The organism is Burkholderia plantarii, from assembly GCF_001411805.1.
GTDB classification, from domain to species: Bacteria; Pseudomonadota; Gammaproteobacteria; order Burkholderiales; family Burkholderiaceae; genus Burkholderia; species Burkholderia plantarii.
On sequence record NZ_CP007213.1, the window covers coordinates 2,579,650 to 2,694,074 of the forward strand.

The 114,425-nt window shown below is 70.1% G+C and carries 96 protein-coding genes and 1 pseudogene (1 of these 97 running past the window's edge); 50 read left to right on the forward strand and 47 right to left on the reverse strand.

Annotated features, from left to right (window positions below; all coding sequences use genetic code 11):
* The 4 genes from bpln_RS27700 to bpln_RS27715 all read right to left on the reverse strand — a co-directional run.
* On the reverse strand, positions 1-1,060 hold the 5' portion of the coding sequence (locus bpln_RS27700) for a DUF2341 domain-containing protein (protein ID WP_420807368.1). 734 nt of this gene lie to the left of the window's left edge; the window shows 1,060 of its 1,794 coding nt (coding positions 1-1,060); its start codon is at positions 1,058-1,060; the stop codon falls past the left edge of the window.
* Positions 1,061-1,130: 70 nt separating this feature from the next.
* Positions 1,131-2,783, reverse strand: a complete 1,653-nt coding sequence (locus bpln_RS27705) for a ShlB/FhaC/HecB family hemolysin secretion/activation protein (RefSeq protein WP_055140606.1) — start codon at positions 2,781-2,783, stop codon at positions 1,131-1,133.
* Positions 2,784-2,876: 93 nt separating this feature from the next.
* Complete coding sequence (locus bpln_RS38500; protein ID WP_209444933.1) at positions 2,877-3,278, reverse strand: adenylyl-sulfate kinase; 402 nt, start codon at positions 3,276-3,278, stop codon at positions 2,877-2,879.
* Positions 3,279-3,351: 73 nt separating this feature from the next.
* Positions 3,352-4,557: a TIGR03032 family protein gene (locus bpln_RS27715; protein ID WP_244132111.1), complete on the reverse strand. Its 1,206-nt coding sequence runs from the start codon at positions 4,555-4,557 to the stop codon at positions 3,352-3,354.
* Between the two features lie 798 nt (positions 4,558-5,355).
* Here bpln_RS27715 and bpln_RS27720 point away from each other — a divergent pair.
* Positions 5,356-5,961: a hypothetical protein gene (locus bpln_RS27720; RefSeq protein WP_244132110.1), complete on the forward strand. Its 606-nt coding sequence runs from the start codon at positions 5,356-5,358 to the stop codon at positions 5,959-5,961.
* Positions 5,962-6,073: 112 nt separating this feature from the next.
* On the forward strand, positions 6,074-7,051 hold the full coding sequence (gspK, locus tag bpln_RS27725) for a type II secretion system minor pseudopilin GspK (protein WP_055141249.1): 978 nt from the start codon (positions 6,074-6,076) through the stop codon (positions 7,049-7,051).
* Between the two features lie 180 nt (positions 7,052-7,231).
* Here gspK and bpln_RS27730 read toward each other — a convergent pair whose 3' ends face one another.
* Positions 7,232-8,884, reverse strand: a complete 1,653-nt coding sequence (locus bpln_RS27730) for a type II toxin-antitoxin system Phd/YefM family antitoxin (protein ID WP_148654204.1) — start codon at positions 8,882-8,884, stop codon at positions 7,232-7,234.
* A gap of 181 nt (positions 8,885-9,065) precedes the next feature.
* Between bpln_RS27730 and bpln_RS27735 the strand changes: the two genes are divergently transcribed.
* On the forward strand, positions 9,066-9,896 hold the full coding sequence (locus tag bpln_RS27735; protein WP_055140609.1) for a hypothetical protein: 831 nt from the start codon (positions 9,066-9,068) through the stop codon (positions 9,894-9,896).
* 267 nt (positions 9,897-10,163) lie between these two features.
* Complete coding sequence (locus bpln_RS27740; RefSeq protein WP_042628367.1) at positions 10,164-10,436, forward strand: DUF1488 family protein; 273 nt, start codon at positions 10,164-10,166, stop codon at positions 10,434-10,436.
* 129 nt (positions 10,437-10,565) lie between these two features.
* Here bpln_RS27740 and bpln_RS27745 read toward each other — a convergent pair whose 3' ends face one another.
* Positions 10,566-10,802: a FecR/PupR family sigma factor regulator gene (locus tag bpln_RS27745; protein WP_042628368.1), complete on the reverse strand. Its 237-nt coding sequence runs from the start codon at positions 10,800-10,802 to the stop codon at positions 10,566-10,568.
* A 204-nt stretch (positions 10,803-11,006) separates the two neighbouring features.
* Between bpln_RS27745 and bpln_RS38220 the strand changes: the two genes are divergently transcribed.
* Entirely contained in the window at positions 11,007-11,138 is a 132-nt protein-coding gene (locus bpln_RS38220; protein WP_275472437.1) for a hypothetical protein, read from the forward strand.
* Positions 11,139-11,220: 82 nt separating this feature from the next.
* On the opposite strand, the gene bpln_RS27750 is transcribed toward bpln_RS38220, so the two are convergent.
* The 7 genes from bpln_RS27750 to gspG form a co-directional block, all read right to left on the reverse strand.
* Positions 11,221-12,216, reverse strand: coding sequence for a FecR family protein (locus bpln_RS27750; protein WP_055141250.1), 996 nt, complete (start codon positions 12,214-12,216; stop codon positions 11,221-11,223).
* Positions 12,217-12,232: 16 nt separating this feature from the next.
* The gene (locus bpln_RS27755) at positions 12,233-12,781 is read right to left on the reverse strand and encodes an RNA polymerase sigma factor (protein WP_042628369.1); all 549 of its coding nucleotides are present in this window, start codon (positions 12,779-12,781) and stop codon (positions 12,233-12,235) included.
* A 6-nt stretch (positions 12,782-12,787) separates the two neighbouring features.
* Positions 12,788-13,540, reverse strand: coding sequence for a TonB C-terminal domain-containing protein (locus bpln_RS27760; RefSeq protein ID WP_055140610.1), 753 nt, complete (start codon positions 13,538-13,540; stop codon positions 12,788-12,790).
* A 167-nt stretch (positions 13,541-13,707) separates the two neighbouring features.
* Complete coding sequence (gspM, locus tag bpln_RS27765; protein ID WP_055140611.1) at positions 13,708-14,220, reverse strand: type II secretion system protein GspM; 513 nt, start codon at positions 14,218-14,220, stop codon at positions 13,708-13,710.
* A complete protein-coding gene (gspL, locus tag bpln_RS27770) occupies positions 14,184-15,776 on the reverse strand; it encodes a type II secretion system protein GspL (protein WP_055140612.1) in 1,593 nt (530 codons plus the stop codon). The genes gspM and gspL overlap by 37 nt, the downstream gene beginning before the upstream one ends.
* Positions 15,777-15,828: 52 nt before the next feature.
* Complete coding sequence (locus bpln_RS27775) at positions 15,829-16,479, reverse strand: GspH/FimT family pseudopilin (RefSeq protein ID WP_082465465.1); 651 nt, start codon at positions 16,477-16,479, stop codon at positions 15,829-15,831.
* Positions 16,454-16,900 carry a type II secretion system major pseudopilin GspG gene (gene gspG / locus bpln_RS27780; RefSeq protein WP_042628372.1) on the reverse strand — a complete coding sequence of 149 codons (447 nt, stop codon included), beginning with the start codon at positions 16,898-16,900 and terminating at the stop codon, positions 16,454-16,456. The genes bpln_RS27775 and gspG overlap by 26 nt, the downstream gene beginning before the upstream one ends.
* A gap of 75 nt (positions 16,901-16,975) precedes the next feature.
* On the opposite strand from gspG, the gene bpln_RS27785 reads away from it, so the two are divergent.
* A complete protein-coding gene (locus bpln_RS27785; protein WP_244132123.1) occupies positions 16,976-17,443 on the forward strand; it encodes a general secretion pathway protein GspC in 468 nt (155 codons plus the stop codon).
* Positions 17,444-17,497: 54 nt separating this feature from the next.
* Here bpln_RS27785 and gspF read toward each other — a convergent pair whose 3' ends face one another.
* Both gspF and bpln_RS27795 read right to left on the reverse strand, forming a co-directional pair.
* Positions 17,498-18,715 carry a type II secretion system inner membrane protein GspF gene (gene gspF, locus bpln_RS27790; RefSeq protein WP_055140613.1) on the reverse strand — a complete coding sequence of 406 codons (1,218 nt, stop codon included), beginning with the start codon at positions 18,713-18,715 and terminating at the stop codon, positions 17,498-17,500.
* A 1-nt stretch (position 18,716) separates the two neighbouring features.
* Positions 18,717-19,148, reverse strand: a pseudogene (locus tag bpln_RS27795) (ATPase, T2SS/T4P/T4SS family); the annotation flags it as partial.
* Positions 19,149-19,223: 75 nt separating this feature from the next.
* On the opposite strand from bpln_RS27795, the gene bpln_RS36875 reads away from it, so the two are divergent.
* The 3 genes from bpln_RS36875 (at position 19,224) to bpln_RS27805 (ending at position 21,762) form a co-directional block, all read left to right on the forward strand.
* Positions 19,224-19,364, forward strand: a complete 141-nt coding sequence (locus bpln_RS36875; protein WP_158512082.1) for a hypothetical protein — start codon at positions 19,224-19,226, stop codon at positions 19,362-19,364.
* A gap of 373 nt (positions 19,365-19,737) precedes the next feature.
* Positions 19,738-21,015, forward strand: a complete 1,278-nt coding sequence (locus tag bpln_RS27800; RefSeq protein WP_055140615.1) for a substrate-binding domain-containing protein — start codon at positions 19,738-19,740, stop codon at positions 21,013-21,015.
* Positions 21,016-21,573: 558 nt separating this feature from the next.
* Entirely contained in the window at positions 21,574-21,762 is a 189-nt protein-coding gene (locus tag bpln_RS27805) for a hypothetical protein (RefSeq protein ID WP_055140616.1), read from the forward strand.
* 96 nt (positions 21,763-21,858) lie between these two features.
* On the opposite strand, the gene bpln_RS27810 is transcribed toward bpln_RS27805, so the two are convergent.
* The 3 genes from bpln_RS27810 to bpln_RS27820 all read right to left on the reverse strand — a co-directional run bounded on the left by bpln_RS27810 (position 21,859) and on the right by bpln_RS27820 (position 39,449).
* The gene (locus tag bpln_RS27810; RefSeq protein WP_420807369.1) at positions 21,859-34,566 is read right to left on the reverse strand and encodes a filamentous haemagglutinin family protein; all 12,708 of its coding nucleotides are present in this window, start codon (positions 34,564-34,566) and stop codon (positions 21,859-21,861) included.
* 387 nt (positions 34,567-34,953) lie between these two features.
* Positions 34,954-37,200 carry a tetratricopeptide repeat protein gene (locus bpln_RS27815; RefSeq protein ID WP_055141254.1) on the reverse strand — a complete coding sequence of 749 codons (2,247 nt, stop codon included), beginning with the start codon at positions 37,198-37,200 and terminating at the stop codon, positions 34,954-34,956.
* Positions 37,197-39,449, reverse strand: a complete 2,253-nt coding sequence (locus tag bpln_RS27820; RefSeq protein ID WP_055140617.1) for a tetratricopeptide repeat protein — start codon at positions 39,447-39,449, stop codon at positions 37,197-37,199. Before bpln_RS27820 ends, bpln_RS27815 begins: the two co-directional genes overlap by 4 nt.
* Before the next feature lie 533 nt (positions 39,450-39,982).
* Between bpln_RS27820 and gspI the strand changes: the two genes are divergently transcribed.
* From gspI to bpln_RS27835, 3 genes are all read left to right on the forward strand, one after another.
* On the forward strand, positions 39,983-40,393 hold the full coding sequence (gene gspI, locus bpln_RS27825; protein ID WP_042628376.1) for a type II secretion system minor pseudopilin GspI: 411 nt from the start codon (positions 39,983-39,985) through the stop codon (positions 40,391-40,393).
* Positions 40,374-41,051, forward strand: coding sequence for a PulJ/GspJ family protein (locus bpln_RS27830; protein WP_055140618.1), 678 nt, complete (start codon positions 40,374-40,376; stop codon positions 41,049-41,051). Before gspI ends, bpln_RS27830 begins: the two co-directional genes overlap by 20 nt.
* 280 nt (positions 41,052-41,331) lie before the next feature.
* Positions 41,332-43,566 carry a tetratricopeptide repeat protein gene (locus tag bpln_RS27835; RefSeq protein ID WP_244486975.1) on the forward strand — a complete coding sequence of 745 codons (2,235 nt, stop codon included), beginning with the start codon at positions 41,332-41,334 and terminating at the stop codon, positions 43,564-43,566.
* Between the two features lie 206 nt (positions 43,567-43,772).
* Here the strand turns inward: bpln_RS27835 and bpln_RS27840 are convergent, their stop codons facing one another.
* Positions 43,773-44,867: a hypothetical protein gene (locus bpln_RS27840; RefSeq protein ID WP_055140619.1), complete on the reverse strand. Its 1,095-nt coding sequence runs from the start codon at positions 44,865-44,867 to the stop codon at positions 43,773-43,775.
* Here bpln_RS27840 and bpln_RS27845 point away from each other — a divergent pair.
* The 20 genes from bpln_RS27845 (at position 44,866) to bpln_RS27945 (ending at position 71,324) form a co-directional block, all read left to right on the forward strand.
* Positions 44,866-45,051 (forward strand): hypothetical protein, encoded by a 186-nt coding sequence (locus bpln_RS27845; RefSeq protein WP_055140620.1) that lies wholly within the window; start codon positions 44,866-44,868, stop codon positions 45,049-45,051. The genes bpln_RS27840 and bpln_RS27845 overlap by 2 nt on opposite strands.
* 541 nt (positions 45,052-45,592) lie before the next feature.
* Positions 45,593-47,749, forward strand: coding sequence for a type VI secretion system contractile sheath large subunit (tssC, locus tag bpln_RS27855; RefSeq protein WP_244486976.1), 2,157 nt, complete (start codon positions 45,593-45,595; stop codon positions 47,747-47,749).
* A gap of 35 nt (positions 47,750-47,784) precedes the next feature.
* The gene (locus tag bpln_RS27860; protein ID WP_042628381.1) at positions 47,785-48,342 is read left to right on the forward strand and encodes an Hcp family type VI secretion system effector; all 558 of its coding nucleotides are present in this window, start codon (positions 47,785-47,787) and stop codon (positions 48,340-48,342) included.
* 57 nt (positions 48,343-48,399) lie between these two features.
* Positions 48,400-48,777 (forward strand): type VI secretion system baseplate subunit TssE, encoded by a 378-nt coding sequence (tssE, locus tag bpln_RS27865; RefSeq protein WP_042628382.1) that lies wholly within the window; start codon positions 48,400-48,402, stop codon positions 48,775-48,777.
* A 7-nt stretch (positions 48,778-48,784) separates the two neighbouring features.
* Complete coding sequence (gene tssF / locus bpln_RS27870; RefSeq protein ID WP_055140623.1) at positions 48,785-50,623, forward strand: type VI secretion system baseplate subunit TssF; 1,839 nt, start codon at positions 48,785-48,787, stop codon at positions 50,621-50,623.
* On the forward strand, positions 50,587-51,789 hold the full coding sequence (tssG, locus tag bpln_RS27875) for a type VI secretion system baseplate subunit TssG (protein ID WP_082465467.1): 1,203 nt from the start codon (positions 50,587-50,589) through the stop codon (positions 51,787-51,789). The genes tssF and tssG overlap by 37 nt, the downstream gene beginning before the upstream one ends.
* On the forward strand, positions 51,786-54,485 hold the full coding sequence (locus bpln_RS27880) for a contractile injection system protein, VgrG/Pvc8 family (protein WP_055140625.1): 2,700 nt from the start codon (positions 51,786-51,788) through the stop codon (positions 54,483-54,485). The genes tssG and bpln_RS27880 overlap by 4 nt, the downstream gene beginning before the upstream one ends.
* Positions 54,486-54,491: 6 nt before the next feature.
* Positions 54,492-57,128, forward strand: coding sequence for a DUF2169 family type VI secretion system accessory protein (locus bpln_RS27885; RefSeq protein ID WP_055140626.1), 2,637 nt, complete (start codon positions 54,492-54,494; stop codon positions 57,126-57,128).
* A complete protein-coding gene (locus bpln_RS27890) occupies positions 57,125-58,195 on the forward strand; it encodes a pentapeptide repeat-containing protein (RefSeq protein WP_042628387.1) in 1,071 nt (356 codons plus the stop codon). The genes bpln_RS27885 and bpln_RS27890 overlap by 4 nt, the downstream gene beginning before the upstream one ends.
* Positions 58,192-58,749, forward strand: a complete 558-nt coding sequence (locus bpln_RS27895) for a DUF3540 domain-containing protein (RefSeq protein WP_226993693.1) — start codon at positions 58,192-58,194, stop codon at positions 58,747-58,749. Before bpln_RS27890 ends, bpln_RS27895 begins: the two co-directional genes overlap by 4 nt.
* Positions 58,750-58,793: 44 nt before the next feature.
* Positions 58,794-59,192 carry a DUF4150 domain-containing protein gene (locus bpln_RS27900; RefSeq protein ID WP_042628389.1) on the forward strand — a complete coding sequence of 133 codons (399 nt, stop codon included), beginning with the start codon at positions 58,794-58,796 and terminating at the stop codon, positions 59,190-59,192.
* Positions 59,193-59,194: 2 nt separating this feature from the next.
* The gene (locus bpln_RS27905) at positions 59,195-59,680 is read left to right on the forward strand and encodes a hypothetical protein (RefSeq protein WP_055140627.1); all 486 of its coding nucleotides are present in this window, start codon (positions 59,195-59,197) and stop codon (positions 59,678-59,680) included.
* 40 nt (positions 59,681-59,720) lie between these two features.
* On the forward strand, positions 59,721-61,445 hold the full coding sequence (gene tssK, locus bpln_RS27910) for a type VI secretion system baseplate subunit TssK (protein ID WP_244132122.1): 1,725 nt from the start codon (positions 59,721-59,723) through the stop codon (positions 61,443-61,445).
* Positions 61,438-62,217, forward strand: a complete 780-nt coding sequence (locus bpln_RS27915; RefSeq protein ID WP_055140628.1) for a DotU family type IV/VI secretion system protein — start codon at positions 61,438-61,440, stop codon at positions 62,215-62,217. The genes tssK and bpln_RS27915 overlap by 8 nt, the downstream gene beginning before the upstream one ends.
* Before the next feature lie 24 nt (positions 62,218-62,241).
* Positions 62,242-66,276, forward strand: coding sequence for a type VI secretion system protein (locus tag bpln_RS27920; RefSeq protein ID WP_055140629.1), 4,035 nt, complete (start codon positions 62,242-62,244; stop codon positions 66,274-66,276).
* A gap of 5 nt (positions 66,277-66,281) precedes the next feature.
* Positions 66,282-67,448, forward strand: a complete 1,167-nt coding sequence (gene tssA / locus bpln_RS27925; RefSeq protein ID WP_055141256.1) for a type VI secretion system protein TssA — start codon at positions 66,282-66,284, stop codon at positions 67,446-67,448.
* A 75-nt stretch (positions 67,449-67,523) separates the two neighbouring features.
* Positions 67,524-68,087 carry a hypothetical protein gene (locus bpln_RS27930; RefSeq protein WP_042628393.1) on the forward strand — a complete coding sequence of 188 codons (564 nt, stop codon included), beginning with the start codon at positions 67,524-67,526 and terminating at the stop codon, positions 68,085-68,087.
* Between the two features lie 50 nt (positions 68,088-68,137).
* Complete coding sequence (locus tag bpln_RS27935) at positions 68,138-69,235, forward strand: GNAT family N-acetyltransferase (RefSeq protein WP_055140630.1); 1,098 nt, start codon at positions 68,138-68,140, stop codon at positions 69,233-69,235.
* A 97-nt stretch (positions 69,236-69,332) separates the two neighbouring features.
* Positions 69,333-70,739 carry a hypothetical protein gene (locus bpln_RS27940; protein ID WP_148654205.1) on the forward strand — a complete coding sequence of 469 codons (1,407 nt, stop codon included), beginning with the start codon at positions 69,333-69,335 and terminating at the stop codon, positions 70,737-70,739.
* 117 nt (positions 70,740-70,856) lie between these two features.
* Complete coding sequence (locus bpln_RS27945; RefSeq protein WP_148654206.1) at positions 70,857-71,324, forward strand: hypothetical protein; 468 nt, start codon at positions 70,857-70,859, stop codon at positions 71,322-71,324.
* A 54-nt stretch (positions 71,325-71,378) separates the two neighbouring features.
* Here the strand turns inward: bpln_RS27945 and bpln_RS27950 are convergent, their stop codons facing one another.
* Entirely contained in the window at positions 71,379-71,750 is a 372-nt protein-coding gene (locus bpln_RS27950; protein ID WP_123863810.1) for a hypothetical protein, read from the reverse strand.
* A gap of 135 nt (positions 71,751-71,885) precedes the next feature.
* Here bpln_RS27950 and bpln_RS27955 point away from each other — a divergent pair, with 135 nt between their 5' ends.
* Positions 71,886-72,164 carry a 7(1) septoil knot domain-containing protein gene (locus bpln_RS27955; protein WP_042628398.1) on the forward strand — a complete coding sequence of 93 codons (279 nt, stop codon included), beginning with the start codon at positions 71,886-71,888 and terminating at the stop codon, positions 72,162-72,164.
* Positions 72,165-72,202: 38 nt separating this feature from the next.
* On the opposite strand, the gene bpln_RS27960 is transcribed toward bpln_RS27955, so the two are convergent.
* The 9 genes from bpln_RS27960 to bpln_RS36260 form a co-directional block, all read right to left on the reverse strand.
* Positions 72,203-72,475, reverse strand: coding sequence for a hypothetical protein (locus bpln_RS27960; protein WP_226993694.1), 273 nt, complete (start codon positions 72,473-72,475; stop codon positions 72,203-72,205).
* A gap of 27 nt (positions 72,476-72,502) precedes the next feature.
* Positions 72,503-73,474 carry a sigma 54-interacting transcriptional regulator gene (locus bpln_RS27965; protein WP_042628400.1) on the reverse strand — a complete coding sequence of 324 codons (972 nt, stop codon included), beginning with the start codon at positions 73,472-73,474 and terminating at the stop codon, positions 72,503-72,505.
* 1,017 nt (positions 73,475-74,491) lie between these two features.
* Entirely contained in the window at positions 74,492-74,938 is a 447-nt protein-coding gene (locus bpln_RS27970; RefSeq protein ID WP_055140633.1) for a hypothetical protein, read from the reverse strand.
* Between the two features lie 203 nt (positions 74,939-75,141).
* Positions 75,142-77,055: a phospholipase D-like domain-containing protein gene (locus tag bpln_RS27975; protein ID WP_063891346.1), complete on the reverse strand. Its 1,914-nt coding sequence runs from the start codon at positions 77,053-77,055 to the stop codon at positions 75,142-75,144.
* A 67-nt stretch (positions 77,056-77,122) separates the two neighbouring features.
* Complete coding sequence (locus bpln_RS27980; protein ID WP_055140634.1) at positions 77,123-78,307, reverse strand: hypothetical protein; 1,185 nt, start codon at positions 78,305-78,307, stop codon at positions 77,123-77,125.
* 49 nt (positions 78,308-78,356) lie between these two features.
* Positions 78,357-78,977, reverse strand: coding sequence for a hypothetical protein (locus tag bpln_RS27985; protein ID WP_226993695.1), 621 nt, complete (start codon positions 78,975-78,977; stop codon positions 78,357-78,359).
* A gap of 53 nt (positions 78,978-79,030) precedes the next feature.
* Positions 79,031-79,306 (reverse strand): RebB family R body protein, encoded by a 276-nt coding sequence (locus tag bpln_RS27990; RefSeq protein WP_042628404.1) that lies wholly within the window; start codon positions 79,304-79,306, stop codon positions 79,031-79,033.
* 115 nt (positions 79,307-79,421) lie between these two features.
* Complete coding sequence (locus bpln_RS27995; protein ID WP_042628405.1) at positions 79,422-79,979, reverse strand: RNA polymerase sigma factor; 558 nt, start codon at positions 79,977-79,979, stop codon at positions 79,422-79,424.
* A 76-nt stretch (positions 79,980-80,055) separates the two neighbouring features.
* On the reverse strand, positions 80,056-80,295 hold the full coding sequence (locus tag bpln_RS36260) for a hypothetical protein (RefSeq protein WP_148654207.1): 240 nt from the start codon (positions 80,293-80,295) through the stop codon (positions 80,056-80,058).
* Between the two features lie 71 nt (positions 80,296-80,366).
* Between bpln_RS36260 and bpln_RS28000 the strand changes: the two genes are divergently transcribed.
* Entirely contained in the window at positions 80,367-81,041 is a 675-nt protein-coding gene (locus bpln_RS28000; protein WP_055140635.1) for a Crp/Fnr family transcriptional regulator, read from the forward strand.
* Positions 81,042-81,114: 73 nt separating this feature from the next.
* On the opposite strand, the gene bpln_RS28005 is transcribed toward bpln_RS28000, so the two are convergent.
* From bpln_RS28005 to bpln_RS36265, 5 genes are all read right to left on the reverse strand, one after another.
* Positions 81,115-81,438: a RebB family R body protein gene (locus bpln_RS28005; protein ID WP_055140636.1), complete on the reverse strand. Its 324-nt coding sequence runs from the start codon at positions 81,436-81,438 to the stop codon at positions 81,115-81,117.
* A gap of 193 nt (positions 81,439-81,631) precedes the next feature.
* Positions 81,632-81,988, reverse strand: coding sequence for a RebB family R body protein (locus bpln_RS28010; RefSeq protein ID WP_055140637.1), 357 nt, complete (start codon positions 81,986-81,988; stop codon positions 81,632-81,634).
* Positions 81,989-82,107: 119 nt separating this feature from the next.
* Entirely contained in the window at positions 82,108-82,443 is a 336-nt protein-coding gene (locus bpln_RS28015; protein ID WP_042628409.1) for a RebB family R body protein, read from the reverse strand.
* 88 nt (positions 82,444-82,531) lie between these two features.
* The gene (locus bpln_RS28020; protein ID WP_244132121.1) at positions 82,532-83,251 is read right to left on the reverse strand and encodes a hypothetical protein; all 720 of its coding nucleotides are present in this window, start codon (positions 83,249-83,251) and stop codon (positions 82,532-82,534) included.
* A gap of 233 nt (positions 83,252-83,484) precedes the next feature.
* The gene (locus bpln_RS36265; RefSeq protein WP_148654208.1) at positions 83,485-83,868 is read right to left on the reverse strand and encodes a hypothetical protein; all 384 of its coding nucleotides are present in this window, start codon (positions 83,866-83,868) and stop codon (positions 83,485-83,487) included.
* A gap of 148 nt (positions 83,869-84,016) precedes the next feature.
* Here bpln_RS36265 and bpln_RS28025 point away from each other — a divergent pair, with 148 nt between their 5' ends.
* From bpln_RS28025 to bpln_RS28060, 8 genes are all read left to right on the forward strand, one after another.
* The gene (locus tag bpln_RS28025; RefSeq protein ID WP_055140638.1) at positions 84,017-85,168 is read left to right on the forward strand and encodes a 2-aminoethylphosphonate--pyruvate transaminase; all 1,152 of its coding nucleotides are present in this window, start codon (positions 84,017-84,019) and stop codon (positions 85,166-85,168) included.
* Between the two features lies 1 nt (position 85,169).
* A complete protein-coding gene (locus bpln_RS28030) occupies positions 85,170-86,492 on the forward strand; it encodes an O-acetylhomoserine aminocarboxypropyltransferase/cysteine synthase family protein (protein ID WP_055140639.1) in 1,323 nt (440 codons plus the stop codon).
* A 28-nt stretch (positions 86,493-86,520) separates the two neighbouring features.
* Positions 86,521-87,600, forward strand: coding sequence for a fatty acid desaturase family protein (locus tag bpln_RS28035; protein WP_055140640.1), 1,080 nt, complete (start codon positions 86,521-86,523; stop codon positions 87,598-87,600).
* Positions 87,597-88,418: a gamma-glutamyl-gamma-aminobutyrate hydrolase family protein gene (locus tag bpln_RS28040; protein ID WP_055140641.1), complete on the forward strand. Its 822-nt coding sequence runs from the start codon at positions 87,597-87,599 to the stop codon at positions 88,416-88,418. Before bpln_RS28035 ends, bpln_RS28040 begins: the two co-directional genes overlap by 4 nt.
* A gap of 60 nt (positions 88,419-88,478) precedes the next feature.
* Positions 88,479-89,081 (forward strand): LysE family translocator, encoded by a 603-nt coding sequence (locus bpln_RS28045; protein WP_042628414.1) that lies wholly within the window; start codon positions 88,479-88,481, stop codon positions 89,079-89,081.
* A gap of 59 nt (positions 89,082-89,140) precedes the next feature.
* Complete coding sequence (locus tag bpln_RS28050) at positions 89,141-90,691, forward strand: GMC family oxidoreductase (protein WP_055140642.1); 1,551 nt, start codon at positions 89,141-89,143, stop codon at positions 90,689-90,691.
* Between the two features lie 82 nt (positions 90,692-90,773).
* Positions 90,774-91,697, forward strand: coding sequence for a homoserine O-succinyltransferase (locus tag bpln_RS28055; RefSeq protein ID WP_055141257.1), 924 nt, complete (start codon positions 90,774-90,776; stop codon positions 91,695-91,697).
* Between the two features lie 40 nt (positions 91,698-91,737).
* A complete protein-coding gene (locus bpln_RS28060) occupies positions 91,738-93,096 on the forward strand; it encodes a glutamine synthetase family protein (RefSeq protein WP_208459494.1) in 1,359 nt (452 codons plus the stop codon).
* Positions 93,097-93,172: 76 nt separating this feature from the next.
* Here the strand turns inward: bpln_RS28060 and bpln_RS28065 are convergent, their stop codons facing one another.
* From bpln_RS28065 to bpln_RS28090, 6 genes are all read right to left on the reverse strand, one after another.
* Positions 93,173-93,400 (reverse strand): tautomerase family protein, encoded by a 228-nt coding sequence (locus bpln_RS28065; RefSeq protein WP_042628416.1) that lies wholly within the window; start codon positions 93,398-93,400, stop codon positions 93,173-93,175.
* Positions 93,401-93,438: 38 nt separating this feature from the next.
* A complete protein-coding gene (locus bpln_RS28070; RefSeq protein ID WP_244132119.1) occupies positions 93,439-93,726 on the reverse strand; it encodes a tautomerase family protein in 288 nt (95 codons plus the stop codon).
* Positions 93,723-95,135, reverse strand: a complete 1,413-nt coding sequence (locus tag bpln_RS28075) for an MmgE/PrpD family protein (protein WP_055140644.1) — start codon at positions 95,133-95,135, stop codon at positions 93,723-93,725. The genes bpln_RS28070 and bpln_RS28075 overlap by 4 nt, the downstream gene beginning before the upstream one ends.
* A 206-nt stretch (positions 95,136-95,341) precedes the next feature.
* Positions 95,342-95,647 (reverse strand): hypothetical protein, encoded by a 306-nt coding sequence (locus bpln_RS28080; protein ID WP_042628419.1) that lies wholly within the window; start codon positions 95,645-95,647, stop codon positions 95,342-95,344.
* A gap of 305 nt (positions 95,648-95,952) precedes the next feature.
* On the reverse strand, positions 95,953-96,984 hold the full coding sequence (locus bpln_RS28085) for a 2-keto-3-deoxygluconate permease (protein ID WP_042628420.1): 1,032 nt from the start codon (positions 96,982-96,984) through the stop codon (positions 95,953-95,955).
* Between the two features lie 228 nt (positions 96,985-97,212).
* On the reverse strand, positions 97,213-98,739 hold the full coding sequence (locus bpln_RS28090; RefSeq protein WP_042628421.1) for a UxaA family hydrolase: 1,527 nt from the start codon (positions 98,737-98,739) through the stop codon (positions 97,213-97,215).
* A gap of 156 nt (positions 98,740-98,895) precedes the next feature.
* On the opposite strand from bpln_RS28090, the gene bpln_RS28095 reads away from it, so the two are divergent.
* Entirely contained in the window at positions 98,896-99,609 is a 714-nt protein-coding gene (locus tag bpln_RS28095) for a FadR/GntR family transcriptional regulator (RefSeq protein WP_055140645.1), read from the forward strand.
* Between the two features lie 48 nt (positions 99,610-99,657).
* Here the strand turns inward: bpln_RS28095 and bpln_RS28100 are convergent, their stop codons facing one another.
* Positions 99,658-100,632 (reverse strand): 2-dehydropantoate 2-reductase, encoded by a 975-nt coding sequence (locus bpln_RS28100; RefSeq protein ID WP_042628423.1) that lies wholly within the window; start codon positions 100,630-100,632, stop codon positions 99,658-99,660.
* A 104-nt stretch (positions 100,633-100,736) separates the two neighbouring features.
* On the opposite strand from bpln_RS28100, the gene bpln_RS28105 reads away from it, so the two are divergent.
* On the forward strand, positions 100,737-101,570 hold the full coding sequence (locus bpln_RS28105) for a hypothetical protein (RefSeq protein ID WP_148654209.1): 834 nt from the start codon (positions 100,737-100,739) through the stop codon (positions 101,568-101,570).
* A gap of 41 nt (positions 101,571-101,611) precedes the next feature.
* Here the strand turns inward: bpln_RS28105 and bpln_RS28110 are convergent, their stop codons facing one another.
* On the reverse strand, positions 101,612-102,562 hold the full coding sequence (locus tag bpln_RS28110) for a LysR family transcriptional regulator (RefSeq protein WP_042628424.1): 951 nt from the start codon (positions 102,560-102,562) through the stop codon (positions 101,612-101,614).
* Between the two features lie 123 nt (positions 102,563-102,685).
* Between bpln_RS28110 and bpln_RS28115 the strand changes: the two genes are divergently transcribed.
* The 3 genes from bpln_RS28115 to mmsB all read left to right on the forward strand — a co-directional run bounded on the left by bpln_RS28115 (position 102,686) and on the right by mmsB (position 106,556).
* Positions 102,686-104,008: an MFS transporter gene (locus tag bpln_RS28115; protein ID WP_055140647.1), complete on the forward strand. Its 1,323-nt coding sequence runs from the start codon at positions 102,686-102,688 to the stop codon at positions 104,006-104,008.
* A 97-nt stretch (positions 104,009-104,105) separates the two neighbouring features.
* Positions 104,106-105,632 carry a CoA-acylating methylmalonate-semialdehyde dehydrogenase gene (locus bpln_RS28120; RefSeq protein ID WP_055140648.1) on the forward strand — a complete coding sequence of 509 codons (1,527 nt, stop codon included), beginning with the start codon at positions 104,106-104,108 and terminating at the stop codon, positions 105,630-105,632.
* A 24-nt stretch (positions 105,633-105,656) separates the two neighbouring features.
* Entirely contained in the window at positions 105,657-106,556 is a 900-nt protein-coding gene (gene mmsB, locus bpln_RS28125) for a 3-hydroxyisobutyrate dehydrogenase (protein WP_055140649.1), read from the forward strand.
* Between the two features lie 44 nt (positions 106,557-106,600).
* Here the strand turns inward: mmsB and bpln_RS28130 are convergent, their stop codons facing one another.
* The 4 genes from bpln_RS28130 to bpln_RS28145 form a co-directional block, all read right to left on the reverse strand.
* Entirely contained in the window at positions 106,601-107,041 is a 441-nt protein-coding gene (locus bpln_RS28130) for a tautomerase family protein (RefSeq protein ID WP_055140650.1), read from the reverse strand.
* Between the two features lie 137 nt (positions 107,042-107,178).
* Entirely contained in the window at positions 107,179-107,661 is a 483-nt protein-coding gene (locus tag bpln_RS28135) for a hypothetical protein (protein ID WP_055140651.1), read from the reverse strand.
* A 107-nt stretch (positions 107,662-107,768) separates the two neighbouring features.
* The gene (locus bpln_RS28140) at positions 107,769-109,055 is read right to left on the reverse strand and encodes a glycoside hydrolase family 5 protein (RefSeq protein ID WP_055140652.1); all 1,287 of its coding nucleotides are present in this window, start codon (positions 109,053-109,055) and stop codon (positions 107,769-107,771) included.
* A gap of 524 nt (positions 109,056-109,579) precedes the next feature.
* A complete protein-coding gene (locus bpln_RS28145) occupies positions 109,580-110,278 on the reverse strand; it encodes an O-methyltransferase (protein WP_055140653.1) in 699 nt (232 codons plus the stop codon).
* Between the two features lie 172 nt (positions 110,279-110,450).
* On the opposite strand from bpln_RS28145, the gene bpln_RS28150 reads away from it, so the two are divergent.
* Positions 110,451-111,278: an AraC family transcriptional regulator gene (locus tag bpln_RS28150; protein WP_042628444.1), complete on the forward strand. Its 828-nt coding sequence runs from the start codon at positions 110,451-110,453 to the stop codon at positions 111,276-111,278.
* A 217-nt stretch (positions 111,279-111,495) separates the two neighbouring features.
* Positions 111,496-112,293 carry a YkgJ family cysteine cluster protein gene (locus bpln_RS28155; protein ID WP_055140654.1) on the forward strand — a complete coding sequence of 266 codons (798 nt, stop codon included), beginning with the start codon at positions 111,496-111,498 and terminating at the stop codon, positions 112,291-112,293.
* A 51-nt stretch (positions 112,294-112,344) separates the two neighbouring features.
* Here the strand turns inward: bpln_RS28155 and bpln_RS28160 are convergent, their stop codons facing one another.
* On the reverse strand, positions 112,345-113,256 hold the full coding sequence (locus bpln_RS28160) for an AraC family transcriptional regulator (protein ID WP_042628446.1): 912 nt from the start codon (positions 113,254-113,256) through the stop codon (positions 112,345-112,347).
* Positions 113,257-113,421: 165 nt separating this feature from the next.
* Between bpln_RS28160 and bpln_RS28165 the strand changes: the two genes are divergently transcribed.
* A complete protein-coding gene (locus bpln_RS28165; protein WP_055140655.1) occupies positions 113,422-114,261 on the forward strand; it encodes an oxidoreductase in 840 nt (279 codons plus the stop codon).
* Positions 114,262-114,425 lie beyond the last annotated feature (164 nt).

Sequence of the window (114,425 nt, forward strand, 5' to 3'; positions counted from 1 at the left end):
CGTCGGCGCCGTAGACGACCAGCTTCGATTCCGAGCCCTGCGAGAGCACGTCGACGCCGATCGCGAGCGGCGAGCGCGCCACGCGCGACAGGCGCAGTTCGTCGAGCGCGCCGCTGTAGGCGGCGAACCCGGCCGGCGCGCCCGGCGCGTCGGCGCCGATCACGGCCGGCGTGTTCAGCGCCGGCAGCGCGCCCGCGACCTGCGCGACCTGCTTGCCGTTCGCGTAGACGGTCAGGTTGTGGCCGTCCCCGGTCACCGCGATGTGGGTCCACTGGTTGGCGACCACCGGCGAGGCGGCCGGCGTGCGAAGCGTGGCGCCGTTGTCGATCTCGGCGAACGGCACGCCGTTGTCGAGGCCGATCAGCAGTGCCTTGGCGCCGTCGCGGCGGCTGTAGAGCAGCACGTTCGGCGCGAGCGCCGAGGGCTTGACCCAGGCGCTGAACGTGAAGCTGCCGCCGGCGGCCAGGTTCAGCGAGGGGCTGGCCGGCAGCGTCAGCGAACTGTTGCCGTCGAAGCCCGCGCCCTTGCCGATGATGCCGTCCTCGACGGTGCGCACCGTCGCGGCCTGCGCGTTGTTCGCGTAGGCGGTGGCGTCCTTCGGCGGCGCGCCCGAAGCACCGTTGAAGTGATAGACGAGCGTGGTGTCGGCATCGAACGTCTCGGCCGGCCTGCCGGCGTCGGGCGCGTTCTTGTTGCCGTAGTACATCCAGATCGACTCGGTCGCGCCGGCCGGCATCTTCGGCACGTCCACCCAGATCAGCGCGACGCCGAGCACCGCGTCGTACTGGTCGATGTGGTAGTTGAGCGGCGTCTTGTCGTCGGACGAGACGAAGCGGATGTCGGCGCCGTTGTCGGCCAGGCCGTCGAACTGGAAATTGCCCGAATGCAGGCGGATCAGCAGCGGCACGCGGCCGGCCGACTCGGTCAGGTTCGCGCCCTTGGGGCTCGCGTCGATCGTGATCGCCTTGCGATACGACCAGTCGTTTTGCCACCACGCATTCGCGATTCCCGGCAGCGCGCCCAGCAGCGCCGCCATCATGAACACCATCACTCGCTTCACGATCCACTCCCCGTTTGCGCCTTCCGACTCTCGGCCCGGCACGATCAAAAAAATTCAGAATCCAGCTTGGTCAGAAACCCAGTCGTACATAGAAATCGAACCGGGGGCTGTACTGCCGCGTGTAGACACCCGCCTTCAACGGCCAGCCGGCCTCGAAATCCGCGCTCGCGTACTTGAACAAGGTCGCGCGCATGCCGAAGCCGACGCTGAGCAGGTTGAAGCTCGAGGTCTGCTCCACCAGCGGGCTCAGCAGCCACAGGTGCGCGGCATCGACGAACGCGTGGAAGCGCAGCTCGTCCACGCGGCTGCCGAGCCGGTTCGCGAGCGACGGGCTGCGCAGTTCGAGCGAGCCGATCACGCCGCTGTCGGCCGTGTCCTCGGCCTGCAGGTAGCCGCGCACGCTGTTCATGCCGCCCGCCGAGAACTGCTCGCTCGAGACCAGCGGCGAGTTCGCGATCTGCGCGCTGACGTGCGCGCTGGCCTGCGTGTCGTTCTTGAAGCGCTGCGTGTGATTGATGTCGAACTTGCCGTAGAGGAAGTCCGGCGTCGCGTTGAAGCGCTTGTTGTCCCAGTCGTTGGCGCTGCTGCCGATGCCGCGGATGTTGGTGACGAGCGCCGCCGAGAACGAGGTCGACGACTGCTTCAGGTTCAGCTGGCTGGTGTACGAGATCGTGACCGGCAGGTACGTGAGCGGCGCCGCCGAGGTCTGCCCGACCAGGTTGACGTCCTCGTCGTAATGCTTGTGGTCGATCTCCACGCTCAGGTTCTGCGAATAGGTGTCCGACGACGGCAGCGCGTAGATCGCGGTGAAGCCGTAGGTGGTGCCCTTGCCGAGCACGTTGCTGCCGCCCACCGACGCGACGTTGCTGTCCGAGTGGACGATCGTGGCGAGAAAGCTCCAGTGCGTGTCCTGGATCGGCGCGAGATACGAGAACGCGTAGACGCGCGCATCGGTCGGATGCTGCGGCGCCACCACGTAGGTGCCCGAGATGATGTGCCCGAGCTGCCAGAGGTTCGTATAGCTGAGCGTGGCCGTGGTGCGCAGCAGCGAGGTGCCGGGGCTGTTGTCGTTGTTCAGTTCGAGCGAGCCGTGCAGCGGGCTGTGATCATCCACCTTCAGGTCGACGTCCACCGTCTGCGGCATCACGCCGGGCTTGAGCACCGGCACCACCTGGCGGTCCGCCGAGCGGTTCAGGTCCGACAGCTGCGCCTGCGCCTCGGTGAAATCGGGCACCTTGCCCTCGGCGAGCGCGGGCACCGCGTCGCGGATGTTCTGCGGCGAGTTGTATTGCGCGCCTTCCACGCGCAGCCGGCCGATCCTCGCCTCGGTCACCTGCAGCAGGATCACGCCGTCCTTCACCTGCTGCTGCGGCAGCTCGACCACGACCGACTGGTAGCCGCGGTCCTGGTACACCTTCTGCAGGGCGTCGCGCGCCGCGTTGACGTCGTCGAGCGTGCGGCCCGGCCCTTCATACGGATACACCGCCTTCTCGATGTCGAGCGGCTGCAGCATGGTGTTGCCGCGCACGATGAACTCGTTGACGTCGAACCTGCGCGGCGCGGCCGGCGCGGCGCCCGCCGGCGCCGGTCTTGCTCCGGCATCGGCGTCCTGCGCCCGGGCGCCGGACGCGAGGCTCAGGCCTCCGACCAGGGCGACGCCGGCCAGGCAACGGCGGCGCACTCGCCTCGGTTCGTGCGGTTGGTGGTCTACTCTCGGCGGCATGCGCCCTTCCCCTTTTTGTCTCGGATCCTGCCAGTCGCGCGGGCTCGTGCGACCCGCGCTATCCAACCCGTGTTGCAGCTTGATGACAAATACTTAGTCATCCCGATCGATCGACGTGCGTCGTGCCCCGTGGCGCACGATCCGTTCAGTCCCGCATCCGTTCCCGTGGCCCGTGCGGCCGCTGCCGCGCGCCGCCCGCGGGCCGCACCGCGCGGGCCTCGAGCGTGAACCGCGGCAGCGCGTCGATACGAACGTCGCGCTCGCTCGCGCAGGTATCGAGCACCAGGTCCGGCGCGCGCGGCGGTTCATACGGCGCTTCGGTCCCGTGAATCCCGGCGGCGCGCCGCGCCGCGTCCGGGCGTGCGGCCCTTTCGGCTCGCGCGCCTCGCACACGCCGAGCGCGGTGTCGACGTACACCTCGCGATACGGCTCGCCGATCACCGCGCGCGGCCGTCCCGGCACCGGCTTCGGTGCGCGCGCCCGCCGTCGGCTCATCGCGATTCGGGCTGCTTATCGGTAAAGACGAAGCGGAAACCGCCAACCCGCAAACTTTCGTCTCCATCTTCGTTCACGACGCCGCGCGCGCCGCGTCCTCGTCGTCCTCGCGCGGCCTCAGCTGCCAGAAGCCGCCGTGCATCGTCACGATCGAGGGCGTGTCGAGCCATTGCTGCGGGCTCAGGATTTCGGCGCGGCGCACCTCCGGCATCACCTGCACGTCGAACACCTCGTCCACGCCGTTGAAGAACTGCAGAATGCCGAGCACCTCGCCGCCGGCCGCGTCGAGCGCCGCCACGCCGGCCACCAGGCCGCCCGCCCGCGCCTCGATCGGCAGGCCCTGCGGCCCGCGCCGCTCGCGCAGTCGCGACAGCCCGACGAACAGCACGCCGCCGTATTCGCAGAGCCCATGGGTAAATCCGGGCAGCGTCGCCAGCACGCGCTGCGCGCCGGTGGCGGGATCGATCTGCAGCACGCGCCCGCGCCCGCCCTCGAGCACGTGCAGGCGGTCGCCGATCACGCGCGGCGAATGCGGCATCGACAGCCCCGAGGCCAGCACGTGCCCCGACGGCACCTCCATCAGGATGCCGCCGTGCGCCATCTGCTCGCGCCAGCCGAACGGCGCGTCGCTGCGCGCGAGCGCCGTGGCGAAGCGAACCTTGCCCTCGTGGAACGCCATGCCGTTCAGGTGGCAGCGGTCGTCCGCCTGCAGCGCCGTGACGAACGGCGGCTGCCAGATCGGCGTGAAGTTGAAGAAACCGTCGATCACGCAGATGCACGAGAACCGCGTGTTGACCGCGAGCACCACCTGCTTGTCGAACACCATGTCGTGCAGGTCGAGGTCGCCCGTGCAGTAGGTCTGGCGCGGCACGAACATCGCGTCGTAGTAATCGGTGCGCGGCGGGTAGTGCGGCGCGAGCGTCGACACGTTGGCGAAGATCATCAGCTCGTTGACCGTCGCCACGGCGAGCCGCTGGTTCGACACCGCCATGCCCATCGAGCGCGGCAGCGGGCAGGCCGACAGCGTCGGCACGCCGTTGTCGACGCCGAGGATCGCCACGCCCGACGGGCGCCGGCTGATCGCGAGCGAACAGCCGAGCCGCGAGAGCACCTCGACGAAACGCCCGGTGTCGCGCAGGTTGATGGTCGGCGCCGCCTCGTCCCGCGCGGCGTCCCGTGCCTCGTCCCCGCCGGCCCCGGCCGGCCGCGCCGTCGCGAGCCCCGGCGCCGCGCCGTCCCGCGTCGCGGCCGGCGATGCCGCGCTACCGATCTGTTCCACTGGCTCCCCATCCATCCGTTGTCGCGCGGCCGGCATGGCATGCGCCGGCTCGCGGTCGATCCGCGCTTCGCCGGCGCGCCGCATCGGCGCGGCCGGACTCGAAGCGGCTCACAGCTACTAGACGGAACGACGCGTGATTTGCCGCAGGCTTTTTTCAGGCGTCGTCGTTTCGTGATGCCCGCGGCGGCATGCGCCCGCCGGACGACGATCGGCCCCGATCGCGCGCATGGCCGCGTGCCGCGCCGCGTTGGCGGCGCATCCGGTCGAGAGAGGAAATGAAGCGGTCGGCGGGGTGGTGCGATCCGCCGTCCACATCGGTGCGGGAGCATCGCGCCGGCCTGGCCCGCCGGTCGCGCATCGCGTCGTCACCGACGTCTGTATTCCTGTTCCGGCCGCCCGTACCCGGCGACGCACCGGCGCGGCGCGAAATCCGCGCGTGCCGCCGCCCTGTCCGTCGCCTGCGCGCCCTCTCTCGCGCGCCCGGCCGCCGTGCGGCCCGCATCCAACGTGAACCGCGCGCCTATCGTCGGACCACAACCGGTCAATTTTTGTGACACCTCGCGCGAATTCGCGACGCGCGGAAACGAAACCCGATTCGACGCCTTCATCGCCACGATGCCGTCGCTCACCCGCGAACGCGCGCGGCCAAACCGGCGCGCCCCGATGACATCGTTTGCAAACCATTTGCGGGTCCGCGCGCGCCGATCCGTCTTGACAATTGACGGTACGAAAAACGGTACCGGGGGGATGCCGGCCCGATGGCATGGCGTTCGCCCACGACCCCCGCCTTCACGAGGCATGGAGAACCCCAACGGTGAGAGCATGTCGATCGCCACGATAGTCCGGCGCTGGCTCGCCGCCCGCCTGGCCGCCGCGCAGACGGCGGGCGTCGCTGCGCGCGGCGGCCGCGCGAGCCGCGGCACGCGCGCGCCGTTCGCCCGGCCGCTGCGCTGGCGCGCGCCGTGGCTGCCGTGGCAACTGCTGTCGTGGCTGCTGACGAGCCTGCTGGCGCCGCCGTTCTGGGCGATCGGCACGCTGCTGCTGATCAATCCGGACAGCGACCAGCCGTTCTTCTGGGCCGCCGCGATGGCGATCGTGCCGGTCGCCAACGGCATCGCGATCGTCGCCACCAACCAGCGGCATCATCAGGCGCCGTTCACGGCGCGCCGCCCGGCGGCCGCGAACCTGTTCGTGATCGGGCTCGCCGTGGCCTGCGGCCTGTTCGCGCTGCTGCTCTGGGCCTCGCATTCGAGCGAGGAACTGATCGGCCTGCTGAGCGTGGCGGCGGACGGCGCCGGCGGCATCGCGTTCGCCGCGCGCATCGTGCTGCTGGTGGGCGGCTTCGGCATCGCCTCGTCGCTGCACGCGAGCCTGCTGCACGCGTGGCTCGCGTTCGATGAATGACATGAAGCGGCGCCATGATGACGGCACGACCCGGGCGCCGTCGCATCACCGGCGCCGCGTCGCGCGTACCGCCCCACGCATCGGCGCGGGCATCCCCGGAGCGAAATCCACCATGCGGGCATCCACCGCCGGCCGCCAGCGCGGCATCGCGATCGTCACGGTGCTGCTGGTCGTCGCGCTCGCGGCGACGCTCGCCGCCGGCATCGTCTGGCGCGAGCAGGTCGCCACGCGCGACGTCGAGAACCAGCGGCTCGCCACGCAGGCGCTATGGGCCGAGCGCGCGGCGGTGGAATGGGCGCGCGCGCAGCTGCACGCGCAGATGCAGACCTCGAACGTCACGTTCCTCGGCCAGCCCTGGTCGGCGCCGGTGGCCGACGTGCAGCTGGCCGACTTCCTGCCGCCCGACGCGCTGGCCGTCAACGCCGATCTCGCGCATGCCTGGATCTCCGGCCACGTCGAGGACGCGCAATCGCGCTTCAACCTCGGCAACCTGGTCTCGCGCCCCGGCGCCGGGCGCCCGTGGCAGGCCAACGGCGAGGGCGTGCTGGCCTACCGGCGGCTGCTCGGCGAGCTCTCGCTCGATCCCGAACTCGCGCAACGCACCGCCGACGCCATGCTGAACTCGCTGCGCCCGACGCCGGGCCCGGGCGGCTGGCCGCTGCAGCTCGTCACCGCCGACGACCTGACGCGCATCCCCGGCTACAGCGCGAAGACGGTCGAGGCGCTGGCGCCCTACGTCACGCTGCTGCCCGACCTGACCACGGTGAACGTGAACACCGCCGCCGAGCCGGTGCTGGTGGCCGCGATCCCGAGCCTGTCGCGCAGCCAGGCGCACCGGCTCGCCGAGCGGCGCAACACCGCCTATTTCGTCAACACGGGCGAGGTGGCGGCCTACCTGCTGCCGGTGCAGACCGGCACGCCGAGCCTGCCCGACGGCTCGCTCGCCGGCGTCGACAGCAGCTTTTTCCTGGCCCACTGCCGGATCCATTCGGCGCGGCTGAACCTGCGCGTCGATACGCTGATCGCGCGCTACGGCACCGGTCTGTTTTCGTGGACCGAGGTGCTCTGGGTCCATCGCGTGACGACCTGAGCGGCCGGACGCGCCATCCCTCAATCCCCCGCGCAAACGACGTCGCGCGCCGGCCATGACGGCCCGGCGCGCGGGAAGCCGCAAGACGGCATGAAACCGGGGAGCCGCTCGCCGGGGTGGCGGACTCGACGAAGCGGATCGAAGCCGGCCGCCCCACCTCGCGCGCCGCGCCGGTTCGCGTCAGTTGAGCGGCGCCTCGCCGAGGCCCGCCGCGGCGCTCACGGCCGGCACGCGCTGCACCGGGCCGCCGCCGTCGAGCGACAGGCGGCTCACGCTGGTCTCGCGCACCTCGCCGAGCAGCCGGTTCCAGTCCTCGATCGACACCAGCAGCGCGATCGGACGGTTGTACTTGGTCACCATCACGAGCGCCTCGCTCGCATGGCGCAGCGCCTTCGACGGATTGCTGCTGAAGTCGCGCGTGGCCATCGCGATGGTGCGCAGGCTGAACACGTTCGAGGTCAGGTCGTCGTTGTCGTCGTGCAGCAGGCGGTCGAGCGTGGCGGCGCGCAGCAGCGTCTGCGACTTGGCCGAGAGCCGGTGCTCGCGGCGCTTGCGCCGTTCGCTGCGCGGATCGACGTGATGCGCGAGCAGCCGCAGCAGCGTGCCGAGCGTGCCGATCGACAGCAGGTCGTAGCGCTGCCACCAGGCCGGCGGCAGCGCGATCATCATGCCGATGTAGGCGCCGCGCACGCCGCCGGCGACATGCGCGGGCAGGCGTTCGGCGTCGCGCGCGTCGAGCGCGAGCTCGCCCGTCACCGCGCTCGCCATCACGCTGAACACGTTGTAGGCGGTCGCCACGATGCCGCGCGCGAGCGGCAGCGCGCGCGCGGCCACGTCGGCGGTCAGCGCGCCGTCGAACACCGGATCGACGCGCAGCGGCAGCGTCTGGCGCCATCGCGCGCGCGCGAGGCGCATCACCCGCGGCGCGTCGATCAGCGAGGCCGGCGCGTTGGTCAGCACGCCGACGCGGTCGCGGCCCGGCTCGTCCGGGCGCCATTCGACGCGGCGGAACACCGTGGCGGCCTCGCCCGGCGCGTCGCCGATCATCGCCACCGGCTGCTCGAACACGCGGCCGCCGTCGAACTCGCCGATCTCGCGCGCCTCGCCGTGCGGATGCCAGACCGGCGCGCAGCCGTGCTCGCGCAGCACGAACACGCCGCTGCCGCGCGGCCAGCCGGCCAGGATCGCGGCGGTGCTGAAGCGGCCGTCGATCACCCACAGCTCGCCGGGCTGCACCGATTCGAGCAGCGAGCCGACGAACGCGCGCTCATGGACGCGACCGCGCTCGTAGGGCACCAGATCCACCACCATGCCGTGCTCGGGATCGTAGACCGGCAGCAGGCCCGGCGGCAGGCCGCCGGTCTCGTCGGGATCGAACACCACGCAGCCGTCCGGCCCCGGCGTGCAGGCGAGCCCCGACGGCAGCGCGCCGCCGTCGAGCACGCGCACCCGCAGGCCGCCGGCCGCGTCGGCCCAGTCGTTGGCGCGGCGCGTGGCGAGCGGCAGCAGCAGCGCCGTGCCGTCCTTCACGAGCGCGCGGCCCCAGCCGGCGCGCAGCCGGCTCATGCGGTCGTGCAGCGCGGTCACGGCCGGCGCGAAGCCGGCGCCCATCACGGCGCCGGTCGCGGCCCCCGTCGATGCGCCGGGGCGCAGGGCCTCGCCGATCGCCACCACCGCGTCGGCCACGCAGGCGATCAGCGCCTCGCGCAGCGGCTCGCGGTCCGCGTCGTCATCGATTTCGGCGGCCTCGAGCCACTGGTCGTCGATCGCGCACTGCATCACGAGCCGCGCCATGATCGCCATCGGGCTGTGCTCGACAAAGCGTTCCAACACCGTGCGTATCACCTGGTCACCTCTGGGTTGAAGGGGGTTGGGGCGCCGCGCGGCGCGGAACCTCCGGCGCGCGCGGGCCGTCGAACTTGACGCGCCGCAATTGGCGCATGAGCATCGGGTGCATCGCGACGGTTCGCGACGCCGCGCGGCACCGCACACCGATGGCGCACGAGGCCCCCGCATGTACGTAGACCCCCGCGTGGCCCACGGCCGCGCACGATTCGACCTGAGTGGTTCGCCGCGACTCGTCGCGGAGGCGCGGCGCTGGGAGATCAGCGACGTGATCACGCGCGCGCTCGACACCTTCGCCGGCGAGCGCAACCGCCGCAACCTGATGCGCCTGCTGTCCCGCCAGATCGCGCCGCGTCTCGCGCGGCTCGGGCTCGAACCCTACGTCGGCCCGCTCGGCGGCCGCGAGGGCCTGTTCGTCAATTTCGCGACGATGAGCGCCGAGCACGGCCTGCGCGAGTTCGAGCTGCACCTGACGGTGCCCGACCTGGTGCTGCGCAGTTTCGCGACCACCGCGATCCGGCCGCACGCGGTCGCGCGCTGCATGCAGCGCAACGGCGCGATGGCGTTGACGGAGATCGAGCACGAGACGCGCATCGCGTTCGTGCTGGCCCGCGTGATCCGCGGGCTGGCGCGCGCCGAGCACTGGCGGCAGCTGGCCGTGCCGACCCCGCGCGGCCTGTTCGTCGGCGCGCTGACCGATCACGACGACGTCGGCCTCGCCACCTACTTCCGGCCCGGCGACAACGACCGGCCGTCGCGCTGGCAGGCCTTCGCCGCGCTGTTCGCGGCCATGCCCGAGTGGCTGCCCGGGCAGGTCCGCACCGGCGGCGATTTGATGCATTGGATGATCGACCATATCGTGGCGCTGCAGGCGTCTGCTCCGTTCGTCGAACGTTTTCCGTTTCTGCTCGAACCGTATCGCAGCGTCGACGACCCGCTCGACGCCACCTGGGCCGCCGCGCGCGCTCACGCCCGCGACGACGGCCCGGTGCCGAACTGACCGCATCGATGTCACGTTGTCCCCCGATGTCGTCGGCCACTGCCACGCGCGACGATCCGGCTGCCGCCCTCGACCGGGCATCCGTTCGCCGCTGCACGGCCCTCGTTTACTAGGTCGCCGCGGGCTCGCCTAACCCGCAGATTTTCTTTTCCACCTCGCCCGGGCCGGCCGCGATCGGCCGCCGCGGCACGATTCTTTCCGTGACGGGTAGGCAGGTACGATGTCGTATGCCACAATCGCCTCCGTATCAACGAACGGATCCCTGCGATGACGCCGAACTCCCTCCGCCTGACCGCTCCGGTTGTTACCGATAGCGACTCGATCCGGTTCTCCGCCTATGCGCCCGGCTGGGGCTACACCGCCTACGCGCTGTCGGCCGAAACGCTGCGCCAGCGCCTCGGCGCCGCCGATGCCAGCCCGCAGCAACTGCTGCTCGCGTTCGAACTGGGCAAGCAGCGCCTGATGCGCGCGATCGAGCAGCGCATCACCAACGCGTCGCATGGCGAACGCGTCACGCTCACGCCCGACGATCTGCGCTGAATCCCCCCGCGCGGGCCGCCGCCAACGCGTCGGCCCGCCAGTCGCCCCCTCCCCCTTCATCCCGATCCACGCGCGGCGCCGGCCGTCGCGCCGCGGCTTGCCCGGTGCGGCGCGCTCGGTGCAGATGGCTCAGTGCAGATCGTTCACGCCGAGCATCCGCAACGCCGCCCACAACCACAGCACGTCATGCATCGCATCCGCGTGCGCGACGCTCTGCGCGCACCAGCGCTCGCACGCGGCGAACCCTCGCTCGGCGCCGTCGTCCACGCGCAGCCACAGCAGCCAGCGAATCGCGCCCTCCTGAATGACCTCCTCGGTCATCGGCACCGCGCCGTCCCGCCCCTCAGCCTCCGACACGCTCGTCATGCTGCCGTCCCTCGCAGTTCAATCTCCGCCGTCTCGTCCGCCCGCCGTCGTTCCGGCGCGCGCGGCCTCCCCTCCCGCACCGGATGCAGCGGTACGTCGCCGGGCCGCGAATCCACGGCCGCGCGACGGCGCCTCTCATGGACATAGTCGCTTCAAGGTGCATCGAACCCGCAGCGCGAAAGTGCGAAAAGCCCGGTAAAACCGATGAAGCTGCATCGCGAACCGGATTGCCGGGCAGGCGGAAACGAGATGGAGAACGAAACATCGCGGCGCGCGCCGCCGGCTGCGGGCGAAGGAAGGGACGCGAAGATTCAGGCGGGCGCGAGCACCGCCTGATGGCGTGGCGAGTCGCGAACCAGAGGCAACGGGAATACGGAATGCACCGGACCGACGGCGACTGAAACGGCGGCGCGGTGCTTCAGGTCACCAGCACGATGTTGCCGGGCAGCCGCGTGATGTGCGCGCCGTAGAGCCGCCCGAGCAGGTCGATCACGCTGTCGACGCGCGCGATCGGAAACTGCGCCTGCATGCGGTTCTCGCCGAGCGAGGCGTTGCGCAGGATCACCTTGCCGGGCCGGTAGCGGTTGATCTGCTCGACCACGTCGGACAGCGGCACGTCGTTGAACACCAGCACGCCGCGCCGCCACGCCGTGACCGGCCCGGTGTCGACGCGCGTGACCGGATCGACGCGCCGGTCGTCGTAGACCACCTGCTCGGCCGCGACGAGCGTGCGCCGCCCGCCCGGATGGTCGAGCGTGAGGCTGCCCGACATGCAGGTCACGCAGACCTGCCCGTCCATGCGGCGCACGTTGAAGCGCGCCACCGCGGCGTCGATGCGGCCGCGCCCGGCCACCACGGTCACCGGCCGCACCGGATCGGCGCGACCCGGCACCGGCGCGGCGGCGTCGATCTCGGTCTCGCCGGCGACGAGCTCGAAGCCCTGCGCATCCTGCGAGCCGATCATGTCGAGCCGGGTCTGGGTGTTCATCTCCACCGTCACGCGCGAGGACAGCACGATCTGCCGCTGCTCGCCGGTGCCGGTGCGATAGTTGGCGGCCAGGTCGCCGAGCGACGGCCACAGCCCGAGCGGCGGCCGGACCGCCAGCCATGACGCGCCCGCCGCCACCGCGAAGCCGATGAACGCGCGCCGCCCGGTGCGCATCGCGCGCTCGCGCTTCGCGACGCCGGTCCAGGCCACGCCGCCCGCGCGTTCGTCGCGTGCCAACTCGCCGGCCGCGGTACGCAGCAGGCTCCAGGTTTCGCGCAGGCGCCCGGCGCGGGCCGGGTGCTCGGCGCACCAGCGTTCGAACGCGTCGACGTCGGCCGGCCCCGCTTCGCCGGAGCGCAGCCGCAGCAGCCACGCGCTGGCGGTATCGTGCGCGTCGTCGGCGGGGTCGAGCTCGGCATTCGTCATCGTCGGGTTGCTCAAATCAAAATTTGCGGGGTCCGCCACGCGAACCCGGATACGTATCGTCGTCTTCCTGCATGCGCTGCAGGCAATGCTTCATGGCGGCGCTCAGCTCGCTCTCGACGAGGCGCAGCGAAATGCCGAACTGCTCCGCGATCTCGCGGTTGAGCAGGCCGTCCACGCGCGCGGCCACCAGGATCGCGCGGCGCCGCGGCGTGAGCCCCTGCAGCACGTCCTTGAGCGCGTCCACCTTGCGGCGCGCGGCCACGATCCGCTCGGGATCGGCCAGTTCGTCGGGCAACTCGAGCACGGCCTCGATGTCGTCCTCGTGCAGATGGCGCCGTTCGCGGCGATGCTGGTCGATCGCGACGTTGCTCGCCATGCCGAGAATATACGCGTCGGCGTTGCCGATCTGGGTCGAGACGTTGGCGTTCTCGAGCCGCAGCCACGTCTCGTGCAGCGCGTCGGCGGCGTTGTCCTTCGAGCCGGTCGCGCGCTCGAGGCGCCGCACGAGGTGCAAATAGCGCGACGCGATGAGTTTCCTCAGGCCCGCGCGGGAAGTATCGGACATGGCCGCTCAGTTCCCGCCCGCCGCCGACGGGCAGCGGAAATGGACGCCGTTGCCGGTCGGGCGCAGCAGGATCGTCACCGGCTGCGGCAGGCCTGCCGGCGGTGCGGTGTCGAGCTGCAACGCGCGCAGCGCACGCAGGATCGCCGCGTCTCGCACGGCCTGACCGCTCGATGTCACCTTGTTCACCGCCACGACTGCCCCCTTTTCATCCATGCGCAGCTGCGCCACGAATCGATAGCTGCCCGGCACGGCGGCCGGCTGCGCGCAAAGCGCCTCGATCATGCGTTCCTGCAGCGTTCCGGCGAACGCGCGGCGCTCGGCGGATCCCTCGATGCCGTCGACCGGCAGCGCGCCGTCGGATCCGTTGTCCGTCGGCGTCGCGGCCAGCCCCCTCGATGCCGGATCGGCGACGATGATCGCTTCGTCCGGCTGCGTGAAATCGGCCCGCAGACCGGTTCCGACCAGCACGCGCCGCAGCGCGTCGCGCGGCGCGTAATCTCCCTCCAGCGGCGCGCTCATGCGGCCTTCCAGCAGCGGCGCCGGTGCCAGCACCACCAGCTCCGTGACGCGGGCGAAGCTCTGCAGCGCACGGGCGAGCGGCTGGGCCGGCAGGTCGAAGCGCGCGGTGCCGGCCGCGGGCGGCCCGGCGTCGGACGGCGCCGACACCGTCTGCGCCGCCGCGCGGCACGCCGGCCACGCCAGCAGCCACAGGCAGGCGAGCAGCGCGAACAAGCCGGCAGGCGGCCGAAAACGTGTCATGAAACCCCGGCCGGATGAGGCATGGCGCGGCCGCCGCCATGCCGCGAGAACGCGGATCGGCCTCGCGTCGATCGAACGACCGATTGTGATCGGGCCGTGTGACAGTCCGGTGACCCATGCCATGTTTCGAAGCAATCGTCGTGCCGCATGCCATATCTACCGCATGCCTACGGCGCCGCCGCCGGCTGCAGCGTGGCCGACACCGTCGCGATGCCGGGCTTGCCGCCGGCGCTCGCGTGGGCGGCGGCCACCCGCACGTGCTGCTCGCGGCGCGCGCGTTCGAGCCAGTCCATCCAGGCGCCGAACGGCACGCCCTTGATGTCGACCTGGATCGCGTTGCCGGCCACCATCAGCTGCGCGCCGGCCAGGCCCGCCTGCGTGAGCGAGGCCGACAGCGCGTCGCGCAGCGCGCCGCCGGTGGGCGCGTGCGCGGCGGTGGCCGCGCGCAGGCGGCGCGCCGCGTCGGCTTCCGCGCGCATCGCGACCCACTGCGTCCGCAGCGCCGGCAGCCGCGCCGCCACGCGCGCGCGGCCGGTGTCGGCCGGCTCCCAGAGCGCCGAGTGGATCAAGGCGACGGCCGCCACCGAGCCGACCGCCAGCAGCAGCGTGCGCTCGCGCGGCGTGCGTGCCTCCCACCAGGTACTTACGGCTTCGCGTGCCGCGCCGAACCGAGGGTCCATTTCGCGTTGTCCTCCTGGATGGACAGGCCCTGGGCCTGCAGGCGACGGCGCAGGCCGTCGGCGTCGAGCGGCGTGCCGGGCTTGAACGTCAGTTCGAGCCCGCCGTCACGGTAGTCGAGCGTGGCGATCGCATCGGACGGCACCGGGCCGAGCGCGCGCGCGAGCGCGGCGGCCAGCACCGCGAAATCGTCGGCGCGCGGCTCGCCGGCCTCGGCGCGCAGGCGCTCGACGCCGGCGTGCAGCTGGGCCGGCGGATCGAGCACGGTGTGGGTGCCGGGCAACGCGGCGCGCAGCAGGTCCGACATCTGCGCGGTCAGCGCGGCCTCGCGCGCGCGCAGCCGGTACCAGTCGAGGTTGACCGTCACCAGCGCGAGCGCCAGCGCCGCCGCCGCGACACCGATCGCGAACCGCCACGGCCGCAGGCCGGCCGCCGAGGCGCCGCCGCCGCGCGCGCCCGGCGCGAACTCGAACTGGCACAGATCGAACGGGCAGCCGAGCGCGCCGCGCGCGAGCGTCTCCCACGGCATCGTGCGGGCCGCGAGCGGAAACGCGCTGGCGAGCGGCGCGGCGGCGGTGGCCGGCGCGCTCGCGACGGTCTCGGGTGCCGCGTCGCCCACGGTCACCACGGCCGCGGCCGCCATGGCGGTGGCCGTGGTCGCAGCGACGGTCGCCACCACGGCGGCGCCGGCCGGCTCATCGGCCGGCTCATCGGCCGGCGTCACGGCCAGCGCATCGACCGGCTCAGCGACCGGCGTCACGGCCAGCGCATGGACCGTGACGCGCTGGCGGCTCGCGAGGCTCGCGATCGAGCCGTCGAGCGCCGACGCGTGCGTCGCGAAGCCGAAGCCCGAACGGCCCTGCTTCACCGCCACGTCGAGCCAGCCCGGGCCGGCCTCGTCCTGCTCGCCGTCGGCGGCCGCGCCGCCGCGCGGCACGCGCGAGACGATCAGCACGTCGGCCACCGGCGGGGGCGTTTCGGGTGGACAGTTAGTTGCATCATCGACCGCGACCGCCGGGGGTACCGAATTGGCATCCGCGGCGGCCGGCGTCGCGTCGCTCAGGCAGGGCTCGCTGCGCGTCGCGTCACCGGGCGGCGCCAGCGCCGGTTCGGCCGCCGCGCCCGGCGGCATGCAGTGGATCAGCGGCACCGCGCGCAGGCGCCGATGGCCGCCCGCCGCGAACGCGTCGAGCAGCGCGCCGAAGCGCTCGCGATCGACCACCGCGACCTGCCGCTGCGTCTGCCCGGCCAGCGCCGGGCCGACCGCCACGTGGCAGCGCTGCGGATCGTCGATCAGGTGTTCCTCGACCACGTTCGGCAGGAGGCGTCGCAGCTTCGCGCCGGTCACGGGCGGCAGCGTCACGTCGAGCAGCAGCGTGTCGCGCGCGGCCAGCACCAGCACCGTCGCGCCGGCCGCGGGCCAGGCGCCGGCGGCGGCCACGCCCGCGCGTTCGAGGCGCCCGTGGCGGTCGAAGCGCGCATAGGGCAAGGGCGCGTCGCGCCAGCTCGCGGCGTCGAGGGCATCGAGCGGCGGCAACAGGACGATCAGGCTCGACATCGCAGGCTTCCGGAATGTCCGTGGTGCATGAACAGGATGGGCGGACGGCGCGTCATGGCCGCCGCACGATAAAATTGCCGATGCCGGTCGAGACGACCTCGAGCCGGGTCGATCCGGACGACAGCGTGATCGTGACCGGCGCGTCGATGCTCTCGTCGCCGATCACCACGCGCGACAGCGGCTTGCCGCCGTCGCTGTAGCGGATCGCCACGTCCGTCACCTCGGCACCCCAGCGACGCGGCCGGAACAGATCGTCGCCGAGCGTGCGCCAGTCGCCGCTCTCGGCGCGCTGCATGAAGCGGTAGCCGCCGTTCACCGGCTGCCAGGCGATCGGCAGCGAGCGCACCTGCGCCTCGTCGCCGGCCGACTCCAGCAGGCTCGCGAGCCGCTGCGCCTCCTCCGAGAGTTCGGTGCGGCGGTTGCGCGACGGCGCGAGCGTGACGGCCGCGATCAGCAGGCCCGCGATCAGCAGCACCACCAGCATCTCGATCAGCGTGAACGCCCGCTCGCGGCGCGCGACGCGCGGCGGACGCGGGGCACGGCGGCGCGCGCGCGGCGGCCGTGGGCGGCCGGCCGGCGGCGGGGCGGCCGGGGCGGCCGGGGCGCCGCCGGCCGGCGAAGCCGTGATCGACGTCGTGCTCGACGTCGTGACGGCCGGCGGCGCGGCGGCGGCGCGCTTACTGCCAGGAGCCGATGTCGGCATCGTTGCCCTCCCCACCCGCCTTGCCGTCCGCGCCGTAGCTGAACACGTCGATCGCGCCGTGCGTGCCCGGCGTCAGATATTGATAGGCGTTGCCCCACGGGTCGTTCGGCAGCCGCTCCAGATAGCCGCCGTCCTTCCAGTTGTTCGGCTGCGGGTCCACGGTCGGCTTCCGCACCAGCGCATCGAGCCCCTGCTCCTGGGTCGGGTAGCGGCCGTTGTCGAGCCGGTACAGGTTCAGCGACTGCATGATCGAGCCGATGTCCTGCCTGGCCGCCACGCGGCGCGCCTCGTCGGGGCGGCTCATGATCTTCGGGACGATCAGCGCGGCGAGAATGCCGAGGATCGCGATCACCACCATGATTTCGATCAGCGTGAAGCCGCGCTGTTGCCGTCTTGCCTTGCGGGTCGATCTCGTCATCATCCGTTCACTCTCGTGTCAAAGAATGGAGGTAGTCCAACTTCAATCGCAGCCGCGCCAGCGCCTGCCACGATCACCATGAAAGCCGCCGAATTGCTTCGTCATGCTCAACAATGCGTCACACCCGCCACGCTGCGGGCGCTCGGCCCGGCCGTCGCGACGCTGGCCGCCGCCACCGCGTTCGCCGCGATCGCGCTGTGGTCCGCGCGCGTGCTGCGCGCGCCCGAGCCGCCGGCACCCGCGGCGCCCGCCCAGCCCGCGCCGTTCGACACCGCGGCCGGCTCGCAGCTGTTCGGCTCGAAGGCCGGCGACGACGCGATGCGCGCGCCGCTGCTGCTCGGCGTCCTGTCGTTCGACGGCAGCCACGGCGCCGCGATCGTCGGCATCGGCGGCGAGCCGCCGCGCGTCGTGCGCATCGGCGGCGCGCTCGGCCAGGCCGGCAAGCTCGTCGCGGTGCGCGCGCGCTCGATCGTGATCGACCGCGACGGCCTGCGGCGCGAGATCGCGCTGCCCGCCGCGACCAACCCGAACGCCTTCGTGCGCTGAGCGGCGCGTTCATCCGCGCGCGGCTCCCGCTAGCGCCACCCGAGCCGCCGCGCATCACTGCACCATGTTGTTCAGCTCGATGATCGGCATCATCACCGCCAGCACGATCACCAGCACCACGCCGCCCATCGCCAGGATCAGCAGCGGCTCCAGCAGGCTCGTCAGGAACATCGTCTTGCGTTCGAGTTCGCGCGATTCGCCTTCGGCCGCGCGGTCGAGCATGGTGGTCACGTCGCCGGTGGCCTCGCCGGAACGGATCAGGTGGATCAGCACCGGCGGGAACGTCTTCACGTGGTTCAGCGCGCGCGACAGCGAGCTGCCCTCGCGCACGCGCACGATCGCGTCGTCGATGTTGGCGCGCATCGCGCGGTTCGACAGCGTCTCGCCGGCCGCCTGCAGCGCGCGCAGGATCGGCACGCCGGCCGCGCTCAGGATGCCGAGCGTGCTGGCGAAGCGCACCGTGTTGTAGCCGCGCACGATCTTGCCCATCAGCGGCGCGCGCAGCGACCACGCGTCGAACGCGAGCCGCGGCTTCGGCCGCGCCAGGATCCTGCCGGCCAGGAACACCACCAACGCGATCGCCGCGAGCGTGGCCCACCACCAGTGCCGCACGAAGTTCGACAGCGCGAGCATCACGATCGTCAGCGTCGGCAGCGCCTGCTTGGTGCTGGTAAACACGTTCGCGACCTGCGGCACCACATAGCTGAGCAGGAACGTGACGATGCCGAACGCGATCATCGTGACGACCGCCGGGTAGGTGAAGGCCAGCACGATCTTCTGCTTCAGCGCGTTGCTCTGCTCGATGTAGTCGGCCAGACGCGACAGCACGATGCCGAGCTTGCCGGTGTGCTCGCCCGCGGCCACCAGCGCGCGGTAGATCTCCGGGAAGTCGGCCGGATGCTGCGTGAGCGCGTTCGCGAAGGTATGGCCGCCCACCACCTCGCCGCGAATCGACGCCATCAGCTCGCGCACGTATTCGCGCTCGGCCTGCTCGCTCAGCACCGACAGCGATTCGCTGAGCGGCAGCCCCGCGATCAGCAGGCTGGCGAGCTGGCGCGTGAGGATCGCCTGTTCGCGCTGGGAGAGCTTGCGGCCCAGCGCGAGGCGCTGGCGGCGCCGGCCGTCGCGGCGCCGCGCCGCCGGCTCGACCACCAGCGGCGTGAGGCCCTGGCCGCGCAGCTGGCCGCGCCCGGCGCGCGCGCTGTCCGCTTCCAGCACGCCCTTGAGCGTGCGGCCCGATTGATCGATCGCTTCGTAACGGAATGCCGACATGTCAGTGTCCTCCGGTAACGCGCATCACTTCTTCCAGCGAGGTGCTGCCGGCCGCGAGCCAGCGCTCGGCGTCGTCGCGCAGCGTGCGCATGCCGTTCGCGCGGCCCGCGCGCAGGATTTCCGAGTCGGGCGCGTTGTTGTGGATCTGCGTGCGGATCGCGTCGTCCACCACCAGCAGTTCGTACACGCCGCGCCGGCCCGTGTAGCCGGAATGGCCGCACTTCTCGCAGCCGACCGGGTGGTAGATGGTGCGTCCTTCTTCCTCGCGCGGCGCCTTGCAGGCGGGGCACAGCTGGCGCACCAGCCGCTGCGCGAGCACGCCGAGCAGCGACGAGGCGAGCAGGTACGGCTCCACGCCCATGTCGGTCAGGCGCGTGACGGCCGAGGCCGCGTCGTTCGTATGCAGCGTGGCCAGCACCAGGTGGCCCGTCAGCGGAAACGCCAGGCAAGACTAAGCAGCGAACCGGCGCAAATTCGTGACGAATGTTGGGCTACCTTTTGGCGCGTCATGTTCACTCCGGAAGCAATGGCGCGCGATATCGATATTGGCCTTCATCAAGTAAAAAAAAAATTCACGACGAATAAACACATCGATATTGCCGGTGCATTTCTTTACGCATCCCGATTTACGCCGCGTCGTGCCGGATGACAATTGAAGAGGTGAATGCGGGGCGCCTGGAGGGCGTTGAAAATGATGGGCAACTTCCGCCATACGATTGACTTGTCGATCGGTTAGGAACGCGTTAAGCCTTTCTGGCATTGGGTTTTAAGCGATCCTCGCGGTCCGGCCCGCGGCGGCGCGTGGCCTGGGCAGGATGCCGTTCGGATTTTCGTCACACGGGCCGAACATGAATTTCGCCCGCCTCCCGAATTGAAATACCGGGTACAAATGTTACGTACCTTCTGCTATTAAAAATTCACACTCGTTTTCCGGATTTCACACTACAGTGCTTTCGCGGCACCAACGTCTGGCCGCAAGCAACAGCGAGCAGCATCCATTTATCTTCGTCAGGGGAATTCGAATGAAGTCCAGCAAGCGCAAGATCTGTCAAGTTTTGGCCCTCGTCGTCACGGGTCTCGGTGCAACGGCCGCCATGGCTGCCGGTCCGGTCGTGCAAGGTGGCGGCTCGTCGCTCGTCGCTCCGACGATCCAGGCCGAAATCGCCAACTTCAGCACGTCGGTCGGCGCATTCACGTACTTCTCGGTCGGTTCGGGCGCAGGTCAAAATGCCTTCCTGAACAACCAGCCGACGTTCTTCGGCGCCGGCGTGACGGGCACGGTCGACTTCGCGAACAGCGATGCCGCCCTGCTGGCCTCGCAAGTGTCGGGCTACACGCTCGCCGGCTCGAGCGGCCCGCTGATCCAGATCCCGTACATCGTCACGGCCATCACGATCCCGGTCGTCAACAACGGCCAAACGATCACCAGCACGACCACCCCGCAAACGACGCCGGGCCAGTCGCACAGCATCGCGCTGAACGACAACGACCTGTGCGGCGTGTTCTCGGGCAAGCTGACGAACTGGAACCAGGTGACGAATCCGGAAACGGGCTCGGCCTACTCGACCAGCGCCCCGATCACGGTGGTCTATCGCACCGACGGCAGCGGCACGACCGAACTGCTGACCCGCCACCTGTCGCAAGTGTGCTCGACCGGCACGGGCGGCAACTCGAACGTGTCGTTCGTCGACTCGCTGACGTTCACGGATTCGTTCCACGGTGCAGCCCTGCCGTCGAACTTCACCGGCGCGAGCGGCAGCGGCGGCGTGCGTGCGGCGATCACGAACGCCAGCGGCGCGACGGTTGCCTACCTGAGCCCGGACTACACGAACACGTTCCTGGCCCCGTCCAGCTCGGTCACGACGTCGGCCGGCGCTGCCCAGCTGCAAGTGGCCAGCCTGGTGAACGCGCAAGACGGCGTGTACTACGCACCGACCTATCAGAACGCGACGACGGCCATCGGCACGGTCGCCGCGCCGGCCGGCCAACAAGCCACCAACCCGCTGAACTGGGTTCCGGCTGCCGGCAACCCGACGTCGGGTTACCCGGTCGCGGGCACGAGCCAGATCATCGTCAGCCAGTGCTACAAGGATCCGAACGTGACGAGCGCCGTGTCGATCTTCCTGAGCACGCACTACACGAACTCGGGCTTCGCCGCGATCATCCATGGCAACGGTTTCGATACGGTGCCGTCGTCCTACCTGTCCGCGATCCAGAGCGACTTCCTGGGTTCGGGCAACAGCCTCAACCTGAACATCGGCAACGGCAACGTCTGCACGGGTTCGGTCGCTGGTCGCTAAGACAGTCGATAGCAGGCATCGACGTCTGATGCGGTAGTACGCACCGCGCCCCGGGCAACCCGTGGCGCGGTTTTGGTTTTGGAAATCGTGGTGACCGTCGATCACCCCGGCTGGCGCGACCGGCAACTCGAACGTATCGTTCGTCGACTCTCCGACATTCGCCGATTCGTCCGGTGGCAGAGTCCCGTCGAATCTCGTCGGCGCAGACGGCGAAGGCGGTGCGCGTATCGCGGTGACACACGCCAACGGCGCGATGGTTGCCACCATGAGCCAGGCATGGACGACCATGTTCCTGGCGCCAGCCAGTCAGGTCGCGACGTCGTACGGCTCGTATCAACCGCCGGTTGCCAGCCTCGTGACCACGATGGGCGGCCGGTACCACGCACCGAACTACACGAATGCCGCGATGGCGCCGGGCACGGCAGATGCGCGGTCCGGTCGGGCAGCCACCCACCCGCTGAACCGGCTTCCGGCGACCCAACGGCCGGCTACCCGATTTCAGGCGCGCCCCCGATCATCTTCGGTCGGTGCCACCAAGCCCCGAATGCCGCACTGGCCATGGCGATATTTCTCGCCTCGCACGACACGAACCCGGGCCATGCCTCGGTTGTTCACGTCGACGGCTTCGACAGCATGCCGTCGGCTTACCCGACCGAAATCCGGATCGACTTCCTGTTGCACAACGACGGGTTCAACCTGAACATCAACAACGGCAACGTCTGCACGGGTTCGGTGGTCGGGCGCTGACGCTCCGGCGCGTTGTCTCGCCAGCGTCGGCAACCGCCACCACCATAAAAAAACCCGCCGACACATCGCCGGCGGGCTCGCCCGAATCGCACGCGCTCAGATCTTGCCGAGGCGCGCACGCTCGTCGTCGGTCAAGGCCGCGCGCCGGGCCGGACCGCCCTGCCCGAAGCCGACCACCGACACCGAATTCGACGGATCGTAGCCGACCTGGCTGCCGCGCTTGCGCTTCTTCTGGTCCTCGTCCGAATCGCCGAAGCCCTCCACCTGCACCGAGATCGTCCAGCGCCGCGCGGCGCCGCCCGAGGCGTTGCCCTTGGCGAGATCCTGCGCCATCTGGCTCGCGGCCGAGGCGGCCGAACTGGCCGCGCTCAGCGCGCCGGTGTTCACCGTCTGCGATACCGGGATGCCGGTGGACTTGCCGCTCACCTGGATGTTGTCGGCGTTCAGCACGTGCAGCGCGGCCACGTTGATGTTGCCGGCGCGGATCCCCGCGTCGCCGGCATCGACGGTACCGCGCGGCGCGACCAGGTTGATGGTGCCGAGCGGCACGCCCGGGATGCTCTGCAGCGTGGCGATACCGGCGCCCGTCACCTCGCCGCGCGCGTCCACCGTGCAATAGTGGTTCGCATCGCAGACGTATTGCGGCGCCGGCACGTCGGCCGACGATTTCGAGCCCTTGCCGGCGTTGATGTCGCCGTTCGAGCTCCAGATCGTCATGTCGCCGCCCTGCTCGGTGAAGATCCGGCTCTGCGCGAGCAGCAGGTTGCGGTCGATGAAGATGTCCACGTTGCCCTGCTCGAGCGTCAGGATACCCGCCGAGCCGGGGCCCGCGATGACCTGGCCCTGGCTGTTCACCAGTTCCGGCGGCGCGATCGTGCTGCCGACCAGCGCCTGCCCGCCCGGCCCGAGGATCGACACGCCGCCGCCCTGCTGGGTCTGGATCGTCGTGTTGCGGATGTCGAGATCGCCGGTGCTGATCAGCTGGTTCGAACCGTTGGTGCCGCCCGTCAGGTTGTTGGCCGTATAGCCGAACGAGGCCGGGAACAGCGTGTTGATCGCGTCGAAACCGGCCGCGTACTTCTGGTAGAACGGGCTGGCCGGATCGTTGTAGCCCGCGCCGACGTTCGTCAGCACGCCGAACAGCACCTGCTCCGCGAACAATTGCTGCACGTAGGTGGGCAGCGTCTTGAAGGTGGCCCATGCCTGGTCCGCCGTCATTGATTTCGGCTTGGGCTGATCCTTGACCAGCCCGGTGTCGACCATCTGCCCGGCCTCGTACCGGCCGACGAACGCGATCAGCGCGGAGGTCGTGCCGGCGTTGACCGCGGCCGCGCTGGCCGGATCGATGTAGGTGGCCGAGAACGTCGCGAGATCGACGCCGGGACCGACGCCGAACAGCACGTTGATGGCCGCCCCTTCGTGCGGCAGGTACGGGTTGTTGGCGTTGCCGACCGTCTCGATCCCGGCGCCGTTCGATCCGTTGTACGAACTCACCGACACGGCCTGGTTGATGTTCGCAAGCGGACCGATGTTGCGGCCGGCCTCGATGTCCAGCGTACCCGGCCCACCCAGCGAAATCGCCGGCAAGATGGCGGACGCCTGATTGGACGGCAACGGCGTGTCGTAGATATCCCGGCCCGCCACGATGCGCGTGATGTCGGAGGTGCGCAGATTCTGGCCCAGGAACGACAGGTTGACGATGTCCTCTCCAGCCTGGATCAGCGCCGGCTTGTCGATGCCGACCGTGAGCAGATTCTGGTAGAGCTGCACGCCACTTCCGGCAATGGGCAGACCATCGACGATCGAGCCGTTCAGGCTGTAAATGCGCGCTGGAACCGTGTCGTCCGCGTGCAGCGCACCGGAAACATGCGCGGCCAGACTCGTGTCGTTCAACGTCGGCACGCTGGCCAGCGGGTTCACGGGAGACGGCATCGACGCCGGATCGTTGTCGAGCAAGCCGAAATAGCTGCCACCATCACCCTGGATCGCACTGTGGACCGGATTGATGCTGGAGAACGAAACCGATTGATCCGCGAGCAGGTTGAGGCTCCCCGTCGGCGACGGGAACAGTTCACCGCTCGACGCCACGGTGATTCCGCCATTGAAGGCGGTGAGGTTCACCGTGGCCGGCAGTACGAACGACAGATCATTGCTGCCAGGCGTCAGGCCGGTCAGGCCTGCGCCGATGAACGACAGGTTCGTCATGGTCCCGATCGCGACCTCTCCCGTGGTCGAACTCACGCTGACGCTCGAATCGGTCGAGTATCCTTGCGCATCCACCTGAAAGCCGTAGGCGGACTTTTGCCGGCCCTGGATATAGGACGGATCAACGATCTGGCCGATGTTCGCCCCCTGCCGCGCCGCCACGTCGAGCGTGGCGTCCTGCAAGGCAAGAATGGCCGACACCCCCACTGGCGTCGACAACGACGGCACGGAGAAATCCGCCCCGATCCGGCCGCCCGCGCTGATCGTCCCCGTGCCCTTCGACACGAAATACGTGCCGCTCAGGATATCGCCACCGGCCTTCACGGCCAGGTTGCCGCCGCCCACCGTGTTGACGGTCGGATTATCGGTATTCGCATTGGTCAGCCACCAGGTGGTGGGCAGCGAGACCGACAGGTTCGAGATGTTGCCGCCCGCCGTCACCGAGACGTTGCCGCCGACGCTCATCACGCCCTGGTCGAACGCACCGAAATTGATCGACGTCTGGATGGTCTGCTTGACCGGCGTGGTCGCGCCGACCGTTCCGGCCGGATTGCCGGTCTGCATCCACTGCCACCAGAACTGGCTGATGTCGGTGCCGGCCTTGCCCGTCACGGTGCCGTTGGTGTCGGTCAGTTGCTCGGCGCCCACGATGTTGCCCTGTGCCTGCAGCGTGATGTCGCCAGCGGAGTCGGGATTGACGGCCGGCGTCACCAGCAGGTCCGGATAGGCCAGCGAGGGCGACGTCGGATGTGCGATCGAGACCGTGTTGCCCTGCGCAGGAGAATCCGCCGCCGGAGTTCCCGCCGTATAGATGACGCCCGGCACGAGGATCGGCGAGACAGCATCCCCGTTGGGCGGCAGCGTCGGGTCGTACAACATGATGTCGCCCGACGCGGCGACGTCGATCGCGCCGGTGCCGGTGCGAATCATCGTCGGTGCCAGCAACTGTCGCCCGTTGGAATCGGTGTAGCTCGTGTAGTCGCTGACAACGACGTTGGACTGATTCGGCGCGCTGGCCTGCAACGCGAGCGGATTGGCACTGGTCGTATCGGCGCCCGCCACCACGCGGAACGTGCTGCTGTTTCCGCTAACCAGCGAGGCGGACAGCATCGGCAGCGGATTGGCGGCGGTGGCTGTCGGCGAAGGCGTGTTGTCGATGACAGCGGGCAGCGGAATCGACGACGAACCGAAAACAGGAACCGGCATGGCCAACGGCGCGGCAACCGGAGTAATTGAAAACGCCGCGCCCTTCTGCGCGACGTAGAAATTCACCGCCGCTGCCAGATAATCCTGGTAGTCGTGCAGATAAGTCAGATACGAACGGAGGTAATAATTCGGATCGGCGGCCAATTGTTGAGACGTCGGTGCAGCAGGCGCGACAGGCGCCGTCGGTTGTCCCGCCTTGACCGGCCCCATACCGATGTCGAAGATGAGTTCGACTACGTCGGTATTCGACTTGAGCGATGTAATCTGGCCGAGCTGGGCCGCCGGCGTGGAAATCAGATAGCTTTCGTAAGCGGAATACAGCGCATAGTACTCGGCGATCTCGTCGGGCGTGCCCCCCGAAGGCTGTCCAGGTGCCGCCGCGAGCCCTTGTGTGGCCCAGTAGGCCAGCGAGCTGAACCTGGCTCCGTAGACTGCATTGGCGCCATAAGCCTTGTTGAAGACAGTCGTCACCGCCCCCAACGACGACAGCGCCGGAACCGCGATATTGCCCCCGCCCAGCGGATTGCCGATCTGATAGAACCCGTCCGACAGGCTCGCGTTGACGTCGACTTCCTTGTCGGCCCGCAGCGTGATCACCGGCGCCTGGCCCTGGAATCGGAACGCGGGATCGGATTGCGACGTGCCCGCCCCGAGGTTCCAGTTCGTCAGCACCGCGATCTTGCCGCCATTGATGCCCGCGCCCGGGTTGTCCAGTTCGATGCCGGGAGCCATGCTGGCGTTGGCGACGCCCGCCGCGACGAGCGGGTTCACGACGTTGTCCAGCCCGTGCTCGACGAAACCCATCAGGGTACCGGCGGCGGCGGCCGTCGCATTGCCGTTCTGGTAGCCGTAGAACGTCTCGTGCGCGGTGTTCGCGTTGGCCGGCGCGAAGTACATGCCCGACAAGCCGGCGAAGCCGATCGCCGCGTCGCCGTTCTGCACCTCGTACCTGTCGATCGCCGTCGAGACCCCGGTGCTCAGGTTCTTCACCGTGCCGCCACCGCTGCCGGTCGCATCCGGGGTGAAGCTGAATTTCGTGCCGCTGGCGTTCTGCGCCGTGAACGTCCCGGCAAGCAGGTTGCCCTGCGCGTTGTACCAGCCGGCCGGATCGACGATGCCGTCGAAATGCCGGGCGCCCGTGGTCGCGTCGGTCGTGCTCCACACCGCATAGGCCTCGAGCGAGGTTGAACGCGATCCGTGGATGCCCGCGCCGCCGGCCACGTCGAAGCCGCCCGGCGCCACCGTCAGGTTGACCGTGCCGTTCGACAGCAGCGGCGCACGGAACGTGACCGTACCGTCGGACAGGCCGCCCGATACGTCGATATTCGCCTTGGCGCCCACCGTGATCACGCCGGCCTGCGACGGGTCGAGGTTCTCGTAGCCGTAGGTCGCGTTGTACGGCGCGGCCGCATTCGGATTGAACACGCCGTTGGTGCCGATCACCACCGTGCCGCCGCGCTGGGTCGGATCCGTGGCGCGCGCAACCAGCTTGCCCTCCAGGTCCACGCCGCTGTGCCCAAACAGGTCGATCTCGCCGCCCGCGGCGCCCGACGCGTCGATCGTGCCGGAGATGGTGACGTTGCCGTTGTTCGCGTCCGATCCGTTGCCCGCGCCGCCATCGGCGTTCAGCGACACGAAGTTCGCCGTCAGCGTGTTGCCCGCCGACAGTTGCAGGTTGCCCGTGTTGGTGCGAACCGTGACCGCATCGTTGATGCCGCTCGCGGCCAGCGTGGTGGCGAGCGCGTCGAGGTTCACCGCGCCGCCGCTGTTCAGCGACAGCGATCCGCCGGCGTAGCCGGCCGCCGCGCCGCCCTTGAGCGTGCCGTTCAGGTTCACGACCTGGTCCGGCGCCGACAGCGTCAGCGAGCCGGCGGCACCGCCGCCGCTCGCGCCCGAGAAGTCGAGCGTCGAGCCGCGCTGCACGTCCACCGTGCCGGCGTCGGCCACCAGCGAGAGGTTGCCGGCCGGCACGTAGGCCGTCACGTCGAAGAAGGTCTTCGACAGGCCGGCCGCGCTGACCGTCGAGCCGCTGCCGATCGTCAGGTTGCCGGTGGTGGCCTCCAGGCTCACGTTGCCGGCCGGCGCCGAGATCAGCGCGCCGTTGTCGTTCAGCGTGCCGCCGATGAAGTCGATCGCGCCGCCGAGCGCCGTGCGCGTGAGCGCCGTGCCGGCGCTGGGGTTCAGCGTCAGCGTGCCGGTGGTCTTGAGCGTGGCGTTCGAGCTGGTATCGGCCAGGTACACCGGCGCGTTCAACGTGACGGCCGCCGCGCCGAGATCGAAGGTGCCGGTGTTCTGCCCGACGATGCCATGGGTCGCCGTCATGTTGATGGCGCCGAAGCCGCTCTGCGTCCTGGTGCCCGTGCCGAGATCGATCTCGCCGGCGTTGACCGTCAGCGTGCCGCTGCCGGACGTCGGGTTGGCGATCGGCGTGCCGGCCTCGTTCGTGAACGCGATCCGCGGCGCGTTCAGCGTGACGTTGCCGCCGTCGCTCGTGAAGGTGCCGGCGCTCAGGTCCACGCCGTTGCCGAAGGTGGCGTCGACGTCGCCGAGGAATGCCATCGCGCCGTAGCTGCGCAGCGTCACCTGGTCGGCGTTCGCGAACTGCGCGAGGCCGGCCGGGCTGATCACGAAGCCCGGCAGGTCGGCGATCGCGCTGCCGGTGCCGTTGGTGAACGTGATCGCCGAGCCGTCGACGGTGATCGCGCGGCCCGACAGCGCCGCGGTCGGATCGATCTTCAGGTTGCCCGACGAATCGATCAGCAGCGCCTGGCCACCGGCCAGCGTCGCGCCCGCGCCCACCGTGAGCAGGCCCGAACCGGTCAGGCCGGTGCGGCTCAGCGGTACCGACGCGCCGTTCGACACGCGCAGCAGCGCGCCGTCGCCGGCGATCGCGATCGGCACGTCCTTGGCGGCCGGATAGCCGCCCGATGCGACGATCGATGCTCCCGCATCGATCTGCAAGCCGTTGGCCGCGTTCGGATCGGTGCCGCTCGCGTCCGCCTTCGTGACGAGCAGGATTTCCGGGCCGGTCAGCGACGACGCGGCGTCGTTCGACACCACCACGCTGTTCGCCAGCGGCGTGATCGTCACGCCGCTGGTGGTGGCGGTGCGCGTGCCGCCGATCAGCAGGCTGCCCGCCGTCAGCGAATCGAGCGCGTTGGCGTCGATCTGCAGGTAGCCGGCCAGCCCGCCGCCGCCGTTGCCGGTGATCTGGATGTCCCGCGAGGCGATGTCGACCTCGGCCGGCGCGCCGCCGGGCCCGGCTGCCGCGTTCAGCGCGGCACCGAGCGCGAGCGTCCTGGTGGCCGCCAGCACCAGCTGGCCGCCGTCGACCGGCGACGGCGGCGTGACGCCGCCCTTGCTGGCCGCCTGCGAGGCGAAGAAGCTGTTCGCGCCCGTCAGCGTGTATTGCGAATACTGTTCCCAGGTCGCGTTCGACTGCACGTTGAACACGGTCGGCGTGGCGCTCCGGCTGCCCGTCACCGAGTTGGCGAAATAGCCGGTGGTGACCACGGTGCCGTCGGCCAGCGTCTGCGTCGCGCCCGGAATCGCGGTGCCCGAGGCACTCGACACCGTCACGCGGAACGCGCCCGGCAGCGTCGCGTACCTGGCTGGCAGCAGCGTGTAGTAGCCGGCCGGCAGACCGGGCACGCCGGACAGGTAGACCGACTTGCCGGCCACGTCGCCGGTGCCCGCCTGGCCGACGCCGAGCGAGGCGGTGGTGATGCCCGCGGTCCCGTTGCCGTTGACCGTCGGCTGGGTCGATTGCGCGTAGACGGGATCGTAGGTGGCCACCGGCGCCTGCGTGCCCGGCACGATCGCGTAGACGTTGGTGCCGCCGACGTTGACCGGCACCGCCGTGCCCGTCGACGCGTTCGCGTAGCTGATGGAGTACTGCGAGAGCACGTCGCGCGTGCCGCCGGTGCCCGGCACCCACTCGACCGCCCGCAGGTCGCCGCCGCCCGACAGGTCGATCTTCGCGCCCGGCTCGAGCGAGACGTTGCTGGCGTTGATGCCGATGTACTTCGCCGGCGGCGCGGCCAGGTCGGGCCCGGTCACGCCGGCCACCGGGTTGAACTGGTACTCCACGCCGTCGACCGTGGTGCCGTAGGGAATCACCAGGCCGTCGTTGGACACCGAGGTCACGCTGCCGTTGGTGAGCCGGACCGAGTCGGTCGCCACCAGCTTCGCGAGTCCGCCGAACAGCGTCTGGGTCGCGCCGTCGGTCGGATCGCCGACGCCGAGCACCAGCGTGCCCGACGGCACGCGCACGGTACCGCCCTGCACGATGTCGGTCGCATCGACGAGCAGCGAGCCGCCCGCCGACAGCGGCGTGCCCGACGCGCCGTTCGAGGCGAACGTGACGGTGGTGGGCACCGGCTGGCCGGTAGACGCATCGGTCGGCCCGGTCGCATCGATGATGTAGGTGCCGCCGGTGGCCGGATAGAGATCCGCGGCCGTGAAGGTCAGGTTGCCCGGCGAATAGAGCACGCCCGGGGCCAGGCCGTTGCCGCCGCTGCTGCCGGACACCTTCGTCGAGCTGAGCCGGATGTCGCCGCTGCTGGTGAAATTCGCCTGGCCGAAATTGTTCAGCTGGACCTGGTTGGACAGGTCGATGAACGCGGCGTTGACGTTCAGCGTGGCATCGGACAGCGCGGCGACCGGCGTGAACGGAGGCGCGTTCGTATTCGCGGGCGGCCCCATCAACGCCACGTACGGCGCATTGATCTCGACCGTGGTGCCGATCGGCGTCCGCGTCGACTGGCCAAGCATCGTGGTCAGCACGGTGCTGCCGCCGGGCGGCAGCGCCGGCGTCGAGAGCAGCGTCGAGAGCTGCCCCATGTTGAGCGCGGCGATGCGATCCGTGTTCAGCGTGACGGACCCCGGCAGCGACAGCGTCACGTCGCCGGCGAACACGATCGGCGGCACCGGCGCGGTCACCGACGATGCCGCGCCGTTGCCCAGCACCAGATTCGCGATGCCCGAACCGTCGAGGCGGTCCGCGGCGAACTGGATCACGCCGTTCGGCGTGCTGCCGATCGGCAGGCCGGTGGTCGGATCGATCGCCGTCGCGAAGCTTTGCCCCGCGGCGAGCCCGACCGGCGTCAGCTCGCCGCTCTGGCGAATCACGAGCGCGGTGGCGCTGGCCGCATTGTTGCTCTGCTGAGGCAGGATCGTCAGCGTGCCGCCGGCCGCCTGCGCGGCGCCGCCGCGAGCGCTCAGCGTGGCGTCGGCGAACAGGCCGTAGCCGGCACCGAGCGTGATCGAGCCCGCGTTGCTCCAGACGTTCTGCGACGCGTAACCGCCGCCCGCCTGCGGCTCGTCGAATGGCGCGGCGGCCCCCGACACGTCGATGATCGATCCGGCCTGCGCGACGACGTAGCCGTGGTCGCTCGACAGCGTCACGGAACCGCCCGGCAGCACCTTGCCGGTGTCGGGCTGGATCGTGGCCGAACCGACCCTGGCCGGCGCCGCGAGCGGGTTGGCAAGCGCCGCGCCCGACACGTCGAGCACGGCATCCGGGCCGAGCCAGACCGAGCGGCCGTTGCCCGGCACCCCGCCGCCGACGAGCTCGCCGGTCTGGGCGAACGAGCCGGTCGCGTTGGTATCCGCACTCAGCGTGATCGAGCCGCCCGGCGCCACGATCGAGCCGAGCACCGTTACCTGCCTCGGCGAGCCGAGCCCGACGCTCGCGCCGGCATCGGCGACGATCGAGGCGCCCGCCGAGACGGTCACGGCGCCCGTGACGCCGGCGTAGGACGGGATCGTGGGGCTGAGGCCGCTGGTTTGCCAGGCGGTGTCGTTGCCGGCCGTCAGCACCAGGTCGGTCGGCTGACGGTGATAGGCATCCAGCACGCCCGAACGGGTCAGGCCGCCGGCCAGCAGATCGGCGCCGCTGGCCGCGGACTGCAGCGCGGCGGCGTCCGGGATCAGGTTCCGCTGGGTCAGCGCGAGCGTCGTGCCGGGCGCGATCGTGCTGTCATAGAACGCGTTCAGCACGTACTTGCCGAAGCCCTGCCGCGCGAAGAAATTCGCCGGCAGATAGAGGCTCCAGGCCGGGGCCGCGGCGGGATCGCCGCCGATCTGGAAGCCGAGCCCCTGCAGGGTCAGCGTGCCGCCGCCCGAGAAGCCCTCGCTCAGGATCGTGCCGTTCATCTCGATGCGGCCGGCCGTGGGCTGGCTGCTCGGCAACGCCGCGCCCGAGACCGAGCTCCCGTTCTGGCCGAACTGCTGATTCAACGGCTGATAGTAGGTTCGCAAGGCCAGGCTGCCGCCCTGTCCCTCGGCCACGCCGTTTTGCATCAACAGCTGCCCGTTCCCCTGCATCATCCCGCCGCCCGACAGGTCGAGCACGCTGCCCGGCTTCAGCACGATCGATCCCGAGGTATCGACGACCTGCCCCGAGCCATCGAGGGCGGAGCTTTCAATCGACGTCAGCGTGATGCTGCCGCCGTTGATGGTCTCGCTGCTGCCGGTCGCCGTGGCGGGCGAGGCCTGCACGTCGTTGTTGACCCACTGGCCGGCGACGCCGAGCGTCGCCTGCGGCCCGACGACGATGTCGCCGCCGGTCGTGATCGAGATCGAACCGCCCGGCACGATCAGGTCGCCGAGCACGCTGGCGCCGCCGGTCATCGTCGGATTGTTCAGCGTGATCGAGCCGCCCGGCTGCAGCTTCAGCTGCGAACCCTCCGCCACGACGAAACCCTTCCCGGCATTCTTGTCCTCGGTCACGTCCAGTTTCGAGAAGCCGCCGCTGGTCAGCGTCGCGGTCGGCACCACCGTGGTGGCGAGCACGTTGTTGGGGTCGGTGCTCGACAGGGCGCCCAGCGCGGTCGAATCGAGCGCGGTGGAGGCCGAGAAGTTCGGCGAGAGCGCATCGAGCCGGGGCGCCTGGTCCTGCAGGATCACGAGGCCGAACATGCCCGATCCGGCGATCGGCAGGTTGTTCCAGGCGCGGCCGATGATCGACTGGCTCAGTGCCGCATCGGCGCCCAGGTTGAACGTGCCGCCATCCGGCAGGCTGTCGCCCAGGGTCTGCTTCGCGCCGCCGAACGCCTGCGCGCTGACGCCGCCGTCGAGCACCGCGGCCGACGCGGCATAGACGTCGAGCGTGCCCGCGTTGCCGCCCACGATGAAGTCCGGCTCGTAGACGCCGCCGCCCGACTGCAGCGTGTTGTACCAGGTCTTGGTCACGCCCCAGCGCGGATGGCTTTCGGTGAACTCGCCGGCGATCCCGACGTAGATGTCGTTCGGGTTCGCCTGCCCGATCGGCACGATCGCGCCGTTCGCGTCCACCAGCCGCGTCGTGTTGACGATGCCGCCGTCGTAATGCACGTAGCCGCCGTTCAGGTTCAGCGACGAGCCGGCCGCCGTCATCACCTCGTTGCCCGACAGCACGATGGTGCCGCCGTTGGTCAGCAGCTGGCTGACGGTGCGCGGGATCAGGCTCGCGTAGCCGGCCAGGTTCAGGATCGGGCTGCCGATCCACTGCACGCCGTCGCCGCGCGTGCCGGTCAGCGTGCCGTCCACCACGACGTTGGTCTGCCCGAACAGGAAGCCGTCGCGCAGCAGCGGCGAATCGGCCAGCTCGTTCTGGCCGATCCGCGGGATCGTCAGCAGGATGCTCGAGATCGGCAGCTCGACGTTGGCGAGGCCCGATACGTCGATCGTCGCGTTGTTGTCGAGGTAGATCCGTCCCGGCACGGCGACGTCGGCCAGGCTCGCGTTGTAGCCCGTCACCTGCGGCACCAGCGCCGCCACCGACACGGTCGAGCCCGGCGCCTCGATCAGCGAGCCGCCCTGGAACCAGGCCGAGCCCGCCGTCATCGTGATGCTGCCCGGCGTGAACGTCGTGCCCGGCGCCGAGGTGGCCGTCTGGCCGTTGGTGTCGGCCAGCACGGTGGTGACGGAATCGGGGCCGAACGTCAGCAGCCCGGCGCGATGCGTGATGTCGCCGGGGGCGCCGGTGGTGCCGATCGTGATCTGGTTCTGCCCCTGGTAGGCCGCGCCGAGCGCGTTGTTGGCCGCATATTCGTCGACCGTCGAGATCGTGATCGTGCCGGGCGTGTTCACGCTCGTCGTCACTCCCACCACGCCGTTCTGGTTGACCGTGCCGCCCAGCAGCGTGACGTTGCCGCGCGAAGCCTGCACGATGCCGGTATTGACCAGCAAGCCGACCGGCGTGATGTCGGAGGCGGCGCCGGTGCTTGGGTCGATCAGCGAGATCGCGCCGCTCAGCTCCGGCAGCAGGATCTGCGGCGCGTTCGGGTTCGGCCGCAGGCTCACGCCCGCGCCGGCGGCCAGCACCACCTGGCCGTCGGTGGCGGTGATGCTGCCGGCGTTGGTCACGTTCGGCGCGGCGATCATCACGAAGCCGCCGTCGCCGGCCGTGCCGTTGGTATGCGTGGTGATCGAGGCGCCCGGCTGGATCGTCACGTCGCCCGACGACCGGTACTGGCTGGCCGAGGTCAGGTTGATCTGGTTGCCGAGGCCCAGCACTTCCGTCGGCAGGTTGGTGGCGCCGGTGGTGTTGCCGGTGCTGCCCGCCTCGCCCGGCGCGAGGCCGCCGGTGGTGCCGGCCGCCGAGCCGAGGAACTGCAGGTTGCTGGCGACGATCCCGGCCGCGTCCTGGCCGAGCGTGCTGTCGGCCACCACGGTCTTGCCGTTCAGCACCGTCTGGTTGTAGTCGTTCAGGTTCAGCAGATCGAGCGACGACGCCACCAGCGAGTGGACGTTGATCTGCGAACCGGCGCCGAACAGGATGCCGTTGCGGTTGATGACGTAGACCGCGCCCTGCGCGGTGATGCTGCCGAGGATCTGGCTCGGCGCGCCGCTCGGGTCGACGACGCGGTTCAGCACGGCCCAGTTGTTCGCGCCGTTGCCCTGGGTGCCGCCCGACTGGTCGAAGTTCAGCGTGGTCTGGCGGCCGACGTTCATGGTCTGCCAGGTCAGCACGGCGTTCTGCGCGGTCTGCCGGACGTCCACCGTCACGTGGCCGCTGCCGTCCACGCTCTGCGTCGGCGCGTTCGCGTTGACCCACAGCAGCGGGTTGCCGGTGCCGGACGAGGCACCCGGCGCGACCTGCAGGCCGCCCGCGGCCAAGCCGTTCGGCACGTTCGACAGCGTATTCGCGGCGGCGGCGGCCGCCGCGTTCTGGGCGGCGATCTGCGCGGCGATGGCCTGCGCGGTATTGCCGAGGTTGCGGATCGAGGGCTGGCTGGCCTGCAGCGCCGCGGCCGGCGTGATCCCGAGGTTGGTGGTGGCGCCGATGCCGGCCAGGCCGGCCGCGCTGCCCGAGGCGCGCGGCGTGGCCGCGCCGAGGTTGACGATGCCGGCGGCATGCGCGCTGGCCGTGACGCCCGCGGCCACCAGCAGCGCGACGGCGCGGCACACCGGACGCAGGTCCGATTTGAGGACGGCACGCGAATCCGTCCGGTCGTGTTGTCGTGCTGCGCGTGCGTTTGCTGCCATACCTCACCCCGAACCCGGTAAATTTTGTGCGTGGCGCGCGAGGCGCCGGTCCTGACCGGCCTGTCCGCGCCCCCGCGGGCGCAAGACCGGAATCGAACGACGATACGTAGCGCGCATGGCGCCGACATGGCGGGTCCTACGGACCATTCCGGGCGGGCGGAAAAGGTCCGTAGCTTTTGTCATGGTCGCGGGTTCGCGCTCCGCTTCCGTCTTGTTTTTGCCCTTTCTTCGGGGAGGGAATTCGCGTTCCCCCCCTTTCCCGGCGCCTCCATCCATCGCGCGAGGCCGCCCGCCGCCTCGCCGCGCCACTCAGACGGCGCCCGCCACCGGCCACGCACGGCGCGCCAGCGCCGCGGCGACGCGCTCGATCACGGCCGGCCAGTCGCCGGGCCGGTCCTGCCGGAACAGCGTCGCGCCCGGATACCACGGGCTGTCGTCGCGATCGAGCAGCCAGCGCCAGTCGGGCACGCGCGGCAGCAGCACCCAGAGCGGCCGGCCGAGCGCGCCGGCCAGGTGCGCGATCGAGGTGTCGACGCTGATCACGAGATCGAGCGCCTCGACCAGCGCGGCGGTGTCGGCGAAGCTCTCGAGCGCCTCGCCGAACGACGCGACGCCGCTGGCCGCGAACGCCTCGGCGTCGCGCGGGCGCACCGCCTGCTGCAGGCTCACGACGCTGGCGCCCGACGCGGCGATCCAGGGCGCGAGCATCGCGAACGGAATCGAGCGGTTCAGGTCGTTGGCATGGCGCGGATTGCCCGACCACGCGAGGCCCACGCGCGGCCGGCCCGGCGCGGCCACGGCATCGAGCCGCGCCGCCCACGCCGCGCGCCGCGCGGGATCGGCCCGCAGGTACGGCACGGCGGCCGGCACGGTTTCGATGGTGGTGCGAAACGCGTAGGGCAGGCTCATCAGCGGGCACTGGAAATCGAAGCCCGGCAGGCTCTGGCCGTCGTCGACCACGCGGCTCACGCCGCGCAGCGTGCCGAGCAGCTCGACGAGCGGCGCCGGCACCTCGACGTAGACGGTGGCGCCCAGCTCGCTCACGACGCTGGCGTAGCGGCAGAACTGCAGCACGTCGCCATAGCCCTGCTCGGCATGCAGCAGGATGCTGCGGCCCGCGAGCGATGCCTCGCCGGTCCAGGCCGGCCGCTCGGCGTAGCGCCGGTCGCGCAGCGTGTCGGCGGCTTGCCAGCGCGCCTCGTGGCGCGCCCAGCCGAGCGCGTAGTCGCCCGTCAGCAGCCGGCAGAACGCCTCGGTGCGCAACGCCTCGCCGAGGTAGGGGTCGCGCTCGCGCGCGAGCAGCAGGTCGGCCAGCGCGGCGTCGTGGCGGCCCATGTGCTGCCGCGTCAGCGCGCGCGTGAACAGCGCGCGCGCGGTGTCGGCCGGGGCCTCGGCGCCGGCCGCGTGGCTCGCGAGCGCGTCGTCGTAGCGGCCGAGCAGCTGCAGCGTCAGCGCGCGCTGGTACAGCAGCTCGGGCTGCGGGCCGGCCAGCGCGAGCGCGCGATCGAAATGATCGAGCGCCTCGGCGGGACGGCCCAGCGCGCGCAGCGCGGCCGCGCGGTTGCGCAGCGCGTCGACGCTGTCGGGCAGCCGCGCCAGCGCCTCGGCATAGGCCTGCTCGGCCTCCTCGTGGCGTTCGAGCCCGAGCAGCGCGTTGCCGCGGCCGAGCCAGGCCGGCCCGCTGTCGCGGCTCAGCGCGAGCAGCCGGTCGCAGCGCGCGAGCAGGTCCGCGTGGGCATGCATCAGGTCGAGCGCGATGCAGCTCGCGAACAGCAGCATCGCGTCGTCCGGCGCGCGCGCGAGCCCCTCGTCGAACCAGACGAGCGCTTCGGCGGGACGGCCGCTCTCGATCATCGCCATCCCGCAGGCATGGACCAGATCCGGGGTCTTGCCACGCACCACCACCGCGAGCTGGTAGCTGTGCAGCGCCTCGGCGGGCCGGCCGAGCGCGCGCAGCGCGTCGCCGCGGATCACATGGGCGGTCGCGTCGTTCGGCATCAGCTGCAGCGCCTGCCCGATGCTGATCAGCGCATCGGCGGGCCGGCCGCCGCGCCGCAGCGCGTCGGCGCGGCGCTGCCAGGCGCGCGCGTTGCCGGGCTCGCGCGCGAGCGTGCGCTCGTAGGCGGCGGCGGCATCCAGGTAGCGCGCGAGTCCGGCCAGCGCGTCGCCGCGCGCGGCGTGCGCGACCGGATTGGCCGGCTCCCCGGCCAGCGCGCGCCCGGCGAGCGCGAGCGCCTCGTCGTGGCGGCCAATCCCGGCCAGCGCCGCCGCGTGGTTCGCGACGGCCCACGGCAGGCTCAGGCCGAGCTGCAGCGAGCGCGCCAGCAGCGGCTCCGCGCGCGCCGGGTCGTGCAGTTGCAGCAGCACGACGCCGAGCAGGTGCATTGCCTCGACGTGGTCCGGCGCCATCGCGAGCACGCCTTCGTAGAGGCGCCTCGCGCCCGCGAAGTCGCGCCGCTCGACACAGCCGCGCGCGTTGCGCAGCGCATCGTCGAGCGCCGCGCGCAGCGGCGCGGACACGCCGGCGGGCGCCGCCTGCGGGACCGTCCGGCTCACCGCCCGCTCCCGCGCGCGATGGCCGGCAGCGCCGCCGCGAGCCGCTCGATCACGCTCGCCCACTGGCCGCCGGCCGACTGCCGGATCAGGCGCGCGCCCGGATACCACGGGCTGTCGTCGCGATCGAGCAGCCAGCGGAAGTCGGGCGTGTACGGCAGCAGCACCACCAGCGGCCGGCCGAGCGCGCCCGCCAGGTGGGCCACCGAGGTGTCCACGCTGATCACGCAGTCCATCGTCTCGATCAGCGCGGCGGTCTCGGCGAAATCGGCCAGCTCGTCGCCGACGAAGTGGATCGCGCTCGCGTCGAGCGCCGCGCGGTCCTCGTCGCGCACCATCTTCTGCAGGCTGACCCAGGTGTGGCGGTCGTCCACCAGCGGCAGCAGGTCGGCGAGCCGGATCGAACGGTTGCGGTCGTTCAGGTGCAGCGGGTTGCCGGACCAGACCACGCCGATTCGCGGTTTCGCCGCGCCGCCGAAACGCTCGCGCCAGCGCGCCGCGAGCAGCGGATCGGCGCGCAGGTAGGACGGCGCCGCCGGGATCGAGTCGAGATCGGTGCGGAACTCGAGCGGCAGGCTCATCAGCGGGCAATGCAGGTCGAACGGCGGCAGCGGCGCATCCCTCGCGACCAGCGCGTCGACGCCGTCGAGCGAGCCGAGCAGCGCCACCAGTTCGGGCTGCACCTCGAGCACGACGCGCGCGCCGAGCGCCTTCACGAGCGGCGCGTAGCGGCAGAACTGCAGCGTGTCGCCGAGGCCCTGCTCCGCGTAGAGCAGGATGGTCCGGCCGTCGAGCGGCATGCCGTGCTTCCAGCGCGGCTGCGCGAACGTGCGGCGGCTCGGGTCGAGCTGGGTGTCGCGCCAGCGCCATTCGTAGGCGTCCCAGCCGGTTTCGAAATCGCCGGTCGCGAGGCACAGGAACGAGCGCGTGGTTTGTGCCTGCACGAAGCCGGGATCGATCGCGATCGCGTCGGCATAGGCCCGGCGCGCCTCGTCGTGGCGACGCAGCGCGCGCAGCGCGTTGCCGCGGTGGAAATGCGCGAGCTTGTCGTCGGGCGTGGCGGCGATCACCGCGTCGAGATCGTCGAGCGCGAGGTCGTAATGGTGCGCCTCGAGCAGCGCGCGGCCGCGCACGAAGCGCGCCGGCAGGTGGCCGGCGTCGATCGCCAGCGCGCGGTCGCAGGCGGCGCGCGCCTCGTCGTGGCGGCCCACGGCGGTCAGCGCGCTGGCCTGGTTGCAAAGCACGCCCACCGCATCCGGCGCGACCTCGAGCGCGCGCGCATAGCTGTCGAGCGCGTCGGCGATCCGCCCGAGCTGCGCCGCGGCGTTGCCGCGCTGCGCGAGCGCCAGCGCATGGCGCGGATCGAGTTCGAGCACGCGGTCGCAGCGCGCCAGCACCTCGGCGTGGCGGCCGAGCTGGCCGAGCGCGATGGTGCTGTTGAACAGCGCGTCCACGAAACCGGGATGGGCGGCCACCGCCGAGTTGAAATCGGCGAGCGCGCGCGCCGGCTCCTGCAAGTCGAGCCAGGCGACCCCGCGCAGGAACAGCGTCTCGACATGGCCCGGCGCCAGCGCGAGCGCGTGGCCGTAGCTGTCCACCGCGTCGCGGAAGCGCCCCAGCGAACGCAGCACCAGCCCGCGCGCACGCTGCGCGTCGAAGGTGCGGCCGGCCAGCTGCAGCGCGCGATCGCAGTCGCGCAGCGCTTCCTCGAGCCGGCCGAGCGCCTGGCGCGCCTCGCCGCGCCGCACGTAGCCGTCGGCGAAGTTCGGCACCTGTTCGAGCAGGCGGTCGTAGTTCTCGCAGGCATCGTCATGCCGGCCAAGCCGGGCCAGCAGCCCGGCGCGCTGGAACAGCGCGCGCTGGTGGCCCGGCTGCAGCGCGAGCGCCTCGTCCAGGCGGCTCAGCGCCTCCGCTTCACGGCCGAGCCCGGCCAGCACCGCCGAATAGTTGGCGAGCGCAAGCGCCACCGGCCGGCGCTCCACCGAGCGCCGCATCAGCGGCTCGGCCTCGTCGAGCCGCCCTTGCTGGAAACGCACCGCGCCCAGCAGATGCAGCGCCTCGGGATGTCCGGCGTCGAGCGCGAGCAGTTCCTGGTAAGCCTGTTCCGCCTGCTGGAGCGCGCCCTCGTGGTGCGCGCGGCGCGCGCGCGCGAGCAGCCGTTCGAGCACGGCGTCATCGGGCGGACCGAGTCCGGTCTGGCCCGGCCCGCCGGCCGGGCTGGCGAACGTGGTCCCTTCCCCCTTCGATATCATCGTGTGGCCCCTGTTCTCTCTGCGATATGTCTGGTTGCCCGGCGTGTCGGACGCGCGCGCGGCGGCGGCGGCGAGCCATGCCGTGCCCGCTTCGCGGATTTTTCGTTCGCGGCCGGACCGACCGGCGCGTCCGGCGAACGCGCGCAACGCCGAGCGCCGCGCCGATGAGGCTAGCGGACGACCCGTAACACCGGTATGACGAAAGTTACGGAACATTTGACCGGGCCGCGCCGGCACGCCCCGCACGGCCGGTGCCGGCGCCGGTTGCCCGTGCCCGGCGGCCGTTCCGGCTCGCACCCCGGGTTGGCCCGAGCCGCGTGCCGCGCCGAAAAGGTTCGTAGCTTTCGACACGCGGCTGCCATGCCGCCTGCTTAAGGTGCAAGCGCATGGGGCGGCCCCGCCGCCGTGTCCCGTCTCATGCCTCGCGTTCCGGCCGGCTGCGGCCCGCTGCGGCACACGCGGCGTCATTTCGATACCCGGGACGTGGCACGGCGGCAACGCCGGCCGCGCCCGACCAACCAACGATGTCCGGGATGAGCCTTCGAGCCGACGACAGACGCGCCACGCGACCGGCGCCACGGGGTTTCACGCTGATCGAGGTGCTGATCGCGCTGGCGATCGTCGCGATCGCGCTCGGCGCGGTGATGCGCGCGATCGGTTCGCTCGCGACCGACACCGACGCGGCGCGCATGCGCCTGCTCGCGCTCTGGAGCGCCGACAACGCGCTCGGCTCGTTGAAGATCGGCGCCGCCTGGCCGCCTGTCGGCCGCACCCGCTTCGCCTGTCCGCAAGGTCCCTACGCATTCGTCTGCCGCCAGACGGTGGTGGCGCTCGCGATGCCGCGTCTGCGGCAGGTGTCGGTCAGCGTCTATGCCTCGGATTCGAGCCGCAACGTGCTCGCGGAGGTCGTCTCCGTGGTCCAGAATGAAGCGCGCGGCAACTGAGCGGCGCGCCGGGCGCCCCGGCCGGCCGCGCGCGCGCGGCTTCACGCTGATCGAGATGCTGGTGGCGATCGCGCTGATCGCCGTGATCGCGCTGCTGTCGTGGCGCGGGCTCGACGCGACGATCCGCGGCCGCGACACGATCGCCGCGAACCTGTCCCAGACGCGCCTGCTCGGCCGCTACTTCTCGCAGCTGCAGTTCGACCTGCTCAACCTGGCGACGGCCGACGAGGTGTTCGGGCCGCCGCTGCGGATCAAGCCGAACGAGCTGGTGCTGGTGCGCCACGTCGGGATCGGTAGCGGGCCGACCTCGGTGCAGGTGGTGCGCTACCAGCTGAAGGGCCACGCGCTGATGCGCAGCGCCTCGCAGCCGCTCGCCTCGCTGACCGAACTCGACGCGACGCTGCGCGAGATGGACAAGTACGCCGGCGTGGTGGTCACGCAGGATGCGCGCTCGATGCAGCTGTCGGTGTGGGTGCCGCCCGCCGGCTGGACCGGCAGCCAGGTCGCGGTCGAGGACGTCTACGCGCACTTTCTCGCGCAGCACGGCATCGGCAGCCTCGCGACGCTCGGCGCGCCGCTGCCGCGCGGCCTGCGCTTCACGGTGACGGTCGGCTCGCCGCCGGTCGAATACTCGCGGACCATCCCGATCGGCCAGTGACGGGCCGGCGACGAACCGGCGACGGCACCAGCGCGGCCGGCCGCGTGCGGCGCGCCCCACTGCCGCGAGGGCAACCGCGAAGCTCGGCCGCACGCGCAGCGGCGCAAATGGTCCGTAGCTTTCGTCACGGCGCCGTTACGGGCGCTCCGCTACGCTCGTCCCGATCGCGGGCGGGCAAGCGAGCGAGCGAGCGGCGCGGGCACGCAGCCCGACGGCACGGCAATGGCCGGCCGCCTCGCGCGCCGCGACGGCAAGCGGATATCGGTCAACGGGAGGGCATGTGTCGGGCGAATCGGGGAACAACATGGCGGGGCAGGCATCGGAGGCGCGCACCACGGCGCCGTCGACGGTGGCGACGGACCTGAAGCGGGCCAGGAACGCGCATGAAACGGGCCGCTTCGGCGATGCCGCGCGCGACTACCGCGCCGTGCTCGACCAGGACCCGGCGCATCCGGAGGCGCTCCACCTGTTCGGCGTGCTGCAGTTCCAGCGCGGCGACGCGGCCGAGGCCGAGGCGCTGCTGCGGCAGGCGCTGACGGTGCTGCCCTCGCAGGTGCGCGCGCGATCCGACCTCGGCGGCGTGATCGGCGCGCAAGGCCGCCTCGAGGAAGCGCTCGAACATTTCGCGGCGGCCCTGCGCCTCGATCCGGACGACCTGGTGACGCTGGTGCGCCAGGCCAACACGCTGCTCGAACTGCGCCGCCACGCCGCCGCGCTGGCCGCCTACGACCGCGCGCTGGCGGTCTCGCCGCTCGCGATCGACGCGCTCTGCAATCGCGGCGGCGCGCTGCGTGCGCTGCGCCGCCACGACGAGGCGCTCGACACCTACGACCGCGCGCTGATGGTCGACCCGAATTCCTGCGAGGCCTGGTTCAACCGCGGCCTCGCGCTGCGCGACCTCGCCCGCCACGGCGAAGCGCTGCAGGCCTTCGAGCGCGCGGGCGAGCTGCGCCCCGGCGTGGCCGTGATCCTCGCGATGCGCGGCCACGCGCTGCTCGCCCTGGACCGCCCGGGCGAGGCGCTCGCGGCGCTGAACGAGGCGATCGCGGCGGACCCGTCGCGGCTCGACGCGCTGTCCGGCAGCGCCGCCGCGCTCGAGGCGCTGGGCCGCCACGACGAGGCGCTCGCGCGCTGCGAACGCGTGCTCGCCGTCGATCCCGCGCACCCGCCGGCGCTCGCCGGCCGCGCCAACGCGCTGCTGCGCGCCGGGCGCCACGCCGAGGCGCTGGCCGGCTACGACGCGGCGCTCGCGATCGAACCCGACGCGCTCGACATCCTCTGCAACCGCGCCGCCGCGCTGCGCGCGCTGGGCCGCCGCGACGAGGCGCTGGCCGTCTGCGACGCCATCCACGCGCGCGACGCAAGGTACGTCGACGCCTGGGCCGGTCGCGCCGGCGTGCTGCGCGAGCTGGGCCGTCACGACGAGGCGCTCGCCGCGGCCGAGCGCGTGGTGGCGCTGCGGCCCGAACAGGCCGCGGGCTGGCTCGAACTGGGCCGCCTGCGCCAGGAGCTGGGGCGCACCGTCGACGCGCTCGCCGCCTACGACCACGCGCTGCGCCTGAACCCCGTGCAGGCCGACGCGCATCTGGCGCGCGCGGCGCTGCTGCTGGCCGACGGCGACTTCACGCGCGGCTGGGCCGACTACGAATGGCGCCTCGACGACCCGCGCCGCGCGCGCGAGGCGCGGGTGTTCACGCAGCCGGCCTGGCACGGCGACACGGCACTCGACGGCCGCACGATCCTGCTGCATGCCGAACTCGATCCCGACGAAACGCTGCAGCTGTGCCGCTACGCGCCGCTCGTCGCGGCACGCGGCGCGCGCGTGGTGCTGGAAGTGCCGCCGCCGCTGCGCGAACTGATGGGGTCGCTGGCCGGTGTCGCGCAGGTGGTGGCGCGTGGCGACGTGCTGCCCGACTTCGACTGCCACTGCCCGCTGCCGAGCCTGCCGCGCGCGCTGCGCACCGAGCTGGCGACGATCCCCGGCGAAACGCCCTACCTGCACGCCGATCCGGCGCGCGCGCGGCAGTGGGCCACGCGGCTCGGCGCGCCGGCGCGGCGCCGCGTCGGCCTGGCCTGGCGCGGCAACCCCGGCCATCACGACGCCGGCGCGCGCGCCATCGCGCCGGCGCGGCTGCAGCCGTGGTTCACGCGCGATATCGAGTGGATCGCGCTGCAAGTACCGGACGAAAAGGACGAGAAGCACGAGAAGGAAGACGAGGCCGCGCTGGCCGCCACGCCGCTGCGGCGCGTCGACGACGACTTGATCTCGCTCGCCGATCTGGCCGCGCTGCTGCCCTCGCTCGATCTCGTGATCACGATGGATTCGGCCGTCGCGCATCTCGCCGGCGCGCTGGGGCGGCCGGTGTGGGTGCTGCTGCCGCGGCCGGCCGAGTCGCGCTGGTTGCGCGAGCGCGCGGACAGCCCGTGGTATCCCACGGCGCGGCTGTTCCGGCAGACCGAAGCCGGCCGTTGGGACGACGTGGTGGACGCGGTCGGGCGGGCGCTCGACGCCTGAGGTGTTGCGTGCCGGGGAGGCACGCGTCGCGCTCGACGCCGGGCCGGCACGGCTCGCCGGCGCCGCCGGCCGGCCCGGCCGGTCATCGCGTCGTGCGTGGCCGCGCGCGCGGCGCGCGACCCGTGGTTGCCGTCCGCGCGAAACCCGCGCCCGGCGAAACGGCATCCACGATCACGACGGCGACGCCGATGACGCCGCGCGCGCCGTCAGTGCCCCGAGCCCGAACCCGATCCGCCCGACGGCGGCCCCGCGACGGAACTCGACGCCGCGGCCGCCGCGCTCGACGACGATGACGACGCCGCCGGCGTCGTGCTTCGGAACATCGTCAGGGACGTGTTGGTGCGCACGTCGGCCTGCGCGTGCGCCATGGCCGGTCTCGCATGATCGGGCAGGTCGGCGATGTCCTCGAGCCGGTCGGTCGGCACGACCTCGTGCGCGCCGGCCCCGAGCCGCCTTTTCTTGGTGCCGAAAAACGCATCGGACGGCTCGGCGTCCACGCGCACCTGCCTGTCGGTGGGCAGGCTGCCCGATCCCGCCTCGTACCGTGCCGTCGCCGCATGGCCGATCTCGGGCGTATGGTCGGCCTGCGCGGTGAACAGATCCCTCACCTCGCGAATGTCGCTGCCGTAAAACGGCGTCGGCGCCGCGCCGGCGGCGCGCGCCTCGGGCGTCCACGACGGCTCCATCAGCGGCGTCAGGATGCGCCGTGCGAGGTTGCGCTGTCCGGTCGGCGACAACGGGCCGGAAGCACCGTCGGTCGTGTCGAACGAGGGCCGCCCCGGGCTGGTCGGCGGGCTCAGGTAGTCGCCGCCGCGCGCCAGGGTCTCCCGCTGCGGCGACGCCGTCGCCATGCGCTTGCGGCTGCGCGCGGGCAGGTGATCGGCCGCGGCATCGAGGTTGGCCTTGACCTGCTCGCGACGCTCGTGAAGGTTGTCCGAGAACACGAGTCTCTCGCTGTCGTTCTTCAGGCTGCCGATGCCGTCCAGGATCGAATAGCCGTGCGTCAGGCCAGCCCGCAGCTCGGGGCCCGGGGCCGTGACGTGCAGCTGCGCGGCCGTCATGTGCATCGCGGCTTCGAGATCGGTGATCGGCGCCGTGTCGGTGGACTGCGCCGCGAACGAGCTGGCCGACTCGCGCAACGCATCGTGCGCGAAGCTCTGCCCCGGATAGCCGCTCACCGGCCGCTTCCGGTACTGATCCTGGAACATCGCTCCGCTGTGCGGCGCGACCCCGCGGTGCGAATCCCGGAACGCCTGCAGCGAGGCATCCTGCGGCCGCAGCCCCAGGCGGTTCCGGTTCATGACGGGCGACAGCGGCGGCGTGGTGGGCGGCGTGACCGGCAGCTGCGGGCTCAGCACCGTCGACGGCGGCGTCGATGGCGGTGACGGCGGCGCCGCGAACGGGGGAGACGGCGGCGGCGTCGATGAAGCAGGGGACGACGACGAGGCCCCGCCCGTGTTCGACTTTTTTGGCAAGTTCACCTGAATTTCCTTTCGAAAACGGAGACGGCTCGCACCGGGAGATCGGCTCGGTTGCGCGATGACGCGGGCCGATCTTACGCAGGGTTCGCGGCGATCACAACGGGCACGTGTACCGCGCCCTGGGTATCGCGCCACCCACCCGCGCCGCCGCGCCCCACCCCACCCGCATCTGCCGCGCGCCCAGGCCCGGCATGCCCCGGCGCCCCGCCCCGCGCGCATTCCGGCCGGGTGCGTTCGCACCCATCGCTGCGGCGCCCGAAAACAAAACCTTCCGCCAAATCATGGCCTTGCCCGCGACGCCCCCACATGGCACGGCCATTGCGTTATCCAGGTCGCGAAACGGTTCGCCCTCGCCCGGCCTAGATGCACGGGGAAGCCGGGCCGCCGCGAACAATCGAATCGATCGCCGTCCCCGGCGCCACGCGAAGTCATGCGGGGCGCCGGGGCGGTGTCGTGCAATCACGGCGCGCTGAGCCTGCTCATCGCCGGACCAATCGAACGTTTCATAAGAGTCAACAACGCGAGGTGAGATCATGAGTGAAAGCGTGCAGAAGAAGCTCCTGCGTATTCGCCCCCCCCGGGTCAAGATCACGTATGACGTGGAAACCGGCGGTGCCATGGAGAAGAAGGAGCTGCCGTTCATCGTCGGCATCCTGGCCGACCTGCAGGGCGAACGCGTCGACGCGGCGAACTATCCGGCGCTCAAGGAGCGCTCGATGGTCGAGATCGACCGCGACAACTTCAACGACGTGATGGCGAAGATCGCGCCGCGCACGACCTTCGACGCGCTGAAGAAGGACGACGAGGCGATCGCCAGCCTGCTCAAGGCCGACGGCAACAACGAACTGGTGTTCTCGAAGATCGAGGCGTTCGAGCCGCTGCAGGTGATCAAGGCGCTGCCGGCGCTGAAGGACATCTACGACAAGCGCGGCAAGATCCGCGACCTGCAGGCGCGCGCGGAAGCGTCGGGCTCGATCGGCGACCCGCTCACCTCGGTGATCTCGGGCAGCGACATCAAGCCGGGCAAGGCCGCCGTGGCCGCCTCGGCCGACGGCAAGACGGCGGCGCAGGACGCCGTGCCGTCGCTGAAGGCCGACGCCGACACGGTCGTCAAGGCCCGGGCCGCGCTGGTCGCGCTCGATCCCAAGGACGACAAGACCTCGACCGTGACCCGGCCGTCGAACGGCGAGATGTTCGACGTGTTCGTCGAGCAGTTCAACCTCTACTACGTCGGTGACCTCGCGCCGACCACGGTCGATCCGGCCGCGCCGCCCGCCCCGCTCGTGCGGCAGGGCCCGCGCACCTCCGCCGACCAGATCGAGAGCGTGCGCGCGCGCGGCGCGATCGCGGTGATCGACACGCTGGTCTCGCTGATCGACGAGCAGCTGAGCAGCGCGCTGTCGAGCATCATGCACTGCGACTCGTTCACGAGGATGGAAGCCACCTGGCGCGGCCTGAACCATCTCGTGATGAACACCGAGACCAGCACGATGCTGAAGCTGCGCGTGTTCAACGCCACCAAGAAGGAACTCTGCGACGACATGATGAAGGCGGTCGAGTTCGACCAGAGCGCCCTCTTCAAGATGATCTACGAAGCCGAGTACGGCACCTTCGGCGGCAATCCGTACAGCCTGCTGGTGGGCGACTACGCGATCGGCAACGTCGACGCCGACATCGACTTCCTGACCAAGATGGCCGAAGTCGCGGCCGCCGCGCACGCGCCGTTCCTCGCGCAGGCCTCGGCCGACCTGTTCGGCCTGAGCGGCTTCGACCAGCTCGACAAGCCGCGCGATCTGAAGAAGATCTTCGAGGGCGTGACCGCCGAGAAATGGCGCGAGTTCCGCGAACTCGAGGATTCGCGCTACGTCACGCTGGCCCTGCCGCGCGCGCTGCTGCGCCTGCCCTACGGCACGCCGACCAAGCGCAACACCACGCCCTGCGACGGCCTGAACTTCGACGAGCACGTCGGCCCGGCCGGCGTCGACGAGACGTTCTACGTCAAGAAGACCAACGAGATCCAGAGCTACCCCGAACCGGAACCGAAGCACTTCCTGTGGGGCAACCCGGCCTACCTGCTGGCCGAGCGCATCACCAACGCGTTCGCGCTGTACAGCTGGACCGCGGCGATCCGCGGCGTGGAAGGCGGCGGCCTGGTCGAGAACCTGCCGATCTACACGTTCACCTCGGAACACGGCAGCGTCGAGCTGCTCTGCCCGACCGAAGTGTCGATCACCGACCGTCGCGAGAAGGAACTGAACGACCTCGGCTTCATCACGCTCTGCCACTGCAAGGGCACCGGCAAGGCGGCCTTCTTCGGCGGCCAGACCACCAACCAGCCGAAGAAGTACTTCTCGGACTCGGCCAACGCCAATGCCCGCATCTCCGCGCTGCTGCCGTACATGCTGGCCGCCTCGCGTTTCGCGCACTACATCAAGGTGATCATGCGCGAGAAGATCGGCAGCTTCATGACGCGCGGCAACGTCGAGGACTTCCTCAATTCGTGGATCTCGAACTACGTGCTGCTCGACGACAACGCCTCGCAGGACGCCAAGGCGGCCTACCCGCTGCGCGAGGCGAAGGTGATCGTCACGGAAGTGCCGGGCGAGCCGGGCTCGTACCGCGCCACCGTGCTGCTCAAGCCGCACTTCCAGCTCGAAGAGCTGACCACCTCGATCCGGCTCGTGGCCAACCTGCCGAAATAACCTTTCCCATCTTTCACTATTTCTAGGAGTTGGTCATGGATCTGATTCTCTTCCAGCCGGGTGATCAAAGCATCATGAACCAGGAGGGCAGCGAGATCGACAATTCGGCCTGGATGGCCGACGGCCCGACCGGGCTGTGCATCGAAATCGTGTCGCTCCACCAGGGCATGAAGCAGCAGGTCACCACCGACGTCAGCAACAACGCGCGGACCTCGGGCCGGCCCATCATCACCGAGTTCACGCTGGTCAAGTACGTCGACCAGACCTCGGTGAAGCTCTACGACTACTGCCTCGGCGCCAAGCTGCTGGGCAGCGGCGCGGGCGCGCCGAGCACCATCTACATCGCGCGCGAATCGGGCGGCAAGACGATGAACATCATCAAGATCCAGCTGAAGGACGCCATCATCAGCGAGATCCAGTTGCAGACGCATCCGAACGACATGCCGACCGAGCAGTTCAAGCTCAACTTCACCGAAGTGATCTGGACCTACACGCAGCAGCTGAACAACATGACGGCGAAGGGCGTGAAGACCACCGGGTGGAGCCTCGCGAAGAACATGCCGATCGGCGGTTCGTTCTCGTCGCTCGTCTGACGCCGCGCGTCGCGCGTACTCATCGGCCATCCATCGCCGAACCGGCAAGGAGAAGGCATGCAGTTCCTGTTCGAGCGCCTCGCGGAACCGCCGTCGTTCGACGGCTCGCAGACATTCGATCTGCGCGCCGCCGTCGCCGCGCAGATCCAGCGTCTCGTCAGCGCGCGCACCACGCGCGTGGGCGGTGACCTGGACCTGCTCGACTTCGGCTCGCCGAGCGTGGTCGACATCGCACTGGACAGCAAGCCTCAACTCGAGCTGTACGCGCAACGCCTTGCCCGCCTCGTTGCCCGCTACGAACCGCGCCTGAAGTCGCCCAGGGTGCGGATCGAGGCGAGCAGCGAGACGCTGCGGCCGTATCGCCTGGCGATCTACGGCACGCTCGATCAAAGCAACGGAGTGGACGTGTTCCACTTCGAGCTGCCCTCCCACTGAGGTCCGGATGCAACCTGCCACCGTCACGCTCAGCGACTGCTTCCGCGAGGAACTGGCCGCGCTGCGCACCGAGTCGGTCCAGTTCAGCGAGAAGCATCGCGAGCTGGCCCGCACGCTCGGGCTCAACGCGCGCGAGGCGAGCGACCCGCAGGTCGAGCTGCTGCTGCAGTCGTTCGCGTTCCTCACCGGGCGCCTGCGCCATCAGGTCGAACAGGACAAGACGCGCCTGCCCGACACGATGCTCGCGTTCCTGTATCCGCACCTGGAAGCCCCGATCCCGTCGATGCTGATCGCCCGGATCGACGTCAAGCCGGACGGCACCGATTTCTCGAAGGAGCAACTGCTGCCGCGCGGGCGCACGGTCACCGCGCTGACCACCAACCATCTCGGGCAGAACACCGAGTGTCGCTTCCAGACCTGCTACGACACCCCGCTGCTACCGCTGCGGCTCGACACGGTCGCGCTCGAATCGGCGCTCGAATACGCGTTCCTCGGCAGCACCTCGTCGTCGCGCTCGGTGCTGCGCATCCGCGTGCGCCCCGACGGCGTCGGCACGCTGCAGGCCAAGGGCCGCGGCCCGGCGCGCCTGCGCTTCTACATCAACGACGCGCAGCCCGACGCGGTGGCGCTCTACGAGATGATCGCGCTGCACCTCGAAGGCATCTACGTGCTGCCGCCCGCCGCTTCGCAGCGGCCCCGCCAGCTGCCGCCCGAGGCGCTGCGCTGGCTCGGCATGGAGCCCGACGAGGCGGTGCTCAACGCCAACCCGCATACGCATCCGGGCTACCGGCTGCTGCAGGAATATTTCGCGTTTCCGGAGAAGTTCGGCTTCTTCGAAGTCGGTCGGCTCGACGAGCTCGACTTCGAGGGCGTCGGTGACTATTTCGACCTGCTGCTGGTGCTCGACATGCCGTTCGAGCCCAAGCTGCATTTCTCGGCCGATTCGCTGCTGATGAACTGCGTGCCGCTGATCAACCTGTTCACGCAGCGCATCGAGCCGATCGCGCTCGGCCACAACGAATACGAATACCGCGTGACGGGCGACCTCAAGAACCATCGCTACTGCGAGATCCATTCGATTCGCGAGCTCGAATCGATCTCGAGCGAAGGCAAGCCGCGCACCATCGCGCCGTACTTCGCGATGGACAACTTCGGCCAGCTCGACGGCCAGGACTATTTCTACCTGTGCCGCCGCCTGCCGGCCACCGCGCCCAACGTGGCGGGCAGCGAAACCTACGTGTCGTTCCTCGACGAGCAGTTCAACCTGGAGCACCCGAACGACGAGGTGGTGGGCGGCACCGCGCTGTGCACCAACCGGCGCCTGCCCGAGCGGCTCATGTCGGGCAGCCCGCTGCATCTGGAAGGCGGCGGCCCGGTCAAGCGGATCACCGCGCTGACCAAGCCCACGCCGCATCACACGCCCGCGCAGATCGGCCATCGCCCGTGGTCGCTGATCTCGCAGCTGTCGCTGAACCATCTCTCGCTCGACGGCGGCACGCTCGCGCTCGGCGCGCTGAAGGACATCCTGCGGCTGCACGTCGGCCCGCACCGCGAGAGCGGCTGGAAGCAGATCGACGCGATCACCGAGCTGCGCAGCCGCAGCATCATGCGCCACGTCGGCCGCGACGGCTGGCGCGGCTTCGTGCGCGGCTCGGAGCTGACGGTGGTGATGGAGCCGATCGACATCGGCGCGGGCAGCGTGGTGCTGTTCTGCTCGGTGCTGCGCCAGTTCCTGCGCGGCTACGCGAGCGTCAATCATCTGGTCGAAGTCGCGCTCGAAACGCGTAACCTCAAAGGGAGCCCGAAGCAATGGCTAGCATTGGCCGGCACCGCTATCGCACTGTAAGGGAGTACATGCTCCGGCAGCACGAGGACTTCAACGTATTCCAGTTGATGCGCCTGATGCTGCGCGATACCAACCGGCGCCTGCCGATCGGCCGGCGCCTGCGGTTCCGCGCCGACCTGTCGGCCGCGTTCCCGGCCAGCGAGTTCGCGAGCGTCACGCCGCTGCCGGCCCTGGTGGACGAACCGGCGAACGGTCCGGCGAACGACGCCGCGCCCGCCGAGGCCCGCGAGCAGGGCTTCGAGATCAGCACCGCGAACTTCTGCGTGGCGAGCGTGACGGGGCCGCTGCCCGAGCCGTTCACCGAGTGGGCGCGCGAGCTGGCCGCGCTGCGCGCCACGGCGATGGCCGACTTCTTCGACATCTTCAACCAGCGCGCCAACGTGCTGCGCTTCCAGCTCAAGCGCGAGCTGACGCCGGGCCTCGACGACGCGCCGCCGGGGCAGACCGCGATGGCGCAGCGGCTCGCGGCGCTGGTCGGCCTCGACGACGCGAAGCTGGCGGCCCAGGTGCCGCTGCCCAAGCGCGCCTGGCTCGGCATCGCCGGGCTGCTCGCCAACCGCCGCAAGCAGGCTTCCACGCTGGTGGAGGTGCTCGGGCTCGCGCTCGGCGCGAACGTCAGGCTGACCGAGAACGTCGGCGCCTGGCACGAGCTGGACGAACGCGATCGCTGCGCGCTCGGCCGCAACAACCATCGGCTCGGCCAGACCTGCGTGGTGGGCCGCCGCGTGTGGGACCAGCAGGCGCGCCTGCGCCTCGAGATCGGCGTGGTCGATTACGCGGCGATGTGCCGGCTGCTGCCGCCGGCACCGGTGCCGGCCGCCGGCGCGGGCGCCGTGCCGCTGGACTCGCTCGGCGCGATCGGCGCGCTCGCCGCGGCGGGCTCGCCCGCCGCGCCCGTCACGCTGCCCCCGCCCCAGCCCGGCTACGCGATGCTGAGCGGCCTCGTGAAGCTGCTCGTCGATCGCCTCGCCGACGTCGAGATCGTGCTGCACGTGGCGGACCCGAGCGTGCCGCCCACCCCGCTGCCGCAGCCCGCGCGCGGCGCCGACACCAGTTCGATGCGGCTCGGCCAGAGCGCCTGGCTCGCGGGCACGCCCGCGCATCGCCATGCCACGCGTCCGGTCAGCTTCCTGATCACGACGCGCCATTCCGGAGGCGCCGCATGAGCGACATCCTCGATACCGGCACGACCCGCGCGTTTTCCGTCAACCCGCTCGGCGCCCCCGAGCCCGACGTCTACCTGCACTGCGCCGTGTTCGTCACCCGCGACACGATCCTCGGTGCCGAGACGTTCCGCCTCGAGAGCTTCCAGGGCCAGGAAAACGTGTCCGAGCCGTTCGAATTCCAGCTCGAGCTGGTCGCCAATTCGGACGGCCGCAGCCCCGCCCCCGTCACGTTCCGCTTCGACGAACTGATCGGCCGCGCCATCACGGTGGGCATCGGCAAGCGCAGCGAGCCCGGCGCGAGCGCCATGGAGTTCCGCGCCGCGATCGAGGGCAACCCGGTGCCGGGCGCGCGGCTCTCGCTGTTCAACGGCATCGTCACCAGCTTCGCGGTGAAGAACCGCGGCAGCTACGCGATCACGATGAAGCCGGCGCTGCACCGCCTGAGCCTGACCAACAACTATCGCGTGTTCCACCGCCGCACCGTGTGGGAGATGATCGCGCAACTGCTCGACGCGCACCACATCGCCTACCTGCCGTTCCAGCACGCCCAGCACAACCTCGCCGTGATCCGCCGCCAGGACTGGATGCAGGCCGGCGAGACCGACCTGGAATTCCTCAAGCGGCTGATGGGCAAGGCGCTGCTGTATTTCTACTTCGTCCACACCGGCAACGGCCACGCGCTGGTGTTCTCGAACCTGGCCCACTATCCGGAGGCCGTGCCGGGCGGCCGGCCGCTGCGCTACACCTACTCCGACGCGACCTCGCTCGGCCTGGAGCAGGAGGACGTGGTCACCGAGTTCAGCATGAAGAAGTCGATGGGCAGCACCGGCGTGCAGGGCGTGCTCACGCAGCAGGACGGCGCCTGGCTCGGCAACCCGGTGGTCGAGTTCAATTCGTTCTATGCCAACGACCTGCAGGACGCCAACCCGCTGCCGTTCAATCTCTACAAGAGCTACCAGTACGGCGGCAGCAAGGAAGAGGTGCAGCATCTGTCGGCCAAGACGCGCAGCACGCTCGACGGCAGCCGCAACGAGCTGTCGGGCGCCAGCAACTGCGCCACGTTCCGCGTCGGGCATCGCTTCACGCTGACGAGCGGCGACGGGCCCACCAACCCGCACGAGCCGTTTCTCGACAACGGCGCGTTCGTGCTGACCGCGATCCAGCATCAGGCGAGCGCCGACGGCACCTACCGCAACCAGTTCCAGGCCGGCGACGCGTCGTACCTGATCACGCCCTACTCGATCCAGGCGACCCAGCAGGGCAGCGTGCTGGCCAAGGTGGTGGCGGGCGAGCCGCCCGATGCGGCCGGCGCGGTCGATTTCGGCTCGCGGGACTCGTTCCGCACCGGACAGAGCAGCTTCGGCGACGCGCTGAACAACGCCTCGTACGAGCAGGTCGGCGTATACGTGCGCTTCTCGACCGCGGCACCCGACGCCGCGCCCGTCTGGGTCAAGCTCTCGGCGTCGATGCAGACGGCGCCCACCGTCGGCTCGGTGGTGGTGGTCGGGCGCGCGCAGGACGAGTCGGAGCTGCCGGAAATCCAGAACGTGATCCAGACCAACGGCAGCGAGCTGGTGGTGAAGGGAGACTGGCTGTCGAACACGCACGTCGGCAACAACTATTCGACCAGCTACGGCGACAACCAGAGCATCGGCTACGGCACGAACTCGACCCCGGACCTGAGCCAGTCCACCCAGATCGTCTCGGACGCCTACAACACCGACCGCTTCGACAACGTGAGCTTCACGCAGGGCTCCAGCTACAGCTTCAACGTCGCCAATTCGCGGGCCGTCGGCGCGAGCTCGAGTTCCGTCGAACTGTACGGCGGCGTGGTGGCCGACGACATCCTGAGCGCCTCGGAGTCGCTCGGCTCGACCTACAGCCGCCAGGTTGGCAGCATCAGCCACAACTATTCGCAGATCGACAACGCCACCGCGGTCAGCATCAACCTGACCAACACCTCGACCACCACGATCGGCGCGTCCACCACCAACACCAATATCGGCGCGTCCACCACCAACAGCAACATCGGCGTGTCGACCACCATTTCATACACGGGCCAGGTGTTCACGAAGAGCGTGACCGGCGATGCGGTGGAAAACATCACGAGCCTCAACACCACGCGCACCAGCCAGAGCGGCAACCTGATCGAGAACAGCGTGTCGGGCAACGTCACGCGCGTCTCGACCACGGGCGACATCACCGAAACCAGCACCGTCGGCAATACGGTCCGCATCTCGGTCTCGGGTAACGTCGACGAGACGAACACCGTCGGCGACACGATCCGCGTCTCGACCACGGGCGACGTCACCGAGAACAACACCGTCGGCAACACGGTCCGCAATTCGATCTCCGGGAATCTCGTCGAATCCATCGAGCAGGGCAGCGTCGAGCGCACCACCATCACCGGCACGGTCACCGAGGAGACGACGCGCGGCGACGTCACCACCATGACGGTGGACGGCGAGATCACGGAAGTGATCACGCGCGGGGAATCCACCCTCACCTCGATGCTCGGCAACGCCACCCTCATCGAGACGTCCGGCGCGACCTCGAACATCGTCACCAACGCCGAACTCACCGAGGTGCAGACGGCCGGCCCCGGCGCGCGCGTGTCGAACAACGACGAAACCCCGCACGTCGACAACATCGTCACGCGCGTCTACATGATCGAAGCCACCATCATCTTCATGTGAGCCGCGATGAAAATCATCAAACCCCAATCGCTCGGCGTGCTCCACAAGCCCTACACCCATCTCGGCCAGCATCGGCTGTCGGTGGCGGTGCTCGGCTTCTTCCGGCTCGGCGCGCCGAACGAACGCTTCCTCGCCGAAAGCACGCAATGGCCGCACGTGGTCGCGAGCCTGCCGGCCGGGCAGCCGCTCGATGAAGTGATGCCGCGCCAGGGCGCCGAGGTGCTGCTGCTCGGCTCGGCGCACGCGCCCGGCAAGCAGGCGGCCACCGGCGTGGACGTGCTGCTGCGCGTGGACGACGCCGCCGGCCAGCCCGCCATCGGCAAGTGCCTGACCGTGTGCGGCGAGCGCGAATGGCGCATCGGCGCGCTGGGCGGGCGCCGCGTCGGCCGGCCCAAGCCGTTCCTCGCCATGCCGATCACCTATGCGCGCGCGTTCGGCGGCCCGCGCAATCCCGTCAACCCGGCCGGCTGCGGCAGCCGCGAATCGTGGTTCGGCAAGAGCCGCGGCCCGATGCCGAACGTGGCCTACGCGGCGGGCACCGCCGACGCCGGCTGGCGTGCCGGCGTGCCGGCCGGCTTCGGCCCGATCCCGCTCGCCAACCGGGCGCGGCGCGACAAGCTCGGCAGCTACGGCCGCGGCTGGCGCCGCCACGACGCGCCCGGCTTCGCGCGCGATCTCGACTGGAGCGTCTTCAACATGGCGCCGGCCGACCAGTGGCTGAAGGCGCCGCTGCGCGGCGGCGAACGCTACCTGCTGCGCAACCTGCACCCGCGGCACGCCGAGCTGACGGGTACGCTGCCGGAGCTGGCCGTGCGCGCGTTCGTGACGAAGTTCGGCGAGACGCCCGAGGCGATGCGCGAGGTGCCGCTCGCGATGGACACGGTCTGGTTCGTGCCCGACCACGATCTCGGCATCGTGATCCACCACGGCACGATCGGGATCGACGACAGCGACGCGCTCGACGTCGGCACGCTGATGGTCGGCTACGAATACCGCGACAGCCCGAAGAGCGTCGGCCACTATCGCGACGTGATGCAGCTGCGCCTCGATCCGGAAGCGGGCCGCATGCACGTGTTCAACGACAGCCAGCTCGCGCCCGAGCGCTCGGCGGCCGACCAGGCACGCCGCGCGGCCGAGCAGGAACGCGCCGAACAGGCCGTGCTCGCGCGCAGCCAGCGCCGCCTCGACCTGCTCGACGCGCAGCACTGGGCGCGGCGCGGCACGCCGCCGCCGGCCGGCCACCAGGTCGCCCGCGCCAGACTGCCGGCGCTCGGCATCATGACCTCGCAGACCGTGGCCGAGGGCGACTTCGACCTGACCGAGGTCATGACGCGCGCCAAGGCGCTGGTGGCCGAGGCCGAGCAACGCGGCAAGGAAGCGCTGGCACGCCTGCCGGCCCGCACGCCGGCGCCGGCCGATGCCGCGAAGCAGCTGGCCGACGCGCTCGAACGCGCGGCCCTGCCGGCCTATGACCTGCTGCCGCCGGGCGAGACCGGCCGCGATCCGCAGGTCGAGGCCATGCTGGCCAAGCTGCCGGTGCCGCCCGCCGACGCCGATCCGAAACAGCAGGCACGCCACGCAAGGTCACGCGCCGCGATCGTGAAGATCCCGTCGCTGCGCCGCCAGGCGCGCCGCTCGGCGCCGAAGGTCACGGTAGCGGCGCTGCCTTATCCGCCCGAGACCGCGCGCGCGCTCGGCGAGCGGGTCCGGCAATGGCACGCGGCGGGCGTGCCGCTCGCCGGGCGCGACCTGGCCGGCGCCGATCTGGCCGGCGTCGACTTCTCGGGCGCGGACCTGCGCGAGACGATGTTCGACGGCGCCGACCTGAGCGACGCGAAATTCATCGGCGCCAACCTGCAGGGCGCGGTGCTGGTGGGCGCGCGCCTCGATCGCGCCGATTTCTCGGGCGCCGACCTCACGCGCGCGAATCTCTGCGCGAGCAGCGGCCGCGCGATCTCGTTCGAGGGCGCGCAGCTGGCCCACGCGCAGGCGCTCGACGCGCAGTGGCCGCGGGCCAACCTGCGCCGCACCCGCCTGCGCCGCCTGCTGGGCCTGCGGCTCGCCTGCCCCGGCGCGGTGTTCGACGGCGCCGACGCGAGCAAGGCCACGCTGTTCGACATCGAGGCCGGCGACAGCCGCTGGGAGGACGCGACGCTCGAGAAGACGGTGTTCATGCGCGCGCGGCTGCAGCGCGCGAGCTTCGCGCGCGCGACGCTGACGAAGGCCGTCTTCAACCTGAGCGACCTGCAGGCGAGCCGCTGGGATCGCGCCCGGCTCGACAGCGTGCAGGCCGGCGGCAAGACCAACTGGCGCGACGCCGCGCTGACCGGCGCGACGGCGCGCAACTGCGGCTTCCACGGCGCCGATCTCTCGCACGTCGACATGGAGGCGGCCCGCTTCCTGCGCTGCGACTTCGGGCAGGCCGACCTGCGCGCCGCGCGCCTGGTGGCGAGCCTGTTCTCGCGTTGCGGCTTCCACGCCAGCCAGCTGCGCATGACCGAGGCGGCGCGCGCCGAGTTTTTCCAGTGCCAGTGCCGCAAGGCCGATTTCACCGGCGCGCGGCTCGGCGACGCCGCGTTCGTGCAGTGCGAGCGCACCGGCTCGATTCCGCCGGAAGGCATCGCCAACGGGAGCCCCGCATGACCACCCTCTGGGACGACATCGCGCTCGCGATCGAACTGGACAAGCCCGTCGCGCGGCGCGAGCTGCATGGGCTCGACGCGCGCCGCCGCGAACTGGGCCGAGCGACGTTCAGCGAAGTCGACTTCTCGAACGCCTCGTTCGCCGAGGCCGGCCTCGCGCGCGCGAAGTTCATCAACTGCGATCTGCGCGGCGCCGATTTCGGCAACGCCGACCTCGACCACGTGAACTTCATCAAGTGCGACCTCACGCGGGCGCGCCTGAACGGCCGCAACATGGCGCACGCGTGCTGGGTCGATTGCGACCTCACCGACAGCGACTGGTCGCACGCGCGGCTGCAGGTCAGCTCGCTCGTGAACTGCACGCTGCACGGCGCGCGCTTCGACGCCGGCACGCTCACGCGCTGCACGCTGATCAACGACCGCTTCGACGGCGCCAGCGTGGCCGACGCGAAGCTCGAGCAGTGCGTGATCAGCCCGGCCGACTGGCGCGAGGTGGAACTGCGCGGGCTGAGCGCCGACGGCGTGACGTTCTCGAACGCGAACTTCCACGGCCAGGTGATGAGCGGGCTGCGGCTGCGGCGCTGCACGCTGACGGCCGCCGAGCTGGTGCAGGTCGACCTGGCCGGCGCCGACCTCACGCGCTCGAACTTCTATCAGGCGCATCTCGCGCAGGCCAACCTCAGCAACGTCGAGGCGCCGCACGCGATGCTCTATCAGGCGCGGCTCGAATCGGTGGACCTGTCCGACGCGAAACTCGACGGCGCGATCTTCCAGCAGGCGCGGCTCGAGGATTGCCGGCTCGACGGCGCGCATCTGAAGATGAGCGTCTGGAACAAGAGCCGCCACCGCAACGTGTCGTTCCACGGCGCCGATCTCGCCCACGCGCGGCTCGAACACGTCACCGGCGGCCAGGTCGATTTTTCCGACGCCAATCTCGACCACGCCCAGTTGCACAACGCGACGCTCGCCGACGCGCGGTTCCGCGGCGCCAGCCTGCATCAGGTCGGCCGCACCAATCCCGCGCGCCTCGCGCTCGAAGCCCGTACCCTTGCCCTGGAGAACGAATGATGGGTTCCCCCCGGACCACCAGCAAACTTCCGCCCCCGCTGCCGCTGCATCTGGTCGAGGCCAGGGTGATCGTGGCGCTGGAGCAGCACGCCTACCTGCTCGACGACGGCCGCGTGGCCTACCAGGCGCTCAGCTGCCTGATCCGCCCCGAGGTGGGCGACCACGTGCTCGTGGCCACCTGCCCGAACGACGCGAGCTACATCCTGCACGTGCTGCACCGCGCCGACGCGAAACAGGTGCAGCTGAGCGTGCCCGGCGCCGAGACGCTGCGCGTGGAGCAGGCCCGCATCGAGCTGGCCGCCACCGAATCGATCGCGCTCGATTCGCTGGCCGACGTCGAGATCAGCGCCGCCACCGGCACGCTGAACCTCGCCGCGCGCAACCTGTTCACCACCGCGCAGGACAGCCTCGTCGAGAACGTCGGGCAGTTCGTCGGCCGCGCCGATCGCTACCTGCTGGAAGTGAGCGAGCTGCTGCGCCTGCACGGCCAGCAGGCCATCGTCACCGCCGAGGAAGACGTCAAGGTGGACGGCGAACGCATCAGCATGGGCTGACGCGCCGCGCGCCCCAACCCGCCAGCCCCTATACCGGAGCCCTCATGTTCGCCACCAACAGCCTTGACGCGATGTCGATGTCGACGGTTCCCGACGTCTGCAAGACGCCGGCTCTCGTGCCGGTCCCGATTCCCTACGTCAACATCACCTACTCGTCGATGCACATCCCGTCGGTGTTCAACGTGATGATCGGCACCGGCTTCGCGGAGAACCTGCTGACCGAAGGCACCATCAGCATCGGCGACGAGCCCGGCGTGCTGGGCGGCATCGTCTCGAACGTGTTCATGGGCCCCGACACCTACCTGACCGGCAGCCTCAAGGTGATGTTCGGTCCCGCCTTCGCGACCCACATGACCTCGCTGGTCGGCATGAACGGCATGCCGTTCAACACCGTCGGCATGTCGATCGTGCCGGCGCAATTCCGCGTCCTCCTGCTGGCCTGACCATGACCCGCCCATTCCGCTCCCTCCTCCCGCACGGCGCCCGCGCGCCCGCGCGCCTCGCCGTGCTCGGCGCCTGCTGCCTGCTGGCCGCCTGCAGCTGGCTCGGCTTCTCGAAGTCCGCCGCGGTCTCGCAGATCAAGGTGGTGGCCGAGGTCAACGCCAACCAGAACGCCGCCACCCAACTCGACGTGGTGTTCGTCTACGACAGCAACGTCACCGGGCTGCTGCCCGCCACCGGCCCCGACTGGTTCCAGAAGAAGGACGCGCTGACCGCCGGGCTCGCCACCGCGATCGACGTGGTCAGCCTGCAGGTGCCGCCCGCCACGCTGGCCACGGCGAAGCTGCCCAAGCGCCACGGCAAGGCGATCGGCGTCTACGTCTACGCCAACTACCTGACCGCCGCGGGCCAGCCCAAGGGCAACATCACGCCCTACAAGAACGTAACGATCTGGCTCACGCCGACCACGGTCACCTACCAGTCGCAGTGACGCCAGCCAGCCCAGACACGAGCCCCGGAACGATCAGGCCATGACACAGACCGCCCCCCTCCCCGACGCCGTCCAGTGGTCGGAAGGCATGATGCTCTCGCCCCAGCATCTGCAGCAGAACGACCGCTACTGGCACGCCCACCTGCGCCATCGCCTGCAGGCCGTGGCGCCGCATTTCTGGGGCGTGCTGAAGCTGCGCTTCGAGATGGTCAAGGAAATCCTCAGCATCGGCGAACTCGAATGCATCCTGCCCGACGGGCTGCTGGTGGCATTCCCCGGCGGCCTGCCGCGCAACCCGCCCGGCAACGTCGAGATCGACGTCGGCGCCGCCTGCAAGAGCGGCCAGGCGCCCGTGAAGGTCTGGTGCTGGGTCAATCCGCGCGGCTCGCACGCGGCCGTGCAGGACAGCCAGGAGCGCCGCTACAACTCGGTGCTCGACGAGCCGAGCGTGGACGAGAACACCGGCGACAGCGCGCTCACGCTGCCGCGCCTGCAGGTGCGCTTCCACCTCTACCTCGGCGTGACCTCGCCCGCGCCGCACAGCGCGGTGCCGCTGCTCGAATTCGTGCGCGGCGAGAACCAGCAGCTGCAGATCACCCCCTATCACCCGCCGATGCTGCACGTCGGCACCGCCGACTGCCTCGGCGCCGCGAACCTCTGGCGCGGCCTGCACGACTTCCACGACCGCCTGTGGGACAAGCTCGCGCAGCTCGGCGAGCCCGGCAAGGGCGGCGACGTCGACGACGGCGCCGGCAACGAACGGCGCCAGCACCTGTCGGCCGCGCGCGCGATCGGCGCCTGCCTGCCGCCGTTCTCGACGCTGCTGGACGGCCGCACGCATCCGGAGGCGCTGTACCAGGCGCTCGCGCGCATCGTCGGCTCGGTGTCGGCGATCGGCGCCAATCCGCTGCCGCTGCTGATGAAGCCGTACCAGCACGACGACTGCCTGCCGCAATTCCAGCAGGCGATGGATTTCGTGCAGAGCCGCATCGACACCGTCGACACGCGCTACGAGACGCTGCCGTTCCTGCGCACCGACCAGCACGACCCGGGCCTCGTCGACGCCTGCTTCGAGCGCCGCGTGCCGGGCGGCATGGGCCACGAACTGATCATCGAGGTCGAGCCGCGCGAAGGCCAGACCGCCGCGCAAGTGCTGGCCTGGCTCGACGAGGCGGTGATCGCCGACGCCTCGGTGATGCCGCTGCTGCGCCGCGCGCGCGTGGCCGGCGCCTCGGTGCGCGCGCTGCAGCCGCACGAGATCGAGCGCGAGAAGCTGCGCTCGCAGGCCTGCCTGTTCGCCGTGAAGAACCAGCCGCTCGAACTCGACGACCAGGGCGCCCGGCACGCGTTCGGCGACGGCGCGCTGCTGCAGGTCGTGGGCCGCAAGAACGACGCGCTGCCCGCCTCGATCACGCTCTATCGCCAGAAGCAGAAGCACGGCGCGCGCGGCGCGACGGCATCGGTCGCGCCGGCCCAGCCGGCCCAGCCGCCGGTCCAGCCGCCGGTCCAGCCGCCGGTCCAGCCGAATCAGCCGCCGCAGCCGGTGGTCGAGCTTGCCGTGGAGCCGGCCGCGCCGGCGGCATCGCTGACGCCGGTGGCGCCGATGACGCCGTTCACGCCGGCCGCCGTGGTGTCGACGATCGCGGTCACGCCGGTGGTGCCGGTGGCGCCGACCGCGCCTGCCGCGCCGGGCGCCTCGTCCGGCCAATATGCGCCGCCGACACGCCCGGCGCCGCCGGCCACCCCGGGAGACGGCAATGCGTGACGCCCCGAGCTGGCCGCAGCCGGGCCGCGATCATCCCGATCTGGTGGCGCGCTTCGCCGACTTCTATCAGGAGCTGGCGGCGATCAAGGCGGCCCAGGCGGGCGGCTGGCTGGCCGCCTACCTGGCCGGCGACGACTCGCCCCAACCGGTCACCGGCAGCGAGTTCGCCAGGCGCGTCAACGCGCGGCTGCTCGCGTCGCTGCAGCGCCAGGCGCGCCGCTACGCCGACGACACCGGCACCGCGGCCGGTCAGGCCGAGCGTCAGGCCCGCTACCTGATGGCCGCGCTGGCCGACGAGGTGCTGATCTTCGAACTCGACTGGCCGGGCCGCGATGCGTGGCTGTCGGTGCTGCTCGAGCAATCGATGTTCGATTCCAGCAACGCCGGCTCGCGCTTCTTCACGATGGCCGAGCAGCTCGTGCATGAGACGCCGCGCACGCCGCTGCAGGCCGAACTCGCCTCGGTGTTCCTGCTCGCGATGGAGCTCGGCTTCAAGGGCCGCTATCGCGCGCGCCAGGCGCAGCCGCATCTGGAGAAGATCCGCGGCCAGCTCTACCAGGTCGTGTTCGCCGCCGCCGGCAAGCTCGACGACGACCAGCCGGCCTTCGCCGAAGCCTACGCGTATCCGCTCACGGGCCGCCGCGACGAGCGGCTCGCGCCGCTCACGCCGTGGCGCAATCTCGGGCTCTACGGGCTGATCGGCTACCTGCTGCTGTCGGTGGTGACGTGGTTCGTCCTGATGCACCCGTTCGAACATTACTTGAATAGCTAGCAGAGTCAGGCAGGAGCGCAATTCGTGGACGCATTACAGAAATCGACCGCCTGGCTGAAGGCGCAGACCGGCTGGGCTCCCGAGCCCGGCACGCTCAAGCTCGTGCTGATGGCGGCCGCCGCCGTGCTGGCGCTGCTGGTGCTGCTGAAGCTGGCCGGCAAGCTGTGGGCCCGGCTCAAGCCGCTCGTCAAGGCGCCGGCCGTGCCGCCGCTGTGCGGCTGCGAACCGGCCGCCGGCAACCGCGTGAAGGGCTGGATCGAGCGCGCCACGCTGGCCGTCGACTACCTGCGCACCGGCCGCGAATGGCGCTACGGCACGCCGTGGCTGCTGATGCTCGGCCAGGCCGGCGCCGGCAAGACCAGCCTGCTCGAATCGGTGGGCCCGCAGCACACCCAGCCGCTCGACGAGCGCCAGAAGCAGCTCGAACTCGAGGGCGCCAGCTGGTATGCGCTCGACCAGGGCCTGGTGCTCGATCCCGACGGCAAGTGGCCCGAGTCGGCCGCCACCGTGGCGCTCGGCGACGGCACCGCCGACGACGCGGACCTGCGCCGCTGGCAGAAATTCCTCGACCAGCTCGACGCGCTGCGCCCCGAGCGCGCGCTCGACGGCATCGTGCTGGCGGTCTCTGCCACCACCTTCCTGCAGCGCGATCCGGCCCGGCTGATGGCGGTCGCGCAGAACGCGCGCCAGCAGCTGCGCACCATCGAGGAGCGGCTCGAATTCGCGCTGCCCGTCTACGTGGTGGTGACCGCCTGCGATCACGTCGAGGGCTTCAGCGCGTTCTGGCGCTCGCAGGCGCCGCAGCGGCACGCCGAGATGGTGGGCTGGTCGGCGCCAAGCCAGTCGCTCGAAACGCCGCCCGCGCAGTGGGGCGCCACCGTGTTCGAAGCGATCGGCGCGCAGCTGCAGGCGCTGCAGGTGGAAACCGCCGCGCATTGCGAGCGGATCGCCGAGCACGACGCCGATCCGATGTTCCTCTACCCGCTGCGCTTCGCGCAGCTGCAGGCGCCGTTCGAGCAGTGGCTCGCCACGGTGTTCCAGGTCTCGGCCTGGGAGACCACGTTCTTCCTGCGCGGCGTCTATTTCACCGGCACCGTGGCGGACCACGGCGACCAGGTCGAGCATCGCGACGGCCCGCGCCGCGACGTGGCGTTCGTGCGCGACCTGATGATCGACAAGGTGCTCGCCGAGAAACACCTGGCCCGCCCGACGCGGGCCGGCGTCTGGTCGCGCAACCTGCTGATCCGCCGCGTGCAGTGGTTCGGCGTGATCGGCTTCTCGCTGCTGCTGATCGCGTTCGCGGTGCGGGTCTGGATGATCGACGCGCAGATCGACCGCGTGGTGCAGGCGCTCGAACGGATGCAGCAGTTGCAGGCGCCCGTGCCCGGCGCCGGCTGCATCGCGCAGGCGCCCGTCTACCAGCTGGTCGAGCAGGTCGCGCAGATCGACGCCGACGCGAGCAGCTGGCTGCTGCCGGTGTCGCTGGTCGACTCGCGCCTGAGCAGCCAGAGCGCGCGGCGCGTGATCGACACCGCGTTCCGCAAGGTGATCCTGCCGGGTCTCGCCTGCCAGCTCTCGCAGCGCGCCGGCGAACTGGGCGCCGAGGCCACCCGCGGCATCATCGCCGGGCTCGACTACACGCAGGCACTCGGCCAGCTGAACGGCTTCGTGCAGCGCGTGGACCAGTACGAACGCAACGCGAGCCGCTTCCAGCGCCTGCTCGGCAAGACCCCCTACGCGAAGGACCGCGCGCCGCTGCCGGGCTTCTTCGATCTGGTCGAATACGCCTACCGCACGCCGGTGCCGCCCTACGTGCGCAGCCGCCCCGGCCTGCTGCCGGCCACGCTCGCGGCCCTCACCGACCAGGATTTCAGCGGTGCCATCGCCACCCCGCCGCAGCTGAAGCAGAACGTCGGCAACCACATCGCCGCGCTGGCCGCGCAGGCGGGCAGCCTGCTGCAGTCGGAGCTGCAGGCCGGCCTGCCGCTGCTCGATCAGTTGCAGGCGAAGAAGCAGCCGATCCTGCCGCACGTGCGGCAGTTCACGCACTGGCTGAACTGGATCCGCACCGCGTGGCTCGGCTCCAGCGCCACCGACAACCCGATCCTGACCGTGCAGAACCAGCTGGTGGCGAGCCTCAAGCCGCTCGTCACCGATTTCGGCTATCCGTCCTATCTGCAGGCGCAGGTCGGCGCGCAGTTCGACGCCGCGCATCAGTATCCGCTCGCGATGCAGACGCTCAACAGCCTGTCGCTGCCCGGCTACGGCCCGCTGTTCGTCAACCTCGACGGCCGGATCGCGCTGAACCCGTCGATGCAGGGCGAGCTGACCGGCCTGAACGCGTTGAGCAGCCTCGGCTACATGTCGATCAACCCGCTCACCGCGTTCAGCTGCACCGGCAACCTCGCCAACTGGAGCCCGGGCCTGCTGAAGGACGCGAACCAGTACGCGGCCGACTACCAGACGTTCCTCGCCCAGCCGGCGCTGAAGGGCGGCCAGCCCGACGCGCTCTATCGCCAGCTGGCCCGCTACCAGCTCGAGCTGGCGATGAACAACGACCTCGCGCAGGCGCAGGCCGCCGCCGGCCTCGCCACGAGCGGCACCGACACCAGCACCGAGGCCCAGCAGAGCGCCGACAGCGGCAACTTCGCGACGATCTCGCCGCTGGTGCTGAACGTCGAGAAGCAGTTCCGCGCGCTCGGCATGGACGGCAGCGCCACCCAGCTCACGCAGTGCGCGCACCAGTACGCCAACAGCCAGCTCGGCCGCATCTCGCTGCTGGCCGACCAGAGCCAGCTCTACCAGCCGGCCTACCTGCCCGCCTCGCAGGATCCGGACGCGTACTTCTTCGACCTCGGCAGCACGCCGGTGGTGACCGACATGCTGGCGCGCCAGGTCAGCCGCGTGCAGGTGCTGGTGGGCTACGCGCAGCCGTTCCTCGACTATCTCGGGCAGGCCGGGCCGGCGGCCTCGAGCACGAGCCCCAACACCGCGAACGCGGCCTACTGGAACAACACCGGGAGCGAGATCAAGCGCTACACGCAGGGCAAGGATCCGAACTCGCAGCCGGCCGTGCTCGACAACCTGTTCCTGAAGGTGCTGCCGGCGCTGCAGAACAGCAACTGCGGCGAGCAGCTGGCCGCGTACTCGTCGCCCGCCCTCGGCAACGACCTGTTCTCGAACCATCGCGGCCAGCTGATGCAGAGCGTGCAGATGCGCTGCAAGGGCGAGCGCTACGCGCAGGCGCAGAACGCCTACCAACCGGTGGCGAGCCGCTTCAACCGCGAGCTGGCCGGCCGCTATCCGTTCGGCACGCTCGACGCCGACGACGCGGGCCTGAACGCCGTGAAGAGCTTCTTCACCGACTACGAGAGCCGGCGCGCCGCGCTCGAGAAGCAGGTGGCGGGCCTCAAGGATCCGTACTGGAAGAACGTGCGGCAGTTCCTGGCGCAGCTCGACCAGGTGGACGCGTTCCTGCAGGGCAACGTGGTGCCGGCGTCCGCGCCGGGCGACGCGGCCGGCGCGGGCAGCGCGAACACCACCGGCGACGCCGCCCCGCTCGTCAGCCTGAACGTGAACTTCCGCGCGCTGAAGCCCGGCGCGAACGGCAGCAACCAGATCAGCGAAATGAACCTGGTGTCGGGCGCCAAGGGCGTGTCGTTCCCGAACGGCGGCAGCGCCATGGACTGGCAGTTCGGGCAGCCGCTGGTGCTCGACCTGTCGTGGGCCGGCCTGTCGCTGTGGCGGCCGTCGCTGGCCGTCACCGCGCCCGACCTGCAGGTGGACGGCAATACCGCGTCGTTCGCGGCCACCGGCAACTGGGCGCTGCTGCGCATGATCGAGCGCCATCGCCCCGATTCGGAGCCGGCCACCGATCCGCGCGACGCGTCGCGCGCGCTGCTGCAGTTCGACGTCCCGGTGCTGCAGGCGAAGCCGGCCGGCAGCCCCGTCACCGACACCGCGCACGTGTTCCTCGGCATTCGCGTGTCGAACGTGAACGCGAAAACCCCCACGCCGCTGAAACTGCCGGTGGCATTCCCGATTTCCGCACCCCAATGAACGCCATGACGACCCATCCCTCGCTGCTCGCCGATGCCCGCCGACATTTCCAGGAGACCCTGCGCATCGATTTCGACGCGCTGCTCGCGCCGCTCGACGGGCACGACCCGTGCGGGCGGCCGGCGCGGGAAAGCCGCAGCTACGCGCAGATCGTCTACGAGCGGCGCCACGACGACCCCACCCTGCCGATGGGCGCCTGGCAGCGCGACCTGAAGCGCGCCGACTGGCTCAAGGTCAGCCACCTGATCGCCGACATGCTGGCGCATGAGAGCAAGGACATGCAGCTGCTGGCCTGGCTCTACGAGGCGCAGCTCAAGCAGTACGGCATCGCCGGCATCGCGCCCACGCTGGTGCTGCTGCGCGAGATGGTCTCGCGCTACTGGGATCACATCCATCCGTTCCCGAGCCAGGGCGACTACGAGCATCGCGCCAACATCATCCGCTCGATTTCCGACAAGAACCTGGCGGCGCTGCGGCTCGCGCCGCTGATCCGGCTCGAGGAGGGCAAGGTCTACTGCTGGGCCGACTGGGAGCGCGCGCACTATCACGAGCGCGCGCGCGCCGGCGGCCGCACCGACCTGCCGGCCGAGGGCGCCACGCTCGCGCAGCTGCAGGAGGCGCTGCGCGCCACCTCGGCCGCCGACTTCCTCGAACTGCGCGCGCGCCTGTCCGATGCGCTGCAGGCGCTCGCGGAAACGAGCGCGGCGCTCGAGCCGCGCTTCGAGGGCGACGCGCCGAGCCTGCACAAGACGGTGGAGCTGCTCGAGTCGATCCGCTCGCTCGTCGACGGCGAGCTGCACAAGCAGGGCGTGCAGATCGAGCCGCCGGCGGTGGAGGCATCGCCCGCGGCAGACGCCGGGGCGGCCGGCGAGGAAACCGGTGCGACGCCCGCGGCGGCCGCCCCGGCCGCGCACGGCATGGCCGAGGCGCCGGCCCTGGCCGCCGCGATCCGCGATCGCGCCGATGCCTATGCGCGGCTGGAGGAAATCGCCGAATTCCTGATCCGCATGGAGCCGCACAGCCCCGTGCCGTATCTGGTGCGGCGCGCCACGCTGTGGGGCCGCATGAACACGGCCGAGCTGTATCAGGAGCTGTTCCTGCGGCTGGGCGGGCAACTCAACATCTTCGAGATGGTGGGGATCGAGAACGCGCAGCCGAACAACCCGTCCTGACACGACATCCGGCCGGCCCGCACCACCGGGCCGGCTCAACCGTTCGCCGGACCCGTTCCGGCACAGGAGATACGCATGGTTTTCCTCTTCAGACAGGGCAGCAAGATCCTCTCCCAGCAGCTCGGCAATGCCTCCCGCCTCTCGCAGTCGACGGCGCAGCTGAGTGCGCTCGTCCAGTTTCAACGGCGCGACATCAGCTATGCGACGCCGGCCGTGCGGCAGCACGTCGACGACCTGCGCTCACGGGTGCCCGAGGTGCATGCGATCTGGTCCGGCATCGAGGCCCACGAGCAGTTGCATCCCGAGCGGCCCGAGCTGCACGTCGAGTTGGGCAACCGCAACCTCTACTCGCCGCAGGGCCACTCGCTCACCGTCAAGACGTCGAGCCCCCATCCGGCCGGGGATCTCGCGCACGAAGGCCGGCACGCCTACGACGCCAATCGGGGCGTCCTGCTGGGCGACTCGCTGATCCAGGGGGAACTCGATGCCGTCGCGTCGCAGCGCCGCGCCTCGGACCAGGCCAGCGAACCACACCATGCGATCCTCGATTGGCCGGAACGGAAGGTCAAGCTGGAGTACGCCAAGCTCTACAACTTCGCCGACCTGCCGGTGACGCGACCGGGCAAGTCGCTGACCTGACCGGATCAATCGAGAACGCGTCGCCGGCCGGCGGCGCAGGAGGAATCGCGATGATGCCAAGCCATGCGCCGGCGGCCGGCGCGCTCCGCCAACCGCCGGCGGACACGGCCGCCGTCACCACGCTCGACGCCGCGCTGCACGCACTGACCGAAGCCGACTGGCACGCCTCGGCCCTGCTCGCGTGGCTGCCCTCGCTGCCCGGGCACGCGGCGACGCTCGCCCCGCCGGACCGCGTGAGCTGGCTGATCGGGCTGCGCCGCTGCTGGGAGCAGCATCACGAGGCGTTCGACGCGGCGGCGAAGCGGGCCCTGCTGACGCTGGCCGCCGCCTGGGCCTGCTGGCCGCTCGCGCTCGCGGTGGGCGCGTCGCTCACGCCGGACCAGCGGCGCGACCCCGCCGTGCTCGCGCCGCTCGGCCGCGCCTGCCACCTGGCCGGCGACATCGACGCGGCGCTCGACTTCGCCGTGACGATGCAGTTCGCCGACCCGGGCCGGCACGATCACGCGGCCACCTATCGCGACCTGCTCGCCTGGCGCGACTGGCGCCGCGGCTCGCTGCCGATGCACGGCATCGCGCACGACGACGAGCCGCTCTACCTCGAGCCGCTCGGCCACCAGCACCTCGCCGATTTCCGCTGGCAGTACTACGATCCCGCGATCGCCGAATGGTGCTGCCTGCCGCGCTTCGACGACGACGCCGCGTGGCACCGCTGGCTCGACGCCAGCTACGCGCAGGGCGACCGGCAGTTCGCCGTGATGCACCGCTCGTGGGGCTTCATCGGCAACGTCGGCCTCACGCAATACCGCGACATGGGGTTCTTCTACTACTGGATCGGCCGCGATTTCCAGGGCCACGGCTTCGGCTCCGGCGCGGCGGCGCTGCTGCTGGCCGCCGCGCACCGGCACGCCGGCATGCGCACCTGCTACGCCACGGTCTACGACACCAACGCCGCGTCGCGCCGGGCGCTGGAGAAGATCGGCTTCGTCGATACCGGCATCCGCGCCGTGCCGCCCAACGGCAACCAGCTGTTCTACCGGATCGGGGAGCCGGACGCGCCGGCGCGCATCGCGAGCGAGCTGCACGCGCTGACCGACCGGCTCGAACTGGACGTGCGGGCCGCGGTGCCGCTCGCGAGCAGCGCCTCGTGAGCGCGCGCGCCCGGATCGCGCGACGGCCGCCGGCCCCGCGCATGCCCATCCCGTTGCCGGAGGTGCAGCGATGAAACGAACCAATCCGTTCACCGGCATGATGCCGCCGGTCAAGAAAGTCTTCTACGAGCCGACCCACGACCCCGCGCCGCCGCCGCCCCTGCCGCCGCAGCAGCGTGGCGCCTCGTTTACCGACGGGATCCAGGCACTGGCCACCGGCACCCGCACCGAGAGCGTGTATACGCAGTTGAACGTCCCGTATGCGATCGGCGGCACCCATCACGTTGTCGACATCCACGGCACCTATTCGACTTCGGTGCAGCAGTCGAACAAGCCGAGCAACAAGACCTACGACGCCAGCAAACCCACCAAGTCATGGGTGCAGGGCATGCTGCAGCCGATGGGCGAAACGTCGTACTTCGACAAGGACAAGCGCAGCAAGGCGATTCCGGCCACCCTCTCGCTGGAGCGCGCCACCATCGAAGGCAACGCGATGAAGTATCTCGCGGAGGATACCTACGTACCCACGCGCGCGACGGCCCGGAACAGCGAAGCCAGCCAGGCGAAATACTTCGGCGGACTGACGATGGGGTCGTTCGTGGAGGACATCACCGGCGCGCGCGGTCTCGGCCTCGGGCTGGTGGGTTCGGGCATGCGCGCGACGACGATGGCCGGCAAGTGGCACATGCAAAACGTCGGCGCGCCCTCGATTCCCAATTTCGGCAGCGACATGCTGGATGCGTATCCGCAGCTGGGCAACACCAAAATGAGCCCGAAGCTGGGCGCGAGCGTCCTGCGCGACAAGCTCGACGCCGGCGGCGCCGGCGCCGAGGCGGTGCGCGACAAGCACCTGGGAATGCGCGGCAGCATCTATCAAGCGCATGCCAGGGCGCTGCGCGAGGCGGGCCTGCGCTTCGACACCAAGCTGAAGGCCATCCACGACCGCACCCGCACCGCCGTCGAACAGGGCGGCTGGTGGCAGGGCAAGGGCGTCGCGCTGGATCCGCTGGGCGACCCCGAGCACGCGCAGGCACGCGAGCAGCTGCGCGACGAGTACGTCGCGCGCAAGCTGGAGCGGCACGCCATCGCGCACTATCTCGCGCCGCCGGACATGGCGAGCGCGGCGTTCGCGGGCAAACTCGAGCAGATCCGCACCGGCGCCGCGACACCGCAGGAGGCGGGCAAGTGGTGGGACGCCCGGCACACGAGCGGGACCGACTGGAGCACCGTCGACAAGGCAAGCGACCCGCTGGAACACCAGCAGCTGAAGCGCGCCTACGTCGCCGCCAAGCTGACGAAATCCGGCCACGCCGCGGAGCTGGCCGAGGTGCAGCAGAAATGGGCGAGCAAGGATGCGTTCAAGGCGGAACTGGACGCGATCCGCGGCGGCACCGCCTCCACCACGCCGTTCTGGACTGCCCGGGCGGGCACGGATGTCACCACGTTGACCCACGACGAAACGAAGGCGCTGCGGGCGCAATACGTGGCGGCCCACAAACCCTGAGCGCCCGGGCCGCCGCGCATCCGGCGCCGGGGTCATCGCCCCGGCGACGCCGCGCGCGGCATCGCGCTTCATCCCGCTTCATCACGTTTCACCCACGCCCACACAAGGAGATATCGCATGGGCTTTCGACGCAAGGCAATGGTGTTTGGCCCGCCGATCGGCGGCTTCCTCCTGTCCGCCTTCAACCATCCCGATGCCGAAACGCAGCGCACCGAGTTCGGCAGGCAGATCGCGCATCACGATTCGCCGTACGGGGACGCCGTGAAGACCGCGAACGACGGGCTGCTGAGGACGAGGGTGCCGCTCGCGCCGATCGCGAGCGAAGCCATGAAGGACGCGATGGATGCGGTGGCGCAAAGGCGCATGTCCAGCACCACGGCGGCCACCTTCGCGGAGACGGCGGGATTCATGCGCAGCGCCGGCCACGCCGCCTGGAACCTCGACCCGCGCGCGCTGGCCGCGGCCACGCTCGGCGTGCTCGCCACGCCGCTGCGGGGCGTCGCCGTCCATCTGCACGCCGCCGAGACGCCGGGTACGCCGGAGCACGAGTTCTACAAGAGCAACCGCCCCCATCTCTACGAGTAGGCCGCACGGCGGGCAAGCGTGGCGCGGCCGGCGCCGGGCGCGTCGGGCAGGTCGTCAGCCGCCCTCGCCCGGCTCCGGCACGATCAGCGTCTCGCTGCCGGAGTCGCCGCCGTCGCCGTTGCGCGCCGACGCGTTGCGCCCCGCGCCGTCGCCGTCCAGCCGCTCGCGCACCTCGCGCGGCAGCCGTTGCGTGAGGATGGTCTGCGCGCGGCGCGGCAGTTCGAGTTCGATCGAGGCGAGCGGCTGCTGGCGCGGCGAGCGGCCCGCGCCGCCGGCATGCTCGATGGTGGCGGCACGCCGGTCGTCGTCGCCGGGCGCGCGCGTGCCGAGCACGGGGCGCGTCGTGCCGTCCGGCACGATCACCTCGACGCGCTGCGCGTCGCCACGCAGGCGCAACGTGGGTGAGAATGGCTTGTCTTTTCGCATCACGGCCCCGTCAAGGTTCGAACGCGCGGGCGGCCCGCGCGACACACGGCGGCCGACGCCGCCTCCCGCCGCTCGCGCGGCACCTGGGCAACCCACTTCTTCAACCGGCCTCGTCCGGCCCGGAGCACGTCACCGATGGCACGCATCTACCAGACCAACAACATGGGCGAGGCGCATTTTCGCGTCAACCTGTCCGACCGCGGCACCGCCGACCTGCTCGTCCACCGCGTCGGCAGCTGGGGGCTCGCGCATGGCGACGCGCGCTGGTTCATCACGCGCGACAAGCAGGAGGCGGATGTATGGCTGTACTTCACGAGCCTCGGCATGGCGCAGCTCAAGGTCTGCTTCGTCGACAGCTACGGCGAAGCGGGCTGGCAGCACGCCCACCCGCTGCAGGGGCGTTTCCGGCGCTGAGCCCCACGGGGCGGCCCGGCGCGGGCCGCCGCGCCTCGTCACGCGCCGTCGCGCGGCGCGCGCCACAGCATGCGGTTGCCGATCGGCACGCGGGCCACCTCGCCGCGCGCGAGCAGGTAATCGAGCGCCGCCTGCGTGAGCTCGAGCGACTGCTGCGCGGTTTGCGCGCCGACCCAGAAATGGTGAATGCCTTCGACCGTGTCGGCCGCGGCGGGATTCATCTGCAGATACTGCGCGATTTGGGCGGCGACGTGCTGGATCAACGCGTCGTTCATGAAGCGCACCTTGCCGTCGAGAATTCGTAAAGCCAAAAGCTTACCTCAATCGCCACGCCCGGCTCAGTTCGAGCGATCGCGCACGAGGCCGTGCTTGCGCACCAGCTTGCCGAACGCGCTGCGCTCCTCGCCCGCGAGCCGCGCGGCCTGCGAGAGATTGCCGTTCGCCTCGGCCAGCAGCCGCCGCAGGTAATCGACCTCGAAGCTGGCGATCGCCGCCGCGCGCTCGGTCTTGAACGGGCGCGCGCCGGCGGACGCGGCGCTGTCCGCGTCGGGCTCGCAGGCCGCGCCGCCGAGCCGCACGAAACTATCCTCGCTCAACAGGAAGGCGCGATGCACGGCGTTCTCGAGTTCGCGCACGTTGCCCGGCCACGCGTGGCCGCGCAGATGCGGGTACGAGGTTTCGTGAAGGCGCATCGCGGGTTTCGCGTAGCGCGTGCGCAGCCGGTCGAGGAACGCCTCGGCCAGCTCGACCACGTCGCCGCCGCGCTCGCGCACGGGCGGAATCCGCAGCATCACCACGTCGAGGCGGTACAGCAGGTCGCGCCGGAACTGCCGCGTCTCGGCCAGCGCGGCGAGATCGGCGTTGGTGGCCACCACCACGCGCACGTCCGCGAAGCGAATCCGGGTGCCGCCCACGCGCCGGTAGCTGCCGTCCTGCATGAAGCGCAGCAGCGCGGCCTGCGCCTTCAGGCCGAGCGCATCGATTTCGTCGAGGAACAGCGTGCCGCCCTCGGCCTCGCCGATCAGGCCGTCGCTGACGAGCTTGGCGTCGGTGAACGCGCCGCGCTCATGGCCGAACAGCTCGCTTTCGACGAGCGCTTCCGGCAGCGCGCCGCAATTGACGGGAACGAACGGCGCCTGCCGGCGCTCGCTGAGGTAATGGATGGCCCGCACCGCGAGCTCCTTGCCCGTGCCGGTCTCGCCGAGCACGGTTACCGGCACGTCGACGCCCGCGATCTTCTCGATCTGGCGTCTGACCGCCTCCATGGCGTCGGACGAGCCGAGCATGTTGAGACGGGAACTCTGGTTCATACGCACTCCGAAGCTGGTCGATTGGCCTCCGGCGGCGTGCGCTGGGCGGACGTCGCGGCGGGGCCGTTTATTGTCGGGCGGTACGGCTGCACATCCCTGTCGATACGGCCAGGTCGGGTCCGATCAGGCCCGCCTGCGCGCTTCCGGTGCTCCCCGTTGACAGCCGCCGTTCGCACGGCGCCGAGCATCCTGCGCGGCATAATCGTAATTAGTATTTCCCGACGTGAAAAGAAGTTTCGTGAAGAAATGTTTGGAAATATGAAGGTGGATATGTAAATCAATCCGATTGAAAAGTCCATCCCGTCAATTCGGTACCATAGGTATACGCGCGTTTAATACGGCATCCGCTCCGGTATCCGGTCGAAGTGGTATTAACGGTATTCCGCGAGGCAACTTGAGGGGTGGCATGCGACTTTTGCCGAGACCGCGGGTTTACGACGGCAACGGCGGCGTTGCCGGACCGGCTGAAACGGCGCCATGCCAAGACTGGCGGGCCGGACAGCCGGGGCGGCAGGCCGCTGCCGCGCCGCCGGGACGGGCGCGCCGCGGCGGCGCGCAGGCCGGTCGGATTGATTTTCCCACTCGCGGCGGCGCCGGTTTTCCGGCCGCCTTCGCATGGATTTCATTCGAGGGCGCAAACGATTTACCGGCGCCAATTCGAAGTGTAATATGGCCCCGTCAAGCCGGAATGCGAATCTGCCGGTCGTCGGCGATAACGGAATGACTCATCAAGCAAGACAACCATATGACGTTGGCAAAATAATTATTTTCGTTTAGTGTTGCCGGCCGCTACCGGGCGCGCGGCGCGAACGTCATGTGTCGGCGGTGGGGGAACCGGCTTCGGCCGTGGCGCGGCCTGCCGGTGACATGCCGGCGCCCCCCCGGAACCGCCATGTCGTTTCAAGGAAAAGGATCGGTCGACGCGACCGGGCGAACCCGGGCAACCGTCACCCGGTACCGCGCCGGCGCCCGCGGATGCGGCGAGCGCCGGTGCCGGCCGGTCGTGCCGCCTGCGCGTCAGCCCACCTTGATCCAGTTGCCGCCGTCCTGCCGGTACTGGATCCCGCCGTTCTCGAGCCGCACCTGCAACCTGCTGTCGTCCAGCCGCACCTGTGTCTTGATGCCAAGGGTGGCCATCAGCTCGAGGAAGAAGTTTTTCAACTCCTGCCCGTTGCTCTCCCAGACGGCGATGCACCCGATGCAGGCGCGCAGGTTGCCTTTCGGCGCCATGATCGTGCGGATCTGCTCGAGCACTTTCGTCTCGTCCTTGAAGATCGGGTCGCCGTGCTCGTCGACGATCGACAGATGGATGGCGCGCACCAGGTTCGGCTTGCCCGGCGTCTGCTCGACGAGCGAGATGCAGCTCGTCATCGCGCCGAAATCGATTTGCGTGGCATCTCCCCACCTGCGCTCGCTGACCGTCAGCGGCGCGGCACCTTCTACTTTCGTGATGACATAGGCCATGGTTTCCTCGCGTGATTCGATGGGACTGCCGTTGGCGGGCGCGACGTGTTCGGGAAAACGAACCGGCGGGCCCCGCCGCTCACCGCCCCCATCCGGCCCGGCGGGCCGGCGGGTCGTGTCGATGCGTGCCGGGTGACCGCGCGCGGGGCCGAATCGAGCCGCCGGGCGAAGCTGCCGCGCGCAACAGCGACGCCGGCATCGATTCAATGCCTGCCGCCGCGTGCCGTACCGCCGCCCGCGCCTGCCGTCCTGCCCGCGATCGCGTCGTGCGGCACGACCAGTGTGCTGACCGCGTGCGGGCCGGAGTACTGCCACAGCTTGTCCCAGTACGATCCGAGCATCTCGCGCACGGCCGCCTCGCCCTCGATCAGGTAGTTGAACTCCGACAGCGAGCCCGGATACAGGTTGTCGGAGCCGACCACGTAGATCTCGTCGTCGACGATCATGATCTTCGCGTGATTGCCGGGCGCCGACGCGACTTTGTCATAGTAGTAACCGCTCGCATTGAACACGGAGAACGCGGCGCTGCCGATGATGCCCTGGCTCGGCGGGCTGTCGGCCAGCGGCGGCCGCTTCAGCGTGGCGGTATAGCCTTCCGGCGACAGGTCGGGCCATGCATAGGTCAGGCCCTCGGCCGTCTGCGTCTCCAGTACGCGGTCCGTGTAGTAGAACGGCGCGACGTGCAGCCTCTTCAACGCCGCCCTCGCGCGCGCGAGGTCCGGATCGGGCAGCAGGCGGTCGGTCTCGGCGCAGTGTGTCATGTAGTACTCGATCAGGTCGAACGTGCGCCGCGCGCCGGAGCCGAACGAATACTGATCGCCCTCCTCTCCGGCGCCGCCGTCCTGCGGCGACACCACCACCCGCACCTGCAGCTCCGGCTTCGCGAGCAGCGCGGCCATCAGCCATCGGCACACGACGTGGTCCGACCACTTCTTCTTCCACGCGCTGATCAGGTCCATCTGCGACATCAGGATCGTGCGTTCGGCGCCCTCGATCAGCGTCCTCTTCATGATCTCGGACGCGTCCTTGTATTCGCTCTTCATGTTCGGTCCCGTCCAGTACTTGCCGACCGCGAGCATGCGGGTCGAGCGCCGGTATTCGTGAAACCCGGCATAGCCCGTATCGACGACGCGCTCGGGAAACACCGGCCTGGCGAGATCGATCAGCGTCTGCTGGTCGCCGCTGCCGGCGCCGCCCCCGTCCGCCGGCGGCGCGGCGGCGGGGCCGCCCTGCTCGCCGGACTCGTGCAGACTGATCAGCGCTTCCTGGCGCTCCTTGATGTAGGCCTTGGCGTCGGCCTCGTCAAGCGGATCGGGCTGTTTGCGACGATCGTCGTCGTCGCGCTGCCACGTCATGGCCGTGACGTCGAGCGTCTCGCACGTCAGCAGGTCCTTGCCGCACGCCCACATCTCGTTCAGGAACCGCTGCGCCCCCTCCGCCGCGGCGCCATGCACGATCACCGACACGTCGTGAACCGGCGGATAGCTGCGGAACAGGTCCATGTTCAGGTTGTGTCCGCCCACCAGCGCCTCGCTGCCGTCCATCGCGATGATCTTCGCGTGATTCCAGGTCATCTTCGTATCGTCGTCCGAGATGAATTCCGGCGGGAACAGCTGCGCCTTCAGCGACGACACGACACCCGCCCTGAGCCGGTAAAAACGCCCGAGCCAGATTTCCGGCATCTGTTCCCAGCTCGCCTTGCGGCTTCGCACCAGCCGCAGCAGCCCGGCCCTGAACGCCGTATAGACGGGCGGCAGCGAGACCGTATGGAGCGGCGTCTGCCCGAACAGGAAGCGGAACTGGATCGGCCGGGTGCGCCCCATGCGCTGGCTCAGCGCCGTATCCATCGCGCCGAGCACCACGCGGCTCCAGTCGGGGTCCGGGCTGTTCAACGATGCCAGGTCGCAGCGATAGCGCGACTTCTGGACGATCTCGTTGATGGCGCGTTCGAAGTCCGCCTGCCGCTCGTGCGCGCGCGGCATGACCTCCGGGCCGAACGCCCTGCCCCAGGTGCCGGGCGTATCGAGGATCCTCACGTAGTTCGGCTCGCTGATGTGGCTGAAGTACCCGGGGCGCTGCTGCGTGATCTGGTTCTGCACGTCGTCGATCTTGCTCATCGTGGCGATCTCGTCGAGGGAAGGGGTTGGCCGGGTCGGTGCCGCCGCGCGGCGCGGCGGCACCGGGCTACAGGAACGTCCAGTTCACCCAGCCGGCGCCGGTGCGTTCCGGCGTGACCGGATAGGAGAGCGTGTAAGGCGGATCACCGACCACGTCCTCGAAGTAGGAGGTTTTCCAGAATGCCCTGCCGCTGCTGGCCGACACCAGCCGCCCGCGATGGGTGCGAATCGCGCCGCCGCCCATCGCGTCGAATTCCGTGTGGTCGGTGTGGATCTGCCGGCGCAGTGCTTCGACGCGCTCGCCCACCTCGCTGCCGGCCAGGAACCGCGTCCCCCACTCGGCCAGATAGGCGCGCGCCATCTTGTAGACGAGCTTCGGCACCGGCGCGACGTGCCGGCCGAGCCTGGCCGGATCGTACTGGCCGTCGCCGGTGGTATTGCCGGCGACCGTGCTGTGCCGCCCGCGGCACGCGTACAGCTTGTATCGCTCCGGTTGCGCCGTCTCGGTGTCGGCTTCCAGCGGGTCGCGAAGCTGGTAGCCGTCCGCCAGCGTGTCCCATTTCTTGCCCAGATGCACCGCATCGGCGCGGCCCGTCATCGGGCCGTTCGGGCGCGGCACCAGCGCCGTGAACCCCTTGTCCAGGTGGTCCCATGCATAGACGCCCACGTAGTGCTCGACGTTGGGCGGCAGCTGGGTCAGGATCCCGTACCAGTTGCCCGGCCCCGGAACCGGATCGATCGCGAAGATATTGACGGGTATCTCGCGAGGGCCATACGCGTAGAGAAACCACGCGGCCATGATCGATTCGACGGCACCGCGGCTATGGCCGATGAAGTTGAAGCGTCGCGCGCCGCTGTCGACGGCGAGATTGGCGCCGTGCAGCGCGAGCGCGGTCGCGCTCCACGCATGCGCCGCCTCGATGTAGGAATGCTGGTTGTCCACCGACGCGTACTTGCGCGCTTCGCGCAGCAGGTCGTCCGGCACCTCGAGCGGCCCGTCGACCCGCAGCGGCTCGCAGAAGCTGCGCAGCTGCGCCCAGTCGTTGTTGCCGACGCCGCGCACGACGACGCTCGACGCGGTGCTGAACAGGTCGCCCGATATCTCGTTGTGGAGCCGCACCGGGATGTAGCCGGTCTCGGGACAGTAGATCCGCCTGTCGCTGCCGATGCGGGTCACCTCCCCCTCGTCGCGCGTGCATGCGGTCCCGCTGAAGCATACGGTGTAGGTGGCGATATCGATAGTTGTACTCATTATTTCTCCGGCCATCGTGCTGGGGAATCGGCGCCGTGCGCCGCGTGCGCTACGTGCCCTTCTTGTCCAGCAGCGCCTGGTACTTCTGCAGGCTCTCGTCGATCTTGTCGAGCGCGATGCCGGCGGCCTCGCCTTCGATCGCCTCGGCGGCGCCGGCGACGATCGCCGCGGTCGCGACGAACAGGTCCGTCAACAGCAGCCCCACCGCGTCCATCGCCATGCCGGGCACGTCCTCGTCGACGGTCTTCTGCGCGAGATCCTTCATCAGCACGCTCTTGCCCGCGATCGCCAGCGAGGTGGTGGCCTCGAAGTAGTTGGCCGCCGCCTGCGCGACCACGCCCCCCGCCTGCGAGATCATCATGTTCGGGCCGACGGCGATCTGCGTCGTCGCGTAGGACGCCGCCTCCGCGTTGATCGCCTGCACGGTCTGCAGCGCGGAACCGCCGCCGCCGGCCGGCGCCGTCATCGAGGGCGCCTTCAGCGCATCGGTGAACCTGCGCAGCCGGTTCGCCGGCCAGCCGCGCCCGCTGCCCTTCTGCGCCGCGGCGGGCGGCACGACCTCGGCCGGCGTCACGGCCTGGGCGGCATCGGTTGCGGCGTTTGCCGGGCTTGCCGCTTTCGGCGGCGTCGGCGGCGCGCCATCGGTGCGTCCGCCCAAAAGACCTTTCATGTTCATGGTTCAGATATCCCCAGAGTCATCGCGTGCGGGTGCGTGGAACCCGTCTACTTGCCGTCCTTCCCGGTGGGCGGCGTGCCGCCCGATGCGCCCTTCGGCGACGCCTCGACCGACAGGATCATGGCCACCGCCTTCGACACCACGGCGTTGGAAATCTGGTTCAACGCCGCCTGCTGCTGCGTCATGTTCTGCGCCGAAATGCCGACTGCCTGGCTGAACATCTGGTAAAGCGTGCCCAATGCCTGGGCCGGGGATCCCGCGACGACGTTGACGTTGGTCTGCGTCACCGCATCGGTTACCTGCTCATTGACTTTGTCTGCCACGAGGCCTCCTGAGATCTCGGCTCCGACATGCGATGGAAGAAGCGGGCGGGCCGGCAGGCCGAGCGACGCCGCGTATGCCGTTAGGAACGCGGCCTGCCGGTGTTCGTGAACGCGCTCAGGCAAGTTCGTCGCGCAACTTCTTGCGCAGCAGCTCGACGCGTTTTCTGGCAAGCGGCTCGTTGATGCCGAGCGTCGCCGCGATGTGCAGATAGGGCCGCTCCTCCTCGAACTTCAGCGTGAACAGCTGCTGCTGATGCGGCGGCAGCGCGGACAGCGCCTGCTCGAGACGCAGCAGCTGCTGCCTGAGCAACAACTGCTGTTCCGCCGACGGCGTATGGCCGGCCAGCTCGACGGCGTGATCGTCGTCCCAGCCCGGGTCGAATTCGAGCAGGCCGTTCTCGCGCAGGCGGCGTCGCGCGCCGTCGAGGAACGCGTGGTTCAGCGCCAGGAAGAGAAAGCCGGACAGGTTCCGGACGCGTTCGGGCGTACGCTGCAGATAGATGTGGACCTTCAGTGCGGTGTCGGACAGCAGCTCGTCGGCACGGTGAATGTCACCCTTGCACAACAGGCGCGCGCGACGCCGCAATTTCCCCTGCATTTCCCGCCAGGTGCGATCAAGCTGCTGGGCCGGGGTCTCGGGCGGCGGAGCAGCGTGCTGGTTCGAAGTGGTCATCCCGTGCGTTCCGTTTTTATTGGGAAACACAGAATCGATTCGACGCCGCAAATCGGCTGTCACCGGCGTAACAAGCTCATTTCGATATTCGTTTTGTGTAAATTTTGTTGATTACCATTACATAACTTTTTAATTCCGGCATAACCCGTTCGCCGTTTCCAGGCGCGCCGCCGGACGTGAACCACGGCCTTGCGATGAACGAGAACGACTGCCGCCGCGAGGCGTTCGCGCGCCGGCGCGCTGCGGCCCAGGTTGCCCGGGCAGTGCCGCCAGGCGCGGCCTGCTCGCCGGCTGGTTCGCCATTTTCCTCATTCATTTTTCACACCGTGCCAAAGGCAGCGTTTTTCGCTAGGTGGCTGCACCGTCAAACAACCTCGCACGGAAAACATGCCTGCCCCCGCTGACGTTCAAACGCTGCGTGACATATCGATACTCCACGGACTTCCCGAAAGCCTGCTCATCCATATCGAGCGGCATGCCACGCACTGGCCCGAGCACGGCAACCGTTTGCTTTTCTTCAAGGGCGACCCCGGCGACTTCATCGCGTTCGTGCATCGCGGCCGCATCTACAAGACCTTGCATGAGCCGGGCGGGCGCGAAATCATCCTCGGCCACTCGATGCCGGGCGAACTCGTCGACGAGAGCGCGCTGATTCACGCGCACCGGCGCAGCTTCACGGCCCAGCTGAGCCCCGACTGCCGCATTTCGCTGCTGCATCGCCAGCATTTCGCGCCGCTGCGCGCCAACGCGGACCTGATGGCGCGCATCCACGAGCAGCTGTGCCGGCACATCCAGCAACTGAGCGACTTCGTCGAATCGGCGTGCCTGTACCGGCTCGACGCCAGGGTCGCGCGCCATCTGTTGAACCGCGTGCAGGAGGGAGATCTCGAGGTGCCGCTGCCGGAGAACCAGAGCATCCTCGCCGCGATGCTCAACGCCAGCCGGCCGCGCTTGAACAGCAGCCTGCAGAAGATGCAGCGCGACGGGCTGATCCGGCTTCACGACCACGGCGTGACGATCGAGAAGCCGGATCTGCTCCGGTACATCGTCGATGCCAATTGACGCGCCCGCCCGCACGTGAGTCGTGCGGCAGCACGGGGGAACGGCGCGCCGACGCGGCGGCGCGCGGTGAAGCTCAGCCGCGCCAGCGGCTGATCGCGCTCACCAGCTGCGCGACGGCGGCCAGCTGCGATGAAACGTTGTCGCTCGATGCGCGTGCCGCGCTGGCCGCGCCCACCGGCGAGCCGGCGTAGAGCTGCATGACGCCGACGGTCGTGGCCGCGAGGTTGGACATCGCCTGATTCGCCTGCATCTGCACCGCGTTGTGCAGCATGATCGACGACGCATGGCTGTTCGACTGCATGAGCGTGCCCAGCGCCACGGCGGGCGCTTCGCCCACCACCTTGACGTTGGCCTGCGTGACGGCATCGGTGATCGCGGCAGAGACGTGTTCCGGCATGTGGTTGCTCCTGATTGGGTCGCCGTCGCGGCAGGGGCGCGGCGAAAGCGTGAATGGGGCGGTTGGCGGCGCGCGACGCGCGGCGCCGTCGATGCGTCGCGGGCGCTCGCCGCCGCGCGCATCGGCACGGCGCCGGGCACCGGGCGGCCGCCGGGATCGGGGCCGCCGCCCGGCGTCGGCGCCGGGTCAAGCGTCAGACAAGCGCCTTGCCGAGCGCGAGCACGTCGGCCAGCACGGACAGCACGCCGCTCGAGCCGATCTCCGTCGCGGCGGCGCCGGCGCTGGCCGACCCGAGCGTGTAGAGCTGCATCGTGCCGACGTTGGTCGAGGTCGGCAGCTGCACCGCCGACTGCGACTGCTGCTGCACCGCGTTCTCGAACAGCACGCTCAGCGAATGGCTCTGGGCCTGGTACAGCGAGCCCGTCGCCATCGCCGGCGCTTCGCCGACCACCTTGACGTTGGTCTGCGTGACCGCGTCGGTGATCGCGGCGTTGACCCCGCATGCCTTGCAGTTGCAGGGGGTCGGCGTGGGGGTGGTCGTATCGCCCATGGTGTTTCTCCTGGTTCGCGGACGGGCGCCGTATCGAAGCGGCGCGGCACGTCCTGTCGGTTGCTCCGGAACGCCGCACGGCCCCTCTCGTCAGGTGCCGGCGGCCATGCGGTGACGCCTTAGCCGTTGGTCATCGCCTTGCCGAGCGCGATCACGTCGGCCAGCACGGAGATGATCCCGTTCGCGCCGATTTCGGTGGCCGCCGCGCCCGCGCTTTCCGGCCCGATCGTGTAGAGCTGCATCGTCCCCACGTTCGTCGACGTCTGCGACTGGATCGCGGCCTGCGATTGCTGCTGCACCGCGTTCTCGAACAGGATGCTCAGCGAATGGCTCTGGGCCTGGTACAGCGAGCCCATCGCCATTGCCGGCGCTTCCCCGACCACCTTGACGTTGACCTGCGTGACCGCATCGGTAATCGCGGGATTGACCTGGCACACTTGGCACGTATCAGTCATTTGTAGCTCCTTGCTTCACGTTGTTGAGAAGTCGCACGTCGGGGCCGGCCGGGTTCCGCGATCTGGCGTCGGCCGCATGACCCGCGTGCTAATCCATGGACGCGGCATCGGGGGCGTCGTGAACGTCGGCGGCCGCATGCGATGCGCTCGCCTTGGTCGATGCGCCCGCTCCGGATGCTTCGGCCGCTCCGGATGCTTCGGCCGCGTCGGTCGCGGCGATCACTTCGGTCGCGGCGATCACGTCGGCCGCCTCGATCACCGCCGGCAACTCGGTCAGGACCACGCCGAAGCTGTGCAGCCGCGCGTCCAGCGCGTCGAGCCGCGCCGCGAGCGAATCGAAGTACTGCCGGAAGCAGGCTTCGATTTCCTGCCGGATCAGGCCCGTCAGCTGTTCGCCGATCAAGGTCAGCGCCTGGCGCGTGCTGTCCTGGATCTCGGCCGCGCCGGCGGCCCCGGCGTCTTCGGCCGACTCCTGCGCGTCGAGCACGCCGGCCACCTTCTGCTGCTCCGATGCCAGCATGTCGAGCGTCGTCTCGTTCTGCGTGTCGATCGTCTGCAGGATGCCGCGCATCTTCTCGTAGGCCTTCTGCTGGTTCAGCTGCAGGAAATGCCTGACCTGCTCGCGCGCTTCCCGCCGCGTTTTCAAGCGCGGCAGCGGCGGGTTCGCGGCGGCGGCCGGCGCGGCCGCGGCGGCGCCGCGGCCGGGCAGCCGCTCGAGCAGCGCTTTTTCCTCGCTCGCTTCGAGCGGCCGTCCCAGCCGCTTCTCCGCGAACTGCCGCAGCAGTGGATCGAGTGCGTCCTGGCTCATGGTTCACACCTCCCTGTCGGCGCGCGGCGCCGCGGCGCCGTGGTGGTCGTGCTGCAATGGATTTCGCATGGGGTTCTCCCGGGAATGGATGTGCGGCGGCCCGGCCGGAAATTTCGGCAGGACCGTTGCAAGGACGAACCGTGCGATGGGTCCGTGAAATCGATCGGCCGCGTCGGGAGCGTGATCACGTTCGTGCATCGCGGGCGGCGTCGGGTTCCGCGCACGCGCCGCGTTCACCGTGCCTCGAGCCGCCGGCTTCCATTTGATCTGGATTCCCTACGATACGAGAGCCGCGGTTCGGCGCGAGCGCGCCCCGACACGCATCGACTGCCTTCCCGCGCCCGGGATTCCGTGCCTCGCCGCATCGCCGGCATGATGGATTCGTATTGAAACGCCGGACACCGAAGCCAATGATTCATTGAACAATCGATTTCACGATTTTCAAATCCCGCCAACCCCGGAATTATCTGAAGCAGTACGTTGCAGCAGATATTCCGAAACTCGACCGCCATCGCAACCAATCGGCCCAAACCCTTGCCACGCAAGGCCAGGCGGCCCACCAACCGCCATTCCAAACCGCCATTCATTTTGTTATTTTTCGATTTCACGGTTCTCATTTGTATTCCTGAATTGATACTAAATCGACTGAATCGGACGCCCCTATAATCCGCCCCGTGCCTCGCAAAACCGCCTTCCCCCGGCACGGCATTCACGCCGGCGGGCACCGCGCATCTGCATGTCAACGTCTCAATCACGGAGTGTGATATGTCGGGACAGCATCATTTTCTTATGACCCCGGGCCCGCTGGCCCTGAGCGACGAAGTCAAGGCGCAGATGCAGTTCGACATGGGCTCGCGCGACGCCAGTTTCAAGCACATCACGGCATCGGTGCGCGAGCGGCTGCTCGACCTGATCGACGGCACCGGCACCCATTCGGTGGTGCCGATCCAGGGCAGCGGCTCCTACGGCATGGAGGCCGCGCTCGCCTCGTTCGTCGCGGCCGGCGACCGGCCGCTCGTCTGCATCAACGGCATCTACGGCGAGCGCATCCTGAAGATCCTGCGGCTGCGCGGCGTGCAGGCCGTGAGCATGACCACGCCGAGCGACCAGCCGCTGTCGGTCGCCGACGTCGCCGCGCAGCTCGTGAAGGATCCCGCGATCACCCACCTCTGCTTCGTGCATTGCGAAACCACCACCGGCGTGCTCAATCCGCTCGACGCGCTGGTGGCGCTGGCCCGCCGGCACGGCGTGCTCAGCATCGTCGACGCGATGAGTTCGTTCGGCGCCACCGACATCAGCGCGCGGCGCACCGCGTTCGACGTGCTGGTGACCTCGAGCAACAAGTGCATCGAGGGGCCGCCCGGCGTGGCCTTCGTGTTCGCCTCGCGCGAGCTGCTGACGCGCCGCGCCGAGCCGGTGAATTCGTTCGTGCTCGACGTGCGCGACCAGTGGCGCAGCTTCGAGCAGACCGACGAGTGGCGCTCCACGCCGCCCACCCATGTGATCCAGGCCTGCGCGAAGGCACTCGAAGTGCTGGCCCGCGAGGGCGTGCAGCGGCGCGGCGAACGCTATGCGGCGGTGCGCGACGAGATCGTGCGCGCCACCGAACGCTACGCCACGCCGCTGCTCGACGCGCAGGTGCGCTCGCCGGTATGCCTGACGCTCAGGGCCGAGGGCGTGATCGACACGCAGCAGGATTTCGACGCGCTCTACGCGCACCTGGCCAATTACAACCTCTACATCTACTCGAAGCTGCACCTGCCCACGCGCAGCTTCCGGATCGGCTGCATCGGCTCGATCCGGCCGGCCTGGATCCAGCTGCTGTCCACCGCGTTTCGCGACTTCTTCGCCGCGGCCGAGCCCGCGCGGAAAGCGCGCCTTCATCCCGAAGCCGAATTCGTCAAAGAGGCCCTGTGACATGTCACGCATTCCCCAGCACGCCGAACTGTCGCGAGATACCGCGCTCCTGCACGCCGGCTACCGGCACGATCCCGTCACCAAGGCCGTGTCGGTGCCGATCTACCAGTCCACGGCCTACGAACTCGACGGTGATCTGGCGAAGATCGCCGACATCTACAACGTGAAGGAAGACGGCTTCACCTACACGCGCATCATCAACCCCACCACGCGCGTGCTGGAGAAGCGCTACGCGGCCGTGGACGGCGCCGGCGACTCGCTCGCCGTGGCCTCGGGCCAGGCCGCCACCTTCCTCGCGCTGGCCAACCTGTCGAGCGGCCGGCCCGGCGACAACGTGGTGGCGTCCAAATATCTGTACGGCAACTCGTGGAACCTGCTGTTCAACACCTTCAAGCGACTCGGCATCGAGGCGCGTTCGGCCGACCCGCGCGAGCCCTCGTCGTTCGAATCGCAGATCGACGGGCGCACCATCGCGCTGTTCGGCGAGACGTTCTCGAACCCGTGCCTGATTCCGCTGCCGGTCCCGCAGCTGGCCGAGATCGGCCGGCGCCACGGCGTGCCGCTGGTGGTCGACAACACCACCACGCCGCTGGTGACGCGCCCCGGCGCGCTCGGCGCGGCCATCACCACCTACTCGGCCACCAAGTACCTGTGCGGCCACGGCACCACGCTCGGCGGCCTGATCGTCGACAACGGCCACGCCGGCTTCGACGATGCCGCGCGCTTCCCGCTGTTCAACGGGCCGGACGAGGCGCACGGCGACATCGTCTGGCGCGACGCGCTGGCCGGGCTCGGCGACCTCGGCGCGAGCGCCTACCTGCTGAAGGCGCGCATGACCTGGCTGCGCGACACGGGCGCCGCGATCAGCCCGTTCGCGAGCTTCCAGCTGATCCAGAGCCTCGAAACGCTGCACCTGCGCATGCAGCGGCACTGCGAGAACGCCGCCGCGGTGGCCGCGTTCCTCGCGAAACATCCGAAGGTGCGGCGCGTGTCGTACCCGGGCCTGGCCACCGGACGCGAACGCGAGATCGTCGACGAACTGGTGGACCGGCGCGTCGGCCACGGCGCGATGATCATGTTCGAACTCGACAACGAGGCCGCCGGCCGCGCCTTCATCCAGAACATCGAGCTGCTGTACCACGTCTCGAACGTCGGCGACGCGCGCACGCTCGTCACGCATCCGGTCTCGACCACGCACACCACCGTGCCGCGCGACAAGCGCGAGGCGGCCGGCATCTTCGACGGCTCGATCCGCCTCTGCGTCGGCATCGAGCACGTCGACGACGTGATCGCCGACCTGCAGCGCGGGCTCGCCGCCGTCTGACGCCCCACCCGCCAAGGAACCCTCGACCATGAACACCTCCCGGAACTGGCCGCTGCGCAACCGGCGCTTCGACACCTTCCCGTTCTCGCGCGACATCACGCGCGAGCTGGCCGAACTGCGGCCCGACAACCTCACCGGCGCGCTCTACGTGCTGAAGGACTACCTGGTCATGCTGGCCTGCGCGTTCGCCACGGTGCATCTGTCGTGGTGGCTCTATCCGCTCGCCGTGCTGATCATCGGCGCGCACCAGCGCGGGCTGACCACCGTCTCGCACGACGCCGCGCACCGCATCCTCGCGCGCAACACGCGCTGGAACCACTTCCTCGGCATCACGTTCGCGGCCTATCCGCTGTTCCAGCGCCACTGGGCCTACCGCGTCTCGCACGTCCACCTGCACCATCCGCATCTGGGCGACCCCGAGAAGGATCCCGACCTGAAGTTCTTCCTCTCGTCGGGCGTCTACCAGGTGCGCGAGCCGCGCGAGTACGCCGCCGCGATCGTCTGGAAGGCGATCCTCGGCGGCGCCACGCTGCGCTACCTGAAGTACCTCTGGCACAACCGCTTCCTGATCGCCGATCGCGACAACAAGGAGATCGACCGGCGCGGCGCGGTGATCGACACCTACGGCTTCGTGGCGTTCTGGGTGGTGGTGATCGCCGGCTTCGCGGCGGCCCACGCGCTGCACCTGCTGCTGCTGTTCTGGATCGTGCCTTACCTCACCACCTTCCAGATCCTCGGCTGGTTCATCGAGATCGCCGAGCATTCGCCGATGTGCGAGACCGAGGTCGACAACGTCCATCTCACGCGCAACCGCAAGGGCAACCTGATCGAGCGGCTGCTGGTGGGTGTCAATCTCGACGAATACCACCTCGAGCATCACCTCTCGCCGGGCGTGCCGTTCTGGCTGCTCAGGCGCGCGCAGCAGATCCGCCTGCGCGACCCCGACTACGCGAAGCTCGCCGCGTCGTGGGGCGGCCTGTTCGTGCGCGGCCCGCAGGGGCAGCCGAGCGTGATCGGCCAGCTGCTCGAACGCAACCGCCGCCTCTACGAGGCACGACAGGCCGGCCAGAGCGCCGCCGCGCCGCACGCCGCGCGGGAGCCGCAATGACCGCGCCGCGCGCCGCGGGCCGCGCGGTGGTGGGCGTCACCGCGAACCGGCTGCTCGACGACGGCGTCCACCGCGAATGGCTGCGGCGGCGCTATCTGGAGGCGCTGGACCGTCACGCCGGCGTCGAGTGCGTGATCCTGCCGACGATCGACGGCGAGCTGCCGTGGGAGGCGACGCTCGCGAAGTTCCGCGAGGTGGTGCTGCGCCTCGACGGCCTGGTGCTGACCGGCGACGAATCGAATCTCGATCCGGCGATCTTCGACGAGAGCCGGCGGGCCTGGCCGCGCGCGGCCGACGACGTGATCCCGGGCTGCCGCGACCGCCCGCGCGACCGGCTCTCGCTGGCCGCGCTGAGCGCCGCCACCGCGCTCGGCCTGCCGGTGCTCGGCATCTGCCGCGGCCTGCAGGAGATGAACGTGTACCGCCACGGCACGCTGCACGACGACCTCGCCGAAGTGAGCCGGGCCGTGGTCCACAGCGAGAACGCGACGCTGCCGCGCGACCAGCAATACCTGCCGGTCCATGCGGCGCGCGTCGTGCCGGGCGGCCTGCTCGCGTCGATCGTCGGCACCGGCGAGCTGCGCGTGAACTCGCTGCACAACCAGGGCATCGCCGAGCCGGCGCCCGGCATCCGCGTGGAAGCGCGCGCCGAGGACGGCGTGATCGAGGCGCTGTCGTACCCGGACCCGGACCCGGCCGCGTTCCAGTTCGCCGTGCAATGGCATCCGGAATGGCATGCGGCCAGCGACGCCACCAGCCAGCGGCTGTTCGCGGCGTTCGGCCGGGCCTGCGACGCCTACCGGCGGCGGCACCGCTGAACGCCCGCGCCCTGCCTTCATGCCGACTGACGGATCACCGGATCACTTGTGGCGGACTCCATGGATTTTCACTTGCTGGCGTTGTTCTCGGTGGCATTCTTCTCGGCCGTTGCCGTGCCCGGCCCGAACGTCGCGTTCGCGGTCGCGCAGGCGATCCGGCACGGCATCCGCACGGCGATCCCGGGCGCGTTCGGCTTCGGCCTCGCCACCGCCGTCCACGCCATCGTGGTGCTGTCGGGCGTCGGCTTCGTGATCCACGCGCATCCGTGGATCCTCGTCTACCTGCGCTGGGTCGGCGCGATCTATCTCGCCTGGCTCGCGTTCGGCGCGTTCTTCGCGAAGGCCGGGCGCGCCGAGGCGCAGGCCGGCAGCGCGAGCCCGCGCAAGATGTTCACCGATTCGCTGCTGGTCTCGCTGACCAATCCGAAGGGCTGGCTCGCGAGCCTGCTCACCTATCCGAGCTTCATCAGCCCGAACGCGTCGTACTCGCGGCAGGCGCTGGCGCTCGGCGTCGCGGCCGTGATCATCTCGCTGTCGATCTACGGCGGCTACATGTTCCTCGCGCACAAGGCGCGCACGGCCTTCGACAACAAGGCGGCGCTGAACCGCATCACCGGCGTGATCTACGCGCTGGTCGCGCTGGGGCTGGTGCTGCTGCCCTAGACGCCGCGCCGGCTCCCGCTCACCCATCCCACGGCCATTCAATCCACGGAACCCACCCCATGAGCAATCTGGTCTTCGACTACGTCATCGTCGGCGGCGGCAGCGCGGGCGCGATCATCGCGCGGCGCCTGGCCGACGCGAACATCGGCACGGTGCTGCTGGTCGAGGCGGGCCGGCCCGACGAGGGCGTGCCCGCGATGATGGACATCTCGCGCCTGTTCGAACTCGACGCCAGCACCGACTGGGGTTTCCTCGCGAGCCCCACGCGTGCCACCAGCCGCCGGCTCACCTACTCGCGCGCGCGGATGCTGGGCGGCTGCGGCAACCACAACGACTGCGCCTACCTGGTGCCGCCGGCCGAGGATTTCGACAGCTGGCGCGAGCTCGGCGCCGCGGGCTGGTCGGGCGCGGACGTAGCGCCTTATTTCGAGCGGCTGCGCGAACGCGTGACGGTCGAGCCGCGCCCCGAGCAGCACCCCGTCTCGCGCGCGTTCCTTGCCGGCGGCGTCGAGCTGGGCCTGCCGAAGGTCGATTTCAGCCGCGGCGTCGAGCCCGGCATCGGCATGCTGACGCTGAACGCGCGCGGGCGCCTGCGCAGCTCGTCGTCGGTCGCCTACCTGCATCCGCTCGACGCGCTGCCGCCCAACCTGACGATCTTCACCGACACGCTGGTGAGCCGCCTCGAGTTCCACGATCGCGTGGCCACCGCCTGCCTGACGAGCCGCGGGCGCATCGCCGCGCGTCGCGAGATCATCGTCAGCGCGGGCAGCATCCAGTCGCCGCAGCTGCTGCTGACCTCGGGCATCGGCGCGGCCGACGAACTTCGCGCGCTCGGCATCGGCGTGATCCACGACAGCCCCGGGGTGGGCCGCCACCTGATCGACCATTACTCGGTGCCGGTGGTGTTCGAGACGGCCGAGCCGGTGGCCGACTGGGACGTCACGCCCTACGAGGCGATCGCCATGCTGACCACCCGCGCGGGCGCGAGCGCGGCCGAGAGCCAGGTGCAACTCGGCCTGACCTCGGGCTGGGTCAACGGCCGCTTCGGCGACGAATACGATCCGGCCGCCCCGAAGCAGCGCTCGGTGATCGCGCTCGAACCGAACGTCGCGCGCAGCCGCAGCGAGGGTAGCGTGCGGATCAGCTCGCCCGACATCGGCGTGGCACCCGTCATCGATCTGAACTACCTGTCCGACCCCGACGGCTACGACGAATCGGTGCTGCTCGAAAGCGTGCGGTTCTGCCGCCGGCTCGGCCAGACCGCGAGCTTCGGCGGGCTGCTGCGGCGCGAGCTGTCGCCGGGGCCGGACGTAGCCGACGAGGCCGCGCTGCGCGCCTACATCCGCGAGCACTGCCAGACCTACTACCACGCCTCGGGCACCTGCCGCGCCGGCGCCGCGAGCGATCCGCTCGCGGTGCTCACGCCCGACCTCAAGGTCAAGGGCGTGACGGGCCTGCGCGTCTGCGATGCGTCCGTGTTCCCGGCGATGGTGTCGGTCAACATCAACGCGACCGTGATGATGGTCGGCGAGAAGGCGGCGGACCTGATCATCACCGAGGCGAGGGCCGGCGCGTTCGCCGGCCACGGCGGCGAGGCCGCCACCCACTGACGCGGTGCCGCCGCGCGCCGGCGGCGCCACGCATCGCGGCGCCGCCGGCGCAGGCGTGATTCACAACGGAGGCTGCAAGCCCATGCCGATCAAGATTCCCAAAGGCCTGCCGGCGGTGCCGGCGCTGGCGATGGAAGGCGTCATGGTGGTGGACGACGAGAGCCCGGTCGGCCGCTACCACCGGCCGCTGCGCGTCGGCCTGCTGAACCTGATGCCGAACAAGCTCGACACCGAGCTGCAGATCGCGCGCCTGCTCGGCGCCACGCCGCTGCAGGTCGAGCTGACGCTGGTGAAGATCACCAACCATGCGCCGAAGCACACGCCGGTCGATCACCTCGTGTCGTTCTATCACGACTGGATGGACGTGAAGGGGCAGAAGTTCGACGGCTTCGTGATCACCGGCGCGCCGGTCGAGACGATTCCGTTCGAGGACGTCAGCTACTGGGACGAACTCGTCAGCATCTTCGCGTGGACCCAGACCCACGTCCACCACAGCCTGAACATCTGCTGGGGCGCGCAGGCGGCCATGCATCACTTCCACGGCATGCCGAAGCACGTGCTGCGCGAGAAGGCGTTCGGCGTGTTCCGGCATCGCAGCCTCAAGCAGGATTCGCCGTACCTGAAGGGCTTCGCCGACGATTTCGCGATCCCCGTGTCGCGCTGGACCGAGATGCGCGACACCGACATTCCGCCCGACAGCGGCGTGTCGGTGCTGATCGATTCGCCCGACACCGGCCTGTGCCTGCTCGACGATCCGCGCCACCACGCGCTGCACATCTTCAACCATATCGAGTACGACTCGCACACGCTGGCCGACGAATACTTCCGCGACCGCGCGCTGGGCCGCGCGATCGGCCTGCCGCGCCACTACTTCCCCGACGACAGCGAGACGCTGCCGCCGCGCAACCAGTGGCGCAGCCACGCGCACCTGCTGTTCGGCAACTGGATCGGCCAGATCTTCCAGACCACGCCGGCCGACCCGAGCCGCATCGGCCTGGACCGCTGAGCGCGCGGCACCACTTTCACTCGACCGACGGATACCCGGGATGAGCATGGATTTCGACGAACTGAAGCGGGCGGTGGCCGCCGGCACCATCGACACGGTGCTCGTCTGCCTGGTGGACATGCAGGGGCGGCTGATGGGCAAGCGCTGCCACGCCGACTATTTCGTGCGCCACGGCCACGCGGAGACGCACGCCTGCAACTATCTGCTGGCCGACGACATCGAGATGCAGCCGGTGCCCGGCTACGCGAGCGCGAGCTGGGCCGACGGCTATGGCGACTTTCTGCTCAAGCCCGATCTCGCCACGTTGCGGCGGCTGCCGTGGCTGGAGGCGACGGCGCTGGTGATCTGCGACGTGTTCGATCCGCACGGCCGGCCGGTCGCGCATTCGCCGCGGCAGATCCTGCAGAAGCAGCTGCGGCGCCTGACCGAGCGCGGCATGCGCGCCGCGTTCGCCTCCGAGCTGGAGTTCTACCTGTTCGATGAAAGCTACGAGGCGATCGCGCAGCGTCAATACCGCGAGCCGCGCCTGGCCGGCACCTACAACCAGGACTATCACCTGCTCTCCACCACGCGCCAGGAAGCGGTGATGCGGCCGATCCGCAACGGCCTGCACGGCGCCGGCGTCGCGGTGGAATGCACCAAGGGCGAAGGCAGCGCGGGCCAGGGCGAGATCAACGTGCGCTACGCCGATCCGCTCGCGATGGCCGACCAGCACACGCTGATCAAGCACGCCAGCAAGGAGATCGCCGCGCAGCACGGCAAGGCGATCACGTTCATGGCCAAGTGGCGCTACGAGCTGGCCGGCTCGTCGAGCCACATCCACGCCTCGCTGTGGTCGGCCGACGGGCGCTCGCTGTTCCATGACGCGCGCGAGCCGCACGGCATGTCGGCGCTGATGCGCCACTACGTGGCCGGCCAGCTCAAGTATTCGCGCGACATCACGCTGCTGCTCGCGCCGAACGTGAATTCGTACAAGCGCTTCCAGGCCGGTACCTTCGCGCCGACCACGGCCGCCTGGAGCCGCGACAACCGCACGGCCGGCTTCCGCCTGTGCGGCGAGGGCTCGGATGCCGTGCGGCTGGAATGCCGGATCGGCGGCGCCGACCTCAACCCGTATCTGGCGTTCGCCGGGCTGATCGCGGCCGGCCTCGCCGGCATCGACGAGCAGCTGCCGCTGCCCGCGCCGTTCGTCGGCGACGCCTATCGCGACGGCGAACTGCCCGAGATCCCGAAGACGCTGCGCGCGGCGGCCGAGGTCAGCGCGAATTCGACATGGCTGCGCGAGGCGCTGGGCCACGAGGTGGTGGATCACTACGTCCACGCCGCGCGCTGGGAGCAGCTCGAATACGACCGGCGCGTGACCGACTGGGAGCTGCTGCGCGGCTTCGAGCGCGGCTGACGCCGTGCGCCCGCGCGCTCGGCGGCCCGCCCGCCGGGGTGCCCCCGACGATGCCGGGCCACCCGGCCGCCACCCTTCATGCCGGCTCCGCACCGGATGGCGTGCCGGCTTCCCCGCCGTATCGCGCGCCGTCGATGCGGCTCGATACGCTGATGTTCCCGGCCGGATGCTCGTGGATGATCACGTTGATGATCTTCGGGTCCGAGCCGATCGCGTCATGCGTCACTTCGATGATTTCGCGCAGCAATTGCTCGCGGCGCTCGCGCGTCAGGCCCTGCTTGATATGGCATTCGATGAAAGGCATGGTCGGATTTCCTTGAATGATGGCGCCGGCATCAAGCTTCATTCGAGCCGTTCGAGCAGCGCGCGATCGTTGCCCGCGCCTTCGACGTAATCGGGCAGATGCTCGCCGTGTTCGACGAAATTGATGCCGCGGCCTTCGCGGATCACCAGAAAGATATCGTTGCGGGTTTCGCCGGTTGCCGCGCTGACCGCGCGCATCAACCCCTGCGCGAGCTTGCGTTTCTGCTCGTCGGTGCGGCCGGTGCGCATGTCGCACGAGATGAGGGCCATGATCGTCTCCTGACTGGTTTGCAATCCTGATGAATGAACGACGCCCGACGGCGTCACTGGATCCCGGGATGGGTGGCCGGGTAGGTCGGCTCGCGATGCACGCGCGCCATGAGCCGCATCAGTCCGGCGATCGGACGGCGTTCGAGATCGTCCACCACGCCGATGATCTCGTCGCGCAGGGCGGGCCCGGCATGGGGCTCGGCGAGCCAGTGAAATTTCTCCACGGTGCGCGCCCAGCTAAGCGGATTGTCGAGCCCGCCCTCGAAGCCGACGTGCTGCTTCGACAGCGTGCGGCCGTCGCGGCAGCGGATCGTCACGCGCGTGTTGAGCGCCTGTGGATACTGGGCGCTGAAGGTCGCGTCGGGCCGTACCGTGACGCGCGCGAGCAGGCGCTGCGCGTCGTCGGCGCGAATCCGTTCGGGTTCGAGCTGCGCCGGTCCCACGCGGCCGTCGAGCAGCGCCACGGCGATCAGGTACTTGAGGTTGTAGTCGGCCTGCTCCTTGGTGCGCGGCTGGTCCTTCGCGCCGAACCCGCCGCCGCCCGCGATGTCGTAGCCGCTCTGGAAGATGTCGCATTCCACCGCCTCCACTTCGTCGGCGCGGATCGCGTGGGCGCGCCGCAGCGCCAGCGTGGCTTCCAGCACCGGCTGCCCGTGGATCAGCGCGCAGTATTTCTTCATCACGGTCTGGTGGACGACGTCGAGCCGCGGCTCGGCCCAGTCCACCTCGACCGGCTGCGCGAACATGCGCTCGAGGCCGTTCGGCCCCTCGAACAGGCGCAGCGGCCCCGTGAAGCCGCGCTTCGCGAGCGAGGCGGCATAGACCGCGCGCATGCCGGTGATGCCGGGCGAGAAGCCCTTCCATTGCGAAACCGGCTCGGCGTGGACGCAGGCGAGCGAGACGTTGTCGACCGCGGCGATCGCGATCGCATGCGCGAGTTGCTGCGCCGTCAGGCCAAGCAGCTTGCCCGCGCCCGCCGCCGCCGAGATCGCCAGCTGGATCGCATGATTGAAGCCCTGCTCCATCACCGGCACCACGGCCGTGATGCGCGCCTGGATCTCGTAAGCCACCGCGAGCGCGAGCATGAACGCGTCGCCGCTCGCGCCGGCATGCTCGGCCGCGGCCAGCACCGTGCCGAGGTTGTCGCTCGGATGACAGAGGCCGCCCGGCGACATGTAGCTGTCCAGCAGATCGACGTAGCGCACCAGGCCCGAGTTGTAGAGCGCCGCCTGATCGGGCGAGGCGCGGCCGCCGCCGATCAGCGTGCAGCTGCCGCCGGTGCCGCGATACTCGTCGAACTGCTCGCGCAGCGCGGCGAACGGCGGGCCCGGCAGCGCCGCCGTCGCGCAGCCGAGGCTGTCGAGGATGTTGCGCCTGAACCGCGTGCGCGCCTCGGGCGACAGATGCTCGGCGCGCGCGGCATGGGCGAATTCGCCGATGCGTTGAACGATCGTGGGTTGATCCATTGCCTTTCGTCTCCTGCAGCCGTTTCCGTCACGTTCGCACTGAACGCCGGATACGACAAACGAAAGATCCGGATAGGGATATCAGGCCGGGAGATAACCGCGGCGGCACGCGCGCGCCGCCGGGACAGGCATCGCGCGCGCCGGCGAGCGGACCGCGATGGCGCCGGGCCGCCCGGCGAGGGCGACGCCCGGCGGCGGCGGGCGCGTCAGCCGCCGCCGTTCATGCCGCTGCCGCGCGCGCCGTTCGGGCCGGCGGCGTCGTTGCGATGCATCGGCGGCTGCATCGGCACCTGCTGCATCGCGCCGCCGGTGCGGCCCGCCGACATGTCGGTCTTGTTCGGATAGTGCGGATCCTCGCCGCGCGCGCCCGGCGCGGTCGTGGCGCGCGCCTGCTGGGCCATGTCGGGCGGCGTCGACGGCGGCGTCTGCGCGGACGCGGTCGTGCCGGGCGCGGCGAACAGCGTGATCGAGGCGGCGGCCGTGGCGGCGATGAGGCGAACGGGTAGCGTCATGAGGAAGCTCCGTGGAGTGACTGGGACACCACGATCCGCAAGCGCCGTGCCGCGACCGCGCGCGGCGTGTGGATGGGCGGCGGCAGGCGCGCCGCCCGACCGCGCCGCCGCCCGCCACGGCCGGCCGCGCCCGTTCTCGACGCCGCCGGCGCGAAGCCCGCGCGGGCCGGCTGCACGCTTGCAGGTCGCTGCGCCGGCGTGGGCGGTTCTGACAAGGCATGCAAAAAGTGCAGGCGGCTGAACGGAAGTCCGTGACGATTCACGCGAATGTCGCTCATCCGTCACGAACGGGCGCATGCCGCGTGTCAGCCGCCGACGTCGGCCGGCGCCGCCTCGCGAGGCGGCGCGCCGCCGTGCCCCGCGGCGCGTGCCGTGCCCACGGCCGCCTCGCGCGCCGCCGGACGCGGCACCCGGCGCATCCGCCAGCGCGCATAGGCGGCCGTCACGAGCGGCGCGAGCAGCGAGGTGACGATCGTCGAGGCCGCGATCTGCGGCGTGGCCACCGCCACCAGCGAGCCGAGGCGCGGATCGACGGCCGCGATCGCGGTCGGCGTGGCCACGGCGTTGCCGGCCGTGGTCGCGGCCGCCATGCCGCCCACCCCGGTGCCGCCCGCGAGCCGCGAGGCCAGCACGTTGAAGCAGGCACCGGCGACCAGCGTGATGATGCCGAGCACGATGCCCGACAGCCCCGCGCCGAGGATCGCGTGCAGGTTGATCTGCGCGCCCAGGCCGAACGCGAAGAACGGGATCAGCAGGTCGCCGCCCGACTTGAGGAACTTGCGCATGTCCTCGTCGAGGTTGCCGAGCACCATGCCGATCACGATCGGCAGCACGGTGGCCACCAGATCCAGCACCGGGATCCGCGCGAGGCCGGACAGCCCGAGCGCGACCATCGTCACGAACGGGCCTTCGAGGATCGACAGCACCGCCAGCGCGCCGCGATCGACCTCGTCGCCGAACTGGCGCGTGAGCGCCGCGTAGAGGCCCATGTTGGCGTTCGTGACGGCCGCGATGACGGCCATCCCCGACAGCCCGAGGAAGCCCTGCGGGCCGCACAGCTTGCTGACCAGCAGGCCGATCAGCACGCCGCTCGCCAGCTTGGCCAGCGTGATCGCCGCGCCGTTGCGCAGCGCGCGCGGCGCCGTGCGCAGCTGGATCTCGGCGCCCATGCAGACGAAGAACACCGCGAGGATCGGCAGCGCGCCGTGCGCGAGCTGCGTCGAGAAACTGCCGATGCCGAGCACCTGCGGCGCGAACGTATTGAGGATGCTGCCCCAGAGCAGGGGGATCACCATCATGCCGCCGGGGAAGCGTTCGATGGCCTTCTTGATGTTCATGTCGAGTCTCCTGCCGGATCGGGCGCGTGGCGCGCCTCGCCGGTATTGGTATTGCCGCCTGGGTTGCCGCCCGGACGCGTGCCGGGCGCACCGATATGTGGTCGATCCGCCGTCGCTGCCCGGGCCGGGCACCGGCGAGCCGCCACCACGCCGCGCGCGACACGCGCGACGCGGATTCGACACGCGTGGCGACGCGCGGCGCGCGGGCACCGCCGCGCGCCGCCGCCGTCACATCTGCGCGCCGATCATCCAGGGCACGAATTCCTCGTTGCCCACGCCGAGCGCCTCGCTCTTGCTCTTGCCGCCCGAGGCCACCTCCACGATCATGCGGAAGATCTCCTCGCCCTTCTGCTCGACCGTCGCCGTGCCTTCCATGATCTCGCCGCAGTTGATGTCCATGTCGTCCACCATGCGTGCGTACATCGTCGAGTTGGTCGCGACCTTGATCGACGGCGCCGGCTTCGCGCCGAAGCACGAGCCGCGGCCGGTGGTGAACACCACCAGGTTCGCGCCGCTCGCGATCTGGCCGGTCGCGCCCATCGGGTCGTAGCCCGGCGCGTCCATGAACACCAGGCCGTTCGTGTCGACCGGCTCCGCGTAGCGGTACACGCCCATCAGCGGCGACGAACCGCTCTTGGCCACCGCGCCGAGCGATTTCTCGAGGATCGTGGTGAGGCCGCCCGCCTTGTTGCCGGGCGTCGGATTGTTGTCGATGCTGCCCTTCTCGCGCTCGGCGTAGGCTTCCCACCAGTGGATCCGCTCGACGATCTTCTCGCCCACTTCACGACTCACCGCGCGGCGCGTGAGCAGGTGCTCGGCGCCGTAGATCTCGGGCGTCTCGGTCAGGATCGCGGTGCCGCCGTGACGCACCAGCAGGTCCACCGCCGCGCCGAGCGCCGGGTTGGCCGTGATGCCCGAGTAGCCGTCCGAGCCGCCGCACTGCAGCGCGATGCTGATGTGCGAGACCGGCAGCGGCTCGCGCACCGCCTGGTTCGCGATCGGCAGCATCGCCTGCACGGCCGCGATCGCCGCGTCCACCGTCTTCTGCGTGCCGCCCTGCTCCTGCATCACGAGCGGCACCAGCAGCGGGCCCGGCTCCACGCCTTCGGCCACGAACATCGCGCCCATCTGGTTCGCCTCGCAGCCGAGGCCGATGATCACCACGCCGGCGAAGTTCGGATGCCTGACGTAGCCGCCGATCGTGCGGCGCAGCTGCTGGATGCCTTCGCCGTTGTGATCGATGCAGCAGCCGAAGCTGTGCGTGATCGGCACGATGCCGTCCACGTTCGGAAACGCGTCGAGCGCGCCCGGCGCGCTGAAGTGCTGCGAGACCAGCTTGGTGACCGTGGCCGAGCAGTTCACCGTGCTGATCACGCCGATGTAGTTGCGCGTCGCCACGCGGCCGTCGGCGCGGCGAAAGCCGTTGAACGCGAGCGGCGCCGCGGCCGGCACCACCTCGCGGCGGTCCTCGCCGAACGCGTAGTCGCGATTGAACTCGCCGATCGACAGGTTGTGGACGTGGACGTGTTCGCCCGCGCGGATCGGCTGCGTGGCGAAGCCGATGATCTGGCCGTAGCGGCGCACCGGCCCGCCCTGCGCGACGTCGCGGCAGGCGATCTTGTGGGCGGGCGGGATCTCGGCGGCGGCGACAAGATCGCCGAATTCGGCGAGAATCGTTCCGGCGGCAATCGCGCCGCGGGCGATCAGGACGTCGTCGTTGTCGTGCAGCTTGATGGCGAGCGTGGCTTGGCTCATCTCGGTTCCTCTGTATGTAGGGTCGGGCTGCCGGGCCGCGCCAGTCGTATGGTTCCTTGCTTGCGCTTGCCGGGCACACGCATCATGCGACCGGCGCGAAGCCGGGCGCAAATTGGTCAGGCCACTTTTTCGGGCGGGCCGGGAAGAGAGCAGACGGTGGATAGTCGGACGAGAAACACCGGCGCGCTGGCCAGCACGGTCAGGCGCATCGAGACGGGCATCACGGAGGGACGCTGGCGCGCCAACGAGCGGCTGCCGTCGGAGCGCGCGCTGGCCGAGGCGTTCGGCGTGTCGCGCGCGACCATCCGCGAGGCGATCGCGCGGCTCGCGAGCAAGGGGCTGCTGGAGACGCGGCGCGGCAGCGGCGTCTACCTGCTCGGCGCGAAGCCGGCCGCGCTCGCCGCGCCGTGGCTGCAGCTGATCAGCGAGACGCCGCCGCTACGCACGGAGACGCTGGAATTCCGGCTCGTGTTCGAATGCGCGGCGGCGCGCTTCGCGGCGCAGCGCTCGTCGCAGCGCGAGCTGGAGAAGTTCGAGGCGATCCTCGAGCGCATGCACGCCGCCGTGCGCGACGCCGACGTGGACGAAGAAGCCGCCACCGACGGCGAATTCCACGCCACGCTCACGGCCGCCTCGCACAACCGCCTGCTCGACCAGTTCTACGCGAGCGTGATCACGATGCTGCGCGAGCACATCGCGAGCAATACCTACGACGCCACCGTCAACAACGCGAACGCCGCGATCCAGGCGCGCGACCGCCTGCACCAGCACGAGGGCATCTATCGCGCGATCCGCGACCGCGATCCGGACGCGGCGCAGCAGGCGATGTTCGTGCATATCGATTACGTGGGGCGGCAGTTCAACGTGTAGCACGCTGGCGGGCTGATCGCGGGCCGCCGCGCCCCGCGCGAGCCATCGTCAATACAAGCCCAGCACCCGCGCCCGCAGGCGGATCAACCCAAGCAGCGCGTCGGTGAACGGCGTCGGCACCTGCACGATCACGCCCAGCTCGCGCACGCTCGCCACCAGCGCGTCGATCTCCACCGGCTTGCCCGCCTCCACGTCCTGCAGCATCGAGGTGCGCATCGCGCCGAGCTTCGCGGTGACGGCGTGGCGCTCCTGCGGATCCTGCTCGATCGGAATGCCGATCTCGCGGCCGATCGCGGCGGCCTCGTTCATCACGCGGGTCGCGAAGCCGCGCACGAGTTCGTCGTCGAGCACGCGATCGGTGGTGGCGCCCGTCAGCGCGCTGATCGGGTTCATCGTCATGTTGCCCCACAGCTTGAACCAGATGTCGCGTTGAATGCGCGGCGACAGCTCGACCTCGAAGCCGGCCGCGGTCAGCGCGCGGGCGATGCGCCGCGTGCGCTCGCGCGGCTCGCCGGCCGCCTCGCCCACGATCAGGCGCCGGCCCTGATGGTGACGCACCACGCCCGGCGCCGGCTGCTGGCAGCTCGCATGCACCACGCAGCCGATCGTGTTCGCGGCGGGAATCGCGGCCGCGATCGCGCCCGAGCGATCGACCGATTCGAGCCGCGTGTCGGCCAGCGCGGCGCCGAGCCCGGCGCAGAACCACCACGGCACGCCGTTCATCGCCGTCAGCACCGCCGTGTGCTCGCCGATCAGCGGGCCGACGCGCGCGGCCACGTCGGCCATCGCCGGCGCCTTCACCGCGATCACGACCAGCTCCTGGGGGCCGAGCGCGGCCGGGTCGTCGCTGGCGGTGACGGACACCGCCTGCGTGGTGCCCTGCTCGATCAGCGTGAGCCCGTCGCGACGCAGCACGTCGAGCGCGGCGCCGCGCGCGACCACCGAGACCGCGTGGCCCGCCAGCGCGAGCCGCGCGCCGATCCAGCCGCCGATCGCGCCGGCGCCGTAGATGGTGACCTTCATTGCCTGTCTGCTCCTGTCATGGGTCGATCGGCATCGCGCTACCCGACCGCCGAAGGCGCGGCTCGCGATGTCCCGCACCGATGATAGGCGAGCCGGCCGCGCGGTTGGGCATCACGTCGATCGGCACGCTTCGATTCGCGTTGCCACCGGCCGCGTCGCGCGGGACTCGCGCCTGGCCGCGCTCGATGCGAGATCGCTTCCCATGGCACCCCGTCAGCGAAGCGGCGGCCCGAAGGCGGCTCCATGAAACCGCGTTCAGCGCGCCGTTGTCAGTTAAATTTCTAGCTCTTTTCGCGGCACGCTCGAACCTCATGCCAACACCACGCAAAGGAAAAATTGATTTCCTCAAGGGCTTGCGCGGCGCGGGAGCGATGGCGGTGATGGCCGGCCATCCGATCGGCGCCTTCTTTCCGGCAGCCGCCTTCGGCACCCCGGACAACGTTCACGCCGCCGCCGACCTCCCTTCGTACAATCTGCCCGTCCTGCATGTTTTCTTTGACGGCGGCTTCGCGGGCTACGTCCTCACGCTCAACCCGGCGAGATGGAAAACCAGCGCGATCAAAAGGTTTCCGCGCCTCATGATCCCCGCCTTTGCCTCGGTGATGCTCGCCTATCTCGTGATCAAGTCAGGGCTCGTGTTCAACCCGGCGGCGGCACCGCCGTCGAAATCGATATGGCTCGGCTATTTCTACAAGCAGCCCGCCGACTTCCTGTCGGCCCTGCACGAGGCCTTGATCGGCGCCGTTCTGCCCGGACATGCGACGTACAACTCCAGCCTGTGGACCATGGCATTCGAGTTTTATGGCGCGCCGCTCTGCCTTGCTCTCGCTGTCATGTGCGAACCCCTGCGGCGCGGGAAAACGGCCGTTTACGTGCTGAGGCATTCACGACGAAGCATGCTCGCGGACCGGCGAAATCAACCGGCGGCCGACCGATAGCCTGGGCGCAACGAGCGGCCCGACCCGCGCCAGACCCGCCTCTACAGCACCTCGAACCCCATCTGCGCGTTATCGCCGAGCAGAAACCCCTGATTGATCTCCGCGGCGCGGCGCAGGAAATTCCATAGCGCCGAGATGCGCCGCAGGCCGCGAATGTCCTCGCGGCAGCAAAGCCAGAAATGCCGGATCAGCGACACCTCGTCGGGCAGCACGGCCACGAGGCGCGGGTCCGGCTCGGCCATGAAGCATGGCAGGATCGCGAGCGCCGTGCCCTGCAGCGCGGCGTGATACTGCGCGACGATGCTGGTGGTCGACAGGTTCGAATGCGCGCCCGGGATCACGCGCTCCAGATACAGCAGTTCCGGGCTGAACACGAGATCGTTCACGTAGTTCAGGAACACGTGCTCGCGCAGTTCGGCCAGGCGCGCCGCCACCGGGTGCCGCGCCAGGTACTCGCGCGTCCCGTACAGCCGCAACCGGTAATCGCAGAGCTTGGTATGCACGTACTGGCCGCGCTCGGGCCGCTCCAGCAGGATCGCGATGTCGGCCTCGCGCTTGGACAGGCTGACGAAATGCGGCACCGGCAGCAGGTCGATCGAGATCTCCGGATGCGCGTGCGAGAAATGCGCGAGTTGCGACGCGAGGAAGAACGAGCCGAACCCTTCGGTCGAGCCGATCCGCACATGCCCCGACAGCAGGTCGGCGCTGCCCTTGAACTGCTCGCTGGCCGACTGCACGGCGCTCTCGATCCGGTCGGCATAGGCGAGCAGGCGCTGCCCTTCGGCCGTCAGCGCGAAGCCCCCGGCGCGCGACTTCTCGAACAGCACGGTGTCGAGCGACGCCTCGAGTTCGCGCACGCGGCGCGCGACGGTGGTGTGATCGCAGCCGAGCCGTTTCGCGGCGGCGCTCGCCGTCTGCAAGCGTGCCACCGCAAGGAAATACCGCAGGTCGTCCCAGTTGATCCGATGTGCGTCGGTTGTGGATTTTTGCATAACGGATGGGCGTTTAGCGTTATTTCGTGTGGAAAATCAAAGAACTATACTCGGCGTGACGTTGCGATCAAGAGCAGCGCGCCATGGGGATTCCCCTCAGTGGACAACAAGACCGGAGACAACATGGACCTTCAATCATCGGCCGCCGCGATGCCGCGGGCCACGCACAAGTCACGCAGGGACTATGTCGTGGCCGGCTGGGCAAGCATGGCCGGCACCACCATCGAGTGGTACGACTTCTTCCTCTACGGCACCGCCGCCGCGCTCGTCTTCAACAAGGTGTTCTTCCCCTCGCTCGACCCCGTGCTCGGCACGATGGCCGCGTTCGCCACCTACGGCGTGGGCTTCATCGGGCGGCCGATGGGCGGCCTGATCTTCGGCCACTTCGGCGACCGCATCGGCCGCAAGTCGATGCTGATGGCGACGCTGCTGATGATGGGCATCCCGAGCATGGCGATCGGCCTGATCCCGTCGTTCCAGAGCATCGGCTACTGGGCCGCGGGGCTGCTGGTGGCGATGCGCTTCATCCAGGGCATGGCGGTGGGCGGCGAATGGGGCGGCGCCGCGCTGATGGCGGTGGAGCACGCGCCGCCCGGCAAGAAGGGCCTGTTCGGCAGCTTCCCGCAGACCGGCGTGGGCTTCGGGCTGATCCTCTCGTCGAGCGCGATGGCGGTGGTCGCGAACCTGCCCGAGCCGGCGCTGCTGTCGTGGGGCTGGCGCGTGCCGTTCCTCGCCAGCGTCGCGCTGCTGATCATCGGCTGGTACATCCGCACGCGCGTGCCGGAATCGCCCGACTTCGAGCAGCTGAAGCAGGACGGCGCGCGCGTGAAGTCGCCCGTGGCGGCCGTGATCGTCCACCATCGCCCGGCGCTGCTCGCCATCATCGGCGCGCGCACGGCCGAGAACACCTGGTTCTATCTGGTGGTCGCGTTCGCGCTGTCCTACGCGGCCAACCAGTTGAAGATCCCGAAGGCGGCGATCCTGCACGCGATCACGGCCGGCGCCGCGCTGTCGCTGTTCACGATGCCGCTGGCCGGCTACCTCAGCGACACCATCGGCCAGAAGCGGCTGTTCATGATCGGCCTGGTGGTGATGTGCCTGTTCTCGGCGCCGTTCTTCTCGATGCTGGAAACGCGGCACGCCATGCTGGTCTGGTGGGCGATGGTGCTCGGCGTGGGCGTGGTGTTCCCGATCCTCTACGCGCCGGAATCACAGTTCTTCGCCGCGCAGTTCCCGGCGCAGGTGCGCTACAGCGGCATCTCGGTGTCGGTGCAGATGGCCGGCGTGCTTGGCGGCGGCATCGCGCCGATGATCGCCACCGCGCTGCTGGCCGCGGGCGGCGGCCAACCGCGCTACGTGGTGGCCTACATGATCGCGCTCGGCGTCATCGCGCTGCTGTGCGCCGCGTGCCTGCGCGACGGCAGGGAACCGCGCCAGGCGGCCTGATCCGCAACGCCGGCCGGCGCGCAGGAAGCGCCGGCCGGCCTTCCCCCTCATTCAATCCGGCGTGCGGGGCCACGCCAATTCACCCAGAGAGACAAGCATGAACGCAGTCATTCAGGATAACGTAGCAACCGTTGCCAAGGTACCGCTGCTGATCGACGGCGAGTTCGTCGAATCGGGCACGAGCGAGTGGCGCGACATCGTCAATCCCGCCACGCAGGAAGTGCTCGCGCGCGTGCCGTTCGCCACCGTCGACGAGGTCGACGCGGCCGCCCGCGCCGCGCACGCGGCGTTCGCGAAGTGGAAGACCACCCCGATCGGCGCGCGCATGCGCATCATGCTCAAGTACCAGGAGCTGATCCGCGCGAACCAGACGCGCATCGCCGCCGTGCTGACCGCCGAACAGGGCAAGACGCTGCCCGACGCCGAGGGCGACATCTTCCGCGGGCTCGAAGTCGTCGAGCACGCCTGCTCGATCGGCACGCTGCAGCTCGGCGAGTTCGCCGAGAACGTGGCCGGCAGCGTCGACACCTACACGCTGCGCCAGCCGCTGGGCGTGTGCGCCGGCATCACGCCGTTCAACTTCCCCGCCATGATCCCGCTCTGGATGTTCCCGATGGCGCTGGTCTGCGGCAACACCTTCGTGCTGAAGCCTTCCGAGCAGGATCCGCTCTCCACCATGGAACTGGTCAAGCTCGCGATCGAGGCCGGCGTGCCGAAGGGCGTGCTCAACGTGGTCCACGGCGGCAAGCAGGTGGTGGACGCGATCTGCACGCATCCGCTCGTCAAGGCGATCTCGTTCGTCGGCTCGACCGCCGTGGGCACCCACGTGTACCGGCTCGGCAGCGAGCACGGCAAGCGCGTGCAGTCGATGATGGGCGCGAAGAACCACGCGGTGGTGCTGCCCGACGCGAACCGCGAGCAGACGCTCAACGCGCTGGCCGGCGCCGGCTTCGGCGCGGCCGGCCAGCGCTGCATGGCCACCTCGGCGGTGGTGCTGGTGGGCGCCGCCCGCGAGTGGCTGCCGGACCTGGTGGCCAAGGCCAGGACGCTGAAGGTGAACGCGGGCGTGGAGGCCGGCACCGACGTCGGCCCGCTGGTCTCGAAGGCGGCCAGGGCGCGCGTGCTGTCGTTGATCGAGGAAGGCATCGCGGCCGGCGCCACGCTCGCGCTCGACGGGCGCGAGGTGACGGTGCCGGGCTACGAGCACGGCAACTTCGTGGGCCCGACCATCTTCAGCGACGTCACCACCGACATGTCGATCTACACGCAGGAGATCTTCGGACCGGTGCTGGTGGTGCTGACGGCGGCCACGCTCGACGAGGCGATCGCGCTGGTGAACGCGAACCCGTTCGGCAACGGCGTGGGCCTGTTCACGCAGAGCGGCGCGGCGGCGCGCAGGTTCCAGAGCGAGATCGACATCGGCCAGGTGGGGATCAACATCCCGATCCCGGTGCCGGCGCCGTATTTCAGCTTCACCGGCTCGCGCGGCTCGAAGCTCGGCGACCTCGGCCCCTACGGCAAGCAGGTGGTGCAGTTCTACACCCAGACCAAGACCGTGACGGCACGCTGGTTCGACGACGCGACCGTCAACGACGGCGTGAACACCACCATCAGCCTGCGCTGAGCCACGCGACGAGGACAGCAGATCATGAAGATCGGATTCATCGGGCTCGGCAACATGGGCGCGCCGATGGCGCTCAACCTGCTGAAGGCGGGGCACGCGCTGCGCGTGTTCGACCTCGACGCGGCCGCGCTGCGCACGCTGGCCGACGCCGGGGCGAGCGTGGCGGATTCGCCGAAGGAGGCGGCGAACGACGCCGAACGAGTGATCACGATGCTGCCGGCCGCCGCGCACGTGCGGCGCGTGCTGACGGGCGGCGACGGCGTGCTGGCCGGCCTCGCGCCCGGCGCGATCGTGATCGATTGCAGCACCATCGATCCGGCCACCGTGAAGGCCATGGCCGAGGCCGCCGAGGCGCGCGGCAACCGCTTCGTGGATGCGCCCGTCTCGGGCGGCACGGGCGGCGCGGCGGCCGGCACGCTGACCTTCATGGTCGGCGCCGCGCAGCCGCTGTTCGACACTATCGAGCCGCTGCTGCGCGCGATGGGCAGCAACGTCGTGCGTTGCGGCGAGGTCTCGACGGGTCAGGTGGCGAAGATCTGCAACAACCTGATCCTCGGCATCACCATGGCCGGCGTGTCGGAGGCGATGGCGCTGGGCGAGGCGCTCGGCATCGACCCGAAGGTGCTGGGCGGGATCGTCTCGCGTTCGACCGGGCGCTGCTGGAGCGCGGACACCTACAACCCGTTCCCGGGCGTGATCGAGACCGCGCCGGCCTCGCGCGGCTATACCGGCGGCTTCGGCACCGACCTGATGCTGAAGGACCTCGGCCTCGCCACCGACGCGGCCAGGTCGGTCCGGCAGCCGGCTTACCTCGGCGCGCTCGCGCAGCAGCTGTACCAGGCGCTCAGCGCGAACGGCGGCGGCGGGTTGGATTTCTCGTCCGTGATCGGGCTCTATCGCGCGAAGTCGCGCACGGCGGGCTGACGGGCATGCGGCGGCGTGGTCGGTACGCCGGCCGCGGCCGCGGCTTACTTGTCGAGACCGAGCAGGTAGTCGCGGTCTTCCGCCGGCAGCGCCTCGAGCCAGCCGGCTTCGCCGCCCGGCTGCGGCAGCACGCGGCCGTACTCGGCCATCTGCGCCGGCGGCAGCTCCGCGAGATAGACCCAGACGTGACGCCGGCCGGTGTTCGCCGCGCCGGCGACGATCCCGACGATGTCTTCCAGCAGGCGGCTTTTCTGCTCGGCCGTGCGCCCGGCGCGAATCGTGCCGTGGACGGTGACGTGGTCCGCATCGTGGACGCGCCCGCCGAGGAAATGATCGTCGGCCGCGATCCACCGGAAGATCACCTGCGCGAAGAAACCCTGCGCGCCGGTGGCGCGGCCATGCGCCTGCGTGATGCCGCGCGCGATCCCCTCCTTCTCTTCCTGGCTGAAACGGCCTGCGGCGGCGGATACGACATAGGTCGGCATGGCGTTCTCTCCGTCAAGCGAGTGCGGGGTCGCTTCGGTTGCAGCCCCATCTTTGGACCCGGCGCGGCCCGGGCCAGAAAGGATCGGCCCGCCGCCGGCGAGGCTCCGCCGGCTCGCGGCTTCGCCCCCGGGGCGCGTCAGTCGCGCCCGTCCTCGTCGTTCCCGCGCGGGCCATCCTCGTCGTAGTCGTCGTCGGGCGGCTCCTCGCCCTCGACGTCGGGGCTGAACGCCACGTCGTCGGCATCCCAGTCCACCTCCACCTCGTCGAGGAAGTCCTCGGCGTCGCTGTCGTCGGTCACGTCGTCGGGCAGGTCCAGCGAAATGGTGGCCATCACGTCGCCGTCGAGCGTGATCTCGTGCTCGCTGTTCTCGTCGTTCGAGTCGATGTAATGGACCGTCACGTTGGCGCGCCCGGTCACCTCGATGCCGCTGTCGGGCGAGTCGCCCGGCGTGAAGCCGAGTTCGGTGACGGTCGCATCGGTGATGGTGGCGGGCGGATCCCAGTTCACGTCGCGATGGTCGAGATCGGTTTCCTGGCCGATCAGCCGGTCGCGGATGCCGTCCTCGATCTGCGCCACGAATTCAGGATCGTTGAAAAGCCCTTGCAGGAACGCGCTCATGTTTCCCCTCGATGTTCGGCGGTTGGAGTCTCCGCCGAGGCAGCATACCATTGCGCCGTGGCATCGCGCAGGCGGGCGCTCCCGCCGCCCGCCGCGAGGTGCGCCGGTCAATAAGACGGCTTCAGGTTGATCGCCGTGTTCTTCGCGAAGGTCGCGCTGGTCGACCACAGCTGCCACTTGCGCTGGATCTCCGAGGCCGAATCGGTCGACACGTTCGGCCGTGCCGGCCAGTAGGTCGGGTCGTACCAGCCCCAGTAGTTCGGCGCCACGCCGTTCACGGCCTTGTAGGCCCACGAGGTCCAGCTCAGCCCGGCGTTGTCGTAGGCCGTGATGCTGTGCTGCCACGCGGCGGCGCCGCCCTGGAACGCGTTGAATTCGCCGATGTAGCCAGGCACGTTCCACGAGGCGTGGTTGGCGAAATCGGTGGCCTGGCGGTCCGCGCCCGCGTCGATCACCGACGCGTTGCCGTTCGCGTTCCACTGGTATTCGTGCATCTCGTAGACGACGTTGGTCCAGCCGTACTGTGAAGGCGGGGGCAGCATGTCCCAGTTCCAGTTGCCGAACGTGCCCTCGATGAAGATCATGTGATCGGGGTCGGCGCTGCGGATGCTGGTATAGAGCTTCGCATACGCGCTCCATACCGCCGCCGTGTTCGGCGCGCCGGTCGGCTCGTTGATGAGGTCGTAGCCGGCCACGGTCGCGTTGCCCTTGAAGTGGTTCGCGATCTGCCACCACATCCAGGCGGTGTCGGACTGGTATTCGCTGTTGCTCCAGAACTGGTTGACGTTGGCGCGGCCCGTGTCGGGGTCGGTGCCCTGGCCGCCGATCACGCCGTGCATGTCGAAGATCACGTAGATGCCGTTCGCGGCCGCGTTGGCGACGAGCTGGTCGAGTTCCACGAACGCGTCGCTGCGCCAGCCCGGAATGGTGGGATTGGTCAGGTCGAAGAACTGCCCCCACCAGAGCGGCACGCGCACCGCGTTGAAGCCGCCCGCCTTGATGTTGGCGAAGTCCTGCGCCTGGATCCAGGTGTCCTGGTAGGCCTTCATCAGCACGCGTTCCTCGGCCACGCCATACGAGGCGTCGAGCTGCGCCATCACGCTGTAGGTGTCGGTCAGGCTGCCGGCGTCCATCGGCGACATGTAGCTCTCCATCACGAACCAGCCGCCCAGGTTCACGCCGCGCAGCGCCACGCCTTGCCCGCTCGCGTCGACGATCTGCCGGCCGCTCGCATGCAGCATCGACACGGCCTGCGCGCCGGTGCTCGCGGCGGCGGCAATGACGCCGGCGGCGATGGCGGCCATGATCGGGGCGCGGCGCAGGCGCCGCCACGCGGATCGGCTCGTCGTGGTGTGCTTCGTCGCGTCGTTCGTTGCCCTGTTGTTGGTTGTCATCGGACTGTCCCGTCTCTCGCCCGACACCGCGCCTCGGCCCGAGGCCGCGCCGGGCTGGTTGGATATGAGACCGGCACGCGCGAATCCGGCGGGCTCCTGGCCGCCCGGATCGTGCCGCCACCGGCCATGCGTGATGCGAACCGCGTGCTGCCCGCCCCTCTCACCGCGCATGCCGCCCGTCACGCGCAACAGCGACATCGCATCGCCCTGCCCTTGCCCGGCCGGCCGGCCACGACAGCCATCGTTTCGCGGCCCGCATCATGGCGGCCGATTGCATGCCGTTCATGTGCCGGCAACGAACCGTGCCGGAAATCGATGCAGTTCGTCGTGATCGTTTCGCGTTGCGGCAGGATCGGCCTGCCGTGTCGATGCCGATAAGCATTCCTTACAAATTGCCCGGCAGCGGCACGCCGACCTGTGATGCACGATGCGCGAACACGGTAACACGGCGGCACCTCGCCTGTATCCGGCACGACGTGCCGACTTCACTGGCGTCCCGAAAAATCCCGACAGACGCGCGCCGCTCAGCGCGTGACGACGCTGAATTCGTTACCGCGCCCCTCGCTGATCGGGATCGGCTGCGAAAGATAGCCGTTCGCGGGATCGCGGACATGGGCCAGATACGGGTTGTCATGCTCGAAGGCGTTTTCGGCCAGCACCAGCGCGCCGCCTTTCAGGCGCGGCTCGAGCAGCTTCAGCACCGGCAGGTAGAAGCTGAACGCGCCGTCGAGCAGCACCAGGTCGATCTCGCCGTCGATATCGGCCAGCGTCTCGCGCGCGTCGCCCACCCGGATCTCGACCAGATCGGCGAGTCCGGCGGCTTCCAGGTTGGCCCGCGCGCGCGCCGCCTTGCCGGGCTCCAGCTCGGTGCCGATCAGCCGGCCGCCGCCCATGTCGCGCAGCGCCGAGGCGAGATGGATCGTGGAGATGCCCATCGACGTGCCGAACTCGACGATCCGCGTGGCCCGCCGCGCGCGGGCGCATTGGTAGAGGAAGCGACCGTACTCGGGCGCCACGTTCAGGAAATTGTCGGCGTAGCCGTGATAGAAGCCTCGCAGGTCGCGCGCCTCGCCGGCGACATGCCCGGCGATGATCTCGGCCATCAGCCGCTCGGGCTGCCCGGCCTGCATGAACGGCTCCATCAGCGGCCGGTCGGCCTGCTCCGCCTCCTCGAACAGCCGTTGCAGGGTTTGCGCCACGCGGCCGGTACTCAGTGAATCCATGGTGTCGTCGACTCCGGAAAACGCGGCGCGGGGAAGTCCGTGTGCCGCCGTTCCGGCATGGTAGGGGTGCATCGTGCTGGCCACATTGGGTAAGATTGCCAGAATATTCGGATTTCCTGCCAACCTGCGCCTGGGCTCGCCGCCCCGGCGCGCCAGCGGCCCGCCTCGCGCCATGCCCGTCCTGACCGACCCGCAGCAGCCGATCGAATGGCTCGACCCCGACCTCGTGCCGCGCCCCGTGGTGACCTTCGGCGCCTCCGGCATCGTGATGGCCGACCTCGACCGGCGGAATCCGGACCGCCACGAGACGCACTTCCATCGCCATCGGAAAGGCCAGCTCGTGCTGCTGCTGCGCGGCGTGCTGACCGGCGAGGTGGAGGGCAGCCTCTGGATGGTGCCGCCGCAGAGCGCGATCTGGGTGCCGGCCGGCATGCCGCACAAGATGGCCACCGCCGGCACGGTGGAGTGCTACGTCGCCTTCATCGACGGCGCCGCGGCCGCGCGCCTGCCGCCGGCCTGCTGCGCGGTGTCCGCCACGCCGCTGCTGCGCGAGCTGGTGATCCGCGCCGCCAGCCTGCCGCTGCTCTACACCGAGGGCGGCATGGAATCGCGGCTCGTCACGCTGCTGCTCGACGAACTCGCGGCTGCGCCCACCGGCAAGCTGCATCTGCCGATGCCGGCCGACGTGCGGCTGCGCCGGATCGTCGACGCGATCATGGCCGAGCCGGCCGAGCGCGGCACCATCGCCACCTGGGCGAAACGCGTGGGGCTCAGCGAACGCACGCTGGCGCGCTTGCTCGCGCGCGAGACCGGCATGAGCTTCGGCCAGTGGCGGCGCCAGCTGCACCTGATGCTGGCCGTGAAGTGGCTCAGCACCGGTACGTCGGTGCAGGAGGTGGCCGACGGGCTCGGCTACGAGAGCGCGGGCAGCTTCGTGACGATGTTTCGCAAGGCGCTGGGAACGTCGCCGGGGAAATACGCGGCGGGGGAGCGGGTTTGAGCGCGGGCGCCGAACGGCGCTAGCGGGCGGCGGCGCGCGGCGTCGGGTTGGCCCGACGTGGCTGTCGCCCAGGCGCCGGGGCATCCGGGCGGGCACGGATCGAACGGTGGCAGTGGCCGCCGGGCGGCGGCAACTTTTCGCGCGCACGGCTGTAACCGGCACGGCCCGCGCAGCGAACTGACCGTTCGGACCCATTCTGCCGCCCGAGCGCCCCACCATGTCCCTTCATTTCTCATGCACGATGTGCGGCCGCTGCTGCCACGACCTGCGCCTGCCGCTGTCCGTCGACGAAGCCATCACCTGGCTCGCGCGCGGCGGCGAGGTACAGCTGTTCAGCGACGCGATCCCGTGGCCCGAGGAACCGCCGCCCGACGACGCGCTGGCGCAGCACAAGCGGCGCCGCTCGTTCGCGGCGCACTGCGGGACGCTGCCGGTGCGCGTGTCCGTGACGCTGGTGGCGTCGTTCGCGGGACCGTGCCCGCATCTGCGCGCGGACATGGCCTGCGGTGCCTACGAGCTGCGCCCGCGCGTGTGCCGGATCTATCCGGCCGAGGTCAACCCGGCGCTGGTGCTCGACCCCGCCTCGAAGGCCTGCCCGCCGGAAGCGTGGTCGCCGGACCGCCCGCCGCTGATCGCCGGCGGCCAGCTGGTGGACGCGCAGACGGCCGAACTGATCGCGCAGTCGCGCGAAGCCGATGCGCGCGACCGGCTCGCCAAGGCCTTTCTCTACGCGCAGCTCGGCTACGACACCACCGCGCTCGCCAATGAAGGCTTCGCGATCCACTCGCCGGGGCGCGACCAACTGGCCGCCGCGCTCGAGGCGGCGCGGCTCGCCGCCGCCTACAGCGACCATCACGAACCCGCCTCGCCCTACCCGTGGCACCTCATCACGAACCGCCACGCCACGCTCGCCACGCTGCAATCGATCGACGCGTCGGCGCGGCTCGCCGATGCCGCGCCGGGCGCCGACGCGCCCGCCTATCTCGGCTTCTTCGAGGCCGATGTGCCGGGCTGAATCCGCCCGGCTGAATCCGCCGGCCAGACCGGTGAACCGACCCGCCGCGCGTCAATGCGACGAGACGTATTCGGAGCCGGCAAACGGGGGCGGCAGCGCGAAGCTCTCGCGCATGCGCCTCGTCTCGGCGGCCGGGGTCGCGCCGAACAGCCGTTTGAACTCGCGGTTGAACTGCGAGGCGCTGGCGTAGCCGACGGCATGGCAGGCGGCCTCGGCCGTCATGTCCTGGCGCACCATCAGCAGGCGCGCCTGGTGCAGGCGCGTCGACTTCACGTACTGCATCGGCGAGGTCTGCGTGATGGCCTTGAAGTGGCTGTGGAAGGTGGGCACGCTCATGCCGGCCTCGTTGGCCAGCAGCGGCAGGTCGAGCGGCTGCGCGTAGGTGGCGTGGATCCGGCGCAGCGCCTTGCCGATCTTGCCGAACTGCCCCTGCATCGCCAGCGCGGCGCGCATCGCGTCGCCCTGCGCGCCGGTCAGCACGCGGAAATACAGCTCGCGCACCAGTGCCGGGCCGAGGATCGCCGCATCGAGCGGCCGCTGCATCGCCTCCAGGAAGCGCAGCACGGTGGCGCGCAGCGGCGCGTCCATCGGGCTCGACATCATGCTGCGCGGTGCCTCGGCGCGCGCCGGCGCGGGCTGGCGGTCGATCTGGATCATCAGCTCGGCGGCCACCTGGAAATCGAGGTGCAGGTACAGCGCGAGCAGCGGGCGCGCGGGCGTGGCGTCGGTCTCCATCGTGAACGGCACCGGCACGGCCACCGCCAGATAGTGCTGCTCGTCGTACAAATAGACTTCGTCGCCGAAATAGCCGCGCTTGCGGCCCTGGCAGACGATCACGATGCCGGGATCGTAGAGCACCGGCGTGCGCGCGAGCGGGCGGTCCGAACGCAGCACGCGCACGTCGGGCAGCGGCGTCAGGTTGTAGCCCTCGGCGGGCGCGAGCGCGCTCAGCAGCGTCACCATGCGCTGCCGATCATTGGACCGGGGGGCGGCGGCGGGGCTCGGCGGTTTCATCATGGACTGGATTGACTCATAGAAACAGGCAAGAAAAGCAGAATAACGGGCCTGCAAAAGCTCGGTCCAAGAGAATAGCATGCAAGCTCTTCCCATTTTTCAGGAGTCGCTGCCATGTCATCTCCCAAGACTTTGCTCATTACCGGCGTCAGCAGCGGGTTCGGTCAGGCGCTGGCGCGCGAGGCGCTCGCGGCCGGCCATCGCGTGGTCGGCACGGTGCGCAACGAGGCGGCGCGGCAGGCGTTCGAGGCGCTCGACCCGAGCCGCGCGGTGGCCCGCCTGCTCGACGTGACCGATTTCGACGCGATCGACGGCGTGGTGGCCGACATCGAGGCGAACGTGGCGCCGGTGGACGTGCTCGTCAACAACGCCGGCTACGGCCACGAGGGCGTCATGGAAGAATCGCCGCTCGACGAGATGCGCCGGCAGTTCGACGTCAACGTGTTCGGCGCGGTGGCCATGACCAAGGCGGTGCTGCCGTTCATGCGCGCCCGGCGGCGCGGACACATCCTCAACATCACCTCGATGGGCGGCTTCATCACGATGCCGGGCATCGCCTATTACTGCGGCAGCAAGTTCGCGCTGGAAGGCATCTCCGAGGTGCTCGGCAAGGAAGTCGCGCCGTTCGGCATCGCCGTGACGGCGGTGGCGCCGGGCTCGTTCCGCACCGACTGGGCGGGCCGCTCGATGGTGCGCACGCCGCGCACCATCGCCGACTACGACGCGCTGTTCGATCCGATCCGCGCGGCACGCGAGGAAAAGAGCGGCAAGCAGCTCGGCGACCCGGTGAAGGCCGCGCGCGCGATGCTGACCGCGATCGACAGCGACGCGCCGCCCGCGCATCTGCTGCTCGGCAGCGACGCGCTCGCGTTGGTGCGCGGCAAGCTGGCGGCGATGGCCGAGGAAATCGACGCCTGGGAAACGCTGAGCCGTTCGACGGACGGCGCCGCGTAACGCGCGTGGCCTGATCGACAGCGGCCGGCGCGCCCGCCCCGCGCCATGCCCGGCGCGCCGGCTGGCTCCAGCCGGATCGGTCACGGACGCCTTAGATGGGGAGCCAGGGGCGGACGGCCGGACTTCCCGCGCCGCCGCGCGCTCAGCGCGGCACGGCCTCATTC

What these genes read in the sequence shown, in the direction of transcription:
- bpln_RS27705 (WP_055140606.1), bottom strand. Translation starts at nt 2,783, where the DNA reads ATGCCGCCGAGAGTAGACCACCAACCGCACGAACCGAGGCGAGTGCGC.
- bpln_RS38500 (WP_209444933.1), bottom strand. Translation starts at nt 3,278, where the DNA reads ATGAGCCGACGGCGGGCGCGCGCACCGAAGCCGGTGCCGGGACGGCCG.
- bpln_RS27720 (WP_244132110.1), top strand. Translation starts at nt 5,356, where the DNA reads ATGGAGAACCCCAACGGTGAGAGCATGTCGATCGCCACGATAGTCCGG.
- gspK (WP_055141249.1), top strand. Translation starts at nt 6,074, where the DNA reads ATGCGGGCATCCACCGCCGGCCGCCAGCGCGGCATCGCGATCGTCACG.
- bpln_RS27735 (WP_055140609.1), top strand. Translation starts at nt 9,066, where the DNA reads ATGTACGTAGACCCCCGCGTGGCCCACGGCCGCGCACGATTCGACCTG.
- bpln_RS27740 (WP_042628367.1), top strand. Translation starts at nt 10,164, where the DNA reads ATGACGCCGAACTCCCTCCGCCTGACCGCTCCGGTTGTTACCGATAGC.
- bpln_RS27745 (WP_042628368.1), bottom strand. Translation starts at nt 10,802, where the DNA reads ATGACGAGCGTGTCGGAGGCTGAGGGGCGGGACGGCGCGGTGCCGATG.
- bpln_RS38220 (WP_275472437.1), top strand. Translation starts at nt 11,007, where the DNA reads ATGAAGCTGCATCGCGAACCGGATTGCCGGGCAGGCGGAAACGAGATG.
- bpln_RS27750 (WP_055141250.1), bottom strand. Translation starts at nt 12,216, where the DNA reads ATGACGAATGCCGAGCTCGACCCCGCCGACGACGCGCACGATACCGCC.
- bpln_RS27755 (WP_042628369.1), bottom strand. Translation starts at nt 12,781, where the DNA reads ATGTCCGATACTTCCCGCGCGGGCCTGAGGAAACTCATCGCGTCGCGC.
- bpln_RS27760 (WP_055140610.1), bottom strand. Translation starts at nt 13,540, where the DNA reads ATGACACGTTTTCGGCCGCCTGCCGGCTTGTTCGCGCTGCTCGCCTGC.
- gspM (WP_055140611.1), bottom strand. Translation starts at nt 14,220, where the DNA reads ATGGACCCTCGGTTCGGCGCGGCACGCGAAGCCGTAAGTACCTGGTGG.
- gspL (WP_055140612.1), bottom strand. Translation starts at nt 15,776, where the DNA reads ATGTCGAGCCTGATCGTCCTGTTGCCGCCGCTCGATGCCCTCGACGCC.
- bpln_RS27775 (WP_082465465.1), bottom strand. Translation starts at nt 16,479, where the DNA reads ATGCCGACATCGGCTCCTGGCAGTAAGCGCGCCGCCGCCGCGCCGCCG.
- gspG (WP_042628372.1), bottom strand. Translation starts at nt 16,900, where the DNA reads ATGATGACGAGATCGACCCGCAAGGCAAGACGGCAACAGCGCGGCTTC.
- bpln_RS27785 (WP_244132123.1), top strand. Translation starts at nt 16,976, where the DNA reads ATGAAAGCCGCCGAATTGCTTCGTCATGCTCAACAATGCGTCACACCC.
- gspF (WP_055140613.1), bottom strand. Translation starts at nt 18,715, where the DNA reads ATGTCGGCATTCCGTTACGAAGCGATCGATCAATCGGGCCGCACGCTC.
- bpln_RS36875 (WP_158512082.1), top strand. Translation starts at nt 19,224, where the DNA reads ATGTTCACTCCGGAAGCAATGGCGCGCGATATCGATATTGGCCTTCAT.
- bpln_RS27800 (WP_055140615.1), top strand. Translation starts at nt 19,738, where the DNA reads ATGAAGTCCAGCAAGCGCAAGATCTGTCAAGTTTTGGCCCTCGTCGTC.
- bpln_RS27805 (WP_055140616.1), top strand. Translation starts at nt 21,574, where the DNA reads ATGGCGATATTTCTCGCCTCGCACGACACGAACCCGGGCCATGCCTCG.
- bpln_RS27820 (WP_055140617.1), bottom strand. Translation starts at nt 39,449, where the DNA reads ATGATATCGAAGGGGGAAGGGACCACGTTCGCCAGCCCGGCCGGCGGG.
- gspI (WP_042628376.1), top strand. Translation starts at nt 39,983, where the DNA reads ATGAGCCTTCGAGCCGACGACAGACGCGCCACGCGACCGGCGCCACGG.
- bpln_RS27830 (WP_055140618.1), top strand. Translation starts at nt 40,374, where the DNA reads ATGAAGCGCGCGGCAACTGAGCGGCGCGCCGGGCGCCCCGGCCGGCCG.
- bpln_RS27845 (WP_055140620.1), top strand. Translation starts at nt 44,866, where the DNA reads ATGACGGGCGACAGCGGCGGCGTGGTGGGCGGCGTGACCGGCAGCTGC.
- bpln_RS27840 (WP_055140619.1), bottom strand. Translation starts at nt 44,867, where the DNA reads ATGAACCGGAACCGCCTGGGGCTGCGGCCGCAGGATGCCTCGCTGCAG.
- bpln_RS27860 (WP_042628381.1), top strand. Translation starts at nt 47,785, where the DNA reads ATGGATCTGATTCTCTTCCAGCCGGGTGATCAAAGCATCATGAACCAG.
- tssE (WP_042628382.1), top strand. Translation starts at nt 48,400, where the DNA reads ATGCAGTTCCTGTTCGAGCGCCTCGCGGAACCGCCGTCGTTCGACGGC.
- tssF (WP_055140623.1), top strand. Translation starts at nt 48,785, where the DNA reads ATGCAACCTGCCACCGTCACGCTCAGCGACTGCTTCCGCGAGGAACTG.
- tssG (WP_082465467.1), top strand. Translation starts at nt 50,587, where the DNA reads ATGGCTAGCATTGGCCGGCACCGCTATCGCACTGTAAGGGAGTACATG.
- bpln_RS27880 (WP_055140625.1), top strand. Translation starts at nt 51,786, where the DNA reads ATGAGCGACATCCTCGATACCGGCACGACCCGCGCGTTTTCCGTCAAC.
- bpln_RS27885 (WP_055140626.1), top strand. Translation starts at nt 54,492, where the DNA reads ATGAAAATCATCAAACCCCAATCGCTCGGCGTGCTCCACAAGCCCTAC.
- bpln_RS27890 (WP_042628387.1), top strand. Translation starts at nt 57,125, where the DNA reads ATGACCACCCTCTGGGACGACATCGCGCTCGCGATCGAACTGGACAAG.
- bpln_RS27895 (WP_226993693.1), top strand. Translation starts at nt 58,192, where the DNA reads ATGATGGGTTCCCCCCGGACCACCAGCAAACTTCCGCCCCCGCTGCCG.
- bpln_RS27900 (WP_042628389.1), top strand. Translation starts at nt 58,794, where the DNA reads ATGTTCGCCACCAACAGCCTTGACGCGATGTCGATGTCGACGGTTCCC.
- bpln_RS27905 (WP_055140627.1), top strand. Translation starts at nt 59,195, where the DNA reads ATGACCCGCCCATTCCGCTCCCTCCTCCCGCACGGCGCCCGCGCGCCC.
- tssK (WP_244132122.1), top strand. Translation starts at nt 59,721, where the DNA reads ATGACACAGACCGCCCCCCTCCCCGACGCCGTCCAGTGGTCGGAAGGC.
- bpln_RS27915 (WP_055140628.1), top strand. Translation starts at nt 61,438, where the DNA reads ATGCGTGACGCCCCGAGCTGGCCGCAGCCGGGCCGCGATCATCCCGAT.
- tssA (WP_055141256.1), top strand. Translation starts at nt 66,282, where the DNA reads ATGACGACCCATCCCTCGCTGCTCGCCGATGCCCGCCGACATTTCCAG.
- bpln_RS27930 (WP_042628393.1), top strand. Translation starts at nt 67,524, where the DNA reads ATGGTTTTCCTCTTCAGACAGGGCAGCAAGATCCTCTCCCAGCAGCTC.
- bpln_RS27935 (WP_055140630.1), top strand. Translation starts at nt 68,138, where the DNA reads ATGATGCCAAGCCATGCGCCGGCGGCCGGCGCGCTCCGCCAACCGCCG.
- bpln_RS27940 (WP_148654205.1), top strand. Translation starts at nt 69,333, where the DNA reads ATGATGCCGCCGGTCAAGAAAGTCTTCTACGAGCCGACCCACGACCCC.
- bpln_RS27945 (WP_148654206.1), top strand. Translation starts at nt 70,857, where the DNA reads ATGGGCTTTCGACGCAAGGCAATGGTGTTTGGCCCGCCGATCGGCGGC.
- bpln_RS27950 (WP_123863810.1), bottom strand. Translation starts at nt 71,750, where the DNA reads ATGCGAAAAGACAAGCCATTCTCACCCACGTTGCGCCTGCGTGGCGAC.
- bpln_RS27955 (WP_042628398.1), top strand. Translation starts at nt 71,886, where the DNA reads ATGGCACGCATCTACCAGACCAACAACATGGGCGAGGCGCATTTTCGC.
- bpln_RS27965 (WP_042628400.1), bottom strand. Translation starts at nt 73,474, where the DNA reads ATGAACCAGAGTTCCCGTCTCAACATGCTCGGCTCGTCCGACGCCATG.
- bpln_RS27970 (WP_055140633.1), bottom strand. Translation starts at nt 74,938, where the DNA reads ATGGCCTATGTCATCACGAAAGTAGAAGGTGCCGCGCCGCTGACGGTC.
- bpln_RS27975 (WP_063891346.1), bottom strand. Translation starts at nt 77,055, where the DNA reads ATGAGCAAGATCGACGACGTGCAGAACCAGATCACGCAGCAGCGCCCC.
- bpln_RS27980 (WP_055140634.1), bottom strand. Translation starts at nt 78,307, where the DNA reads ATGAGTACAACTATCGATATCGCCACCTACACCGTATGCTTCAGCGGG.
- bpln_RS27985 (WP_226993695.1), bottom strand. Translation starts at nt 78,977, where the DNA reads ATGAAAGGTCTTTTGGGCGGACGCACCGATGGCGCGCCGCCGACGCCG.
- bpln_RS27995 (WP_042628405.1), bottom strand. Translation starts at nt 79,979, where the DNA reads ATGACCACTTCGAACCAGCACGCTGCTCCGCCGCCCGAGACCCCGGCC.
- bpln_RS36260 (WP_148654207.1), bottom strand. Translation starts at nt 80,295, where the DNA reads ATGAATGAGGAAAATGGCGAACCAGCCGGCGAGCAGGCCGCGCCTGGC.
- bpln_RS28000 (WP_055140635.1), top strand. Translation starts at nt 80,367, where the DNA reads ATGCCTGCCCCCGCTGACGTTCAAACGCTGCGTGACATATCGATACTC.
- bpln_RS28005 (WP_055140636.1), bottom strand. Translation starts at nt 81,438, where the DNA reads ATGCCGGAACACGTCTCTGCCGCGATCACCGATGCCGTCACGCAGGCC.
- bpln_RS28010 (WP_055140637.1), bottom strand. Translation starts at nt 81,988, where the DNA reads ATGGGCGATACGACCACCCCCACGCCGACCCCCTGCAACTGCAAGGCA.
- bpln_RS28015 (WP_042628409.1), bottom strand. Translation starts at nt 82,443, where the DNA reads ATGACTGATACGTGCCAAGTGTGCCAGGTCAATCCCGCGATTACCGAT.
- bpln_RS28020 (WP_244132121.1), bottom strand. Translation starts at nt 83,251, where the DNA reads ATGAGCCAGGACGCACTCGATCCACTGCTGCGGCAGTTCGCGGAGAAG.
- bpln_RS36265 (WP_148654208.1), bottom strand. Translation starts at nt 83,868, where the DNA reads ATGAGAACCGTGAAATCGAAAAATAACAAAATGAATGGCGGTTTGGAA.
- bpln_RS28025 (WP_055140638.1), top strand. Translation starts at nt 84,017, where the DNA reads ATGTCGGGACAGCATCATTTTCTTATGACCCCGGGCCCGCTGGCCCTG.
- bpln_RS28030 (WP_055140639.1), top strand. Translation starts at nt 85,170, where the DNA reads ATGTCACGCATTCCCCAGCACGCCGAACTGTCGCGAGATACCGCGCTC.
- bpln_RS28035 (WP_055140640.1), top strand. Translation starts at nt 86,521, where the DNA reads ATGAACACCTCCCGGAACTGGCCGCTGCGCAACCGGCGCTTCGACACC.
- bpln_RS28040 (WP_055140641.1), top strand. Translation starts at nt 87,597, where the DNA reads ATGACCGCGCCGCGCGCCGCGGGCCGCGCGGTGGTGGGCGTCACCGCG.
- bpln_RS28045 (WP_042628414.1), top strand. Translation starts at nt 88,479, where the DNA reads ATGGATTTTCACTTGCTGGCGTTGTTCTCGGTGGCATTCTTCTCGGCC.
- bpln_RS28050 (WP_055140642.1), top strand. Translation starts at nt 89,141, where the DNA reads ATGAGCAATCTGGTCTTCGACTACGTCATCGTCGGCGGCGGCAGCGCG.
- bpln_RS28055 (WP_055141257.1), top strand. Translation starts at nt 90,774, where the DNA reads ATGCCGATCAAGATTCCCAAAGGCCTGCCGGCGGTGCCGGCGCTGGCG.
- bpln_RS28060 (WP_208459494.1), top strand. Translation starts at nt 91,738, where the DNA reads ATGAGCATGGATTTCGACGAACTGAAGCGGGCGGTGGCCGCCGGCACC.
- bpln_RS28065 (WP_042628416.1), bottom strand. Translation starts at nt 93,400, where the DNA reads ATGCCTTTCATCGAATGCCATATCAAGCAGGGCCTGACGCGCGAGCGC.
- bpln_RS28075 (WP_055140644.1), bottom strand. Translation starts at nt 95,135, where the DNA reads ATGGATCAACCCACGATCGTTCAACGCATCGGCGAATTCGCCCATGCC.
- bpln_RS28080 (WP_042628419.1), bottom strand. Translation starts at nt 95,647, where the DNA reads ATGACGCTACCCGTTCGCCTCATCGCCGCCACGGCCGCCGCCTCGATC.
- bpln_RS28085 (WP_042628420.1), bottom strand. Translation starts at nt 96,984, where the DNA reads ATGAACATCAAGAAGGCCATCGAACGCTTCCCCGGCGGCATGATGGTG.
- bpln_RS28090 (WP_042628421.1), bottom strand. Translation starts at nt 98,739, where the DNA reads ATGAGCCAAGCCACGCTCGCCATCAAGCTGCACGACAACGACGACGTC.
- bpln_RS28100 (WP_042628423.1), bottom strand. Translation starts at nt 100,632, where the DNA reads ATGAAGGTCACCATCTACGGCGCCGGCGCGATCGGCGGCTGGATCGGC.
- bpln_RS28110 (WP_042628424.1), bottom strand. Translation starts at nt 102,562, where the DNA reads ATGCAAAAATCCACAACCGACGCACATCGGATCAACTGGGACGACCTG.
- bpln_RS28115 (WP_055140647.1), top strand. Translation starts at nt 102,686, where the DNA reads ATGGACCTTCAATCATCGGCCGCCGCGATGCCGCGGGCCACGCACAAG.
- bpln_RS28120 (WP_055140648.1), top strand. Translation starts at nt 104,106, where the DNA reads ATGAACGCAGTCATTCAGGATAACGTAGCAACCGTTGCCAAGGTACCG.
- mmsB (WP_055140649.1), top strand. Translation starts at nt 105,657, where the DNA reads ATGAAGATCGGATTCATCGGGCTCGGCAACATGGGCGCGCCGATGGCG.
- bpln_RS28130 (WP_055140650.1), bottom strand. Translation starts at nt 107,041, where the DNA reads ATGCCGACCTATGTCGTATCCGCCGCCGCAGGCCGTTTCAGCCAGGAA.
- bpln_RS28135 (WP_055140651.1), bottom strand. Translation starts at nt 107,661, where the DNA reads ATGAGCGCGTTCCTGCAAGGGCTTTTCAACGATCCTGAATTCGTGGCG.
- bpln_RS28140 (WP_055140652.1), bottom strand. Translation starts at nt 109,055, where the DNA reads ATGACAACCAACAACAGGGCAACGAACGACGCGACGAAGCACACCACG.
- bpln_RS28145 (WP_055140653.1), bottom strand. Translation starts at nt 110,278, where the DNA reads ATGGATTCACTGAGTACCGGCCGCGTGGCGCAAACCCTGCAACGGCTG.
- bpln_RS28150 (WP_042628444.1), top strand. Translation starts at nt 110,451, where the DNA reads ATGCCCGTCCTGACCGACCCGCAGCAGCCGATCGAATGGCTCGACCCC.
- bpln_RS28155 (WP_055140654.1), top strand. Translation starts at nt 111,496, where the DNA reads ATGTCCCTTCATTTCTCATGCACGATGTGCGGCCGCTGCTGCCACGAC.
- bpln_RS28160 (WP_042628446.1), bottom strand. Translation starts at nt 113,256, where the DNA reads ATGGTGACGCTGCTGAGCGCGCTCGCGCCCGCCGAGGGCTACAACCTG.
- bpln_RS28165 (WP_055140655.1), top strand. Translation starts at nt 113,422, where the DNA reads ATGTCATCTCCCAAGACTTTGCTCATTACCGGCGTCAGCAGCGGGTTC.